This is a genomic window from Thermophilibacter sp. ET337 (genome assembly GCF_024733715.1).
In the GTDB taxonomy this organism is placed as follows: domain Bacteria; phylum Actinomycetota; class Coriobacteriia; order Coriobacteriales; family Atopobiaceae; genus Thermophilibacter.
Map to the genome: position 1 here is coordinate 1 of NZ_JANRHO010000005.1, position 114,586 is coordinate 114,586.

A 114,586-nucleotide genomic window follows, 5' to 3' on the forward strand; every position below is an offset into this window, starting at 1 on the left:
GCATGCAACGGGAGTCAAAACGAATTCGTTGGTCACGATAACGTGGTCGACTTTGTTTCCGTTATAGCTCAGCGTTCCGCTGGCTGAAGGATTCTCGTCTGCATCCACTGTACCATCAGCATCGGTAATGCTTATCAGCTTTACACCATTAGGCAGAATGCTTGTCGAGGAATCGCCCTCTACCGTTGTTTCCTCGGTCACCGTGTACTGGGTGCCTTCGGGGAGGCCGAACCACTTTATTGTCTCTCCTGCCTTTATATCTTGCTTGTAGGTGTAAGTGAGGCTCTCCCCCTCGGTTTGGCTGAGGTCCAGACCGAACTCACTACTAGTCGGCGTGTTCTCACCCGACATCGTCTGAGCTTTTATCAGAGATAGGTCCTCTTGGGTCGTGCCCCCCGGGAACACAAAGGTGAACGCAATCCTGTAAGTTTCTTCCTTGCTTGGAGCTCCAAGTGCATCTGCGTTCTTGAGTTGCTTGGTCACCTCCAACGCCACTTTTCGCTCGTTTTCAATGTGTACGATGGTGGTACCCGTAAAGAGGTTGGTCAAATCTTTTCCCGACAGATCCTGACGCGGGTCGGTTTCGTGCGTAGCACATTGCTCGATCTTGAGCGAGGGAATTCCTTCATCCACAGTAAACGTGGTCTGCCCGTCAGCATCACTCACAGAATAGTCGAGAACCGCGCCCTTCTCGCCAGCGTAACTGAGGTGAAGAGCATTTTCATCAGCGGCTTTTTTCCAGCTATTCTTTGTGCCGAGCATCGGAGTCGCAATAATATCGTGCAGCGTCGCATCGATATCATCATCGACAGCGAACTGAATCATTGAACGGACTAGGCGACCCACGCCGCGTGTCACGGTTATTCCGTCATTCGCCACGCCTGCGTCAGCATACACGCCAGTGTTGTCAACAATCACCTTGGCAAGAGTTGCGTTGAGGGCATATCCAGCGGGAGCCGATGTCTCGCAAACCCAATACGTACCGCTTTTAAGACCGGAGAACACGACTGCGCCGTTGAGGTCAATGGAGTCTGTTCCCTTTGTGAGCTGGCGTGTAGTTTCGGTTTTCAGTGCGATTGCGTTGGGCTGCAGAGTGGCTGCGCCGTTCGGGCCTACGTCAACGGACTCGTTATTGTAGAGGCTAATATTCGCTCCGTTGACAGGGTTTCCCGCATCGTCGAGCTTTTGGACGATGAAGCGATTCAGAATATTTGGAACGTAAAGTCGCGCAGAAAACTGACGCTTGAACTCGCCCGAGTTCTGAATTTCCTGAGGCTCGGTTCCTGTTTCGAGAGCCTCGTCCAGGCTGCTGGAGCTGACATAGTAATACACGCCTCGATAGAGTTCTCCGTCTCTATCTCCGTCGTTACCGTCGAAGAACACATAGTCGAGTACATCCCCAGGAAGCCCGTCCACCTCAGCCTGATACGAGCCCGAGTAGGCCAATACGAACACGGCACCCGTTTCACGCGCCGCCTCAAGAATGTTCTTCTTGCTGTCATTCTCGAGAACGGTCCATCCGTCTACTGGATCACCATAGACCGGGCGCCAGTCGTTCTCTCCAAAGTACTTCTCGACAACGACAAACATGGTGCCATTCTGCATTTGGTTATCTGTGAGCTTTACCCCACCAACTAGAGGATCGACAGACATCCTCGTGGTCACCTTCGAGAGTGCATAGGCTCCTGTTTCCCAATACTCGGACGGATCGGACTGGGAGCCCGAGAGGAGCAGTACTGATCCATCCTGTTCGACGAGTCGCATGTGGAACGGACCATAGGACCGATACCCGCTCGGAGTATTGACCTCCTCAAGAGTCAACTCACTGTAACCCTCTTTGTAGAGATCCTCGAGAGTAATTGGGAAGTCTTTTTTATCGGTGAGAACAACGTTTCCGCTACCGTCAGTCGTTGCCTGACAAATGGTATTGTTGCCGCTCTTAACATCAAAGATTACGTTGGAGATAGGGTCTCCCACCTGGTCAACCTTTTGGATATCGGTCTCTGGGATAGTCACGAGGTTGTACTTGAGCGACATGTTTGAGTCAGTGTTACCACGCTCGAGATAGAAGAAATCGAGGGTGTGGTAGGTATCATCCGCAAATGTGCCCCCAACGAAACGAGGATCGTTGTTTTCGGCATTAAAGAGGTTACGGAGCGTGGTCCTCTGATATACCGTTTCTTCATTGTCATACTTGTTGTTCCTATATCCCGGATCCTGCTCGCTCAGAGAGCTGTCATCGTAAATAACGACTCCGCCGGTCTCAAAGTTAATTTCTATCGATGTGGCGTTATGAATTCCTCCGAGGTCACCAACAAGAACGTCATCGATATAAATCCAGACGTCATCATCTCCTGAGAAGTTATAGGTCACCGCAACGTTTCTGTTTGCATCTGTATGGCCGCCATATCGCTGAGCAAAGCGCGTTGACATGGTCATGCCAAAGTAGTGATTTATAACTTCATCGGTTGATTTAATATTCCTTCCATCAACCTGTTCAGGTTGGAGGAATCCCAAACGCTCCTCAAAGACTTCCTCGCCCGTGTTGAACGGGAAGAACTGACCATCAGGCGAGGAGCCTCCCGCATCGACCCCACCCATGTTGTAAAGAACAAAGCTGCCGCTTCCTTCGCCATCAGGAACGAACTCAGCAAAGTTTTCTTTGCAGTCGTAGTAATAGTAGCCCTGTGAGTCTACCCTGAGTAGATTTGAGACATCCGAGTAGGCTGCCTTACCGTTAAACGACGTCGTATCGAAAAGATACGAGAGGGACTGGCTTCTTATTAGCGCGCTGCTTAGTACGGGATATCCATCTTCCCCCAACCTCGCTGAAACAATTCCTTCCCGTGGTTTAGCGCTTTTTGTCCAAAAGTTCACGTTGTCCTGATTGACTCCTCCGACAGGAACAGCCTCCCCCATCCCGGCGCCAAACTTTAGTGTTTTGTTGTTGTTAATGCCGCCATTAATCCAAGCCTGCCATTTCTTATATGCATCAGTACCTTCTGGCGGCCTAGAGAGGCCAATCGTACTGTTGTCAGGATCATCCTGTTCGGTCACCCAGTAATCAAATAGATTAATGGTCGTTCCGCTAGGGGTAACACCCTGAACCGTATACCTACCGCTAATCGCAGCCTGGGCAATAGAGGTCCCCGCAAAGAAACCGACTGCCGCCGTCATGAGCGCCGCTACAAACACGGTTAGCCGCAGTTTGTGAGAGGACTGGCGCCTCAGGTTAGTCCGGGAGAGGCACCCCCCTGTGGTGTTTTTCAGATGCGTCATACAGACCTCCTGGCTCTCTGGGCTACCCGCGCGCGGCATGACGGTCCCATATACAGCTAGATGCGTGACAGTCTAGACCATTCTCCGGGGACTTTCTGTAACTTTTCAGCAATAAGAAACGAAGCTGAAGGAACGTTCTGCTGGTAAACACCAGTATTATACCCCCCCCCACATATCAAAGATAGGCGTTATGTTCGCGGGGGGCTCATCTTGTTCGATTCGAACCTTCTGGAAGAAGACTGAAATCGGTCATGCCATTCACATGGGAATTTCTTCGGTCGGAATCGATATCTAATCGGAAAACTTATACATAGCCCTCTGATATCGACCAAGTCTTCAGGGGTGGCTCAATCAGCGTATACACCGACACCTTTAGACACACAACGGCTCGTCTCCATCATATCGACATATCTTTGAATTCGCTCGTGACGAGCCACTGCACAGTCGTTCTTCTCGAAAGCTTGGCCAATGGATCCTCTGGCTCGCGCTCTCATATATAAGATGGGTTTCCAGGTTGTCCTGCCACTCTGATCCGAACAGGTGCCACCCCATTGCCGACCAATCTTGCTGAATCTTACAGCTACAGAGTCGACTATATCGTCAACGGTCGCACAAAGCGTCTGTTGCCTTGTTCTCGCTTCGAGTTACGTTCTTGTTTTAATCTAGGCACCATCTACCTGCAAATTCGTTGGTGTTTACCAATGTATCGCTCTTGGTTTTCGATCACGTAGGCATCTCCCAAATTCGAATACGTCACTACAAATTGGGCGGTCGATTGTTAGTCGACCGCCCAATTCAAACAACGTTGGTGTATGCCTTGGCTACTCTGTCTCGACCTCGGGATCCTCAGCAGAATCCATGAGACGACGAGAGATGGCGTCACAGAGAAGGGCACCCACGACGGTCTTGGCATCCTCGATGCGCCCGTCCAGAACCGCGTCCACGAGCTCGCCAACCTCGACGAGGTCCACGTTGATGAACTCGTCCGCATCGGGGCTGGACTTGGAGAAGCTGAGGCCCGTGGCCATGTAGATGTGGATGAGCTCATCGCAGAAGCCCGCGGAGCTGGCGATGGTGGTCAGGTAGGCGATCTTCTCAGCCTCCATGCCGGTCTCCTCGAGGAGCTCGCGACTGGCGCACTCGAGCGGCTCCTCGCCAGGAGAGAGCTTTCCCGCAGGAATCTCCACCGTCACGCGACCAAGCGCTGTGCGGTACTGACGGACGAGACAGATGCGACCCTCGTCCGTGAGGGCGACCACTGCCACGGCGCCGGGGTGACGCACGACGTCGCGGATGGCATTGCGACCATCGGGCAACTGAACACGTAGTCGGTCAACGTTGAATATGCGACCAGTCCAGGCGACATCCTCAGTGAGAGGGCGCTCCGCGAGCGCCGCATCACGCGGGTCGTCATCGCCAAGAACGAGTTCACGTTCCTCAGGAGCTCCAGAGAGATGGTCTTGTCTGGCACGGTCTCCGTCATAGGTAAAGGCTGCTACGGAGTCGCGGATGTCATCCACGGCGTAGTCGAGGTCCGCGCGCGTAGGCTCTGTTACGTCATGGGCGGTGATCTTGTCGTTTTCGTCGGACATGTGGTCCTCCTGATTCTTGACTGGGCACCGGCGGCGCCGTGGGACTACTCTAGCCCAAGGCGAAGCCGTTGACCTATCTCAGTCTCTCCAAAAGCTCCCCGTATCGACCAACCACACCGTCTCTTAGTCGAACAAACTCAGGAATGTATCGACGAATAGTCACATCTACCAGCTGTTTTAGCAGTTGTTGGTCGTATACGTGTGAGTACGGTTACGGTCCCTCATCATTGAATACCACGTCTTCTCATCTGTGGGTCAGCTCGAGTGTCTGCAGTGCGGGATGTTGGTTATCGGATCCTCAGAGAGAGACATTCCGTCACGTAGCTTCTTTGCTCATACTAGAGGGGCTGGGATCCGTCGTGTCATCGACTCCTCTTTTGCGAGGATGGGTGATGCTCTATGCAATGTTGTCGAACAAGAGGGCTTTTGCGGCAACGCATCTCTGACCGACAAAGTGCTGCTAAGGCTGAACAGATTGCCTCAGTTCTTCTCTGCTCACAGACATTTGAGTTGAACTTGAGGGTTGTCTGAATGCCCAGATGATTGGTCCTTGTCGGTATCAACCATATCTTCGACCACATTGCACACCAGAAGATGAACATAGGTGTTGACACTCGAATATTCCGACGTAACTACGTATAATTGCGTTTGAGCAATCGAACATGCATCACCTGCGGTACCAAACACGTCTGGAGCATCCATGGCAGTAACAAAGAGGGAAGTCGCAGATCAGCTTGGCGTGGCCAAGCAGACGGTCGTGAACTACATCGACAGGCTGGGGCTCGCCCCCGAACACGTGAAGCGCGTCGGGAAGACGGACGTGCTCGATGACTTTGCCGTCTCAGCCCTGGCCGACGCCCTGGGCAAGAACATCCCGCTTCGCACCACCCCTGGCCCGGTGCCCGAGGAGGCCGTGCCCGCAATCACGCCCGATACGCGCGACTCCGTGATCTCCGCTCTTAACGGACGCATCGCTGACCTCAAGGAGCAGAACGACCGCCTTGTCTCCGAGCTTGCGGAGCTGCGCGCGTCACGTGAGCGCGAACTGGGAGAGCTGAGGGACCAGCTCGCTGCAGCCAACGACCGTGCCGCGCGCCTCGCCGACCGCGTGGCCGGCATCGCCGAGCGTCAGCAGGCGATGTCCGCCCTGCCGTGGTGGAAGCGCAGTGTGTTTGCGACCAAGCTCTTGTGCGCTGGTTCAGAGTAGGTTCGTTTTTATCGGTATTTAACTGGTACTATTCGATGGTCGACCATCGAGCAAAATAAGCATGCACCAAACAACGCCCGCGGGGCCGCCACTTTATGGAGCGGCCCCGGGGGCTCACTTGTTGGTATGGGGCGATTCCGGACGGTCCGGAATTGCAAAGCGTCCGGGAACACCCAAGACCAAACGGATTGCCATCAGTCTTGGGCGCGCCCGGACGATTTGACCTCACAGAACGTCCGGAGACGCCCAAAAGCAAGGCTGCTCGACCTCGTATCCAGCAACGCGCAAACGGCGTCTCAGACGGCCTCTCAGGGCCTCAGGCTACTTCACCGCGCGCAGGCCGATGTCGGTGCGGAACGTCTTGCCCTCGAAGTCAATGAGCTCGCAGGCCTCGTAGGCGCGGGCGCGCGCCTCCTCGAAGGTGGGGGCCACGGCCGTGACGTCGAGCACGCGGCCGCCGGAGGTGACGATCGAGCCGTCCTCGGAGACGGCGGTGCCGGCGTGGTAGACCGTCACGCCCTCGAGCTCCTCGGCCTTCTCGATGCCCGTGATGACCTTGCCCTTCTCGTAGGAGCCGGGGTAGCCGGCGGAGGTCAGGACCACCGAGACCGCCCAGTCGTTGTCCCAGGAGACCATGTCCGGCGTGAGCGTGCCGTCGTCGCAGGCCAAGAAGACGTCCACGAGGTCGGCCTTCATGCGCGGCAGGACCACTTGGGTCTCGGGGTCGCCAAAGCGGGCGTTGAACTCCAGCACCTTGGGCCCCTCGGGCGTAAGCATGAAGCCGCCGTAGAGGCAGCCGGAGTAGGTGATGCCCTCGGAGGCGAGCTCCGCGACCACGCGCTGCTCGACCTCGACCATCGTGGCCAGGTCCTCGGCGCTGACCAGGTGCTCCGGAACCGGGGAGTAGACGCCCATGCCGCCCGTGTTGGGGCCCTTGTCGCCGTCCAGGGCGCGCTTGTGGTCCTGCGCGGTGGCAAGCGGCACCACGGTCTTGCCGTCCGTGAGGGCCAGCAGCGAGCACTCAGGGCCCTCCAGCGTCTCCTCGACCACGACGGTGGCGCCCGCCTCGCCAAACGCGCCCGAGAAGCACTCGCGGACGCCCTCGAGGGCCTCGTCCAGCGTCTTGGCCACGATGACGCCCTTGCCGGCGGCCAGGCCGTCGGCCTTGATCACGATGGGGGCGCCGACCTGGCGCACGTAGGCCTCGCAGGCCTGCTGCTCGGTGAAGCTGCGGTAGGCGGCGGTGGGCACGCCCGCGCGGGCCATGACCTGCTTGGCGAACTTCTTGGAGCCCTCCATCTGGGCGGCGTCGCCGTTGGGGCCAAAGCACGGAATGCCCGCGGAGCGCACGGCGTCCGCCACGCCGGCCACGAGCGGCGCCTCGGGGCCAATGACCACGAGCCCGACGTTGTGCTCGCGGGCCCAGGTGGCCACGGCGACCGGGGACTCGGCGTCGAGCTCGACCTTCTGGGCCATGGCGTCCATGCCGCCGTTGCCCGGGGCCACGTAGAGCTTCCCGGCGCGGGAAGACTCGGCGAGCTTGACGAGAAGCGCGTGCTCGCGCCCGCCGGAGCCAAGAAGCAGGATGTCCACCTTCGCGTTGCTCATGTCTTTCCTCCTAGAACGGGCGGCCCGAGCGGCCGCGCTCTTATGAATCCCTCCCGACGCGCGGGTCGTCGTCGGGTGCTGTGGCCTCGTCCTCGCCGACCGTTCCGGCAGCGCGCCAGTAGACGTCTGCGGGGGCAAAGGCCACCGCCACCGCCCCCTGGCCCACGACCTTCTCGACCTGCGACGATGCGCTCACCGAGCCCAGGCGCCGCGCCTCGAACTCGTTGGTGTCGAGCGGCTTCTCGAGCGCGCGGAGTGCGCGGGCGTCGCCAGTCTCGATGGTGGCGTAGACGAGCTCGCCCTCGCTGGCGGCCACGGCGCTCATGGCGTGCGCGAGGCGCCCCGTGAGGTCAGAGAGCTCGCTGGAGCGCGCGAGCTGCGTCACCTCCCCGCGCGAGACGAGGTAGAGGCCTCGCTCGCCGGAGATCCTGATGCGCAGGCTCGACGTGGCGCGCCCGAGCAGGCCCGCCCGGGGCTTGCGGGAGCGCCTGCGGGCAAAGCGCGCGGCGACCGTGGGGATGACGAGCAGCCGGACGCTGCCGGCGAGGCGCTGCGCCTGCTCTACGGCCTCGTCGAGGGTCGCGCCGTCGGCCCAGTGGCACATCAGCCGAAAGATCACCATGCCCGTGGCCGCGGAGGCCGAGCCGGCGTCGATCACGCGCACGTCCGCCACGCCCTCGCAGGCCGCGGCGGCCTCGCGGGCGCACGTGACCACGGGCGAGAAGGACGCGCAGGAGTGCACCGAGACGATCTTGTCGTGCCCCTGGGCGGCGAGTGCGCGGTAGGTGCGCACGAGGGCCTGCGTCAGCGCGACCTCGTCGACGTGGCCCAGCGCGTCATGCGGGACGTCCTCGAGGACCGTGGCCTGGGCCCGCTCAAGGTAGACCGGGGGCAGGTCGCACCCCCGGTCGCACACGATTGTGAAGTTTCGCTCGAGCACGTGGCAGATCCGCCTAGTGCCAGTAGCGGTCGATGGTCTGCTCGCGGTCCGGGCCCACCGTGATGATGGAGACGCGCACGCCGGCGAGCTGCTCGAGGAAGTCGATGTAGTCCTTGGCCTCGCGCGGGAGCTGGTAGAAGTTGCGGACGCCGGAGATGTCGCACTTCCAGCCGGGCAGGGTCTCGTAGACCGGCTTGGCATGATAGAAGACGCTCTGGTGCTCGGGGACGGTGTGATACTCCACGCCGTCGCACTCGTAGGCCACGCAGACCTTGATCTCGTCCAGGCAGCCCAGGACGTCGAGCTTGGTGATGGCGAGGTCCGTGAGGCCGTTGACGCGGGCGGCGTAGTTCACGACCACGGCGTCATACCAGCCGCAGCGACGCTTGCGCCCGGTGGTCACGCCGTACTCGTGACCGACCTCGCCGAGCTTCTCGCCGATCTCGTCGAAGAGCTCGGTGGGGAAGGGGCCGGAGCCCACGCGGGTGAGGTAGGCCTTGGCGACGCCCAGGACGCGGTCGATGTTGGTGGGGCCCACGCCCGATCCGGTGACGGCGCCGCCGGCGGTGCAGTTGGAGCTGGTCACGAAGGGGTAGGTGCCGTGGTCGATGTCGAGCATCGTGGCCTGGGCGCCCTCAAAGAGCACGCTCTTGCCGCCCTCGAGCTGCTCGTTCAGGAAGAGGCTGCTCTCGACGATGTAGGGGCGGATGCGCTCTGCGTAGGGCAGGTAGGTCTCGCAGATCTGCTCGACGGTGTAGGTGGGCAGCTCGTAGACCTTGCTCAGGATGGGGTTGGTGTAGGCCAGCGCGCTCTCGAGCTTCTCGCGGAAGATCTTCTCGTCGAGCATGTCCTGGATGCGCAGGCCCGTGCGGTTCATCTTGTCCATGTAGCAGGGGCCCACGCCGCGCTTGGTGGTGCCGATGAGGTTCTTGCCGAGCTTCTTCTCATGGGCGCCGTCGAGGTCCTTGTGGTAGGGCATGACGATGTGCGCGTTGCCGGAGATCTTGAGGCGCTCGGCGGAGATGCCCTGCTCGGCGAGCATGTCGATCTCCTGGAGCAGGATCTCGGGGTCCACGATGCAGCCGTTGCCGATCACGGGGTAGGTGCCCTCGTACATGACGCCGGAGGGGACCTGGTGAAGCGCCAGCTTCTTTCCGTTGGCGATGACCGTGTGGCCGGCGTTGGCGCCGCCTGCGTAGCGGCAGACCACGTCGAAGTCGCCGGAGATGAGGTCGGTGACCTTGCCCTTGCCCTCGTCGCCCCACTGAGTACCCACGAGCACTGATGCGGACATGTGCGCCCTTTCGTCGCGTTTCACATACGGGCTCATTATACGGCAGGCGCGGCGCGCCGGAGGCGGGACGCCGGGGCGCGCTAGTCGTGGAAGGAGTCGACCTCGACGAACTTGGTGGAGCCGGGCAGGAAGGTCAGCGGGATGTCCGCGAGGGCGCCCGAGCGGTTCTTGGCGATGATGAAGGTGGTCTCGTTCATGGCCGGGCGGTCCTCGCGCGCCGCCTCGTCCTCGTTCATCGAGCGGTCGAGCAGGGCGACGATGTCGGCGTCCTGCTCGATGGAGCCGGACTCGCGCAGGTCGGAGAGCTGCGGGCGCTTGCCGGTGCGGTTCTCTACGGTACGGTTGAGCTGCGAGAGCGCCACGACAGGCACGCCCAGGTCCTTTGCCATGATCTTGATGCCGCGGCTCATCTCAGAGACCTCGGTCGCGCGGCTGTCCGCGCGGCGCTGGCCGGCGGGCGGGGAGATGAGCTGCAGGTAGTCGATGATCACCAGGCCGAGCTTCTTGCCGTGCAGGATGCGGCGGGCCTTGGCGCGGATCTCGGTCACCGTGGTGCCGGGGGTGTCGTCGATCATGATGTCGAGCTGCGAGAGGTCGTTGGTGGCCTGGAGGATCTGCGGCCACTGCTCGTTTCTGATGCGCGCGGAGCGGATCTCCTGCAGGCCCACGCGCGCGTTTGCGGCAAGCAGGCGCTGCGCGATTTCGACCTTGGACATCTCGAGAGAGAACATCGCCACGCTGGCCCCGGCAAAGGCGGCGTTGGTCATGAGGTTGAGCGCGAACGAGGTCTTGCCCACGCCCGGGCGCGCGCCGATGACGACCATCTGGCCGGGACGCAGGCCGAGCAGGCAGTCGTCGATCTTGGGGAAGCCGGTGAGGACGCCGAGCGGGCCGTCGTGGTTGGCAGCGTTGGCGCCGAGCTCCTCGTAGAGGTCGGCCATGATCTCCTCGAGGGACTGCTCGCTCGCGTGGACGTCGCGGTTGGTGACGTCGAGCAGCATGCGCTCGGCGCGGTCCACGACCTCCTTGGTGTCCTCCGGCGCGTCGTAGGCGAGGGCGGTGATCTGGGCGGAGGCGCTGATCATCTTGCGCAGGGTGGTGTCGCGGTGCAGCATCTCGATGTGGCGCCGCCAGCCCACCAGCGCGAGCGAGTTGTTGCCCAACCCCAGAAGGAAGCTCCGGCCGCCCACGCGCTCGAGCTCGCCGGCGCTCTTGAGGTAGTCCGCCAGCGAGATGGTGTCAATGGGCATGTTCTTGTCGAACATCTCGCGCATCGCAACAAAGACGGTGCGGTTGGAGGGGTAGTAGAAGTCGTCCGGCTCGAGGTCGATGAGGCACTCCTGAAGCGCCTCCGCCGAGACCATCATCGCGGAGAGGACCGAGGCCTCGGCCTCCGGGTCCTGCGGCATGACGGCGTTCTCGTTGGCGGTCATGCGGGTGGGGTTCACGTCATAGCCGCTCTGCGCCATGGTCGCTCCTCGACGGGACGTATTCCTACGGGTGATAGGCAGCGAGCCTGCGGCTCTCCCGGGGGCGGGCGAAAAGACGTTGGCTCGGGTCTTGGGACTCAATTGTGGCAGCACGTTCCGAGTCCCTGTCAAGAGGCAATTTCTCTCAAGCAACTCTCAACCACGGCATGTCGAGAAGAGACTCCGTCTGACCGGGTCTTTCTTCCTTTTCGACGTTTTCATCATTTTTTTCGCGGGTATCAACGAAGAGTTTTCAACAATTCTGAGCCGCTCACGTGGGCCCAAACAGCCGTACGAATAACGTTTTTTACGGCTGGCTGACGTGTTAGTTTGCAGAGAAACCGCAGGTAGTCGCCCCTGTTTTGGGCGCAACGCAAAAAGGAGGCCCAGGGTGCCTTCAGCTACCCTGGGTCTCCCTTACCTTATCCTGACCTGCGCTTCTTGTAGAAATGCGCAGGTAAATCAGGTGTGGTCGAAAAGTGCTCGACCCTACTCCGCGGCCTCGGTGGTCTCGGCCTCGGCCTCGACGGCCTCCTCGACCTCGACGACCTCCTCGACGGTCTCCTCCTCGGTCACGCCCACGAGGACGTTGACCACGGCGGTGATCTCACGGTAGAGGTTGACCTCGACGGCGTGCTTGCCGGAGGTCTTGAGGTTGTTGCCGCGGCCGACGCGCTTGCGGTCGACCTCGATGCCGAGCTGCGCCTTGATGGCGTCGGCGATCTGGGCGGGGGTGACGGAGCCAAAGAGCTGGCCCTCCTCGCCGATCTTGGCGTCAACGGTCACCGACTTGCCATCGAGAGCGGCCTTGGTGGCCTCGGCGGCGGCGATGCGATCGGCCTCGCGCTTCTCGATGTTGTGGCGACGCTCCTCGAGCTGCTTGATGTTGCCCGGGGTGGCAGGCTGGGCGATCTTGTTGGGGAACAGGTAGTTCTCCGCAAAGCCCTGAGCGACGTCGACGATGTCGCCCTCGCCGCCCTTGCCCCGAAGCTCACCCAAGAGGATGACTTTCATGGGATACTCCTTCGGTCAGCCGGCCTGGGCCGGCTCCTTGTCCTGATTCGCGGCGTCGTCCCCGCCGGCGTCCCCGCCCCTTCTGAGGTGGCGGAAGTCCGCCCAGACGTCAACGACTCCCACGACGGTCAAAACGACGAACTGCACTTCGAGATAGAGCGCGAGCGCCCCGAGAAGGACCCGGGAGAGGCTCCCGACGCCCTTTTCCCGCATGAACCACGCGAGAACCGCGGCTCCCTGCACCGCGAACGCGAACCTCAGGGCCATGGCCAGGTTGGCCGAGGCCATAAGCATCGCGTCCGGTGCGCTCGGGACGGTGAGCGCCACGGCGAGCGCTCCCGCCGTCGCGACGAGCACCGCGACGACCCACAGGGGGACGTCGTAGGCGTCGAGCGACGGCACCTGCCGGCCCTGCCCCGAAAGGGGCGCCCTCAGAAGCCTCACGCCCACGTGGGCGAACATGCCCTCGGCAAAGCCGATGGCCACATACGCCACGGGCCAGAAGAACCTCATGAGGGAGGCCGCGGACTCGATCTGCGCGGAGACGGTCGGGGAGGCCTCGGTGAGCGACTGACGATAGGTCTCGATCAGCGACACCATGGTCTCGTTGAGCGTCATGCCGCGCGTCGCGGAGATGACGGCGTCGGCGCCGAGGTGCGCGGCCACGATGACCGCCACGCAGGCGACGCTTCCGCCGGGCGTCAGGCGTCCCGCCCAGAAGGCGGCCGCCACCACGACGCCGGCGAGGCTCGTGATGACGGAACCGGCGAGCGACGAGACCCCCAGAGGGAGGCTCACCGCCGCGGCCGCCGCGGCCGCGAGGACCGCGCCCGGTGCCATTCCGCGGACCCCGGCGCACATCGCCGACAGGACGATCCCGTATGCGACGAGCGCTGGGGCGAGAAACGACGTCGACGTCGCGCTGAGCGCGCCGCCGATCGCGCAGAGGACGAATGCCTTGGGAAGCGCCCGGGCCAGCGGGCCCTTGTCGCCGCCCTCGGAGGCGTTGCCGCCCCGTACGATCTGGCCCGCGCGACGAGCGTCCGAAGCTCCCGTGGGAGCCGCGGGACGACCGTTGTTGGACCATGCACCCATCATGCGCGCGCTCTTCTCACGTGCTCGGTGCCCTTAGCCGCGGTTGCGGCCGCCGCGGCTGGAGACCACGGGAACGGTGTAGGGCAGAAGCGCCATCTCACGAGCGCGCTTGATGGCAAGCGCGATGTCGTGCTGGTGCTGCGTGCAGGCGCCAGTGACGCGGCGCGGCTTGATCTTGCCGCGGTCGGTCATGTACTTGCGGAGGAGCTGCACATCCTTGTAGTCGATGTACTCGGTCTCCTCCTTGCAGAACTGGCAGTACTTGCGACGCGGCTGGCGCTGAAAATCCTGCTTCTGCTGAGCCATGTCTTGTTGCCTTTCTGTGGGCGGCGCGAGGCCGCCGGATGATTAGAACGGGATGTCCTCGTCGTAGACGTCGGTCGACGGCGGGGCCTGGACGGGAGCGGGCGCGGGATTCGCGAACCCACCCTGCTGCGCAAACTGCGCGGGCGCGGCGGCGACGGGTGCCGAGTAGGAGGGAGCCTGCTGGAACTGGGCCCCTCCGGCCTGCTGGAAGCCACCGGCATCCTGCTGGTAGCCGCCCTGCTGGCCCCTCGAGCTGAGGAACTCGACCTCGTCGACGACGACCTCGAGCTTGCTGCGCTTCGAGCCGTCCTTGCTCTCCCAGGAGCTGTAGCGAAGCTTGCCCTCGACGGCAACCTTCGTTCCCTTGGAGAGGAAGCGGGACAGAGGTTCGGCGCGCGCGCCAAACACCACGCAGTCGACGAAGTTGGGGTAGTCCTCCCACTCGCCCGTCTGCGGGTTGCGACGGCGGTCGTTCACGGCCACGCCAAACGAGAGAATCTGCGTTCCGCTGCCCGTGACCCTGAGCTCGGGGTCCCTCGTGAGGTTGCCCGAGATGTTGACCCTGTTGATGCTCATAGCCTCACTCCCTCTCCTCGGCGGGCCGTACGGCCCGCGCGTCCATGACTAGTCCTTGTCGACGCGGCGCACGACCATGTGGCGCTTGACGGCGTCGTTGATGCGCAGAACTCGGTCGAGCTCGGCGATCGTGGTGGGATCTGCATGGAAGTTGATGAGGGTGTAGTCGCCCTCCGTGAGGTCGTCGATCTCAAAGGCGAGCTTGCGCTTGCCCCAGTCCTCGACGCTGTCGACCTTACCGGTCTCGCCAAGCGCGACTTCGATGCGCTTCATGACGGCGGCACGAGTCTCCTCGGTGCAGGTGGGGTCGACAAAGTACAGCAGTTCATAGGCCTTCATGTGGTCACCTCCTCTGGGCTAGTGGCCCCGGGTCGTGAAGGTTTGCGCCCGGGGCAGGAAAGGTTCGGCGAAGCATCATACCACAGAATCGCTGCTACCTGCGAAAATCTTCCAGCGCCCACAACATGAGCGTAGCGTCCGGGGCTTCCCGGGAGCTGACGCGCTGCTTCCCAGGAGCTCCCGCGGGCGAGAAGAACCTCCTTGCGCAGGTGAGAAGCGCGAGGTAGGCATAGACGCGCGGGCGCCCGGGCCCTTCTCGGCACCCATGGACGCCCGCGCGTTCCACATCACATCTCCATCTTTTGGGAGGTCTTGGGGCTAGTGGCGCTCCTCCGTCACCGGGCCCTCGTCATCTGCGGCAGAATCGCCCTTCTCAGCGGAGACGGGGTCCTCCGGCACGACGGGGTCGTCCTTCTCGGCGACGGGCACCTCTCCCGCGACATCCTCGGGACGGGGCTCACGGGGCTCCCCGGGCACCGCCATGAGCTGGGGATGCTCAACCGGCTCCTCCTGCGGCGCGGCCTGGCCGGGGGCCCCGGACCCTGGGACGGGAGCGTCATCGCGCGGGTCCGTCACAAAGGGAGGCAGGGGGTCCTCGTCGCGGCCCCAGTTGGGGACGTCGAACTGGCGCATCCACAGCGCGACGGCCGTGTAGGAGACCATCAGCAAGATCGTGCCGACGAGCCCGTCGACCAGCAAGACGACCACGAGGGCGGGGCCCAGCGAGGCGAGCACGGAGGCCAGGAGCTGCAGGGCGAGCATCGCGCCGGCGGAGTCCGACATCACGGTGCCAAAGTCATAGAGGTAGGTCAGGTACCAGACGAGGTGGGGCACCGCTCCGGCGAGCCCGACCATGACGACGAACATCGTGACCACGCCCGCGAGCGCGCCGCCGATGACGTTGATCCCCACCACGCGCAGCAGGCCGCCCGGGTCGTGGGAGACCATCTGCCAGATGGTGGACGCTCGCATGCCCGCGCCAAAGCGCTGGTAGATGGTCGCGCGCAGGGCCGCCACCATCACCACCACGGCAAAGAAGAACGAGACGAAGAACCACACGAGCGAGACCAGCGCGCCCACAATCGGCAGCACCGTTGCCACGCCCACCACGATGGCGCTGAGGATGCCCCACACGAGCATCACGAGAAAGCCGCGCCAGCCGCTCTTGATGCAGCCGCCCACGTCGACACCGCGCTGCTTGGGGGCCGCGTTGACGTTCCACGCCGTGAGACGGGCCCACTCGAGCGCGTACCCCAGGACGCCGAGGACGCCCACGATGGGGACGAGCAGCGCAACGGTCATCACGAGCACGGGCTTGATCCAGCCGCGGTCGCGCGTGAGCAGGGCCCAGGAGCGGGAGAAGTAGTGGTCACGACGAAAGCCGTCGAGCTCGGGGTCGGAAACCATGGGGCCTCCTTGAGATGGTGGTGACGCCGATGGGCGTTCGGTGGGCAAGATGACGCATAGGTTGAGGTATACCCTGTCATCTCTGATGCATATCGTCAACGGATATGAAAAAACCGGCCCGCGGGGACCGGTCTTTGGGTGCGATGGCGGAGGAGGAGGGATTCGAACCCTCGTACCCCCGAAGGGGTAAACGGTTTTCGAGACCGCCGCATTCAACCACTCTGCCACCCCTCCGTAAGGGTGACGTGGCCCCTTGCGGGGCCACGGAAGGTTCTGGCGGAGAGTCAGGGATTTGAACCCTGGAGACGCTTTAGGCGCCTACACGATTTCCAATCGTGCTCCTTCGGCCACTCGGACAACTCTCCGTGTTTTGGTGCAGCGGTCAGTATAGCGTATTCGCCGCCCATGGGAAAGACTTTTTCCAATGGAAAAGAGGCTGTCGCTTTTCCATGTCATGCGCAACAATGGACGGCGTCGCCGAGAAGTACGAGGAGTCGCCGTGCTGGACATCTTTGCCACCTACAGCCCCGAGGTCGCCGCGGTCTCGCTTCCCACGTGGGTCGACCTGGCGTCGGTGGTCGTGGGATCTGCCGGTGGGGTCATGGTGGCGCGCTCGCGGCACCTCGACGCCGTGGGCTTTGTCGGGCTCGCGCTGCTGTGCGGCCTGGGCGGCGGCCTCATCCGAGACGTGATGATGCAGGTGGGGCGCATCTACATGCTGACCTCGCCGTTTGCCATCCCGGTGAGCGTGGCCACGGGTCTCATCGCGTTTCTCTTCCCGCAGCCGCTCGACCGCGCGAGCAACCTGCTCGAGTGGCTCGACATCATGGCCGTGGCGCTGTTTGCGCTCGTGGGCACCGACAAGGCCATCGTGCACGGCTTCTACCCGGCATCGTGCGTGCTCATGGGCATCATGACCGGCGTGGGCGGCGGGATGCTGCGCGACGTCTTTCTCGGCGAGGTGCCACGCATCTTCCAGAAGTCTAACCTCTACGCCGTGTGCGCGCTCGCGGGCGGCACGGTGTACTACCTCGCGGTCGTGTGCTGCTCGATCAACAAGCTGTGGGGGTCTGTGCTGTGCCTGGCCGTGACCATCGGGCTGCGGCGCTGGTCTTTGCGCTACAACGTGCAGACCCCGGCCGACGTCGACCTGGGACCGCGCGTGGTCGCCCCGGTGCGCCGCGCCGCCCGTCACGTCCGCGTGACCCGCTGGCGCGCGGGCAAGAAGTAGGACGCTCCGCCCCTCATAACATGCACAGTTCCGGAAGCTTCATTTTCCGACCTGCGGATATATGAAACTTAACGGAACTGTGCATGTTACGGCACGGGCGGCTACTTCTTGACCTTGCCGTTGCGGACGGCCCACTTGCGGCGCTCGATCTCGGAGAGCAGGCGCTTGCGCATGCGGATGGACTTGGGCGTCACCTCGACGAGCTCGTCGTCCATGATGTACTCGAGCGCCTCCTCCAGCGTGAAGGTGCGCGGGGGCGTGAGCTGCACGGCGATGTCCGCCGTCGAGGAGCGCTGGTTGCCCAGGCTCTTGGTGCGGGCGATGTTGACGACCATGTCGCCGGGCTTGGAGCGCTCGCCCACGAGCATACCCTCGTAACACTCGTCGCCCGGGCCCACGAACAGGGCGCCGCGCTCCTGGAGCGTGCCGAGCGCGTAGGCCACGGCCTTCTCGGTGCTCATGGAGATCATGGCGCCGTTCTGACGGACGCCGATCTCGCCGGCGTAGGGACCGTACTCGAGGAAGGTGTGGTAGAACACGGCCTCGCCGTGGGTGACGTTTAGGATGCGGTTCTTGAGGCCCATGATGCCGCGGGTGGGGATCTTGAACTCGAGGTGGGTCTGGGTGGCGCCCGCGTCCATCGTGGTCATGGTGCCGCCGGCGTTGCCAAAGACCTCGATGACCTTGCCGGAGTACTCGCCGGGGCACTCCACCACGGCCTGCTCGACGGGCTCGGTCATCTGGCCGTTGGCGTCCTTCTTGAACAGGACGCGCGGGCGGCCCACCTGGAACTCGAAGCCCTCGCGGCGCATGGTCTCCATGAGGACGGAGAGGTGCAGGATGCCGCGGCCGGCGACCTCGACGCCGGTCTTGTCGGGAAGCTCCTCGATGCGCATGGTCACGTTGTTCTCACGCTCCTGCATGAGGCGCTCCTTGAGCTGGCGGCCGCCCACGATGTCGCCCTCGCGGCCCACGAGCGGGGAGGTCGAGGGCTCGAAGACGACGGAGAGCGTCGGCGGGTCGATCTCGATGGGCTCCAGCTCGACGGGGTTTTCGGGGTCGGTGTAGACGTCGCCGATGTCGGTGGAGTCGATGCCCACGACGGCGGCGATGTCACCGGCCTGGGCCTCGGAACACTCCTTGCGGCCAAGGTAGTCGAAGGTGAAGAGCTGCTTGACCTGGCTCATGGCGCGGCTGCCGTCGTTTTTGACCACGAGGATCTTGTCGCCGTCGTGGATGGTACCGGAGTAGATGCGGCCGATGCCGATGCGGCCCACGTACTCGGAATGGTCGATGGTCACGCACTGCATGGCCAGCGGGCCCTCGAGGTCGACCTCGGGCGCGGGGAGCTCATCGACGATCATGTCGAGCATGGGGAACATGTCCTGGTTGCCGTCCTCAGGGTCGAGGCGCGCGAAGCCGTTGACGGCCGAGGCGTAGACCACGTGCTCCATGGCAAACTCGAGCTGGTCGTCGGAGGCACCGAGGTCGGCCATGAGGTCGAGCGAGGTGTTGACGGCCTTCTCGGGGTCCGCGGCGGGCTTGTCGATCTTGTTGACCACGATCATGACCGCGAGGCCCGCGTCGATGGCGTGACGAAGGACGAAGCGCGTCTGGGGCATGGGGCCCTCGGCAGCATCGACCAAAAGGAGCGCGCCGTCGGCCATGCGCAGGACGCGCTCGACCTCGCCGCCAAAGTCGGCGTGACCGGGGGTGTCGATGACGTTGATCTTCACGCCCTTGTATTCGATGGAGATGTTCTTGGCCAGGATGGTGATGCCGCGCTCGCGCTCCTGGTCGTTGGAGTCGAGCACACGCTCCTGGACCTGCTGGTTCTCACGGAAGGCGTCCGTCGCCCTGAGCATTTGGTCGACCAAGGTGGTCTTGCCGTGGTCGACGTGGGCGATGATCGCGATGTTCCTGATGTTCTCCTGGCGCATTGGTCCCTCTCGCTCTCTCGGTACCGAACAATTCGGCGACCGGTGCATTATACAGCGCAGACGGCCTTAAGAGGGGAACTTTGCGCAGCTCACTGCATCTACAGGAGGCTTCTGTGAATTGGGGACGTGTTTTTTCGTGCAGACCGTTTGGGACAGGTTATTCATAAACCTGTCCCAAACGGTCTGCACGAAAAAACACGTCCCCAATTCACAGAAGCGGCTCGAGCTCGCCGGCTGGCGCGGGGTCGGTCCACGTGAAGCGGTCGCCGGCGCCCTTGCCGCCGATGAGGGAGTAGGCGGAGTAGGCACGGTACCCGCGCTCGCCAAACTCTAGGAGCAGGGCGTCTGCGTAGGAGCCGTCCTCGTCGGCGACGGCTCCTTCATAGGCGATGGCGTAGCGCAGTGCGCCGGCAAGCTCGCGGACGCGATCGCGGGCGCCCTCGAGGCAGGCCTCCGGGTCGTCGTCCTCAAACTCGTAGCTCGAGACCGTCCCTGCCTCGTCCTGGACGACAAGCAGGACCTCAAAGTCCTCACCCGAGGCGAGCAGGTCAAAGGCGTCGCCCATCAACGTGCTCGCCAGCTCGTCGGTCTCGGGCGAGACCCCGTCGCGGCGCATGTCGTCCCCTGCCATATCCAAGACCTCCCGTGTCTATATTCCTGCAGCGATGATACCGCAAGGCTTGTCCGTGACCTCACGCGTGCAAAAGTGGTCTTCAGTCCATATTCCCGCGGCAGGGAAAACAAAACCCGCCTTCAATCCATGACAATTTGCCCTCTTTTCTCTTCCGAGCACGAGCTCCGAGACTCGCCATATGGGCAAACGTCATCACGGCGCCGAGGAAAGGACGCTCAGGGCGCAAAAATCCATGGATCGAAGGCGGGTTTTGTTTTCGCCCGGCACCGGATATGGATTGGAGCCCGATTTTGCAGTCGGCTGTGAAAAAAGTCGAGGGCCGCAAGGCCCTCGACTTGAATGTCATGGTGGAGACGATGGGGCTCGAACCCACGGCCTCAGGCTTGCAAAGCCCGCGCTCTCCCAGCTGAGCTACGTCCCCGAACCTGAAAAATAATAATCGCCCCAGCGGCGACTCGGCAAACGCTGGGGCGACTATTGTCAGGAAGTGGTGGGCCTGACAAGGTTCGAACTTGTGACCTCCCGGTTATCAGCCGGACGCTCTGACCAACTGAGCTACAGGCCCAACGCAAGGAGATACTTTACACGGCTCGCTCGGGGGCGTCAACATCTTTTTTCGATTCTTTCCGAATGATGTGAAGAGCGTTGCCCGAGGGGCTCATTTGGGTAGGATATCCGTTCAGAGAACAGGAGGGAACGTGCCGCTGAGAGAGATGGACATAGAGAGCATCGTCGTGGGCGGGGGCCCGGTCGCCTCGCTCATCGTGCTGAGGACGCACGATGGGCCCGCAGCGCTGCAGCTCCCCATCCGCATCGGCTCGGTGGAGGCCACGGCCATCTCGATGGGCGTGAACCCGCGCCAGGGATCGCGCCCCATGACGCACGACCTCCTCGCGTCGACCATCTCGGCGCTCGGCGGACGCTGCGCGAGCGTGCGGATCATGGCCGTGCAGGGCACCACCTTCTTTGCCCAGCTCGAGCTCGTACGCGAGGGTGGCGAGCAGGTCTTCGTCGACGCGCGCCCCTCCGACGCCCTGGCCCTCGCCGTGCGCGAGGGACTGCCCATCTACGCCGCCGACGACGTCCTCGAGACCGCCGCGCTGCCCGACTTCAGGGGCGTGGAGAAGGACGAGGAGGCCCACGAGCTCGAGGAGTTCCACAACTTCGTCGAGAGCCTCTCGCCCGAGGACTTCAACGTCGTCCCGGGGGACAAGGACCCCGAGTAGCCGCGCCTCGGACGCCTCGGACGCCTCGGATGCCTCGGACAAACGAATGCGTAAAAAAAAAAGACGGCCTGCGGGAAGTCCCCGCAGGCCGTCTGCGTTTGCGCGGCGCGCGCCGGCGCGCTACTCCTCTTCGTCGATGAGGTCGTCGGAGAGCTCCTCGTCGCCGCCGATGTCCACGGATTCGGGTTCGTCGGCGTCCTTGGCGCCGGCAGACGCGAGGTCGAGCATGCCCTGCGCCTCGTCATGGCGCGGCGCCTTCTTCTTGCGCGCCACCATGCGAGCGACGGCGCTCACGTGGTCACCCTCGACCATGTTCATGACCTTCACGCCCTGCGTGGAGCGGCCGAGCCTGCTCACGTCGCCAGACTTGACGCGGATGACCACGCCCTCCTCGGAGACGAGCATGAGCTCGTGCTGCGGGCCCACGACGCGGCAGGCCACGAGGTTACCCTTCTTGGCGGTCATCGCGATCGTGTAGACGCCCTGGCCGCCGCGCTTGTGCTCCGGGTACTCGGAGACGGGCGTGCGCTTGCCGTAGCCGTTCTCGGTGACGACGAACAGGTCGCCGTTGCCGTTGGTGATCTCCATGCCGAGCATGCGCGCCGAGCCCTTGAGGGTGATGCCGCGAACGCCGGAGGTGTTGCGGCCCATGGCGCGGACCTCGGACTCGTCAAACAGGATCGCCTTGCCGTCGGTGGAGACGAGGATGACCTTGTCGCCGGGGCGGACGCGACGAACGTTGACCAGCTCGTCGCCGTCGCGCAGGTTGATGGCGATGATGCCGTCGCGTCGCGTGCGATCGTACTCGCTCATGGCCGTCTTCTTGACCATGCCCGAGGAGGTCGCGAACATGAGGAACTCGTCCTCGTGGAACTCGCGGCAGGTGATGACCGCCGTGGGGTGCTCGCCCTCGGCGAGCGCGAGCACGTTCACGATCGCCGAGCCGCGGGCCTGGCGGCTGCCGATGGGCAGCTCGTGGACCTTGAGGCGGTACACCTTGCCGAGGTTGGTGAAGAACATCACGTAGTCGTGGGTGCTCGCTACGAAGAGGTCCTCGACGAAGTCGTTGTCCTTGAGCGACAGGCCCTGGACGCCCTTGCCGCCGCGCTTCTGGGAGCGGTAGGTGGCCACCGGGATGCGCTTGATGTAGCCGGTGTGGGTGATGGTCACGACCATGTCCTCGTCGGCGATGAGGTCCTCGACGTCGAGGTCGCGCGCGGCGTGGCTGATCTCGGTGCGGCGCTTGTCGCCGAACTTGCCCGCGATCTCGCGCATCTCCTCCTTGATCACGCCGAGGATCTTCTCCTCGTGGGCGAGAAGGTCCTCGTAGTAGGCGATCGCGCGACGCAGGCCCGCGAGCTCCTCCTCGATCTTGTCGCGCTCGAGGCCGGTGAGGCGGCGCAGGCGCATCTCGAGGATCGCCTGGGTCTGCTCGGGCGAGAAGCCAAAGCGCTCGATGAGGCGCTGGGAGGCCTCGGTGTCGGTCTGCGAGGAGCGGATGATGTGGATGACCTCGTCGATGTTGTCGAGCGCCAGCAGGTAGCCCTCGAGGATGTGCGCGCGGGCCTGGGCCTTCTTGAGGTCGTAGCGCGTGCGTCGAGTGACGACGTCAACCTGGTGGTCAACGTAGTGGCGCAGGATCTCGCGCAGCGACAGGCACTTGGGCACGCCGTCGACGAGCGCGAGGTTGTTCACGCCAAAGGTGGTCTGCAGCGAGGTGAACTTGTAGAGGTTGTTGAGGACGACCTCGGGCACCACGCCCTTCTTGAGCTCGATGACCAGGCGGATGCCCTTGCTCGTGGACTCGTCGCGCATGTCGGAGATGCCCTCGATGCGCTTCTCGTTGACGAGCTGGGCGATCTTCTCCTGCAGCGTGCCCTTGTTCACCTGATAGGGAATCTCGGTGAAGACGAGGCGGCTGCGGCCGGTCTTGGTGGACTCGACGTGCGCCTTGGCGCGGATGGTGATCGAGCCGCGGCCGGTCTCGTAGGCCTGGCGGATGCCGTCGGTGCCCATGATGAGCGCGCCCGTGGGGAAGTCGGGGCCGGGCATGACCTGCATGAGCTCGTCGACCGTGATGTCGGGGTTGTCGATGAAGGCGCAGGTGGCCTCGACGGTCTCGGCGAGGTTGTGCGGCGGGATGTTGGTCGCCATGCCCACCGCGATGCCGGAGGAGCCGTTGACCAGCAGGTTGGGGAAGCGCGCGGGCAGGACCTGCGGCTCGGCGAGGGACTCGTCGTAGTTGGGCTGCCAGTCGACGGTGTCCTTCTGCAGGTCGCGCAGCAGCTCCATCGCGGGCTTGGCCAGGCGGCTCTCGGTGTAACGCATGGCCGCGGCGCCGTCGCCGTCGATGTTGCCAAAGTTGCCGTGGCCGTCGATCAGCGGGGTGCGCATCGAGAACCACTGGGCGAGACGAACCATGGTGTCGTAGACGGCAGCGTCACCGTGCGGGTGGTACTTGCCGATGACCTCGCCGACCGTCCAGGCCGACTTCTTGTGCGGGCGGTTGGGGAAGATGCCGGACTCGTTCATCGCGTAGAGGATGCGGCGGTGGACGGGCTTCAGGCCGTCACGGACGTCCGGCAGGGCGCGCGCCGTGATGACCGACATCGAGTACTCGATGAAGCTCTGCTTCATCTCCTGGCCAAACTCGGAGATCTGCAGGGCGCCGCCGTTGATGTCGGTCTCGCCGGCGTCGGCGCCGCGGTTGTTATCGCCGAAGCTCTCCTCGAGCTCCTCGTCGTCGACGTCCTCCTCGTCCTCGGAGTCGTCCTCGACGTAGACGTCGCCCTCCTCGGCGCGCTCGAGAAGGCGCCTGAGGTCGTCGGGCATGCCCTCGGTGTTGTTGTTCTCGTCTGCCACGTAGTTCTCCTTCTTACGGCAGCTGGTATCTCACTCGGTACCAGGGAAGGCCAGATTTAAGCGTCGAGGAAGCGGGCGTCGTGCGCGTGCTTCTCGATGTAGTCGCGGCGGTACTCGACCTGGTTGCCCATGAGCTCGCGCACCGCGCGGTCCGCCATGGCGGCGTCCTCGATCGAGACGCGCTGCAGGATGCGCGTCTTGGGGTCCATCGTGGTGCTCGCCAGCTGCTTGGGGTCCATCTCGCCGAGGCCCTTGTAGCGCTGGACGGAGTAGCCCTTGCGCTTGCGGCCGGAGCCCTTGATGGCGGCCTGGGACTTGTCGGTCTCGTCCTCCTCGTCGGGGTCGAGGCCAAGACCGCGGATGGTCTGGCGCAGCAGCTCGTCCTCGGGCGTCTTGCCGTCGGGGTAGACGTAGTGGATCTTGTTGCGCACCTTGACGCCAAAGATCGGCGGCGTGGCGATGTAGACGTAGCCGGCGTCGATGAGCGGGCGCATGTACTTGTAGAAGAACGTCATCAGCAGGATGCGGATGTGCGCGCCGTCGACGTCGGCGTCGGTCATGATGATGATCTTGTGGTAGCGGGCCTTGGAGAGGTCGAAGTCGCCGCCGTCGCCCGCGCCGGTGGTGACGCCGGTGCCGATGGCGGTGATCAGCGCCTGGATGGTGTCGCTCGAGAAGGCGCGGTGGTCGCCCACGCGCTCGACGTTCAAGATCTTGCCGCGCAGGGGCAGGATGGCCTGGATGTCGCGCCTGCGGCCGTCCTTGGCCGAGCCGCCTGCCGAGTCGCCCTCCACGATGAAGAGCTCGGTCATCTCGGCGTCGCGCACCGAGCAGTCCGCGAGCTTGCCGGGCAGCGCCGCGCTCTCGAGCAGGCTCTTGCGCCGCGTTGCCTGGCGTGCCTTCTGGGCGGCGAGGCGCCCCTTGGCGGCCTGGGAGGCCTTCTTCAGGATCTCCTTGGCCTGGTTGGGGTGTTCCTCGAGGTACTCGGCCATGCCCTGCGCCACCACGCGGTTGGTGAGCGTGCGCATGTAGGAGCTGCCGAGCTTGGCCTTGGTCTGGCCCTCGAACTGTGGGTCGGGAAGCTTCACGGAGATGACCGCCGTGAGGCCCTCGCGGATGTCGCCGCCCTCGAGCTTGGGGTCCTTCTCCTTGATGATGTTGTGGCTGCGACCGTAGTTGTTGATCGCGTTGGTGAGGGCCGTGCGGAAGCCCTCGAGGTGCATTCCGCCCTCTTCGGTATAGATGTCGTTGGCGAAGGAGAGCGTGCGCTCCGAGTAGCCGGTGTTCCACTGCATGGCCACCTCGACCTCGCCCATCTGGCTCTCGGGCGCGTCCGCGGCGGAGCGGCCCTCGATGTAGATCGGGCGGGAGAGGCCGGGAAGGATGTCCTTCTCCTCGTTCAGGAACTTGACGAAGTCGATGATGCCGCCGGCGTAGCAGAACTCCTCGGTGCGCGGCATCAGCTCGCGCTCGTCAACCAGGACGATCTTGAGGTTCTTGTTGAGGAAGGCGGTCTCCTGGAGGTGGTTGTAGAGGGTGTCGAAGTCGTAGACCGTGGTCTCGAAGATCTCCTCGTCGGGCCAGAAGGTGATCGTGGTGCCCGTGGCCTTGGAGGTGCCGACCTCCTTCATCTTCTGCACGGTCTTGCCGCGCTCGAAGGCCATCTCGTAGATCTTGCCGTCGCGCTTGACCTGCGCCACGAGCTTCTTGGAGAGGGCGTTGACGACGGAGACGCCCACGCCGTGCAGGCCGCCGGAGACCTTGTAGGCGTTGTTGTCGAACTTGCCGCCGGCGTGCAGGATGGTGAGGACGACCTCGAGGGTCGGGATCTTCTTGACCGGGTGGCGCTCGACGGGGATGCCACGGCCGTTGTCCTCGACGGTGATCGAGTTGTCCGGGTGCACCGTCACCTTGATCTTGGTGCAAAAGCCCGCCATGGCCTCGTCGACGGAGTTGTCCACGATCTCCCACACCAGGTGGTGCAGGCCCGAGGCGCTCGTCGTGCCGATGTACATGCCCGGGCGCTTGCGCACGGCCTCGAGGCCCTCGAGGATCTTGATCTCTCCGGCGCCGTACTCGTTTTCCTTCTTCTTTGCCACGCGCTCTTCCTCCCTCGGGGACAGCGGCGTCGCTGTCTCCCAACATGGCTTTCTCACATGGGCCGAGAGCTAAATCGGCCCAGTCTTCACGATGATAGCTTTTGTGAGACGCTGAGAGGCCCTCTAAGGCGGGCTTCACGAATTCAGCTACTTGTGGCGTCTATCGTTCCCACGATGCTCTCATGGCCCGAGAGACGCTGTCCCTGAGTCCCTCCGGGACCTGGGAGCTGAGCCTCTCTATCTCGGCCGCCTCGTCGTCGGGGAGCGGGCCTCTCTCCGCGGGCGAGAAGGACCCCCGGCCGCGGGCGGGCTCGGGGCGCGCAGCGGTGCGCTTGGACTCACGGAACACGAGCTCCGAGAAGCGCAGGCCCACGCGCTCGAGGCGGGCCTGGTAGACCTCGCGGTTGGCGTTGAAGTCGGTCGCGCGGGCGCGCGAGTCCACGTAGACGATCAGCGCCGGGAACTGCTCGCGGCCCTTTGGCTCGCGCACGAAGACCCCGGTGGTGTGCGCCCGCTCGATGTCCCCGTTCACGGCGTACCACGCCCGGCCGACGCTCCACGTGGAACGTGCCGCCCGCGCGCCGTCCATGTCGTCGAGCACCGACGAGAAGACGTCCGAGACGGCGGAGGGGGCCTGCTCGCGGGCGAGCAGGTGCCGCTCGAGCTCGCTTCTCGCGAAGCGCGGGGTGGCGTCACTCGCCAAAGCGGACCACCTCCGCCCGCTCGAGCAGCTCGGGCGAGAAGTACCCGAGGTTGGTGGTCGTGACCACGGTCTGGATGCCCTCGCGGACATACCCCATGACGGCGTCGCGCCGGGCGGCGTCGAGCTCGCTCATCACGTCGTCGAGCAGCAGGAGCGGCCGCGAGCCCAAGATCTCGCCGGCGAGGTCGACCTCGGCCATCTTGAGCGCGAGCGCCACCGTGCGCTGCTGTCCCTGCGACCCAAAGTGGCGGGCGTCGCGGCCCTCGATCTCAAAGACCACGTCGTCGCGGTGCGGGCCCACGCAGGTCTGGCGCCGCGCGAGGTCCTCCGCCCGTCCCCTCTCGAGGGCGTCCAGGAAGACGTCGCGCAGCTCGTCGCGGGTGAGGTCCTCGACGCCCTCGCCGAGGGTGCACGAGTAGGAGCACTCGAGGCGCTCGCCGCCCGCCACGCGCGCGTAGACCTCGGAGACGCGCCGGGCGAGCCGCGAGAACAGGCGCAGGCGCGCGTGGAGCAGCGTCGCCCCGCCCAGCGCGACCGACGCGTCCCAGGCCGCCAGCAGGCCCTCGTCTGGAACCTCCTCCTTGAGCAGGCGGTTTCTCTGCTCGACGGAGCGCTGGTAGGCGAGAAGCACGTTGGCGTAGCCCCGGTTGGCCTGCCGCCCAAAGTCGTCGAGCTCGCCGCGGCGCGCCGAGGCACCGCTCTTGACCAGGGCCAGGTCGTCCGGCGTGAAGAGCACCGACATCAGGGCCTCGGGCATGTCGGCCGCCTGGCAGCGCTTGCCGTTGCGGAAGAACTGGCGCCTCCCGGAGACCACGTCAAGCCGGGCGTCGAGCACCCGCCCGTCCCCCTCGAGCCGGGCCGCGGCGCGGGCGGAGGCGGCGCCCTCGCGCACGAGCTGCGCGGGCGCGGGCCGCCTGAACGACTGTCCCGAGGTGAGCAGCTGGAGCGCCTCGACGGTGTTGGTCTTACCGGCGGCGTTGGGCCCCACGAAGACCGTCACCTCGGGCGAGAGGGTCACCTCAAGTCGCTCGAAGCTGCGAAAGTCCGCGAGCGAGAGCTCTGTGACGAGAAGTCCCATCCCCTAGAGGCGCACCGGCATGAGCAGGTAGAGGTAGTTGACCTTGCCGTTGCACTTGAAGATCGCCGGCTGGACCGCGCTCTGGAGCTCGAGGCGCGCCTCGGAGCTCTCCGAGACGGCGTTCACGCAGTCGAAGACATAGTGGTAGTTGAGGGCGATCGAGAGGCTCTGGCCCTCGACGTCGCACGGGACGGTCTCGGCGGACTCACCCTGCTCGGGGGAGCGCGCGGAGAGCCTCATGAGGCCCCCGTCGGCGTCCACGTCAAAGCGAACCGAGGCGTTCTGCAGCGCGATGACCGAGACGCGCTTGAGCGCCGCGGAGAAGGCGGCGACGTCGATGCCCACGGCCGTCGAGCAGGTCGGCGGGAGGAGCTGCTTGTAGTCGGGGAAGTTGCCCTCGATGCGGCGGGACACGAAGGTCGTGTTGCCAAAGGTGAACACGATCTGGCTCTCGGTGGTGCCGATGGAGACGACGTCGGTCATGGAGGGCATCGCCAGGACGTCGTGGAAGACCGCGCCCGGGACGATGGCTCGGAACGCCTCGCCCGCCGCGGCCTCGACGGAGGAGTCGCACACCGCGAGGCGGAAGGAGTCGGTCGCCACGAGCCTGATCGTGTTGTCCTCGACGGTGAGCAGGATGCCCTGCAGGATCGGGCGGGAGTTCTCCTTGGAGGTGACGCGATAGACCTTTTCCACCATGCGGGAGAGCAGCTCGCTCGGCAGCTCGATCGTGCGGTCCGCCTGGACCTCGGGGAAGCCCGCCCAGTCGGCCGGGTTCAGGGTGTTCAGGCGGAAGGTCGACTTCTCGCAGGAGATGACGAGCGTGCGGTCCGACCCCTCGAAGGTGACCGCCGCGTCGGAGAGGGTCTTCACGATGCTCGTGAGGACCTTGCCCGAGACCACGGCCTCGCCCGGCTCCTCCACGTTGGCGGGGATGAGGTGGCGGATCGAGATGGTGAGGTTGTTCGTCTGGAACTCGAGGGTGCCCTCGGCCGCGCGGACATAGATGCCGGCGAGGATGGGCAGCGTCGAGTTGGCTCCCATGCCCTTGGAGACCACGGCGAGGGCCTTCATGAGTGAGGACTGGCTAACGGTGAACTTCATGCTAGACCCTTTCTCTTCTCTCTTCTATCTAAATACATACTTAAGAACAGTAGTAGTAATAGGGACTGTCGAAAAGCTCAAAACCTCAAGAACTCGCAGCTCATGGACGCGAGAAGAACACCCAAAAAGACTGCGCGCCTTCTTCTCGCCTCGACAGGCCGGCGCGTGTCGAAAACTTCTTCGACACCGCCCGCGCCCTTTTCCGCGCGCCTCGACACGTTGTCGACAGGGTCTTAGACATGGCTAGAGGTTCCCCGTGATCGACTCGCGAATCGTCATGAGTCGGTCGTAGAAGGCCTTGTCGCTGCGCTTGGCCTCGTCGACCACGCCGATGCTGTGCATGATCGTGGCGTGGCTCCTGCCCCCGAAGTGCGCGCCGATGTCGGCGAGGGTCCGGTCGCAGAGCTCGCGCGAGAGCCAGATGGCGACGTGGCGCGCCTCCATGAGGCCCTTGTGACGCTTGTTGCCCACGAGACTCGTGTGGTCGATGTCATAGTACTTCTCGACCGCCCGCTGGACGTCCTCGATCGAGACCGTCCGCATGGACGAGGGCCAGCACTCCTTGGCGATGGCCTCGATCTCCTCGTGCGCGATCTCGCCTCCGCGGCCCTCCGCCGCCGTCGCGGCGAACAGACATCGCTGGCAGAAGCCCTCGATGACGCGGATGTTGGTGCCCGCGAGCTCGGCCATGTAGCTCATGGCCCCCTCCGGGACCGTCCCCGAGAGGGCGGGCACGTTCTCGCGCTCGGCGTCCTCGCGCATGCGCTCGCAGAAGGTCTCGATGAGGCGCAGCTTGAGCTCGTAGCTCGGGACCTGGATGGGGGTCGTGAACCCCGAGCCCAGGCGGCTCGTCACGCGCTCGTCGAAGCCGTCCTTTCCCATGCCCAGCTGCGCGGGCGTGCGGTCGGCCGCGAGCACGATCTGCTTGCCGTTGCCTATGAGCTCGTTGAAGGTGTCAAAGAAGAAGCCGACGGTGCCCGCCTTGCCCGCCATCTTCTGGATGTCGTCGATGATGAGGACGTCGATGTCGGCGTAGTTCTGGCGCAGCACCGAGGCGGCCGAGCGCTCGGAGTGGCGCATCGCCTCGGTGTAGTCGGTGATGAAGCTCGAGGCGTCGCGGTAGACGCACAGCCTCGACGGGTCGTTGCGCGCCACGTAGTTCTGGATCGCGCGCAGGAGGTGCGTCTTGCCCAGGCCGCTCTTGCCGTAGATGAAGAGCGGGTTGTAGGTGCTGTTCATGCCGTTGGCGACCTGCAGGGCCGCCTGGTAGGCGATGTCGTTCTCGTCACCGCGGACGAAGCGCCCGAAGGTGAGCTTGGACGTGGCCTCGGAGATGTCCTCGACCAGCGGGTTTCTCTCCCTGCGCCGGCGGGCCTCCTCGGCTCGGGCCTCCTCCGAGCGCCTCTCGTCCCAGGTGTCCTCGGCGATGCTCCTGGGCGTGCGGGGGGCCGCCGCCGGCTCCGTCTCCGCGAGCCACGCGGCCGCCTCCTCGCGGGACATGCTCGAGCTCGCGGCGGGGGCGGGCGGCGCGGACTGCGCGGGCGCGAAGGAGATGTCGAGCCTCATGGGCTCGAACGCGGCCTGGGTGAGGCACTCCTCGACCGTCGCGGCGTTCTTTGAGACGGTCTTGAGCACGAGGCGCATCGGCGTCGTGAGGCGCAGGGTGCCGCCCTCCATGCTCACGGGCGTGCAGTTGCGCAGCATCGCGAGCACTGACTCGGGGAGCCGCTGCTGGGCGGCGAGAAGATCGAGCGCGTCCTGCCAGAGGGCCTCGGCGTCGGATTCAAGGGAGAGTTCCATGGGTCCCGCATTTCTCGAATGTTGAAAAATGAGCCCAATCAGTATAGCGATTGTTGATAAGTCTGGGTCCTGACTCGGCCGGGCCGACGTATTTTGCGGTGGGCGGTCGGCGTGGCGCGGCGGGGTGCGGCCCCGTCTCACACGGCGAGCGTGTGGCCGAACTCGGTGAGCTGGTACTTCTGTCCGCGCTTGAGCACGGCACCCTGCGCGGCGAGCGCCGAGAGGGTGCGAGACCAGGTGGCCGCCGACGACCCAAAGGCCTGCACGAGGTCCGTGGGGCCCGCGGAGCCCCGCTCGGCGAGCAGCCGGAGCACCTGCCGCGACCGCTCGTCGAGGCGGACGGCGGGCTCGGCGGGCGCCCCCTGCCAGAGCGCCGCGGGTGGCTGCTGGTAGGAGGGCTGCTGGTAGGAGGGCTGTTGGTAGAGGGGACGCGGCTGGTAGGCGGGCTGGGGGGCATACGACGGCTGCGGCGGGTATGCTTGCTGCGCCCAGCCGGTGCCCGGGGCGCCCGGCTGCCAGCCCCATGGGGACTGCTGCCAGGGCACGCCCGTCTGCGCGGGGACCGCCTGCGTGCCCTCGGCGCCCTGGTCCTCGGCCCCGGTGACGGCGCGGGCGTCGGCGGCGGGGTGCGTGGATATGGTCACGACGGTGCCGCCGGAGATGTTGTCCTCGATCTCGAGGCTGCCGCCCTTGTCCTGCATGTACTGCTGGGCGTAGGGCAGTCCCGACCCAACCCCTCGAATGTAGTGGCGCATCTCCTCGGTGGCGGAGGTGGTCCCGTACTCGAGGGCGCGCGCCTTCTCCTTGATGCCGGGCCCCTGGTCGGAGAAGCGGATGGTGTTGCCGCCGTCCAAGATCGTGATCGTGGGGGCCTCGAAGTAGGCGTGGACGAAGTTCTCGACGATCTCCCTGATGACCATGAACGGGATGGAGCCGCCCTGCTCCCTCGAGAGGCGGCTCACCTCGGAGGTGATCTCCTCGAGGTAGCCGCGGACGTCGCGGGGCTCGACCACCACCACGCGCGGCGCGGCGGCGGTGTCGTCGTAGACGGCGATGCGGGCGGGATGGGTGACCTCGAGCGCCTCGCGCCCCTCCTCCCCCGTGCCCTCCACAAAGGGGTAGAAGTCCCGCGCCATCGTCCCGCACCTCCCTTTCGACATTTGTTCGACTCGTGTAGATAACTTTTCACTGAGAATCCGATGTTCGTGAAAGTTTTCAACAGCCGATAAAAACCTGTAGAAAACTGCGGATTCCTAGTGAAATGCGTTTGAAAAGAATACCACGAGCACGCAATCTTTCACGCATATGTAAGGATGAATCCATCTGGATGTGAGGCCGAGGGGCCCCGATCGGGCCTCTCCGGGCCCTCCCAAAAAGATTCTTTTGCGGAAAAATTGACAGGTCAGGGCCAAGACCCTTACAATCTCTGGGCTTATTCAGAGGATGCCCATACCCAGAAACCGGGAGGAATAGCTATGAAGCGCACCTATCAGCCCAACAAGCGCAAGCGCGCCACCACCCACGGGTTCCGTGCCCGCATGGCCACCAAGGGCGGCCGCGCCGTCCTGGCCCGTCGCCGCGCCAAGGGTCGCAAGCGTCTCACCGTCTAGCAAGGACTCATGAAGACCATCAAGTCCAAGAGAGATTTTGAGAGGGTCTTCTCGCGTGGGAGGCGTTACAACGACGCGCTCCTGCGAATACGAGTTGCCAACAACGACGAGGGCGTCCCGGGCAGGGTCGCCTTCGTCGCTGCTAAGCGGCTTGGGAACGCCGTCTTCAGGAACAGGTGCAAGCGCGTCCTCAGAGAGGCCGCCCGCTCCTGTGCCCTTCCGAGAGACGGCTTCGACGTCATTCTCTTCTCCACGTCGCGGACGCACGACAGCTCGCCCGAGCAGGTCGCCGCGGCGCTGGGGAGGCTCCTCGACAGGGCGGGGGTCTAGGTGGCCGCAGGCGCCCGAGCGGCGCTCGCGGCCCTTCGCTTCTATCAGAGGCGCATATCGCCTCTGTTTGGGGCGCGGTGCATCTACACCCCCACCTGTTCCGAGTACGCCGCCCAGGCCGTCAGGCGCTACGGAGCCGTTCGCGGCTGCTGGCTCGCCCTTCGTAGGATACTCAGGTGTCACCCCCTTCACGCTGGTGGATATGATCCCGTCCCGTGACGGAGCGGAGGAAGCATGTGGGAATGGTTCATTAACTTTCTGACCTGGGTGCTCGCCGGCATTCAGGGCGTGGTGGGCGACTGGGGCCTGGCCGTCATCATCCTGACGGTTATCATCCGCCTCCTGCTCACGCCCCTCATGGCGCACTCGACCAAGTCGACGGCTCGCATGCAGGTCATGCAGCCCAAGCTGCAGGAGATCCAGGAGCGCTACGCGGACGACCCCGAGCGACAGGCCGAGGAGCTGCGCAAGGTCTACGCAGACATGAAGTTCAACCCGCTCGGTGGCTGCCTTCCCATCTTCCTGCAGATGCCGGTCTTCTTTGGCCTGTTCACCGTCGCCCGCCAGGTTCCGGCCGACGCGAGCTTCTACAACATCCTTCCCTCGATCGCACAGTCCGCTCAGACCGTGCTCGACACGAGCGGAATCATGGCCGCAGCGCCCTACATCCTCTTTGACGTCCTCTTTGGCGTCCTCACCTTCATCCCGATGATCATGAACGTGAGCACCCAGTCCGAGGCCCAGAAGAGCCAGACGATGATCATGGGCGGCGTCATGGCCCTCATGATGCTGTGGTTTGGCTGGGGCGTCCCCGCCGCCGTCCTGCTCTACTACGTGACCTCCTCGATCTGGCAGGTCATCCAGCAGCGCGTCATCACCAAGCGAGTCATGGACAAGGCGAAGGCCGAGGCCGAGGCCGAGGCGGTCAACCGTCCCATCGAGGTCGACGTGGTGCGCAAGGAGAAGAAGGCGCGCCCGCACAAGAAGAACTAATTAAATTTCTAATTTTCCAGATAAACCATTGGGAGGTAGGCATGGAGGAAGAGCTTCTTGAGAACTCGGAGGGACTCCCGAGCGAGGATGCCCCTCAGGACGAGTTCTCCTCCATCCGCGAGCACTACGAGGCCGGCGTTGACCTGACCGACGAGGAGATGGACCTCATCGCCGACCTCGCGGTGGGCTATCTGAAGGAGATCCTCGCGCTCTTTGGCGAGACGAGCTCCTCCATCGACGAGTATGACGGCCAGGACGGAGAGCTCATCCTCGACGTCAACGGTGGCGACCTCGCCGTGCTCATCGGGCGTCACGGCCGTACGCTCGACGCGCTGCAGATGGTCCTAACCTCCCTGCTCAGCAGCCGCATCAAGTTCTTCTACCCCGTCGTCGTGGACATCGAGGGGTATAAGAACCGCCGCAAGAAGAAGATTCAGGACCTCGCGCGCTCCTCTGCAGCACGCGCCAAGAAGCGTCACGGCAAGGTCTCGCTCGCCCCGATGAACGCGTACGAGCGCCGTCTGGTGCACCTCGCGCTCGTCGATGACGAGGGCGTGGTCACGCACTCCGAGGGCGTCGACCCCGAGCGTCACGTGGTGATCACCGCCGTGTAGGTGCGCCGCACATGGTATCTTCGAGGGAGGGCGTCCGGCGCCCTCCCTTTTTCTGTGACAAAACTTCTCGTATCACTACTTTTTGTCAGGAAGGCTGAGAGATGGACGCGCTCGACACAACGGCACTTGAGACCCAGGTTAGGGAGGAGCTCTCCTCCTTTGGCATTGCGTGCACCGCGGAGCAGGCCGCCGCGCTCGTCAAGCACCTGCTTCTGGTCATCGAGAAGAACAAGGTCGTGAACCTCACGAGAATCACCGATCCCGTCGACGCCGTCACGCTGCACGTCGTTGATTCCTTGCTGCCGCTCGCCTGTGACGCCGTGAGGCTCGCCCGCTCGTCCTGGTTCGTCGACATGGGCACGGGAGCAGGCTTCCCGGGCATCCCGCTCGGTATCATGACGGGAGCCCACGGGCTTCTCGTCGACTCGGTGAACAAGAAGGTCGCGGCCGTCTCCGAGTTCGTGAGGAAGCTTGGTGCAAGCTCCCTGCATGCCACGCATGCGCGCATTGAGGAGTGTGTGTCCACCTGCGGCGAGAGACAGGACTACGTCTTTGCACGCGCGGTCGCCCAGTCGAACGTGCTCATCGAATATGCGACGCCGCTCCTCAAGACCGGAGGCTGTCTGATTCTCGAGAAGGGTCGTCTCACCGAGGAGGAGCTCTCCCATGCCGAAGCGGCCGCTCGTCTCTGTGGGCTCTCGTTGGTTTCACGTGAAACGTTCGAGCTTCCCAGGAAGCTCGGACACCGAGAGATCCTCATCTACCAGAGGACCGAGACGGCACGCGTGAAGCTCCCAAGAAAGGCCGGCGAGGCAAAGCGTCACCCTCTGGGGGAAGAGACGCCCGCCGCCCGATAGGCCGCGGGACAGGGCTCGCCGCGGACAAGATGGTTTCACGTGAAACGGGGGCTCGTTGCCGAGGCCTCGCGTGAAACCAACTAATATAGAGAGGGAACGGACGGAGACGCTACGGAGGCTCAATGGACTACAGAGACATTAAACGAGGCCTACCACAACGCGACAGCAGGGTCATCGCAGTCATCAACCAGAAGGGCGGCGTCGGCAAGTCAACGACGGTCGTCAACCTCTCGGCCTGTCTCGGCGAGACCAAGAAGAAGGTCCTTGTCGTTGACTTTGACCCTCAGGGCAACACAACGAGCGGCTTTGGCATCGAGAAGGACGGCATCGAGCAGGACGTCTACGACGTGATCCTTCACGACGTGCCGGTCGAGAACGTCATCATGGAGACGTGTACCAAGAACGTGTTCATCGTTCCTGCGACCATCCAGCTCGCGACCGCCGAGATCGAGCTCGTCTCGGAGATGGCGCGCGAGACGATCCTCAAGGGCGTCATCGAGAAGGTCAAGGACGAGTTTGACTACGTCTTCATTGACTGCCCCCCGTCGCTCGGTCTTCTCACCATTAACGCCCTGGTGGCGGCCAACTCGCTCATCATTCCGATCCAGTGCGAGTACTACGCCCTCGAGGGAGTCGCCAAGCTGCTCGAGACCATGCAGATGGTCAAGCGGCGCATGAACCCCGAGCTCGAGATCTTTGGCGTCGTGATGACGATGTTCGACAGTCGCACCACCCTCTCGAAGCAGGTGGTCGACGAGGTCCAGGAGTTCTTTGGTAAGAAGATGTTCAAGAGCATCATCCCGCGCAACGTGAAGCTCTCCGAGGCACCGAGCCACGGCCTGCCCGTCTCCATGTATGCGCGCGTGAGCAAGGGAGCCCTGGCCTACTCCAAGCTCGCTCGGGAGGTGATTGCCCGTGGCTAAGAAGTCCGGGCTCGGCAAGGGACTGGGCCTGCTTGTCGGCGAGGCTGACGCCGAGACCGCGGGCATGCGTCCCGACTCGACCCTTCCCATCGACCAGATCCGTCCAAACAAGGGACAGCCGAGAAGAACCTTCAAGGCGGATGAGCTCGAGGAGCTCGCCGACTCGATACGCCAGAACGGCGTTCTCCAGCCGCTTCTCGTGAGGAAGAAGGGCTCGACCTACGAGATCGTCGCGGGCGAGCGCCGCTACCAGGCAGCTCGACAGGCCGGCTTGACCGAGATTCCGGTGGTGATCAGGGAGATCTCAGACGAGGACGTCTTCAAGCTCGCCCTCATCGAGAACCTTCAGCGCTCTGACCTGACACCGCTTGAGGAGGCGCGCGGCTATCGTCAGCTCATCAAGGACAAGGACCTCACCCAGGAGGGGCTGGCAAAGATCCTCTCGAAGTCGCGCTCGACGATCACCAACACGCTCAGGCTTCTCGACCTGCCCGATGAGGTGCAGGAGCTCGTCGAGGACGGCCGCCTGACCGCCGGGCATGCCCGTGCCATCCTCGCCGTGCCGAGCGAGGAGGGACGCTGCGAGCTCGCCAGGAAGGTTGTCGACGAGCGCCTGTCCGTCAGACAGACAGAAACCCTTGCCTCGACGTTTTCTGTCAGTCAGGACGCGAAGCCCGCGCGACGCGTGTCGACCCCGCAGTCGTTCAAACGCGCCGCACGTCAGATGCGTCTTGCCCTGGACACCAACGTCAGGGTGAAGAACGTCCGGGGCAAGAACAAGATCGAGATCGAATTTGCCTCCGAGGAGCAGCTGGCGCACATCGTCGACCTTCTCGCCGGCCCGGGGACGTGGTCATAGATGAACAAGATTGCTCGATACGCGACCGTTCTCGGCGTGCTCGCGGGAGGTTGCGCGCTGCTCTACCGCTTTGGCTTGAGTGACGAGGCAAAAACGAGCCTCAAGAACGCGGCGCGCAGCGTCCACGAGACATACGGGCAGGTCTCCGAGAAGATCAGCGACCTCTACGGCACCGAGGTCACCGAGGACATGGACGAGCGCCGGCGAGAGATCGGCGCCCAGTGGGAGCGTCTTGGCTTCTAGGCTCTGCGGAGAACGGTAAGGGGACGGAGAGAGGCTCCGTCCCCTTATCATTAGAATATATTTATAATCGATTACTTTGAGAGTCGCTGCTTGAGCTGACCGCAGGCCGCGTCGATGTCGGCACCGCGGGAGTTTCTCACCGTGGCCTCCACGCCCACGGCGGCGAGGGCGCGCACGAAGTCCTGGGCGCGCAGGTCGGTCGAGGGGCGCAGCTTTGAGCCCTCGACCTCGTTGAGCTGGATGAGGTTGACGTGCGCGAGCGTGCCCTCGCAGAAGTCGCAGAGGGCCTGCAGCTCGCTGTCCGTGTCGTTGACGCCCCCCATGAGCGCGTACTCATAGGTGGGGCGCCGACCGGTCTTGTTGACGTACTCACCCATGACGTTGTAGAGGTTGACCAGGGAATACTTGCGCACGCCCGGCATGAGGGCGTTTCTCGTCCGCTGCACGGCGGAGTGCAGGGAGATGGCGAGGGTGAACTGCTCGGGCTCGTTGGCAAAGCGCATGATCTGCGGGAGGACGCCGCAGGTCGAGACCGTGAGGTGACGCGCTCCGATGCCGGCACCCTCGGGGTCGTTGAGGCGCCTCAGGGCGCCGAGCGTGGCATCGTAGTTGAGGAAGGGCTCGCCCTGCCCCATGAACACGACGCTGGTCACGCGGGTGTTGAAGTCGTCTCGCACGTGCATGACCTGCTCGTATATCTCGGACGAGGTAAGCGAGCGCGTGAGGCCCGCCGCGCCCGTCGCGCAAAACGAGCAGCCCATGGGGCACCCCGCCTGGGACGAGACGCAGACGGCGAGCTTTCCTCTCGAGGGCATGCCCACGCACTCGACGCTGACCCCGTCGGGGAAGCGCAGAAGATACTTGCGGCAGCCGTCGACGGAGACCTGGCGCGCGACCTCCTCGACGCCCCCGAGCGTGAGCCGGGCGGCGAGCTCCTCTCGAAGAGACTTCGGGAGGTTGGTCATGTCATCGAAGGAGCGGGCGTTCTTGGACCAGACCCACTCCTCGACCTGCTTGGCGCGAAACTTGGGCTGTCCGAGCGAGGCGAGAAGCTCGGTGAGCTCGCCATGCGTGAGGGTGTGAAGGTCCCGCAGCCCCTCCCCTGCGCCCTCGGCGTTGATTCGGTCGTTTCCTGTCGGCATTTCTGGCCCCTCTGTTTGGCGTGAGACGTCTGGAGTATCCTCTGATGGTGAAACTCACCACTTGAGTCTAGCGTACGGGCGCCCGCCCGCCGGAGGAGCTTTGATGGACAGAGAAGAACTGCTGAGCAAGAGGGTCGTCGTGATCTGCGGCGGCTGGTCTGACGAGCGTGAGATTTCGAGGTCCTCGGCCGGCGAGTGCCGCCGGGCGCTCCTGGAGGCGGGCTTTGCGAACGTCGATCTGCTCGACCTCGCCGAGCGCGACTTCATCGGCCGCCTGATGGCGGGCGGCTACGACGTCGCCTTCGTGGCGATGCACGGCCGCTACGGCGAGGACGGCTGCGTCCAGGGTCTGCTCGAGATCTTGCACATGCCCTACACGTTCTCGGGGGTCGCGGCCTCTGCCGCGGCGACCGAGAAGGAGGTCGCCAAGGCGGTCTACGCCGCCGCCGGCCTGCGAGCCCCGTGCGGCTTCGACGTCGACGCAAAGACGGTGCTCACCGAGGAGCAGATCGACCGCGTGGTCGACAAGATCGGCCTGCCGCTGTTCGTGAAGCCCGCGGCGAACGGATCGTCCTACGGCATCTCGCGCGTGACCGACCGCGACGCGCTCAACGACGCCATCCGCGCCGCCGGCGCGCAGGGCGGGCGCGTGCTCGTGGAGGAGTGCGTCACGGGCACCGAGATCACCGTCCCGGTGATCGGAAACGAGGACCCGACGGCCCTGCCGATCGTTGAGATCGTCACTGGCGCCGAGTTCTACGACCTCAAGGTGAAGTACGAGCCCTCGGCGATGCACCACGTCATCCCCGCGCGCCTCGAGCCGGGCGTGTACGCCAAGGCCCAGGAGCTCGCCGTCCGCGCTCATCGCGCGCTCGGGTGTCGCGGCTGCTCGCGCAGCGACTTCATCGTCACGCCCGAGGGCGAGCCGGTCATCCTCGAGACCAACACGATCCCCGGCATGACGACCGAGAGCCTGCTGCCCGACTCCGCTCGCCACGGCGGGATCGAGTTCCCCGAGCTCTGCACGCGCTTCGTCGAGCTGGCGCTCGAGGGGCGCGCCGCGAGGGGCGCATGACGCCGCCCGCGCCGTCCCTGCTGGATGAGCTGATCTGCCCGGGAACGCCCGATGACGTGAGGCAGCGCTACCTCACCCTGGCGAGCCGCGCCGCGCAGCGGGACTTCGGTCCGCTCGAGGAGGACGTCGTCGTCCTCGACACCGAGACCACGGGCCTCTCCTTCAAGGACTGCGACCTCATCGAGATCTCCGCCGCGCGCCTCTCCGGGCGCGAGGTGGTCGACCGCTTCGAGACCTTCGTCCACCCGGGAGGACCCATCCCGCCCGAGATAACGAGGCTCACCGGCATCTCGAACGCCGACGTCGCGGATGCGCCGAGCGCCCGCGAGGCCGTCGCGGCGCTCGCCGAGTTCGTGGCGGGCTCGCCGGTCCTCGCGCACAACGCGACCTTCGATCGCACCTTCGTGGAGGCGGTGCCCGGGGGCGCGGGGGTCTCGGACACCTGGGTCGACACCCTCTCGCTCTCCCGCATCGCCCTGCCCTGCCTCACGACGCACCGCCTCGCCGACATGGCGGAGGCATTCGGCTGCGCCTCCGTGACGCACCGCGCAGGCGACGACGTCGAGGCGCTCTGCGGCATGTGGCGGGTTCTGCTCGCCGCCCTCTCCGACCTGCCCGCCGGTCTTCTCGCCCTGCTGGCGGGCATGCACGAGGAGGTCACGTGGCCGTTCAGGCTGATCTTCTCTCACCTCGCCGCGCTCGGCGACGCGCCCGCGCGGCCCTTCTCGCTCAAGGAGGTCCGCGCCGGGCTGGTGGGCCGCGCCCAGGCGCCCGCGCGTCCCGACGCGGCGGAGCTGGAGGCGCTTGCGGCCCCGACGGCCGAGGAGGTCGAGCGGGAGTTTGGCTCGGGCGGCGTCGTCTCGCGGATGTACGAGCGCATGGAGCGCCGTCCCGAGCAGGTGGCGATGGCGCGCGAGGTGGCCGAGGCCCTGGGGAGCTCTACCCACCGCGCGATCGAGGCCGGGACGGGCGTGGGGAAGTCCGTCGCCTACCTGCTGCCCGAGGTCCTCTTTGCCCGACGCAACAACGTCACGGTGGGCGTGGCGACCAAGACCAACGCCCTCACCGACCAGCTGGTCTCCCACGAGCTCCCGGCGCTCGCGGCGGCCCTGCCGGTAGGGCTCACCTTCGTGAGCCTCAAGGGCTACGACCACTACCCGTGCCTGCACCGGCTCGACCGCGCCGCCGTGGAGGACCTCCCGCTCGCCGCCGTGCCGCACGACGGCCGCTCGGACAACGCCGTGGCCTGCGACATGCTCACCGCCCTCGCGGTGGCCTATGCCTTCGCGTGTCAGTCGCCCGACGGCGACGTCGACGCACTCGGCATCCGCTGGCGCTACGTCCCGCGGGCGATGCTCACCACCACGCCGGGCGAGTGTCTGCGCGCGCGGTGTCCCTACTTTCCCAACGAGTGCCCGCTCCACGGCGCGCGCCGCCGCGCCGCGGGGGCCGACGTCGTGGTCACGAACCACTCGCTCCTGCTCAGGAACGTGATCGCGGAGGGCAAGATCTTGCCGCCCGTCAGGCACTGGGTCGTCGACGAGGCCCACGGCCTCGAGGCGGAGGCGCGCCGCCAGTGGGCGGTCGAGGTCTCCGGGGACGAGGCCCGCGCGGCCTTCGAGCTTCTGGGGGGAACCTCGACGGGGACCATCCACAACCTCATGGTGCGCGCGATGTCGCTCGAGGGATCCACGCTGGTGGTGGGGCTTCTCGCCAAGGCGGCCGCGACCTGCGCCCGTGCCTCCGTCGCCGTGGCGGACCTCTTTGTCTGCGTCCACGAGCTCGGCTCGGTGGCCCGGGGGGACGGCGGGTACGACACGATGACCCTGTGGCTCGGCGAGGAGGTCCGCTCCACGCCCGAGTGGGCCGCCGTCGAGCAGGCGGGCGCCGTCGCCGCGGAGGCCCTCGCCGAGGCCGTGAGGCAGCTCGCCGGCGCCGCCGAGGCCATGGCCGGCGAGGCCCCGGCGCTCGCCGCGGACCTGACCGAGTCCACGCGCTTCCTGCGCGAGCTTTGCCACGGCATCGAGCTCGTCTGCTCCGGCGAGGACCAGACCTACGTCTATTCCGCGCAGCTCACGCGCTCGAGGAGAAAGATCGCCTCCGAGAAGCTCGTGGCCGAGAAGCTCGACGTGGGGGCGGACCTCGCCGAGCGCTGGCTCCCCGAGATGCAGAGCGTGATCTTCACCTCCGCGACCATCGCCGTGGGAGACGACTTCTCCCACTTCGACCACGCCGTGGGCCTGGACCTTCTGGGGGAAGGGTCGCATCGCGACGTCCGGCTCGACTCGAGCTTTGACTTCGACGCGAACATGTCCGTCGTCCTCGCCCGCGACCTGCCCGCCCCAGGGGACCGCGCCTATCTCCCGGCCCTCGAGGACCTGCTCTTTGACGTGCACGTCTCCATGGGAGGCTCGGTGCTCACGCTGTTCACCAACAGGCGTGACATGGAGCGCGCCTACGAGGCCCTGCAGCCGCGCCTGGCCGCCGCGGGCCTCGAGGTGGCCTGCCAGAGCCGCGGGTCGTCGCCACGCCGCCTTAGGCAGCGCTTCATGGAGGAGCGCTCGCTCTCGCTCATGGCGCTGCGGTCGTTCTGGGAGGGCTTTGACGCGACGGGCGACACCCTGCGCTGCGTGGTCATCCCCAAGCTCCCCTTCGCGAGCCCCAACGACCCGCTCGTCCGTGAGCGCGACCTGCGCGAGGACCGCGCCTGGTGGAAGTACTCGCTGCCCGACGCCGTGATATCGGTGAAGCAGGCCGCCGGCCGCCTCATACGCTCGGCCACGGACACCGGGGTGCTCGTGCTCGCCGACTCGCGCCTCGTGACCAAGGGCTACGGGAGGCTCTTCGTGGGGTCCCTGCCCTCGCGCAGCGTGACGCGCCTCGAGAGCGCCAACGTCGGCCGGTACCTGAGCCTCTGGCGCGCGAGCCACGAGTAGCGGCGACGGAGGGCCTCAGGACGGGCTCTCGAGCTCGCGCGCCGCGTACTCCCCGGCGAGCCGCTCGACCTCGGGGTCGTCGCAGGTGACGGTGCCCGCGCAGGCCGCGACCATGCGCGGCAGCCACATGCCGCCGAAGTAGGGCGTCTCGGCCACGACGGCGCCACCCTCTTCGCGAAGCACCACGCTGAGGTCGTGCCAGGGGAGAAGGTCGAGATAGCGAGGGTCGGAGAAGCGCAGGCGCACGGTCCTTCTCGGCTCGTCGCCGAGGGCCTTTGCCGGTCGGTCGGTTCGTACGGGCAGCTCCTCGAGCTCGTCCATGCGGTCGAGCCTGAACGTACGCGCTCCCTCGCGGTCGATGTCGTAGGCGTCGAGATACCAGAGGTCCCCCTCGCACCGAAGCCTCTCGGGGAGGACACGCCGGCCCTCTCGCGCGCCGCCGCCCGGCTTCTTGTAGCAAAAGCGCAGCCCACGCTGGGCGAGAAGGGCGCCCGCGCAGGCGGGGAGGGCCTCCGGCGCCGGACGGCCGGGCTCCCCGAGCATCCTGCGGACGAGCTCCTCGCTGGGGGCCGAGCCCGCGAGCGAGCCCTCGAGGCGCTCGCGCAGGGGGTCGCGCGCCGGGACGCCCACGCGATCGAGGGCGGCGAGCAGCGCCGCGGTCTCCGCGCGGTCGAGCCGCAGGCGCCGGCCGCGCAGGCCGGTGTCGAGCAGCAAGGTGAGCCGACCGTCGCCCTCGTTTACCAGCGGCAGACCCGTGCCGTCTGCGGAGCAGGCGGTGGCGACGAGCCCCACGAGCTTCTCGGCGCGCTCGCCCGAGACGCCCAGCCGCGCGGAGACGGCCTCGACCGAGAGCGCGTCTCCCGCCTCGCTCAGGCTCGAGACGAGGGCCACGAGCTCGCGCGCCTCCTCAAGCGCGCCCCGCCGGCCGGCGTTTGTCCTGCCACCGCTACGCGCCATGGGGAAGCGCCCCCTCGAGTACCTCTCGCCAGGCGTCCACGAGTGCCTGCGGCCGCAGCGGCCGGATGCCCTGGGCCACAGCCCAGCTCGCGGCGGCGGGGAGGTCGCAGACGTCGACCTCCCAGACCAGGGCCTTTCCCTCGCGCCTGAGCTCGCCCTGCCCGCGCGCTGCGTCGGCAAGCGCGCCCTCGCGCCCGTCCGGGACGGCGAAGGCGGCGGGACGGGCCTTCGAGCCGAGCTGGAAGGGGAGCCTCACCCAGTCGAGGACGGAGAAGTCATCGGGCACCTCGCACGGGACGTCGTCCAGCGCCACGACCTCGTCGAAGCGGTCCACGCGATAGGTGCGCGCGGGCCCATCGGCGGCGCCGTCTGTCACGCGGGCCGCGACGAGGTAGGTCGAGCCGCCGAGGGCGAACAGGCCATAGGGCGCGAGGGTGCGCCTCGCCTGCCAGCCGCGCGCGTTGGTGTAGCTGGCCTCGACGCAGAGATGCTCGACGAGCGCCCTTCTCAGCTCGCCGAGCGCGCGCCCCTCGTTCCGGCGCGCGGCGGCGAAGGCGGGCTCGTCGGCGAAGGCGCGCGACAGCTTGGCCAGGGCCAGGCGCAGGTCCCCCGCGAGCGGGAAGGTGGGGTCCTCGAGCACGCCCTGGCACGTCAGCTCGAGGGTCGCGGCCTCGCGCGCCCCGAGCTCGGCGCCGCCGGCAAACGAGCCGCGCTCGTCCACGCCCCACGAGGTCTCGCCGGCCTGCCGCCCGCGCTCGACGACGCGCACGCCGCAGGCGGCGAGCAGCGCGCGGTCGCGGGAGAAGGCGCGCCTGAAGCTGTCGGCCGAGAGCTCCGGGTAATAGCGGGCCGCGAGGGCGGAGGAGGCTATGGGGGCCCGTGCGTTCATGAACTCTATCGCGAGCGAGCAGATCCTTCTCGCCCGCTCGTCGTCTTTTGTGAGCCGCATCGAGGCCGCCTCCTTTCCTCCCCGTTTTGCCGTCCGTGGGTTCCGCTTGCGTTGAACCCGGGTACATCTGCGTCTTTTTTAACGAACACCAAGGATAAGACGTATACTCTTTGAATTGTATGCACGTCGTTGGAACCGTCTCGCGAGACTCTGCAAAAGGACGACCAGTATGGCCATGACTCACGACTATCTCGACTACCTCAACCAGAGGGTCGGAATCGCCCCCGCCAACAGCCAGGAGGAGCTGCAGGCAGCTCAGACCATCGCCAGGCTCATGAGCCATCATGACGTCGAGCCGCAGATCGAGGAGTTTGACGCGTCCTCGCTCGCCGGCCTCTCCGCGGCGATCCTGTCGGTGCTCATGTTCGTCGGCGTCCTCGTCTCCGGCGTGGGCGTCCTCGCGCTGACGCTGATCGGCTTCGTGCTCGCCGTCATCCCGACGGTGCTGGTGGCGCTCAGGCTCTTTGGCCGCGCGCCGCAGCTCTCCTTCGGGCCCACGGCGCGCAGCCAGAACGTCATCTCGGTCCACCGCGCCACCGGCCCGCTCGTCTCCAAGGGCAACCGCCCCATCGTCGTCGTGGCCCACTACGACACCCCTCGCGAGAACTTCCTCTACTCCACGCCCGTCGCGCCCTATCTCCCGATGGTCGTGAAGGCGTCGACCTACTGCCGCTACGTCGTGGCGCTCTGCGCGCTGGTCCAGCTCATGGGCTTTGTCCCCGCGCCCGCCCGACTCGTGCTCTGGCTGCTGGGCATCGTCGCGTCCCTGCCGGCGATGCTTCTGGCCGTGGGCGCCATCTACGAGCGCGTCTCCCCCTGTACCCTGGGCGCCAACGACAACAAGGCCTCTGTGGCGTCGCTGCTCGGCGTGATGGAGAACGTCCGCCCGAGCGGCCTGGTGCCCCTGCCTCGCGAGCCCGAGCAGGCCAAGGACGTCGAGGAGCCCGAGGGAGTCGACGAGGCCTCCGAGAAGGACGCCGAGGACGCTGCCGATGCCCCCGTTGCCGAGGGGGGCGAGGCCGCGGCCGAGCCCGCCGAGGCCGACCTGACCGTCGCCGCTCCGCTCGACGTCGAGGACGAGCCGGTCGACGAGTGGGTCCCGGCCCCCGCGGAGGAGGTCGTCGGCGTCCGTCACGGCGAGGACGTCCTGCGCGAGCTGCAGATCCTTCCCGAGGACTGTGAGATCGAGTACGCCCTCGGCGGCGTTGCCTCCCTCGCGTCGGAGCCTGCCCGCGCCGTCGCGCCCGCCCCTCAAAGGACCTTTGAGACCCCGGTCTCGCTCTTCGAGCTCGACCCGCTTCCCGAGCAGGAGGAGCCCGAGCTCGCGGATGACGCCGCGGGTGAGGAGGCTTCCGAGCCCGAGGAGCTTATCGACGCCGAGGAGCAGGACGTCACCGAGGACGCGCCCGAGCCCGAGGACGACGAGTCCGTCCAGGGCACCGCGCCGCTGCGCCCCGTCAAGGGTGACGCCGAGACCACCCGCGAGAGCCTGCTCTCCGGCGGGCGCTTCTCGCTGGTCATGGACGAGGGCGACCGCGGCGTCGGTCCGAAGGACTCCTCCGGCCTCACCGCCGAGGTCGAGGAGGAGCTCGACGCGACCCAGCCCACGCCCTCCGCTCCCGTCGAGCGCCCGAGCGCTCCCGAGGACCCCGAGTGGGGCAAGTCCTCGTATCGCCCCCAGCTCTCCAACGTCGCGCGCCGCGCGTCCCTCTTTGACCTCCCCGATCCGTCCATGAACGAGACGGACCCGCTCGGCGACCCCGGCGCCACGCGCGTGGCGCCCTCCAAGTCGAGGTTCGCGCGCGCCCTGCGCGGCGAGCAGAGCGCCACCGCCCAGGACGCCCCCGCCGCCGAGGATGCCCCCGAGGTCGAGGCTCCGCAGCCCATCGAGACGCTCGCCTCCACGGCCGAGCGCGGCAAGAGCGCGTTGGGCGGCCTCTTCGGCCGTCTCAAGGACGCCCTCTCCAGCAGGGCCAAGGCCGCCGAGGACGTCGCGGACGACTCCTCCGACGAGGAGTCCGACGACCCCATCTGGCGCGGCGGCGCCGCGACGAGGGGCGGCCTGCGCTTTGTCGAGGAGGACGAGCAGGCTCCGACCGAGGACGAGCTGCGCGACGCCGCGCTCTCCCTCGCCGACGACGCGCTCGTCTCGCACGACATCTGGTTCGTGGCCCTGGGTGGCTCCACGCTCGACCACGCCGGCATGAGGTCCTTCCTGCGGCAGCACCGCTCCGAGATCCGCGGCAGCTTCATCGTGAACCTCGACTGCGTGGGCGCCGGCGAGCTGAGCGTTCTCACCCATGAGGGCGTCGAGGGCACGCGCCGTGCCGACCGTCGCCTCGGACGCCTGCTCAGCACCGTTGCCAAGGACCTGCACGCCGAGCTCGCGCAGAAGAACTTTAGCTGGACCTCGACGGACGCCTGGCCCGCGATGAGCTCCTCCATGCGCTCCGTGACGATCATGGGCGTCGGGGAGAACGGCCTGCCCGCGCTCTCCAAGACCGCCGACGACGTCGCCGAGAACGTGAGCGGCGACCAGGCCAACCTCGTCACCGAGATCGTGACCGAGGCCATCCGCCGCGCCTAGGGGCGGCCGGGCGACGACATCAGGCAATCTTTCGATCGAGCGCGTCACGTGCAGCACGGGACGCGCTCGATCTGCGTTCTGCCGGCGTGCCCCGCGGCGGGCGGCCGTCCTCCCCTGAGGGCGTCACCGCCCATGCGCTTGGCCCGCGTCCTTCTCCGTGGTGCCTTCTCACCTTCGTGCGTCCTTCTCGTCTCTGAGCCGCGCATTGGACCTCCTGTCTTTGGGGAGGACTACGCTACGCCCCGGGACTTCCCGGACTCTGAGCGCTTGCTGACGGGGAGCTGACCGGACGGACGTGCCTTTGGCGAGCAAGTCGCGTGAGCTTGGCGTCGCCCGCTCGGCCAGGCGCGGGTTGGCGGTGTCACGTCACGAAGCCTTCACAGAACGAACACGCGACGGGCCGCGGCCCTAGGGCCTATCTGCCGCGGGTGCGCCCAGGGCGCGCTTCACCGCACGGCCGGCGCTCACGCCCACGAGGAGCTTGAGGAGGTCGGGCCCCACGAAGGGCAGCACGCCCGCGACGAGCGCCGCCGCCGGCGAGATGCCGCTCGCCCAGCAGAGCTGCGCGACGCCGGCCGCGTAGGAGACCGCCAGCATGACGAGGGCGCCCGCGAAGTCGCGCGCCGGCTCGGGGAGAACGGGGATTCGTCGCAGGGCCGCCGCGCACGCGGTGCCCAGGAAAAAGCCCCAGAGAAAGCCGCCCGTCGGACCGAGGAGATGGCCGACGCCGCCAGCAAACCCCGAGAAGACGGGCATGCCCAGGGTGCCGAGCAGCAGGTAGAGGCCCACGGCGCGCACGGCGTCCCTCCCGTCGAGCGCAACGACGAGCAGGGCGAGGACAAGCGTCTGGAGGGTGAGGGGAACCGGGCCCAGGGGGACCGTGACCATGGCCGAGGCGGCGAGAAGCGCCGCGGAGAGCCCTGCTCTGCATACCTGTGACGCCGTCATGGCACCCCCTCGGCCCCGTGGTCCTTGCCCAGCCTTCGGACGCAGGCTATACTACTCCATACGCGTTCTTGCGCGCGTCGAGGCGGGCATCGCCAAGTGGTAAGGCATCAGCTTCCCAAGCTGACATTCGCGGGTTCGAGTCCCGTTGCCCGCTCCAGAGACTTCAGGGCCCCGAAAGGGGCCCTTCGCATGTGGGTAGAACTATGGCGTCGGAGCGCGTTCGAGCGCCGTCCCGCCCAGAAAGGAAGCACCGTGGCCTCCCTCCCCATGACCAACGAGGAGTGCCGCCTCGCCACCGAGGCGCTCTCCGACCAGATCGACCGCTACGCGAGCCTTCTCGTCAGGAAGGGCGTCGCGCTGCAGGCCGGGCAGGAGCTCGTGCTCCAGGCGCCCGTGGAGGCCGCCGACTTCGCGCGTCGCGTGGTGCGCGCGGCGTATCGCGCGGGCGCCGGTCACGTGACCGTTCTGTGGCACGACGACGAGGTGAGCCGCCTCACGTACGAGAGCTGCCCGCTCGCGTTCTTCGAGACGGTCCCCGCCTGGCAGGTCGAGCAGCTCAACGGCCTAGCCGAGGACGGGGCCGCGTTTCTGTTCCTCGAAGGATCGGACCCCTCCGCCCTCAAGGGCGTGGACCCCGCCAAGCCCGTCGCCGCGGCGAAGGCCCGCAACACCCAGTGCCGCTCCTTCCGCGACGGCATGGACTTTGGCCTCAACGCCTGGTGCATCGCCGGTGTGCCCGTCGCGGCCTGGGCGCGCGAGGTCTTTCCGGACGTCTCCGCCGCCGAGGCGCTCTACCGTCTGTGGGTCCTGATCCTCGAGGTCGCCCGCGCGGACGGCGAGGATCCCGAGAGCGCCTGGGAGACTCACAACGCCTCCTTCGAGAAGACCAAGCGCTTCCTCAACACGCACCGCTTCGACGCACTGCGCTACGAGTCCGCCAACGGGACCAACCTCGTGGTGGGGCTTCCCGCGGCCCACGTCTGGGACGGCGGCGCCGGCCGCACCCGCGACGGCGTGACCTTCTTCCCCAACATTCCCACCGAGGAGGTCTTCACCTCTCCGGACCGCCTGCGCGTGGACGGCGTGGTGCACTCCGCGCTGCCGCTCGTGCGCTCCGGCCAGGTGGTGCGGGACTTCTGGATGGAGTTCAAGGACGGCGCCGTGGTCGACTTTGGCGCCGAGCAGGGACGCGAGGTCCTGAGCCGCATTCTTGAGGTCGACGAGGGCGCCCGTCGTCTGGGTGAGGTCGCGCTCGTCTCCAAGAACACGCCCATCCGCCAGAGCGAGACCCTCTTCTTTGACACGCTCTACGACGAGAACGCGAGCTGCCACCTGGCCCTGGGCATGGGCTTTCCCGAGTGCCTCGAGGGCGGCGCCTGCCTGAGCAAAGAAGAGCTCCTCGCCCGCGGCGTCAACCAGAGCAGCACCCACGTGGACTTCATGATCGGCTCCGATGACCTCAACGTCTTTGGCGTGTGCGCGGACGGCTCCGAGGTTCCCGTGTTCGTGAACGGGCAGTGGGCCTGGGAGTGACGCCCGCACGTGGTAAAATCGCCACGACGCGCCGTTAGCTCAGCTGGTAGAGCAGGGGACTTTTAATCCCAAGGTCCAGGGTTCGAAGCCCTGACGGCGCACCACCGCATCTGATGGGGCCGGACGTTTTCCGACGTCCGGCCCCCTTTTGTCGACCAAGTTGTCGATAATCGCCCACGTTTTCGACCAAGTCGACCAACCATGGTCGGTTCTGCGGCATCGGCAGAGAGCCGGACGGGGTCAGCCCACGCGGAGGACCTCGTGAATGCCGGCCTCCTTGAGGATCTCGACATCCTCGTCGGTGGCGCCCGTGTCGGTGATGAGCAGCGCCACGCGGTCGAGCGACGCGTAGGTGAAGCCCGCCGCTATGCCGAGCTTGCTCGAGTCGGCGAGCAAGATCATGCGGTCAGAGCGCTCCACCATGAGCGAGTTGACGGTCGCCTCCTGGTGCGTGTTGGAGGTGATGCCGGTGACCGTGGAGATGCCGGCGCAGCCCACGAAGCACGTCGTCGCCGAGACGCTGCGGCCGCGGTCTATCACGCCGTCGTGGCGGAGGAGGTCGCGCGCATGGCGATCGACACCGAGGCGCTTGCACCACATTGTGGCCCCGCGCCCCAGTATCTTCTGGACAAGCATTACATGCGCAAGCACGGCCCGAACGCTTACTATGGACAGGGAGGGGCGCACTAGCGCGTTCTTCTCGGCTTTGTTTGGATTGAGGGCGCAGACGCGCCAAGACATGAAAGAGAGGGGTTTGCCATGAAGTTCTTCATCGACACCGCCGATCTCGACGAGATCAAGGAAGCTCTCTCCTGGGGCTGCCTCGCCGGCGTCACCACCAATCCGAGCCTGTACGCCCGCACCGGCGGCAAGCTCGCCGACTTCGAGGACCACATGGTCAAGATCGCTGAGCTCTGCGACGGCCTGCCCGTCTCCGCCGAGTCCCAGGCCAAGACCACCGAGGGCATGATCGAGGACGGCCGGCGCCTCTCCGCGCTCGCCCCCAACATCGTGGTCAAGCTGCCGATCTGCGCCGAGGCCCTGGCCGCCACGCACCAGCTCGCCTCCGAGGGCGTCCGCATCAACATGACGCTGGTCTTCTCGGCCACCCAGGCGCTTCTCGCCGCCAACGCCGGCGCGCGCTACATCTCGCCGTTCGTCGGTCGCTTCGACGACATCGCCGAGGACGGCATCTCCCAGCTCGCCGACGTCGTGGCCTGCATCGGCAACTATGACTGGACCGGCAAGAACGTCGACAACCAGGTCGAGATCATCACCGCCTCCGTCCGCACGCCCAACCACGTGACCCAGGCGGCCCTGCTCGGCGCCGACATCGCCACCGTGCCCTTCGGCGCGCTCAAGAAGTGCCTCAAGCACCCGCTGACCGACCAGGGCATGGCCGCCTTCGACGCCGACTGGGCGAAAGTAGTGGCCGCCCAGTAGGCGACGGCTCGCCGACGCTTGTTCCACCTATGATTCGCTTGACAAACCGTGAGAAACGAGAAGGAGGCAGAATGACTGACACCGAGCTGAGGCGCGTTGCCAACGAGATCCGCAAGGGCATTCTCGTGGGCACGCACGCCGCCAAGTCGGGCCACCCCGGCGGGTCGCTGTCCGCCGCGGACCTCTTTGCGTACCTGTACTTCGAGGAGCTGAACGTTGACCCGGCCAACCCGAGGAAGGCCGATCGCGACCGCTTCGTCCTCTCCAAGGGCCACACGGCCCCCGGCCTCTACGCGGCGCTCGCCGAGCGCGGGTTCTTCCCCAAGGAGGACCTCGAGACCCTGCGCCACATCGGCAGCCACCTGCAGGGCCACCCCAACATGAACGACACCCCGGGCGTGGACATGTCCACCGGCTCGCTCGGCCAGGGCATCTCCGCCGCCGTGGGCATGGCGCTCGCGGCCAAGCACTGGGGCGACAGCTATCGCGTCTACACGCTGCTCGGCGACGGCGAGATCGAGGAGGGCCAGGTCTGGGAGGCGGCGATGTTCGCCGGCAACAACGGCCTGGACAACCTCGTCGTGATCGTGGACCACAACGGCCTGCAGATCGACGGCACCATCGAAGAGGTCAACTCCGCGATGCCCATCGCCGACAAGTTCCGCGCCTTCAAGTTCCACGTGATCGAACTCGCCGACGGCAACGACATGGCGCAGATCCGCGCCGCCTTCGCTGAGGCGCGCGAGGTCAAGGGACAGCCCGTGTGCATCGTCGCCGAGACGGTGAAGGGCAAGGGCGTCTCGTTCATGGAGAACCAGGTGGGCTGGCACGGCAAGGCCCCCGACGACGAGCAGTTCGAGCAGGGCATGGCCGAGCTCGAGGCCGCTGGGAAGGAGCTCTAATGGCTGACGTCAAGAAGGTCGCCACGCGCCAGAGCTACGGCGAGGCCCTCGTGGAGCTCGGCGCCGAGCACGACGACTTCGTCGTCTTTGACGCTGACCTCGCGGCCGCCACGCAGACCGGCAAGTTCAAGGCCGCCTACCCCGACCGCTTCTTCGACGCGGGCATCGCCGAGTCCAACATGATGGGCCTGGCAGCCGGCGTCGCCACCACCGGCCGCGTGGCCTTTGCGAGCACCTTTGCGATGTTCGCCGCGGGCCGAGCCTTCGAGCAGGTGCGCAACTCCATCGGCTACCCGCACCTCAACGTGAAGATCGGCGCCACGCACGCCGGCATCTCCGTGGGCGAGGACGGCGCCACGCACCAGTGCAACGAGGACATCGCCCTCATGCGCACCATCCCGGGCATGACGGTCGTCGTTCCGGCCGACGACGTCGAGGCCAAGGCCGCCGTGCGCGCCGCCTACGAGACCGACGGCCCCGTCTACATGCGCTTCGGCCGCCTGGCCGTGCCGGTGTTCAACGACCCGGAGACCTACGAGTTCCAGCTGGGCAAGGGCGTCGTCCTGCGCGAGGGCACCGACGTCACCGTCGTTGCCTGCGGCCTCATGGTCGCCGAGGCCCTGGCCGCCGCCGACGAGCTCGCCGCCAAGGGCGTCTCCGCCGAGGTGATCAACATCCACACCATCAAGCCGCTCGACGAGGAGCTCGTCCGCGCGAGCGCCGCCAAGACCGGGCATGTGGTCACCGCCGAGGAGCACTCCGTGATCGGCGGCCTGGGCGACGCGGTGCTCGCGGCTCTGGCCGAGAGCCCCGTGCCCGTGCGCAAGCTCGGCGTGAACGACGTCTTCGGCGAGTCCGGCCCCGCCGTCGACCTGCTCCACAAGTACCACCTCGACGCCGCTGGCATCGTCGCTGCCGTCGAGGGCCTTCTCGCCAAGTAGCGCCATCGACGGGCGCGCCGGGGACGGCTTCCCCGACGCGCCCTCTTTTGCCAGGGGGAACAACATGAAGCTTGCCATCGGAAACGACCACACCGCGCTCGCCATCAAGGCCGAGGTCGTCGAGCACCTGCGCGACCGCGGCGTCGAGCTCGTGGACGTGGGCACCAACAGTCCGGAGAGCTTCGACTACGCCATCAGCGGCTATCGCGTCGGCCGCCTCGTCGCCGACGGCGAGGTCGACGGCGGCGTGCTCATCTGCGGCACGGGCGTGGGCATCAGCCTTGCGGCCAACAAGGTCGACGGCGTGCGCGCCTGCGTGTGCTCCGAGCCGTACTCCGCCGAGCTCTCGAAGCGCCACAACAACAGCAACGTCATCTGCTTCGGCGCGCGCGTGATCGGCCCGGAGATGGCCAAGTGCATCGTGGACGCGTGGATGGACGCCGAGTTCGAGGGCGGCCGCCACGCCCGCCGCGTGGGCCAGATCATGGAGATCCAGGACACGCAGCGCCTTGCTGCCGCGGAGTAGTAGCGACCGAGGCCCTGGGGCTGCCCGGGGCCTCGAATTGTTTCGAGACGGAGTCTCTTCTCGCCGCCCCTGCGCGGCTGGCCTACACTCAGCCACGTCAGACAGCCGCGGGCCAATAGCCCGCGCCCGCTCAACTACTGAGGAGGCCAACGTTGATGAACGTTCACAGCGCGCACGCATGTGCCGCCCTCCTCACTGCCCGACGCCAGATGCGACGAATCTCGCCCGCGATGTCGCGCGCGACGCTCTAGCTTGACGGTTCTTCTCGACAGACCGAGCTCCTGCGCCCCGCGACGTCGGGGCATTTCTGTGTAGACGCATCCAACCTAGCACCCAACCCAAAGCGAAAGGGAAACAACATGGCAGAGAAGGAAAAGGTCGTCCTTGCGTACTCCGGCGGACTGGACACGTCCGTCATCGTCAAGTGGCTGCAGATCGAGAAGAACCTCGACGTCATCGCCATCTGCGGCAACGTGGGCCAGGACGAGAAGGACCTCTCCTGGATCAAGCAGAAGGCCCTCGACATGGGCGCCATCGCCTCCGAGGCCATCGACATGCGCGCCGAGTACGCCGAGAAGATCCTCTCCAAGGCAATCTGGGCCAACGGCAAGTACGAGGGCGTCTACCCGCTGCTCTCCGCGCTGTCCCGCCCGCTGATCTCCAAGCACCTCGTGGACATCGCGCACCAGTACGGCGCCAAGTACATCGCCCACGGCTGCACCGGCAAGGGCAACGACCAGGTGCGCTTTGAGACCTGCATCCGCGCGCTCGACCCCGAGCTCGAGATCATCGCGCCCGTGCGCGAGTGGGACCTCACCACGCGCGACTCCGAGATGGAGTGGGCCGAGGCCAACGGCGTGCCTGTGCCCACCACCAAGAAGAAGCCCTACTCCATCGACGACAACCTCTGGGGTCGCGCGATTGAGTGCGGCGTGCTCGAGGACACCTGGAACAAGCCGCCCGCGGACATCTGGACGATGACGGCCAACCTGGAGGACTGCCCGAACGAGCCCGAGGAGGTCGTGATCACCTTCGAGCAGGGCATCCCGACCGCCATCAACGGCGAGAAGATGGACCTGCTCAGCCTCATTATCAAGGCCAACGAGATCGCCGGCCGCAACGGCTACGGTCGCATCGACATGATCGAGGACCGTGTCGTGGGCATCAAGAGCCGCGAGTGCTACGAGTGCCCGGCCGCCCTGCTGCTCATCCAGGCTCACCAGACCCTCGAGCAGCTCTGCCTCGATGCCGAGACGCTCAAGCAGAAGGCCAAGATGGATGTCGAGTGGGCATCGACCGTCTACCGCGGCCTGTGGTTCTCCCAGAACCGCAACGCCATCGACGCGTACAACGCCTACACGCAGAAGTTCGTGAGCGGCGACGTCCGCATCATCCTGTGCAAGGGCGGCCTGTTCGTTGACGGCGTGCGCTCCGACTACAGTCTCTACGACTACAACCTCGCCACCTACGACGAGGGCGACACCTTCGACCACAGCGCCGCCGAGGGCTTCATCGTCCTGCATGGCCTGCAGTCCAAGACCTGGTCCAAGGTCCAGGGCCCCGGCTCCGGCCTCCAGCCGGTCCACTAGTCTGTTAATTGGGGACAGTCCCCAACGTGCAGAAAAGCCGAATCGGCCGGCGGAAGGTTCCCTTCCGCCGGCCGTTTTTGCCGTCGCGCATCGGTCTACTCGGCCGCCCCCAAAATTAACGGGCACAAAGACGGCAATTGTGAGCGAAGGACCGGCAAAACACCAGTTGGCGTTTACGAGATAAGTCGTTCGTGCCCGTTAATTTTGGGGGCGGCCGAGTAGACCCCCATTCCGCCTAGTAGTTTCCGAGCGATATGCCGCCCGCCCACGGATAGAGCGACCAGATGAGCCGCTGCCTGCGCGTAGCATGGGGTTGCTCGAGGGCTCGTCGTGTCGCAGCCCCCGTCTCGCCGCTCGCGCCGGCGAGCTGTTCGGCGGCAATGACCGCCTCAAGCACCACGGAGTCGAGACCTCCTAACTCCATGAGGTCTTCGGCGACGATGGGGAGCACAATTCTTCCGCTTGCAAGAAGCTCTCTGTTGCGGCGCAGGTCATCGACGTATTTTTCCCGGACGCGAGCAAGTGCGGCCTTGAGCTCGTCCTTTTCGAGCCTCTCCACGTCAATCGAGCTGAGGTCTAGGTGCCCGTAGCCGTCGTAGTTGAGCCCAACGGGAAGATCTCCCAGCGAGATATCAGGCACCCTGGCCTTGTTCGTCACCCAGGGCCTGAGCTCCCGACCAATCAGCTCCTGCGCATTAAGCTCGATGTTTCGAATGCCAAACCCGTCGTCCTCGAGCGGACGGACGAGCACTAGTGCCACGAGCGCCTCCATTGCGGACCACGCATTGTCGCGGACGTTCTCGAGTGCTGCCAACGCGCGCTCCCTGCCCTTGACTCGACGACAGGAGCGTACGTAACCCTTGATCTTCGCAACGTTGGTGAGTGGCGCCACTTCATGGACGACCCCGCCCGTCCGTGGGTTGGTCGCGTCGCGCACGAAAGTGCCGCACAGCTCATATCCCAGCAGCTCCAGGGCCGCGCGATCCATCACGCTGGCGAGCTCGAGGAAGAGGAGCTCGGGGCACGGGACGGTAAAGGTCTCGGATACGCGCGCAAATGATCCGCGCGGAATGCCCTCGCCGTAAACCGTGGTCGACATGAAGCGGGCCTTTGGCCGCGAACGGGCGTCTGGCGAGACGACGTAGATCGGGCGACTTTCGCTCGGGGGATTCAAAAGTCCAACAAGCTGGTAAGGGATGAGGCGTGAGGTCCACCGCCGTTGTGGCCAGGGGTCGGGCGCGGGGATGCCGCACGATTCCTTTGGCATGCTAAGCCCCTCGGCCCGAAGACTCCGGACGAGCGCGAGAGCGGTCAGGCTGTTAACGCACAGATGCATGCTATTCCAATCATTAATAGACTAGTACTATTAAAATAATAGTAGTAAATCAGCTATGTATACCTAACAATTTGAATATGAAATTAACAGGATTTGACGGAGTTCGGCGCAAGGTGCCGCCTTTGATAAGCTAGACGCGGCAAAAACACGAGGAAGGAGCAACCATGGCGCTTTGGGGAGGCAGGTTCGAGAAGGGCGTGGACCAGTTCACGCAGGAGTTCGGAGCAAGCCTCGAGGTCGACAAGAACATGGCGGCCCACGACATTGCCGGCAGCCGCGCGCACGCCCGCATGCTCGCCGAGCAGGGCATCATCTCCGGCGAGGACCATGCCGCTATCGACGCGGGCCTCGCCGAGATCGCCGCGCAGATCGCGGACGGCACCTTCCCCTGGGACGTCAACGACGAGGACGTCCACATGGCCGTGGAAAGCGCGCTCACCCGCGCGATCGGGGCCCCGGGCGGGCGTCTGCACACCGGCCGCTCCCGCAACGACCAGGTCGCCACCGACATCCGCCTGCTCGCCAAGGAGCTCTGCGACCAGCTGCTCGCCGGCAACGCGGCCCTGCGCCGCGCCCTTCTGGAAGCCGCCGAGAAGAACCTCGACGTCGTGATGCCCGGCTACACGCACCTCCAGCACGCCCAGCCCGTGCTGCTCTCCCACCACCTGCTCGCGTATTTCTGGATGTTCACGCGCGACTTCACGCGCCTCACCGCCGCGCGTACGGCCGCGGACGCCAACCCGCTCGGCGCCGCGGCGCTCGCCGGCACCACCTACCCGCTCGACCGCGCGCGTACCACGGAGCTGCTGGGCTTCTCGGCCACGATCCCCAACTCGCTCGACGCCGTCTCCGACCGTGACTACCTGCTCGACCTTGAGTACGCCTGCGCCGTGAGCATGATGCACCTCTCGCGCCTGTGCGAGGAGATCGTGCTGTGGAGCTCTACGGAGTTTGGCTTCATCACGCTCTCGGACAGCTACTCCACCGGCTCCTCGATCATGCCGCAGAAGAAGAACCCCGACTTCGCCGAGCTCACGCGCGGAAAGTGCGGCCGCGTCTACGGCGACCTGATGGCGCTGCTCACCACCATGAAGTCGCTGCCGCTGGCCTACAACAAGGACCTCCAGGAGTGCAAGGAGGGCCCGCTCGACGCCGCGCGCACGCTCTCGGACTGCATGGAGATCGCCGCGGGCATGATCGAGACCATGACGGTGAACGCCGACGTCATGCTCGCCCAGGCGGGCACGGGCTTCTCTGCCGCCACGGACGTGGCCGACTACCTCGCCAAGAAGGGCATGCCGTTCCGCGAGGCGCACCGCGTGGTGGGCGAGCTCGTCCTCTATTGCGAGAAGAGCCACAAGGGCCTCGAGGACCTCACGCCCGAGGAGTTTGCCGCGGCGAGCCCGCTCTTCGAGGCGGACATCGCACAGGACCTGGATCCCGCCGGCATCGCAAACGCCCGCGTGACCTATGGCGGCACCGGTCACGATGCGGTTGTCGTGCAGCTTGGCGAGGCGCGCGCGTCGCTTGGGGAGGACGAGGCCGCCCTGCGGTAGAATCAGATCGGAACACGCGCACGCGAGCAAAGACGCCGAGGAGGCCTCCATGATCGACCGCTACACCCGTCCCGAGATGGGCCACATCTTCTCCCTCGAGAACAAGTACCGCATCTGGCAGGAGATCGAGGTCCTGGCCTGCGAGGCGCACGCCGAGATGGGCAAGATCGGCATCACCCGCGAGGAGGCCGCCTGGATCCGCGAGCACGCGGACTTCAACAAGGACGAGGTCGACGCCATCGAGGCCGTGACCAACCACGACGTCATCGCGTTTCTCACCAACATGGGCGAGTACATCGACCGCGACGTGCCGGAGGGCGAGCCCAAGCCGTCCCGCTGGGTCCACTTTGGCATGACCTCCTCCGACCTCGGCGACACCGCCCTCTGCTACCAGCTCGTCCAGGCTACCGACATCCTCATCGAGGACTGCAAGAAGCTCGGCGAGATCTGCCGCCGCCGCGCCTTCGAGGAGCGCGATACCCTCTGCGTGGGCCGCACGCACGGCATCCACGCCGAGCCCATGACCTTTGGCATGAAGTTCGGCAGCTGGGCCTGGGAGCTCAAGCGCGACTACGACCGCCTCAAGGACGCCCGCGCCAACGTGGCCTTTGGCGCGATCTCCGGCGCGGTGGGCACCTACTCCTCCATCGACCCCTTCGTCGAGGAGTACGTCTGCGAGCACCTGGGCCTCGTGCACGATCCGCTGTCCACGCAGGTCATCTCCCGCGACCACCACGCCTATCTCGCCGGCGTCCTGGCCACCACGGCGGCCACCTGCGAGCGCATCGCCACCGAGATCCGCAACCTCCAGAAGACCGACACCCTCGAGGCTGAGGAGCCGTTCCGCAAGGGCCAGAAGGGCAGCTCGGCCATGCCGCACAAGCGCAATCCCATCACTGTCGAGAAGGTCTGCGGCCTCTCCCGCGTGGTCAAGGCCAACGCGCAGGTCGCCTTTGACAACGTGGCGCTCTGGCACGAGCGCGACATCAGTCACTCCTCCGCGGAGCGCGTGGCCCAGGCGGACAGCTTCATCGCGCTCGACCACATGTTCCAGTGCCTCACGCGCATCGTGGACGGCCTCATCCTCTACCCGGCGCAGATGCTCGCCAACCTCAACAAGACGCGCGGGCTGATCTTCTCGTCCAAGGTGCTTCTCGCTCTGGTTGAGACCGGCATCACCCGCGAGGAGGCCTACGCCATCGTGCAGGAGAACGCCATGGCTACGTGGCGCGAGGTCCAGCAGTGCGCCGGCGGCACCACGTTCCGCGAGAAGCTCGAGGCCGACCCGCGCTGCACCGTGCCCGCCGCCGAGCTCGACGCGATCTTCGACCCGCGCGCCTTCCTCACCCGCGCCGGCGTGGTTTTTGACCGCCTTGAGCAGCTGAGCTTCGAGTAACCGACAAGAACCGGACGCGGGAGGGGCGTCCCCTTTCCGCATCCGAGAGGAGAAGAACCATGCACTTTGACTACACCCCGCGCGGCGTCTGCTCGCGCGCCATCCACATCGACCTCACCGACGACGGCAAGACCATCGAGGCAGTCTCCTTCGAGGGCGGCTGCAACGGCAACCTCAAGGCCGTGAGCAAGCTCGTCGCCGGCCACCAGGTCGACGAGATCGTGGGGATCCTCTCGGGCAACACCTGCGGCCCCCGCAACACCTCGTGCGCCGACCAGCTTTCCCGTGCGCTGACGGAGGCCTCGGCCGCGGCCCAGCAGGCCTGAGCGTGCGCGCGCCAAAGCTGACAAGACGCTCCTTCTTCAAGACCGCTGCCGCTGGCGGGGTCATCGCCGCCGCGGTGGGGGTCCTGCCCGGCTGCACGCACGGTCCCGACGAGATCGACGCGGACCCCACGGTCGTGGACGAGGAATCCGCGGAGAGCGTGCTCGAGTCATTCACCCAGGCGGACTCCCCGCTCGCCGAGGAGCACAGCTGGACGCTGCCGCTCGGCAACGTCCTGCGCCCCGCCGAGGGCGCCTGGGCGCCCGTGATCACGGCGGGCTCGTCCGCCACGCCCATGGTCAAGGCCTCGGCCCTCTCGCTCTCGTCGGGAACGCTCGCGGAGGTCGTTCCCGCGCCGCTCGGCACCGCCGCGACGACCGTCATCTATGACGTCCGCTGCTCGGACTCCGCCTACGCCTGGGTCGAGCTCGACCTCGTGACGCGCGCCTGGGCGCTCTACGCCTCCGCCTTCTCTGACGGCCAGCTCTCGGGCGACACCAAGATGCTCTGGGAGGGCGCGGCCGACTACGACCCGGCCCCCTTTGCCGTCTCGGGCTCGAGCGTGATCTGGCAGGTCCAGCCCTCGACCAGTGGCTCCAAGACCACCGAGCCCTCGCTGTGCTACCTCTGGCACCTCGGCGACTCCGACGCCCAGTCGGTGGTCGAGTCCCCGGGGCGCTTCGCGACGGCGCCCACGGTCAGCGCCGGGACGGTGGTCCTGGCGCCGCGCGTCCACGACGACGAGGGCGTCTTCTATGGCGTCACGGCCTACGCGCTCTCGGACGACCTCAAGACCAAGGTCGACCAGCTCGTCATGCCCGCGAGCGTGCGGCCGTTTCGTGCCGCCCGCGTGGGCGAGCGGTTTCTCGTATCGGTTGAGGCCAGCTACAGCTCGGGTGGCCTGCTCAGCAAGATGGGCACCTACATGGGCACCTCCTCGGCGGGCTTCGTCAAGCTCGACCGCGAGCCATCGGAGTGCGGCTGCGGCAAGGACGACCTCTTTGTCATCAAGAGCAACTCGTCCTACCTCGTCATTAACCTGGCCGACAAGACCTACTCGTCGCTTGCCTCCGTCGACCGCGCGGTCGACTACGGCGAGTTCCCGGCGCGCGCGGGCGAGTGCGACCAGTTCGTGACCTTCTCGACCGTCAAAGACCCCGACACCGGCTACCCCGCTTCCGTCACGGTGCGCACCTTCCGCCTGTAAGAGGGAATCTTCAGCCGTCGGCTGGGGTACACTAAAGGTGCTTACGGCCGAACCCCGGCGACGACAAGGCAACAGGGAGGCCAACATGGCTTCAGACGAGAAGAAGATCCTGCTGGTTGAGGACGAGAAGGCCATCCGCGACGCCGTCGCGGCCTACCTCGAGCGCGAGAACTACATCGTGCGCGGGGTCGGTGACGGCCAGAGCGCGGTCGAGGAGTTCGAGAAGCACACCTTCGACCTCGTCATCTTGGACCTCATGCTGCCCAAGCTCTCGGGCGAGCGCGTCTGCCGCGCCATCCGCGAGACCTCCAACGTGCCCATCATCATGCTCACCGCAAAGGGCGAGGTCGAGGACCGCATCATCGGCCTGGAGCTCGGCGCGGACGACTACCTCATCAAGCCCTTCTCGCCGCGCGAGCTCGTCGCCCGCGTGCGCGCGCTGCTGCGCCGCGCCCACACCGAGTCCGAGCCCCAGCTCGAGGTCCTGGACTTCGGCGACCTGGTGATCGACATCTCCGGCCACAAGGTGCTCGTCGAGGGGCGCGAGGTCGACCTCACCGCCTCTGAGTTCAAGCTGCTTACCACCCTCGCGCGCTACCCCGGTCGCGTCTACACGCGCATGGAGCTCGTCGAGAAGGTCCTGGGCTACGACTTCGAGGGCTACGAGCGCACGATCGACTCCCACGTGAAGAACCTGCGCGCCAAGCTCGGCGACGACCCGCGCAACCCGCGCTGGCTCTACACGGTCCACGGCGTCGGCTACCGCTTCGAGGCGCCCGAGAAGGCCGCCGACAAGAGCGCCCGCTAGGGGGCGGACATGTCGGCGCGCTTCGAGACGGGCGGTGCCGAGACCCCCGAGGAGGACGCCCCCAAGAAGCGCTCCTCCCGCAGCTCGTGGAACACCATCAAGCCCTCGCCCAAGCGCGGGCGCCCGTATGCGACGAGCCTCACCATCGCCTTTGCCCTCACGGCCGTCATGACGGCCGTGGTCTTGGCCGTGGTCCTGGCGGTGGTGTGGGAGCGGCAGTTCACGGCGTACACCCGCCAGAACATGCAGGCCATCGCCGACTCCACCTCGGCGACCATCTCCGAGTCCTACAAGCGAACGGGCGTGATCGACGACGCCGTCGCCGCCGAGGCGGCCGCCGCGGCCTCGAGCCTCTCGCCCGACATCGTGGTCCAGATAACCGACGTCAACGACCGGGTCCTCTACGACGACACGTGGGCCGGGTCGCGCGCCTCGTCCGGCCGCCCCAAGGCGCCCTCGGTGGTGCCCACGACGCAGGGCGCGCTCGTCACCTCCTCGATCGTGGACGCCAACGGCAAGACGGTGGGCACCGTCCGGCTCTGGGCGCTCGGCTCCGATGCGCTGCTCACCAAAAGCGATGCCTCCTTCCGTGCCAACTCCTACGGCGCCATCGTCACGGCTGCCGCGATCGCCGCGATCATCGCCTGCGTGATCGGCTACTTCGTCTCGCGCGGCATGGCTCGCCCCATCCAGCGCATCACCTCCACTGCCAAGCAGATCAGAAACGGAGACCTCACGGCTCGCACGGGGGTGACCGGCCCCGACGAGATCGGCCAGCTCGGAGAGACCTTCGATGACATGGCGAGCACCATCGAGCGCGACATCAAGCTCGAGCACCGCCTCACCGGCGACGTGGCTCACGAGCTGCGCACCCCGCTCATGGCCATGCAGGCCACGGTCGAGGCCATGCAGGACGGCGTGCTGCCCGCCGACGACGAGCACTTCGAGGTCGTGGCCTCCGAGGTCCGTCGCCTCTCGCGCCTCATCGACGCCATGCTCAAGCTCTCGCGCCTCGAGAACGGCTCGACGGAGTTCAACTGCGAGCGAACCGACGTCGCCTACCTCGTCAAGGGCCTCGTCTCCTCCCAGCACCAGCTCTTCCACGAGAAGGGCCTCCACTTGCGCTACGTCGACGAGACGCCGCACGGCGAGCTCTACGCCGACGTCGACCCCGACCTCCTGCGCGAGGCGATCGTCAACCTCATGAGCAACGCCATGCGCTACACCAACCCCGACGGCTGGGTGAAGGTGTCGCTTCGTCAGGACCGCTCCGACATCCTCATCTCGGTGCAGGACACGGGCATCGGCATCGCCAAAGAGGACATCCCGCAGACCTTCGCGCGCTTCTGGCGCTCGGACGTGAGTCGCGAGCGCGCCTCGGGCGGCCTGGGCGTGGGCCTGGCCATCACCAAGGAGATCGTCGACCGTCACAACGGCACGATCCTCGTCGAGTCCGAGGTCGGCAAGGGCACCACATTTACACTTCGCATCCCCCAGCGCCGGTCCCGCAAGCCGCAGGACAAGTAGCCCTCTCTGCCCGCCGGCCCGAGGTTCTTCTCCCCGCTCAGACAGCTTCGCTGCGCGAAGAACTCGCGGATGAGAAGAGCCTCGGGCCGGCGGGCCCCGTGCTGCCACTGTCCTGCGGCGGCACGTCCGCTGGGTTCGATACTTATAACCATTTTTCGGGCCCGCCGGGTCCTTCTCCGCGCGCAGTTCCGCATGAGCCGGAGGCGCCAGTGGCGCCTCCGTGCGAAGAGGACTGTTTGAGCACGGAGAAGGACCCGGCGGGCAGGGAACGGTATACTAATGGGTTGTTGCAAGACGTCGAAAGGATGCCGAGATGGCTGAGATGGAGCTTCGTCCGGATTCGCACGGTAAGGTGCGGGACATCTACGACTGCGGGGACAGCCTGCTCATGGTCGCGTCCGACCGCATTAGCGCCTACGACTTCATTCTTCCCGACGAGATCCCCCACAAGGGCGAGATTCTCACGCGCATCTCGGCGTTTTGGTTCGAGCGCTTCCAGGACCTCATCCCCAACCACATGATCTCCTGCGACGTGGCGGACCTGCCCGAGGAGTTCAAGCCCTACGCCGACTACCTCGCAGGGCGCTCCATGCTCGTGAAGAAGGCCCAGACCGTGCCCATCGAGTGCATCGTCCGCGGTTACCTCACGGGCTCCGGCAAGAAGACCTACGACGAGGACGGCACCGTCTGCGGCATCAAGCTGCCCGACGGCCTGACCGAGGCCTCCAAGCTTCCCGAGCCCATCTTCACGCCCTCGACCAAGGCTGAGCTCGGCGACCACGACGAGAACATCTCCTTCGAGCGTTGCTGCGAGATCGTGGGCACCGAGGTTGCCGAGCAGCTGCGCGACGCCTCGCTCTCCATCTACAAGGCGGCCGCCGACTATGCCGCCGAGCAGGGCATCATCATCGCCGACACCAAGTTCGAGTTTGGTTTCATCGACGGCAAGCTCACCCTCATCGACGAGTGCCTCACGCCCGACTCCAGCCGCTTCTGGCCCGCCGAGGGCTACGAGGAGGGCAAGGTCCAGCCCAGCTACGACAAGCAGTACGTGCGTGACTGGCTGCGCGCCAACTGGGACATGACCGGCGAGCCGCCGCGCATTCCCGCTGAGGTCATCGAGGGCACTTCTCGCCGCTATCAGGAGGCCTTCCAGATCATCACCGGCACCGAGTTCGTGCCGGCGCACGCGTAAGGAGATCAATGTCACTGCGAGACACCATCGACGGCGCCCGTCGCGAGGCGGAGGGCAACGCCGTCGGGCGCCCCAAGAAGGAAGCCGAGAACATCGGTGCCGGCGAGGAGGAGAAGAAGGGCTTCTCGCGCAGCTCCGCCGCAAAGGCGCGCCCGTCCCGCGAGGCCGCCTCGTCCGTCCGCATGGCGTCCAAGCCCAAGAGCAGCGCCGTCCCCGGAACGGAGAGCAAGGAGGAGAAGCGCGAGCGCAAGCGTCGCGAGCGCGAGGAGCAGGACTTCCGTAACCGCGCCTACGACCTGCTGCTTCGCAGCAACCCAGACTACAAGCGCACCGAGCGCGTGTTCTGGATCATCCTGGGCATCGGCCTGGCGCTGGCGGTCATCTCGCTCGTCTGTGTCTACCTCTTTGGCCAGGACCCGGACATGGGCTCGTGGGAGGGCATCCTCTCCGTGGGCTCGCTCGTCGCGGCCTACGGCTTCATGATCGCGAGCTTCTTCTACGACTGGGCCAAGCGCCGTCCCTATCGCAAGGAGACCGAGGGCCGCGTCCGTGGCCTCTCCGACAAGAAGCTCATCGAGCTGCTCGAGAAGGCGCGCGCCGAGGAGGACGCCAAGAAGAAGTAGGCGCTCCGCGCGTCTGGGTGCTAGAATAGCGTTCCACGCCTTCGTAGCTCAGGGGATAGAGCACCGCTCTCCTAAAGCGGGTGTCGGCCGTTCGAATCGGCCCGGGGGCACCAGAGAGATCGCAGGCCGGGGTTGGCAAGCTGCCCCGGCCTGCTATTTTGTCGCGGGCTCTTCTCGGCTCCGTCCCGTTCTCCGCGAAGAAACCGCAGTTGGGTACGCTAACATCGCCCCTGGACCGCGATTTTTTCGCGGAGAACCAGAGGAGTGTCGCCGGGCGAGAAGCACCCGCCGGGCGAGAAGAACGACGGAGCCAACGAGAAGCGCCCGCGCCCCGAAGCAAGGGGTGCGGGCGCTCGCGCGTCGCGTGGGGGGAGCCTAGAAGAACAGGCCGGCGCCGTTGCCGATCAGGTCTCGTTTCCGTTGGTCTCACCGGAGTCTGTGTCCGTCCCCGTGTTGGGGTCGGTCTGGCCGCCGTTGCCGTAGTCGCCGGTCTCGGAGCCTCCACCGTTGCCCCCGCCGGTGGTCTCGGACTGCGTGGTGAGCGTGATCGTGGCGCCGTAGGTGGCCGAGTTGTAGACGGACTGGTCGATGACGGTGCCGTTGGCGCTGCTGCCCACCGCGAGCTGGACCACGAAGCCCTGGCTCGAGAGCATCGAGCTGGCGGTGCTGTAGCTGTAGCCAATGACGTAGGGGACGGTCACGGTCTCCACGGGCTCGGGCCCGAGCGAGATATAGATGGTCACCTCGCGGCCCTCCTCCACGGAGGTGCCGGCGGTGGGGTCGGTGCGGATGACGGTGCCCTCGGCGTCGCCGTCGCTGTGGGCGTAGTCGCGCTTGACCACGAGCCCGAGCTTGGCGAGGTCGCTCTCGGCAGAGTCGGCGTCGTGGCCCGTGACGTCAGGGACGTCGACCGTGCCTGCGCCGGAGGACAGGTGGAAGGTGATGGTGCTGCCGCGCGCGATCATCTCGCCCGGCTCGGTGTCCTGGGCGCAGACCTTGCCGGCCTCGATGTTGCCGTCCTCCTGGTCCTCGCCCTTACGACCCAGCAGGCCGTACTCCTCGCAGCGGTCCATCGCCTCCTCCTCGGTGAGGTTCTTGAGGTCGGGCACGGCGACCTTGTCGACGGGGCTCTCGCCGCTCGAGACGCGGATGTTGATCTTGGAGCCCTCCTCGGCCGTCTGCGTGGAGGTCGGGCTCTGTTCGACGACCTTGCCCTCCTCGTACTCGGCCGAGTAGGTGGTCTTGACGTCGCCGACCTCGAAGCCGCTCTCGCGAATCTTGTCGATGGCCTCCTCCTGGTCCATGCCAATGAGGTTGGGCACCGGGCGCATCGCGGCTCCGGTCTGCAGCGCCGAAATGACGACAAACGCGGCCACGGCGACGGCGACGAGCGCGCCGATGACGCCGAGCACCACGTTACGGCGGTGCTTGCGCTGCCGGGCGGCCTCCTCCTCCGCCGCCTGCTCGGTCGCGCTCTGGGCGCGGTAGCGGTTGGTGCGCTCGACGCGCGGCATCGAGGCGGTCCCGCTCGTCACGGGCTGCACGCCCGCGCCGCGCTCGATCTTGTTGGTGGCCTGCGCCGCGAGCACGGCGGTGGCGCTGTTGACGGCCTGCATGCGCCCGGCGAGGTAGTCGCGCAGGGTGTGATAGAGCTCGTCGGCCGTCTGGAAGCGCGCGGCGGGGTTCTTCTGCATGCACTTGAGGATGATCGACTCGAGGGACGGGTCGACGGCGGGGTTGAGCTGGCTGGGCGGCTTGGGCTGCTCGTTGACTTGCTTGAGCGCCACGGAGATGGCGTCGTCGCCCTGGAAGGGGACCTGGCCGGTAGCCGCCTCGTACATCACGATGCCGAGGGAGTAGATGTCGGTCGTGGGGCCGAGCTCCTTGCCCTGGGTCTGCTCGGGCGAGACGTAGTGGGCGGTACCGAGCACCGAGTTGTCCTGGGTGAGGTGGCTGTTCTTGGCGCGCGCGATGCCGAAGTCCATCACCTTGATGTTGCCGTCCGGCTGCACCATGATGTTCTGCGGCTTGATGTCGCGGTGGATGATGTCGTGCTTGTGCGCCACCGAGAGCGCCTGGGCGATCTGGGAGCCAATCTGCGCGACCTTCTTGCAGTCGAGGGCCCCGTGCTTGCGGATGCCGCTCTTGAGGTCGGTGCCGCGCAGGTACTCCATGACGATGTAGTAGGTGTCGGCGTCCTTGCCCCAGTCGTAGACCGAGACGATGTAGGGGCTCTGCAGCGCGGCGGCCGCCTGGGCCTCCTGCTTGAAGCGAGCGGCGAAGGAGGGGTCGCTGGCGTACTGGGGCAGCATCGTCTTGATGGCGACGGTGCGGCCGAGGACCTCGTCAAGCCCTCGGTAGACCGTGGCCATGCCGCCCGTGCCGATCTTGTCCTGTACCTGGTAGCGTCCGCCGAGAATCGTCCCTGGCATGCCGTCTCTCCCATCCCGCTCGCGGCCCCGTTGCCGCGCTTAGTCTCGCCTGCGATTGTCTGTACTGCGTCTGCGTTTCGTCTGCTCGCGTTGTCTGGTCTTCTCGCTCAGCCCCTTCACGTGCCGGAGCCGGTCGACTGGACCTCGAGCGCCCGCGCGAGGACCTTGCCCGCCAGCCTGGCGGCAAACCCCTCGACGTCCACTCCCTGCCCCTCGACGCAGACCGAGATGGCCAGCGTCGGGTTGTCGTACGGCGCGAAGCCGATGAAGAACGAGTTGATGTTGCCGTCCTCGACCTGGGCGGTGCCGGTCTTGCCGGCCACCTGGACCCCGTAGACCTGGGCGCCCGTGCCCGTGCCGTGGTCCACGACGCCGAGCATGGCCTCCTTGAGCTGGTCGGCGGCCTGGGCCGAGATGGCCTGGCCGAGGGAGCGCGGCGAGGTCGTCGAGGTCACCACCCCCTCGGGGGAGAGGACGTGGTCGACCACGTAGGGGTCCATGGCGACGCCGCCGTTGGCGATGGTCTGCGCCACGACCGCGTTCTGCATGACCGAGACCTGCGGCCCGGCGGGGCTCTCGTGCTGGCCGACGGGCTGCCCGCATGCCGCCCAGGCGGTCTCCCACTCCGTCATCTCCGAGGGGACGGGCATGAGGGAGGGGAGCGTGGTGAAGTCCTGGCCGAGGTTGCGGCCGTAGCCAAAGGCGTTGGCGTAGCTCACGAGCAGGTCTGACCCCACCTCGACGCCGAGCTGGGCGAAGGCGGTGTTGGACGAGAGGGCAAAGGCCTCGCGCAGCGTGGGCTCGCCGTAGTCGTTCTCGCCGTAATTGGTGACCTCGCCGCCGCCGATCTCGATCGAGGGGCCGGCGTAGTAGACGTCGTCGAGCGTCGCGGTGCCGGAGTCGAGCGCCGCCGCCAGCGTGACGGTCTTGAACGACGAGCCGGGCGAGTAGAGCGCCTGGGTGGTGCGGTCGAGCAACTCGCCGCCCGTGCCCTCGGCGATGACGGTGTCGAGCTCGTCGATCGTGTAGGTGGGGCTCGAGGCCTTGGCGAGCACGGCGCCGGTCTTGGGGTTGAGGACCACGATGGCGCCCGTGTAGCCGGAGAGCGCCTCCTCGGCGGCCTGCTGGATCTGCGAGTTGATGGTGAGCGCGACGGTGGAGCCGGACTGCTGGACGCCGGCGAGCGAGTAGAGGGCGCTGCGCCAGTCGGAGTAGTCGGCGTGTCCTGTGAGGGTCTCGTTCATCGTCGCCTCGACGCCCGAGCTGCCGTACTGGGTCGAGACGTAGCCCACCGTGTGGCGCGCGAGCGAGCCCTGCGGATAGTTGCGCAGGTAGCTGCCATCGTCTTGCTGAACGCTCTCGGCGAGCGTCACGCCGTCGGAGGTGATGATGGCGCCGCGCTGGACGTAGGCGCTTCGGGCGATGGTGTGGTTGTTGGTGGGGAGGTCCTGGACGCGCCGGGCGTCGACCACCTGCACGTAGGTGAGGTTGGCGATGAGCGCGGCAAAGAGCACCGAGAAGACGGTGACCAGCCACGTGAGGCGCTTGCCGAGCGCCACGCGCCCGAGCACGCCGGACTCCTCGGTCTGCAGGCTAAAGCTCGCGCGCGCGTGGGCCCCGTGGACCACTGCGTCGGGCGCGGGGGTTGCGGCGCCGGAGAGGGAGAGCAGCTCGTCCATCTCGGAGCGCTCACCCGTGAGCCCGCTCTCCATCTGCGACTCGCGCCCGGTGCCCTCGTCGCCGGCGCGCAGCAGCAGGCCGACGATGATGAAGCAGGCGAGAAGCGAGGTGCCGCCCTGGCTCGCGAAGGGCAGGGTGACGCCGGTGAGCGGCAGCAGCTTGGTGACGCCTCCCACGATGAGAAACGCCTGGAAGACGATGGCGCTCGTGAGGCCCACGGCGGCAAAGGCCGAGGTGTCGGTCTTGGCGCGCGCCGCCGTCGCGAAGCCGCGGACGCCGAGCAGCAGGTAGAGCATCAGCAGGCCCGCGCCGCCGAGAAGCCCCGTCTCCTCTGCGATGGCGGAGAAGATGAAGTCGCTCGAGACCACGGGGATGAGGGTCGCCATGCCCTTGCCGATGCCGGTGCCCGTGAGCCCGCCGTCGGCGAGCGAGTAGAGGGACTGCACGATCTGGTAGCTGCCGCCCGAGGTGTCGGACCACGGGTCGATCCACATGTCGACGCGCGTCCTGACGTGGCCAAAGAGCTGGTAGCAGGCAATTCCGGCCACGGCGAGCAGAAGCACGCTCACCACGACGTAGCTCGCGCGGCCCGTGGCGACGTAGAGCATGATCACAAAGAACGTGAAGAAGAGCAGGGCGCTGCCGAGATCGGTCTCAAAGACCACGACGAGCAGGCTGATGCCCCACATGACCACGATCGGCAGCAGCATGCGCGGCTGCGGGAGCTTGAAGGGGCCCACCCCGCGCATGGACACCGAGAGCGCCTCGCGGTTGGCGGCCAGGTAAAACGCCAGGAAGAGAACAAGCGCGATCTTGGCGAACTCGCCGGGCTGGAAGCCAAAGCCGCCGATGAAGACCCAGAGCTTCGAGCCGTAGCGCTCCGTGCCCACGAGCATGGGCAGGACGAGAAGGACGATTCCCGCGATGCCGAGCGTGTACTTATAGCTCGCGAGCCGGTCGAGGCTGCGGATCACCGCGAGGACCGCGACCATCGCGCCCACGGAGAGGTAGAGCCACACCACCTGGCTCACCGCGGCGTCGGGCGCGAGCCGCGTGAGGAAGGTGATGCCGATGCCCGAGAGGGCAAAGACGATGGGCAGGATGGCCGGATCGGCGCCCGGCGCGAGGAAGCGGATCGCGACGTGGGCCGCGGCGAAGGCGCCGAGAAGCCCCAGCGGCACGCCGAGGGTCTCGATGCTGAGCGGCAGGTTGGAGGTGACGACGTACATCGCGTAGAGCAAGATGACGGGCACGGCCGCGAGCAGGAGCAAAAAGAGCTCGGTGTTCCTGCGCGAGAGGCCCCGCTCGCCGCGTGCGGGGGCGGCAGCGGCCATCGCCTCGGCGCGGCTCTGCGCGCCGCGATATCGTTCCTTGCGTCCGAACACGCTACTCACCCCCGTCCGTCTGAGAGGGGTCCTCCGAGGTCTCCTGGCCCGGGGCCGGGGCGGCCCCCTCCGAGCTGACCTCCTGGGCGATCTGCGCTGCCTTCTGCTGCTCCTCGTTGATCTGGTCGTGATAGGAGTCGATGGTCGCGAGCGCGGTCTCCTCGTTCTGCACGCGGATTCCGGCCTCGAGCTGGTCTTGGACGGAGGCGGGCAGGTCGGTGACGGAGACGGCGCTCGTTCCCACGAGCTCATTCAGTGGGATGCCAAAGACGTCGCCCTTGATGCCGCGATAGATGGCCACGGAGCCGTTGTCGATGCCCAGGTACCACTCGCCGCGGATGAAGGCGACGCTGATGAGCAGGACGGCGGCCACCACGGCGGCGATGACGCCGGTGACGCTGGCGGCACGGCGCAGCAGGCGTCGGCGCGCGGCGTCGGCGAGGCCGTCGTTGGTCACGTCGACCACGACGACGGTCACGTTGTCGGCGCCGCCGGCGGTGAGGGCGGCGGCGACGAGGTTGTCGGCGGCCTGCTGGGGGGTCGCGCTGGAGACGGCGACGGCCTCGATCTCGCTGTCGGAGATCATGCTGGAGAGGCCGTCGGAGCACAGGATGATGCGGTCGCCGTCGTTCACCTCGAGCGAGAAGTGGTCGGCGTACATCTCGGGGTCGGATCCCAGGGCGCGGGTGATGATGGAGCGCGACGGGTGCGTGCGTGCCTCGTCCGCGGTGATCTGGCCGCAGTCCACGAGCTCCTCGACGTAGGAGTGGTCGTGGGTGATGCGCACGAGGGTGCCGTGATGGAGCACGTAGACGCGCGAGTCGCCCACGTGCGCCACGGCCATGCGGTTCTTCTCGATAAGAACGGCGGTGGCGGTGCAGCCCATGCCGGGCTTGCCGATGCCGTCCTCGGCCCCCTTGATGACCGCGAGGTTGGCGGCCTCCACCGCGGCGCCGAGAAGGACGTCGTCGGCGGTGCCGGGGGCGCGGTCGCCGATGGTCTCGACCGCGATCGAGCTTGCGACCTCGCCGGCCGCGTGCCCGCCCATGCCGTCCGAGACCACGAACAGCGGCGTGCGCAGCAGGAAGGAGTCCTCGTTGTGCCCGCGCACGAGGCCCACGTCGCTTCTCGCCCCCCACGAGATGAACTCGTTGGAGCCCGAGACCGCGTCGGCGCCGGTGCGGCCCTCGACGGGCATCTCGGCGCGTCCGGGCGCGTTGGTCGGCTCGGGCGCGGCGGTGGTCTGAAGGTCCTCGGCCGTCATCCGCGCGTCACCCGCATGATGGTGTCGCCCACCTGGACTTCGTCATCCTCCCTCAGCGTGACGGGCTGGTCGATGACGTGACCGTTGACGAGGGTCCCGTTGGTGGACCCCAGGTCCTCGAGGACGAGGGCGGGCCCCTGGAGGGTGAAGCGGGCGTGCGTTGCCGAGACGTAGGGCTCGTCGATCACGATGTCGGAGGACGGCGAGCGGCCCACGACCACGGGCCCGAGGATGTCCACGTGCAGGCCGCGCAGGGTCTTCTTGCCCTTCTCGACGTCGACGGCCCAGATCGCGGAGTCGCGGCGCTGGCCGCGCACGAGGCCGACGCCCGTCCGCATGACCGCGAACAGGAACACGTACAAGACGACGACGAGAAGGATGCGTCCGGCAAACAGCACGAGGTCGATCATCGGCGGATCTCCCTGAACTCGAGGTTCACGAGCCCGACGGTGATGAGGTCACCGTCCTGAAGGGGGCAGGAGGTAACGTCGACGTCGTTGACGAGCGTGCCGTTGGTGGAGTTGAGGTCGGTGATGCGCCAGCCGGTGCCGTCGTGGGTCAGCTCGGCGTGGCTTCTCGAGACGTTGGGGTCGCGCAGGACGATGCTGGCCTGCGAGCGCTCACGCCCGATGACGGCGGAGGGGGCCTGCGCGGTGAAGGTGCGGCCGGTCTGCCTGTCGATGAGCAGGCAGGAGGCGGCGTTGGGGCTCTGCGGCGCGGCGGCGTAGGCGGAGCGCGCCGAGGCCTCGGACACCGCCCCGGCGGGGCTTGCCTCGCTCATGACCTGGCGCATGTCCACGAGCGGGACGCTGCGGCGCTGGGTCTGGGGCACGGGGATGCCGCCCGGCTGCGGCGCGGCGGCGACGAGGCCGGCGTCGGCGAGCGGGACGGGCATGGGCGTCGACTCCGAGGCGGACGCGACGGGGGCGGGCTCGGAGAGCTCGAAGTCAGGGGGCATCACGTCGAGGCCGGCGTCGATGGAGGGGATGGCGGCCTCGCGGCGCGGCGCGGGCGCGGCAAAGGCGTCGGGCGCCTCCTCGCGGGGGTGCGGGGTTGCCGCGGGCTTGCGGCGCGCGACCTGCGCGGCAGCGCCGCCGGCGCTCGAGCTGCCGGCCAGGAAGGCGCGCTCCTCCTCGCGCAGGCGATTGAGCGTCGACGCATCGATGTTCTCGGCAAAGACCGCGAACTTGCCGGGCTTGAGCGAGGGGTCGACCATAAAGCGCACGAGCGGGTTGCCCACGAAGGCGTAGCCCTTCTTCTGGGCCTGGGCGGTCACAAACGACGCCGTCTCGAGAGTGATCTGCTCGTAGAGCGGGCGCATGAGGGAGTCGTCGGTCGCCGAGACGAGCACGGTGTAGAGCGCCGGCGCCGTGTCGACGCCGTCGATCTCATAGGTCTCGTTCTCCATCTCGCGCGCCGCGCGCTTGGCGAGCTTCTTGAAGGAGAAGGGCTCGGTGTAGCCCTGAGGTGCGGCCCCGAACACGGAGCTGATACGTCCCTCGAAATCACTGAGGAAGCTCATACGTTATTCATCGCCTTCCCGGTCCTCGAAGAGCGGGCCTCTCAGGACAGTCGCAGTGCACAGAAGCACGAATAAGAGTACCGCAACTACCACGGGCTCCCCATCGGGAGTGCCCCATATACCGCCATTCTCCATCCCCGCCGCCGTGACCTGCGAGACCACGAGCAGGGCGAGGCCAAGCGCCTGGCCGGCGATCCCGGCGCCGACCGACCCGCGCATCGCGACCGCAGACGCCACGAGCGCGCAGCTCACCGAGCCCGCCGCCAGGACCCAGAAAGAGGGCTGGGACCACTCCTGCCCGAGCTCCCAGATGATGGCGGGCGCCGAGAAGCCCTGCGCGACGGCGACGTGAAAGAGGCCTCCCATCAGGTGGCCCGCGAGGCCCGTGAGCGCCGCGGGGAGCGGGTCGAGCGCATATCCCGCGAGCGCGGCCCCCGCGGAGGGCGACGGCAGGCAGCAGGGGAGGAGTAGGGCGGCGCTGCCGAGGCGGTCGGTCCGCCCGGCGAGCGCCCACCACGCGACGAGCGCGACGGCGCATGCCGCGGAGAGGGGAAAGGACTGGGGCGTGGGCGCCGCCGTCGCCAGCGCGGCCACCAGGGCGCCTCCCGCCAGGACCGACCCGAGGGGCGGCCAGAGCGCCGAGGCGCCGGCGCACACGAGCGAGGCGACGGCGATGAGCTGGTCGTCCGCGCCCGGCAGCGAGGGGATCACGAGCCGCAGCGCCGCAAAGGCGAGAAGCGCCGTGACGGCGCGCGCGATCGCGCCCGGCAGCCAGGGGTGGCTCAGGCCGAGCGCGATCCGCGCGGTGGCGGTGGGCTCGCCGGCCTCGTCGCTCTCGGCCTGGTTGACCAGCTCGGCGAGGGAGGTCGCGCCCTCGCGCGGGCTCCCGAGGCAGGGGAGGAGCTCGTCGGAGAGCTCGAGCGCGTCGGGGGTTCTTCTCGCCGGCTGCGGGTCGAGCGCCGCGAGCAGGGCCTGTGCCGCGTCCGCGTCGAGCTCTGGGCAGGAGCGGACGACCTGGCGCGCGGCCCCGCGCTCGATCTTGTCGAGGGAGGCGGCCGCCGTCGGCGCGGCGAAGGGGCTCGCCCCCGTGAGGGCCTGGAGCGTCACGACGGCGAGTGAGAAGACGTCGGTCCGCTCGTCGACGAGCATGCCCTCAATCTGCTCGGGCGGCATGTAGCCGACGGTCCCGCCGCGCGCGTCGCCGTAGCCGGCGGCGGAGGAGAGCGTCGCCATGCCAAAGTCGGCGAGCTTCACGACGCCGCGGCGGTCGATGAGGATGTTGGTGGGCTTGATGTCGAGGTGCAGCACGCGGTTCTCGTGCGCGAAGGCCAGGGCGCGCGCCACGGAGTCGACCACGTGGGCGCACTCGGCGGGCGTGAGACGGCCCCCCTCCACGCGGGCGAGCAGCTCGGCGAGGTTGAGCCCGTCGACGTACTCCATCACGAGGTAGGCAAACGAGCCGTCCGACTCAAAGTCGAGCATCGTGACGATGTTTGGGTGGCTGAGCATGCAGGCGGTGCGGGCCTCGGCGAGCGCCTCGGCCGCCGTGGTGCCCGTCTCGGCGAGCAGCGGCATGCGCTTGATCGCCACGCGCCGCTGCAGGCGCAGGTCCCAGCAGGTGCAGACGGTCCCAAAGCCGCCCGTTCCGCAGCGCGCGAGCACGCGGTATCGGCCGAGAAGGACCTCGTCGGCAGGGCGCCCGCGCGCGCCGCCGACGCCCGCGCCCGCTGTGCTTGGCGTGTCGCTCACGGCTCCTCCCTCGTTTTGGCTGCGTGTGGCCGTGTGGGGTCATTCTACCCCGAAAAAGCCCTTGGCAGGAGTCGGGGCATGCGCTAGAATGGCCCATGCACGCGGGCGTGGCGGAATTGGCAGACGCGTACGGTTCAGGTCCGTATGGGGGCAACTCCATGAAGGTTCAAGTCCTTTCGCCCGCACCATGAATGAGAGGGGCCTCGGCTTTCGCCGGGGCCCTTTTGCGTGCGCGTCTGCGCGATGGGCTGGCCGCGGGCCTTTTCGCCCGCGCCTGGGCCTACTCGGAGTCGTCCCCGAACAGGTCCCAGTCGCTCTCGCCCTTCTCGTGGTTGAAGTAGCGCCGCTTGGTCGTGCGCTCCATGATGATGGCGATGAGCAGGCACACCACGATTCCGCCGAGAATCAGGCAGATGACTCCGGTGCGGTCGTTGAAGAGCCAGGTGAGAAAGTCGCTGATCGCCTGCATTCGATGCCTCCCAAGTGCGTACGAAGATTTCCGCGCACAAGTATATACTTGGGAGGCCGCCGCCTCGCGCGGCGACGTGGCCATGGCTGAAGGCAAGGAGCTAGCATGCTTGACATCAAGTTCGTCCGTGAGAACCCCGACGTCGTCGACAAGTCGTGCGCGTCCCGTCAGAACGCCCACTGGGACCGCGAGAGGTTCTTCGAGCTCGACGAGGAGCGCCGCTCCGTCATCGCCGAGGTCGAGAAGCTCCAGGCCGAGCGCAACTCCGTCTCCAAGGAGATCGGCCAGCTCATGCGCGAGGGCAAGAAGGACGAGGCCGAGGCCGCCAAGGCGCGCGTCGCGGCCAACAAGGAGCGCATCTCCGAGCTTGACGCCCGCCGCACCGAGGTGGAGGACGCCCTGTTTGACCTGGTGTCCCGCATCCCCAACATCCCCCACGAGAGCGTCCCCTACGGCAAGGACGACTCCGACAACCCCGAGGTGCGCCGCTGGGGCACCCCGCGCGAGTTCGACTTCGAGCCCAAGGCGCACTGGGACCTGGGTCCCGCCACGGGCATGATCGACTTCGACCGTGGCGTCAAGGTCGCCGGCGCCCGCTTCTACGTGCTCGGCGGCATGGGTGCCCGCATGGAGCGCGCGCTGATCAGCTTCATGGTGGACATGCACGTCAAGGCCGGTTTCAAGGAGTGGTGGATGCCCGTCATCACCAACCGCGAGACCCTCTTTGGCACGGGCCAGCTGCCCAAGTTCGAGGACGACCTCTATCACGTCAACCCCGACCTCTACCTCATCCCCACGGCCGAGGTCATGCTCACCAACCTGCACCGCGGCGAGGTGCTCGACGGCTCTCAGCTGCCGCTGTGGTACACGGCCTTCACACCGTGCTTCCGCGAGGAGGCGGGCTCGGCCGGCCGCGACACCCGCGGCATCATCCGCGTGCACCAGTTCGACAAGGTCGAGATGGTCAAGTTCGCCAAGCCCGAGGACTCGATGAACCAGCTCGAGAGCATGGTCTCCGAGGCCGAAGCGGTGCTCCAGGCGCTCGAGCTTCCCTACCACGTGGTGACGCTGTGCACCGGCGACATCGGCTTCTCCGCCGCCAAGTGCTATGACCTCGAGGTCTGGCTGCCCAGCTACAACGCCTACAAGGAGATCTCCTCCTGCTCCAACTGCTGGGACTTCCAGGCGCGCCGCGCCAACATCCGCTACAAGGACCCGGCCGAGTTCAAGGGCACGCGCTACGTGCACACGCTCAACGGCTCCGGACTTGCCGTGGGCCGCACCATGGCGGCCATCATGGAGAACTATCAGAACGAGGACGGCTCCATCACGGTGCCCGAGGCGCTGCGGCCCTACATGGGCGGCGTCGAGGTCATCAGGCCCGAGGCGTAGCCTCGATTGGCCTCGTGAGGTCCAGGGCCGTCCGCTTGGGCGGCCCTTTTTCAAAAAGTCGAGAAGAACATCTGTTCGAGGAACATATGTTCTGATATACTGAGGACACGTCGTCAGAGGGGAGTGGTCGAGGTGTTCGAGAACGAGGTCGCACGGTTTGAGAGTGCGGGGGACGTCCGCACGATGCACGTTTACGAGGAGGACGGCAGGATCGTGGTGAGGGAGGACCTCGAGGGGCCCTCCACGCTCATCGTCTACGGGGAGGATCGCCGCAGCCTGAGGGTGGCGTTTGGCCCCGAGGCGCTCGCCGCCCTGCTCGCCGCGATCGGCTTCGCCGGTTCGGCGGACTCTCTCTGGGGCTACGTGTCCCGAGAGGACCATGACATCGTGGACCTCATGGACCTCTGCGACCAGCGGGGGATACCCTACGAGTTCAGCTCCATCGGGTCGGGCGGAGACTGCCAGCTCAGGCCCGCCGCGTGCTAGGCGCGCCTCACGTCAAACTCAAAGCGGTTGCTCTCGCCGCGGTAGGTGGCTATCGAGTACTCAACGGGCGTTCCCTCTGCGTCTCGCGCGACCGTGTGGAAGAGCAGAAGAGGATCTCCCTGCTCGACGTCGAGAAGTGCGGCAGACGCGCTGTCCGCCTTGATTGCCTCAAGGCACCTATGGGCGCTCACGACGGGTCTGCCGCACTCCTCCATGGCAGCGTAGAGGCTCGTCGCGTTGAAGTCGTAGCTGCCGAGCTCAGGATAGGGGTCGCAGGGGACGTAGCTCTCCACAAAGACGTTGGGGACGTCATCGGCGTAGCGCAGGCGCACGAGGCGGTACACCTGCTCGCCCTCCTTGAGGGCGAGGGCGCGCGCGACCTCCTCGTTTGCCCCCTCGCTTCTGAAGACGAGCACAGCGGTCTTGGGCATGCGTCCGACGAGCCGCATCGCGTCCTCGAAGCTGCTGATGGTCATCGTGAACGACTGGTCCACCTTGGGCTGCGTCACGACGGTGCCGCGCCGCCGGCGCTTCTCAAGGTAGCCCTCCTCGGCGAGCAGCTTGAGCGCCTGGCGCACGGTGGGCCTGCTTACGCCATACATCTGGGCGAGTTCGAGCTCGGAGGGTATGACCTGTCCCTCGGGGTAGGTCCCGTCCAATATCTTGGAGAGGAGGTCTTTTCGGATGGTCTCATAGAGAGTCATTGCCTACCTCGCATGCAGAAGCTGTGAACTTACATATATGTGACATATTACGTGCCTATGACTGTTATGTTAGCAACATATTGACCTCAAAGGAAGCAGGAGGACGCGGACATGAAGCGCTACACGCTCGATGACCTTGCTCGTCTCGTCGATCACACCAACCTGCGCGCCGATGCCACGCGAGCGGACATGGAGAAGCTCTGCGACGAGGCAAGGCGCTATCACTTCAGGATGGTCGCCATCAACTCGGTGCAGTCGAGGCTCTGTGCCGAGCTGCTCGCCGGGACGGACATCCACGTGGGCGCCGCCATTGGCTTTCCCCTCGGTCAGACCTCGATCGCCGTCAAGGTGTTCGAGACGCGCGACGCCATAGCCAGCGGTGCGACGGAGATCGACTACGTCGTCAACCTCACCGAGGTCAAGGCTGGCAACTGGGACTATGTCCGCGATGAGATGGACGGCATCGTCTCGGCCTGCAACGAGACGGCGGTGCCCTCAAAGGTCATCTTTGAGAACTGCCTGCTCACGCGTGACGAGAAGATCAGTCTCTGCGAGATTGCGAGCGAGGTGCTCCCAACCTTCGTGAAGACCTCCACGGGGTTCTCGACCGGGGGCGCCACGGTCGAGGACGTGCGCCTCATGCGCGAGCACGTGGACGCGCGCGTGAAGGTCAAGGCCGCCGGCGGCATTCGCACCGCTGACGACTTCCTCGCGATGGTGGCGGCGGGCGCCGAGCGCATCGGGTGCAGCGCGGGCGTTCCCATCATGGAGGAGCTCAGGGCGCGCATGGCCGCAGCCGGCACCAACGCGATCGAGATCTAGGGGGCGCGGATGGGACCTCTGCTGCTCCGGCCCAACTACATCTCTCCCGTCTGGTCCGGCCCGCGCGTGAACGAGGCACGCGGCATTGCGGGGGACGTGCTCTATGGCGAGTCGTTTGACGTCTCGGTGCACGAGGGGCTCGTCAACATCGTGGAGGGCGGGCCGCATGACGGCACGCCGCTCGACGAGCTCGTGCGCGAGCACGCCGCGCAGATCATGGGTGACCTCGCCGGAGAGGATGGCACCGTCCAGGTGCTCGTGATGGACGCGGCCCAGAACCTGTCCGTGCAGGTGCACCCCGACGAGGCCTACGCCCGTGCGCGCGAGGGCGACCACGAGAAGACCGAGTCCTGGTACATCCTCGCGGCGGAGCCGGGTGCCTTCATCTATTGCGGCACCACGACCGACGACGTCGACGCCCTGCGCTCCGCCGCGGCGGACGACACGATTGGCGACCGCTATTGCCGCAAGGTCCCGGTGAGCGAGGGCGACTTCATCCTCATCCCCGCGGGCACGCTGCACGCCCTCGGGGCGGGCGTCTTTGCCCTCGAGGTGGGGAGCCTCGGCTTCAAGACCTACCGCATCTGCGACTGGGGCCGCGGACGGGAGCTCCACGTGAGGCAGGGCTTTGACGTGCTGCAGACCGGGTGCCGTCCCGAGCCCAACCACCTCGGGCCCTTTGACCCGTCCGTCCCGGCGGGCGTGCGCCGCGGCGTGACCCATCGACTGTTTGTCTCGGACGTCGTGGACGTGCGCGGATCGTGGGAGCGGCAGATGGACGGGCGCTACGAGGTGCTCTCCTGCGTCGCGGGCACGGCGCTCGTGCGCACCGCGGAGGGCTCGGTCGAGCTGCCCTACACGCGCTCGCTGCTCATGCCCGCGAGCGCGGGGTCATATGTCATCGAGGGAACGTGCCGGGTGCTTCGCAGCTACGCCATGCGCCCGGGCGAGGTCGCATAGGAGGAAGGGCATGAAACGAGTTCTGGTCACGGGCGCTCGCGGCTATCTGGCGAGCCTGGCGCAGCTCTACAACGCAGGCCGCTACGAGTTCGTGCGCGTCTCGCACACGGACGTGGACTTCCGCGACCCGGCGGGGGTCGAGGAGTTCTTCCGCGCGGCGGACTTTGACGTCTGCCTGCACATGGCGGCGGATGCCACGACGGCCCACTGCGAGCAGGACCCCGAGGGCACGCACCGCGTGAACGCGGAGTCGGCGATCGCCATCGCCCGCGTCTGTCACGAGCGGGGAAGGCGCGTCGTCTTTATCTCCACCGAGCAGTGCTTCAACGCCTCGCCGGGCGAGGCGCCCTTCTCGGAGGAGGACGAGCAGGCCTCGACCACGCGCTACGGTCAGCAGAAGATGGAGGCCGACGCCTGGATTCGCGAGAACGTGGACGACTACCTCATCCTCCGCTTTTCGTGGATGTTTGGCCTGGCCCTCCCGGGCGTGCGCCCCTCGCCCAACATCCTCACTAACGTGATGTCCGTCCTGCGCCAGGGGAAGCCGGGCTCCTTCCGCGTGCACGAGCGCCGCAACATGACCTACGCCCAGCGCTTTGCCGGCCAGCTGCCGCAGATTCTCGCGCTGCCGAGCGGGGCGTATCACTTTGCCAGCCAAAACGGCCGCACCACCTACGAGACCGCGCGCCTGGTCGCCGAGCTGCTGGGGTGTCCCGCGGCGGAGGTGGACCGTCTGATCTTGCCGGACGAGGAGACGTATGCGGAGCGCCCGCGCGACTTCCGCCTGGCGTCGGACAAGATTCAGGCCGCGGGCATCGAGCTCGGGACCTTCGAGGAGGACCTGGACGCCTGTCTCAGGGACTTTGGCCTGGCATAGGCCTTGGCGCCGCCGCGAGCGCGGCGGCGCGTCCTTCTCGCCTGATTCTGCGCGCCCGTCGAGTGCGGTCTGGCCCGCACTCGACGGGCGCACTTGAAGACGCCGCGCAAGAGGGCACCCGCACTCGATGGGCGCTCTGCCCAAAACGGCCCGCACTTGTTGCCCGCACTCATGAGTGCGGGCGCCGTAAACGCAAAAGGGGCTCCCGAAGAAGCCCCTTAGATTGCGTGGTGCGGCGTATAGGATTCGAACCTATGACGCCCTGATTCGTAGTCAGGTCCTCTATCCAGCTGAGGTAACGCCGCGTGCAGTTGAGAATAATGCCACGTGCCCTCCCGCCCGTCAAGCGAGAATCCAAAAAATGTTGGAGATGTGGGCAGCTTTGCAACGAGAAGGGCCCGCCCCGCGCGCGGCGGGACGGGCCCTGAGCAATCTGGCGGAGAGCTGGGGATTCGAACCCCAGATAGGATTTGCATCCTATACTCGCTTAGCAGGCGAGCACCTTCGGCCTCTCGGTCAGCTCTCCGTGAGTGGTGCTAGAGCATGATACCCCACAACGCCGTAACTCACAACTTCAACCTCTGAGCCGGTCGAGAAAAACCTCGTCCACGACGATGTCGTCGCGACGCGCGGCGATCTTGTCCCATGAGAACGACCTCACGAGCTCCTCGGGCCGCGCCTCGCAGCCCTCCTCGACAAGGCCCGCGGCCGCGGCCAGGGCCCCGACGATGCGCTCTGCCGGCACGCCGCGCTCGCGCAGCGCACCGAGGTCGAGGTCGCGGTCGCGCTTGGCGAGGCGCCGTCCGTCCGGGGCCACGAGCAGCGGAACGTGTCCATAGCGCGGCGGGTCCCATCCGAGCAGGCGCGCCAGGTAGGTCTGGCGCGCGCACGAGGGCAGCAGGTCGTGGCCGCGCACCACCTGCGTCACGCCCATGAGCGCGTCGTCCACCACCACGGCGAGCTGGTAGGCAACCACGCCGTCGCTGCGCCGCACGAGAAAGTCGCCGCAATCGCGCGCGAGCACCTCGCGGTGCGGCCCGTAGGCCAGGTCGCAGAACTCGACGGTGCCCGCCGGGTCGTCCGCCTCGGGGACGCGCAGGCGCAGCGAGGGCGGCCGGTCGGCCGCGCGACGCGCCACCTCATCCGCCGAGAGCCCCCGGCAGGTGCCCGGGTACACGAGCGCGCCGTCCGAGGCGTGCGGCGCCGAGGCCGCGCGCAGGTCGGCGCGGGTGCAGAAGCAGGGGTAGAGTAGCCCCTGAGCTTCGAGCCGCGCGAGCGCCTCGGCGTAGACGCCCGCCCGCTCGCTCTGCCAGTGGGGCCCCTCGTCCCAGGTCATGCCGAGCCACTCGAGATCGCCGATCAGCGTCTGGGCGACCCCCGGGTGTTGGGCCCGCGGGTCAAGGTCCTCGATGCGCAGCACGATCGAGCCGCCCGCCGCCCGCGCGGAGAGCCAGGCCACGAGCGCCGAGAACACGTTTCCCAGGTGCATCCGACCGGACGGCGTCGGCGCAAAACGCCCGCGCACGGGGCGCACGCTCCTATCTTCGAGGCTCTTCTCGCTCACGGCTATGCCCCCAGGGCCCGAATGGGTATGACGTAGACACCGTCCTGCCGACGGTAGGCCGCCTCGCCTGTGCCGAGGAGCACCGCGAGGAAGGAAGGCTTGGGGGTGCGCCCAAGGCTGTCTCGCATGAGCTTGTCTCGCAGGCGAATGAGATTGGCGGCCGCCTCGGGGACCTTCTGCTCGCTGAGCTTGATCTCAAAGGCCCCCCAGCTGCCGTCCGCTCGCTCGACGATCGCATCGACCTCAAGGTCGGAGTCGTCGTGGTAATACCTCAGCGGGTGGGCGGGGGAGTCGGGGAGGGCGCGCGCGTAGACGTCGAGGTCTCTCATGCAGAGATTCTCAAAGACCATGCCAAACGTCTGCCAGTCCTGAAGAAGGGACTCTGCAGACAGCCCTAGGAGAGCCACGGGCAAGGAGGGGTCTGCGAAATAGCGTCGGGGCCTGAGCCGCATGCGCTTGGGGGATCGCGATGCGGGGACCCATCCGGGTACCTCGTCGACGAGATAGGAGCGGACGAGCAGGTCGAGGTGGGAGGCGATCTCTCGAAGCTCCGTGTCGGACGGGCTGGAGTCATCGTGCGCATAGACGTCACGTGCGAGGGTCGCATTGGTGACAAGTTGCCCAAGGCTACGGGCCAGGGCGAGGCAAAGACGTCTGCTGACGAGCTCCTTGCCCCCGAGCTGCGGGATGCTCTGTCCGTGAAATGCGGCGAGGTAGTCGCGCGCAACGGTCTGCGCGTCCGCGGACGATCTCTCTATGGTGGCGGGCCAGCCGCCCCGGCATGCGATTTCCGCGAGCTGCGCAATGCCCGTTGGGCACTGACAGGGAGAGAAGTTCCCGTCAAAGAGCCCTGCGAGGCTCACCCGCGCGTTTGACTCTTCCGACTCCGTCAACGTCATCGGATGCATTCTCACCCGGCCTATTCTTCCTGCTCCGCTGTGGGTGGTCTGGTCTTGGCGCGGGGTGGACGAACCGGTGAGGATCCAGCCGCCCGGCGCGTTGGCGGCCGCGTCGACGGCATGCCGGACGGCGTCCCAGATGGTCGGAACGCGCTGCCACTCGTCGACGACATGAGGCTTCTCGCCAACGAGGGGATAGGACGGGTCGGCCTGGGAGATGGACAGGTTGGCTCCACGGTCAATGTACGTGACGCTGTTTGCATGGGCGAGGGATGACCAGGTCTTTCCGCACCACTTTGCCCCGTATATCTCGATTGCCCCGAACAAGGTGAGGTAGCGCTCGATCTGCGTGTCGACGATGCGAGGCCGATAGGCTTCCGGACGCGTTGAGGCGACGTCCATGTGTGCTCCAAACAAGCCGTTGACGGTGAATCCTAAAATCCGAACTTAATTATACCTAAAATCCGAATCATTTGGATACAGAAGTCCGAACTCTGAGGAGGCAGAAATACGAATCAGCGCGCTTCCCCTCAGAGCTCCTGCTCGTACACATAGACGTGGAAGTCGTCCGTGGCGGGGTCGGCGCCCGGCCAGTACGCCCGCGAGCGCCGCCGCATCGCGCAGCTGAGCCCCTTGTGCTCGTAGAAGCCAACGTTGCAGGCGTCGTCGGTGAGCAGGTGATAGCCCGGCGCCCCGGTCTTGCGCACGCGCTCCACCGCGGCCGAGAAGAGCCTGCCGCCGATGCCCAGGCCCTTTGCGTCGGGCGAGACGATGAGCAGCTTGATGGTGGCGGCGGTGCCGGGCGCCCCCGTCGCCGCGTACTCGCGCTCGAGCTCGGCCTCCTCCTCGACGCCGCTCATCTCCACGCGGATGGCCTCCGCGAGCTCGGGGTCCTTCTCGGCCTCCGCCGCAAGGCGCTCCTCGAGTGCGGGCCACGCGCCCGGGATGGGCTCGCTGTCGCGCTCGACCAGCAGCACGGCACCCAGCAGCTCGCCCTCGCCCTCGCGCTCCGCGAGCAGCGACCACGTGGCCTGCGCCAGGTAGTGCGAGAGCTCCACGCGCCCTGCCGCCCGCTGCGCCGCGACGGGGAAGTCGGCGAGCCACGTGCGTCCCACGAGCCCCGCCAGGGGCTCGAAGTCCTTCTCGTCAAAGGCTCTAAAGGTCAACTCGGCGTCTATTTGGGCCATCTTGTCCTCCAGCTGCGGTATCGTAGGAAACGACGGTACTACATGTCGTCGTCAAACCCAAGGAGGGCATATGGCAGACACTCCCATCAAGCGGGCGCTCGTCTCGGTCACGGACAAGACGGGCGTGGTCGACTTCGTCAAGGCGCTCGAGGACGAGTTCGGCGTCGAGGTCATCTCGACGGGCGGCACCGCGCGCGTGCTCGAGGAGGCCGGCGTTCACGTTGTGCCCATCGAGCAGTACACGGGCTTCCCCGAGATGATGGACGGCCGCGTCAAGACGCTTCACCCCAAGGTGCACGGTGGCCTGCTCGCCCGTCGCGACAACCCGGCCCACATGGCCGAGGCCGCCGAGCACGGCATCGGCATGATCGACCTGGTGTGCGTGAACCTCTATGAGTTCGAGAAGACCGTCGCCAACCCCGACGTCACCTTCGACGACGCCATCGAGCACATCGACATCGGCGGCCCCTCCATGCTGCGCTCCGCCGCCAAGAACGCCGACTCGGTGACCGTGGTCTCCGACCCGGCCGACTACGACGAGATTCTCGAGGAGATGCGCGTCAACGACGGCTGCACCTCGCTCGAGCTGCGCCGTTACCTGCAGCTGAAGGTCTACGAGACCACCGCCAACTATGACGCCGCCATCGCGATGTGGCTCGCCGACCGCTACGACGAGGACTTCGCCGACGACGAGTGCGACGACGAGCCGTCGCTTCCCGAGGAGCTCGGCTTCTACCTCGAGAAGGTCGATGACCTGCGCTACGGCGAGAACCCCCAGCAGTCCGCCGCCGTCTATCGCTTTGCCGACGAGGCGGCCGACGCCTTCTCCTCCGCGAACCCCCTCGTGGGTGCCGAGCAGGTCCAGGGCAAGCCGCTCTCCTACAACAACTACCTCGACGCCGACGCCGCCTGGAACCTCGTGCGCGAGTTCGACGGACCCGCCTGCGTGATTCTCAAGCACCAGAACCCCTGCGGATCGGCCGTGGCCGACGACATCACCTGCGCCTACGACCGAGCGTTTGCGTGCGACCCCAAGAGCGCCTTTGGCGGCATCATCGCCTGCAACCGCGAGGTGCCCTTCGAGCTGGTGGAGCACGCCTTTGACGAGAACGGCCAGTTCGTCGAGGTCATCATCGCGCCGAGCTACACGGCCGAGGCGATCGAGCGCATGGCCAAGCGCCCCAACCTGCGCGTGCTCGCGACGGGAGGCGCCGAGGGCCACGCCCGCTATGAGCTGCGCACCGTCGACGGCGGCGTGCTCGTCCAGAACGTCGACACCGTCGCCGAGGACCCGGCGGGCTTCACCTGCCCCACCGAGCGCAAGCCCACCGACGCCGAGATGGAAGAGCTCATGTTCGCCTGGCGCGTCTGCAAGGGCGTGAAGTCCAACGCGATCCTGGTCTCCAAGGACAAGGCCGGCATCGGCATGGGCCCCGGCCAGCCCAACCGCGTCGACTCCGCGCTTCTCGCCTGCCAGCGCGCCGACGAGGCCTGCGAGCGCATGGGCGTCGAGAAGGGCGGCTACGCCTGCGCCTCCGACGCGTTCTTCCCGTTCCGCGACAACGTGGACGTGCTCGCCGAGCACGGCGTGACCTGCATCATCCAGCCCGGCGGCTCCAAGCGCGACGACGAGTCCATCGAGGCCTGCAACGAGCACGGCATCGCGATGGTCTTCACCGGAAACCGCCACTTCCGCCACTAAGGCGAGACAGGCGGGCCTTGTTCACACGCGCCCCGGACGGCCCCGCGTCGTCCGGGGCGCACGCGGGAGGAGAGATGATGGAGGAGTTTGAGCTGGGAACGCCCGCGCTGGTGTGCCGATGGCGGCTCGCCGCGCGCACGCTGCCGCTTGAGAACCGCCACCTTCGGGCGCTCTCGCAGCGGCACGTTGCCGGAAAGGCCGTCTCGACGGGCCTTGTGGCCTGGGCGAAGCAGCACATCGAGTGGACGCTCGCCGAGGGCGCGGCGGACCAGCCCGACGGGGTCCTCATGCTCGTCATGGACGAGCGCGGCCGGGCCGCTATGACCGTCGGACCCTACGAGGAGCTTCCCGATCGCTCGCTCGCGGAGCTCGCCGACCGCGCCCTCGCGGCGCGGCGGGAGGCCGCCGTCACGGGGGTTTCCCCGGAGTCTTTGTGGGTCGTCCGCAACGGCGCTCTCGTGTGGGGCGCCGAGCCTGACGAGCTTGCGTCCGGCGCGGCGTCGCTTGTCGTCGACCTTGCCCATACGCTGGGGATCTCCGTGGAGCGAGCGCCGCGACTCGCCGATGCCGCCCGAGCCGGGGAGGTCGCGCTCGACGAGGCGCTGCTCGTCTCTGACGAGCACGGGCCCGTTGCTGCCGATGGCCTGGGCGGGCCCGTCGCAGAGCGTCTCGCCCGGGGCTACGCCACGCTGCTCGAGCGCGCGGCGCGCCGGCCCCTTGGCGCATAAGGGCGACGCTCAGCCCTCCGCCGCGGAGAGGCTCCACGCCGCGGCCGCCTCGGAGCAGATGAGCTCGAGGTCCCACGTGCGCATGCTACGCCCGACGCTGTTCGAGTCGTGGACGACGGCCTTGCCGTCCGCCCCCAGCCGCTCGATGACGATGAAGTGCCCGATCTCGGTGAAGGTGCCCGGGTTCATCACGCAGACGACGGGGTTTCCCGCCTCGAGGGACTCGCGCATCGCGTCGGCGGTCGCATAGATCATGGAGCCCGAGAGCCCCAGCTCGGCGGCTCCCTCGCTCATGAGGGTCCAGGACGACCCCTCTCCGTCGGTCGCGTAGCCGCCCTCGGTGCTGAACTCCGCCATCTGCACGGGGTCGAGGTCGGTGTTGCCGGTGAGATAGACGTAGACCATCGAGAGCGCCGTCGGCCCGCAGCCGGTCTTGGCGAACTTGCCGCCCGCGTAGTCCGCGTCCGACCACTGCGGGTCGATCTGGTAGAGGTAGGGCATGACGCCCTTGCGCCACTCGTCGCGCGGCGTGCTCTCCACGGTGGGCTCGTCGGCGTGCGCGATCTCGACGGGGTCCGTGGCGACGGGCTCCTCCTGCTTGCCCTCGCACCCCAGAAGGGCCGTCGTGGCGAGAAGGGCCACGAGCAGCAGCGCCGGCCAGCGCCGCGTTCCCCTGCGGTCTCGTCTCACGCGCACCCCCTCTCGTCGCACTGCTCAGCGGCGATTCTACCACGGGGCGTGCGCCCGGGCGCCCCGTCCGAGGGCACGGAGCGTAATTCCTAGAAAAGAGTAGGTTTTATCAGCGCTTTGTTAGCCCGCGTCCTCCTTCCGAAAAAAGGCAACGCTCGGCGAAAAATGCTACGCGGATACCGTGCCAACCGCCCTGCGGGAGGGTACACTGTGACCATGCGTGGGCCCATGGCCCGACTCAGTCATGCGTCTTATGGGTGAGTTCACGCTGGGGGCCCGACGCCCCCGCCATCCGTCACACGACGAAGGAGAGGATATGGCGCGTAAGTTTAAGTCCATGGACGGCAACGAGGCCGCATCGTACGTCTCGTATGCGTTCACCGAGGTGGCGGGCATCTACCCGATCACCCCGTCCAGCCCCATGGCCGACCACGTCGACCAGTGGGCCGCTCAGGGCATGAAGAACGTCTTTGGCACCCCGGTCAAGGTCGTCGAGATGGAGTCCGAGGCGGGCGCCGCGGGCACCGTCCACGGCTCGCTCGGCGCCGGCGCCCTCACGACGACCTATACGGCGTCGCAGGGCCTGCTCCTCATGATCCCCAACATGTACAAGATCGCGGGCGAGGGCCTGCCGGGCGTCTTCCACGTGTCCGCCCGTACGGTCGCCTCCCACGCGCTCAACATCTTTGGCGATCACTCCGACGTCATGGCCTGCCGCCAGACCGGCTTTGCCATGCTCGCCGAGGGCAACGTCCAGGAGGTCATGGACCTCGCGCCGGTGGCCCACCTCGCGGCCATCGAGGGCAAGGTGCCGTTCCTGAACTTCTTCGACGGCTTCCGCACCTCCCACGAGATCCAGAAGGTTGCGGTCTGGGACTTCGACGACCTCAAGGACATGCTGGACATGGATGCCGTCCAGGCCTTCCGTGACCACGCCCTCAACCCGGAGCACCCGCACGCCCGCGGCTCCCACGAGAACGGCGACATCTTCTTCCAGCACCGCGAGGCCTGCAACAAGGCCTACGACGCGCTGCCCGCCGTCGTCCAGTCCTACATGGACAAGATCAACGAGAAGCTCGGCACGAGCTATCACCTCTTCGACTACTACGGCGCCGACGACGCCGACCGCGTGGTCGTCTGCATGGGCTCGTTCTGCGACACCCTCGAGGAGGTCATCGACTACCTCAACGCCCACGGCGAGAAGGTCGGCCTCGTGAAGGTTCGCCTGTACCGTCCGTGGTCCGTCGAGGACTTCGTGGCCGCGCTGCCCGCCACGGTCAAGAAGATTGCCGTCCTCGACCGCACCAAGGAGCCCGGCTCCATCGGCGAGCCCCTCTACCAGGACGTCATCACCGCCCTCTATGAGGCCGGCAAGGACGGCATCACCGTGGTCGGCGGCCGCTACGGCCTCGGCTCCAAGGACGAGCCGCCCGCGGCAGCATTCGCCGTCTACAAGGAGCTCGAGAAGGACGCTCCCGCCCGCGAGTTCACCATCGGCATCGTGGACGACGTCACCAACCTCAGCCTCCCCATGGACCCGGACGCCCCCAACACGGCCGATCCCTCCACGATCGAGTGCAAGTTCTGGGGCCTCGGCGGCGACGGCACCGTTGGCGCCAACAAGAACTCCATCAAGATCATCGGCGACCACACCGACAAGTACGTCCAGGCCTACTTCCAGTACGACTCCAAGAAGACCGGCGGCGTCACCATCTCGCACCTGCGCTTCGGTGACTCCCCGATCCGTTCGCCGTACTACATCAACAAGGCCAACTTCGTGGCCTGCCACAACCCGTCCTACATCGTCAAGGGCTTCCCGATGGTCCGTGACGTCAAGCCGGGCGGCACGTTCCTGGTGAACTGCCAGTGGACCGACGAGGAGTTCGCCTCCCACCTCGCCGCTGACGCCAAGCGCTACATCGCCAAGAACAACATCAACGTCTACCTGATCGACGCCATCGACCTCGCCGAGAAGGTCGGCATGGGCAAGCGCACTAACACCGTGCTGCAGTCCGCGTTCTTCTCGCTCGCTCAGGTCCTTCCCGCCGCTGACGCCATTCAGTACATGAAGGACGCCGCCGAGAAGTCTTACGCCAAGAAGGGCCAGAACATCGTCGAGGCCAACTGGAAGGCCATCGACGCCGGCGCCACCGCCTACCGCAAGTTCGAGGTGCCCGCCGACTGGGCCGACGCCACCGACGAGAAGGTCGAGCTCACGCTCGAGGGTCGCGAGGCCATCGTCAAGCAGGTCCGCGAGCTCATGGAGCCGATCAACCGCATGGACGGCGACTCGCTGCCCGTCTCCAAGTTCGTCGACGTCGCAGACGGCCAGTGGGAGCTCGGTGCCTCCGCGTACGAGAAGCGCGGCGTCGCCGTCATGGTCCCGCACTGGGACGAGTCCAAGTGCATCCAGTGCAACCAGTGCTCGTTCGTGTGCCCGCACGCCACGATTCGCCCGATCGTCATGAACGCCGACGAGCAGGCCGCCGCTCCCGAGGAGATGCGCCGCATCGACGTCATGGTTCCCAAGAACTCCGGCCTCACCTTCACCATGGCCGTCAGCCCGCTCGACTGCATGGGCTGCACCAACTGCGTCAAGGTCTGCCCGAAGGGCGCCCTCACGATGGTGCCGCAGGAGTCCGAGCTCGACCAGGCTCCGGTCTGGGATTACGCGGTCAACAAGGTCTCCGAGAAGAAGGAGCTCGTCGCCGCCAACGTCAAGGGCAGCCAGTTCGCCAAGCCCTACCTCGAGTTCTCCGGCTCCTGCGCCGGCTGCGCCGAGACCGCGTATGCGCGCCTCGTCACGCAGGTCTGCGGTGACCGCATGTTCATCTCCAACGCCACCGGCTGCTCCTCCATCTGGGGCAACCCCGCCGCCACCTCGCCCTTCACGGTCAACGAGTGCGGCCACGGCCCGGCGTGGAACAACTCCCTCTTCGAGGACAACGCCGAGCACGGTCTGGGCCTCGCCCTTGGCTACGACGCCGTCCAGGAGAAGATCGTCGCCGAGACCGAGAAGCTCCTCCAGTCCGACTGCGCCTCTGACGCCCTGAAGGAGGCCGCGACCGCTTGGCTCGAGGCCCGCAAGGACACCGAGGCCAGCAAGACCACCGCTGCCGCCTACGTGGCAGAGCTCGAGAAGGCCGAGTGCGACACCGCCAAGGCCATCCTCGCCGACAAGGCCTACCTCACCAAGAAGACCTTCTGGATCTTCGGCGGCGACGGCTGGGCCTACGACATCGGCTTCGGCGGCCTCGACCACGTGCTTGCCTCCGGCAACAACGTGAACGTCTTCGTCTTCGACACCGAGGTCTACTCCAACACCGGCGGCCAGGCCTCCAAGGCCTCCAACATCGGCCAGGTGGCCCAGTTCGCGGCCTCCGGCAAGGTGACCAAGAAGAAGAGCCTCGCCGAGATTGCCATGTCCTACGGCTACGTCTACGTGGCGCAGGTCGCCATGGGCGCCAACATGCAGCAGACCCTCAAGGCCATCCACGAGGCCGTGAGCTACGATGGTCCGTCGCTGATCATCGGCTACAGCCCCTGCGAGATGCACTCCATCAAGGGTGGCGGCATGCAGAACTGCCAGGCCGAGATGAAGAAGGCCGTCGAGTGCGGCTACTGGAACCTCTTCCGCTTCAACCCGGCTGCCCCCACGGGCAAGAAGTTCACGCTCGACTCCAAGGAGCCGGCTGGCGGGTACCAGGACTTCCTGATGAACGAGGCTCGTTACACCTCGCTCACCCGCTCCTTCCCCGAGCGCGCCAAGGAGCTCTTCGCCCAGAACGAGGAGGCCGCCATGGCTCGCTACGCGCACCTGCTCAAGCTCAAGGACCTCTACGCCGAGGCGTAGCTTCCGGCGCGAGTTCCTCTCGCTGAGCTCATAGCGTGAGCAAGGGCCCCCGACGCTGTTCGGGGGCCCTTTTTGCGCGGCGCCGGGGCGTCTTCGCCGACGCTCGAGGCGAACTCCGGGATTTCTGTACACTGCGGCCGCCGGAGGAGGGGCGAGAAGAACCATCGAGCTCCTGAGCAGGCAAAACGCGGGACCCTCGTTCAAGGGCCCGCGCAGTGTACAGAAAACTCAGAGTTTGTTGGGCTTCTCGTTCGCGGCGGGGCGCTAGTGCGTGGCGATCTTCATCGCGACGTCGTGGGCGAGGCGCTCGATGTCGTCCGCCAGCGGCGTGAGCTCGACGTCGACCCCGCGGCGGCGCAGGGCGCGCGCGATCAGCCAGTCGGTGACGCCGGGGTTCTTGGGCAGGATCGGGCCGTGGAGGTAGGTGCCCACGACGCCGTCGTGCAGCACGCCCTCGCCGCCGTCCTCGCCGTTGTTCCCGGTCCCACGGACCAGGGCGCTTCCCAGGGGCTTCTCGCCCGCCCCCAGCACGGTGCGACCGGCATGGTTCTCAAAGCCCACGATGGGCTCGGGACAGACCTCGGAACGAATGGCAACGTTGCCAATGAGGCGCGTGTCTCCCGCCGTGGTCTCGATGTCCAGCACGTGCAGGCCCTCGACGCGCTCCTCGCCCATCATGTAGTAGTGGCCGAGCAGCTGGTAGCCGCCGCAGATGGCAAGGAGGACGCCACCGTCGGCGACGTAGGTCGCGAGCTTCTCGCGCTGCCCCTGGAGCTCGTGGCACACGGCCAGCTGATCGCGGTCCGCGCCGCCGCCCAGGAGCACCACGTCTGCGTCAGAGAGGTCGAGCTCCTGGCCCATGAGGACCTGGTCCACGCGGCAGGGGATGCCGCGCCAGGCGCAGCGCTTGGAGAGCGAGGCGATGTTGCCGCCGTCGCCGTAGAGGTTGAGCGCGTCGGGGTAGAGGTGCACGATGCGAAGCGGCCGGTCCAGGGCCACGTGCGCCGTCTCCTCGCGCTCGATCCAGGAGACCGCCTCCGCCGTGACCTGCAGGGCGGGGGCCTTCCAGGAGCTGGCAAGTCGCTCGAGCTCGGCAACCACGGGCGGGAAGGCGGTGTAGTTGGCGATCACATGGAGCTTCTCGCCTGCGTCGACGAAGCGCAGGGCGTCCTCGACGCCCTCGATGAGCTCGATTGGGCAGCCCAGCTCGGCGTACTTCACGCGCACGGCCATGTCCTCGCGACGCGTGCCGCCCACGCAGACGCAGCGCAGGTCGGAGAGGTCGCGCAGGCGCTCGAGGTCGATGTCCCAGATCCACGAGACGTCGTGGCCGTCCGCGTCGTTGTCGTTGAGAAAGAGGGCGAGGTAGCGGCCGTCGTTCGCGCGAACCTGCTGGATCATGCGGTTGAAGCCGGTGGGGTTCTTCGCGAGGTTGCTCACGACGGAGTAGCCGCCGTCGAGCGCATACGTCTTGCCGCGCCCGCTCGCGGGCTCGTAGGCATCGAGCACCGCTTGGAAGCCGTCCGCGCTCCCGCCGCCAAGGAGGCACGCCACGAGGGCGGCCATCACGTTGTAGACCATGTAGAGGCCGTTGTAGCGGGTGCGGACGTGGTGGCGGACGATCTTCTCGCCGCGGCGGTCCTCGACGTCGAACTCGTACCCGCCGCAGGCGAGCGTCACGTTGACAGCGGCAAACGCGAGCTCGGGGCGCTCCCAGCCGCACTCCGGGCAGCGGTACTTGCCCAGCTGGCCGTAGTGGACGTAGTCGTAATCGAGCGGCGCGTTGCACTTGGCACAGAAGCGGCTGTCGGAGATGCGGTCCGCCTCCAGGCCGGTGGGCTCGTCTATGCCAAAGGGCACGCCCGGGTTGTCCACGCGCGCCGCGATGGAGGCGCAGAGCGGGTCGTCGGCGTTGTAGGCGATCGCCGTCTCGGGCGCGCGGCGCAGCGCCTCGGCGATCACGTCCTGCGTGTGGTCGATCTCGCCGTAACGGTCGAGCTGATCGCGGAAGAGGTTGAGAAGAACGAGCGCGCGCGGCCGCAGGCGGGGAAGCACGCGCACGGTGTAGAGCTCGTCGCACTCGAAGCATCCCACGCGCGGGCGCTCCGCGCGCGTCTCGACGAGCGCGGAGGCGATGCCGGACTCCATGTTGTTGCCGGCGCGGTTGCACGCGACGCGCTCGCCGCGCGCGCCGAGCGCGTCGGCCGCGAGGCCCGTTGTCGTGGTCTTGCCGTTGGTGCCGGTCACCACCACCGAGCGCTCGAGCGCGTCTCCCAGAGAGCCGATGATCCCCGGCGCGATCTTGAGCGCCACGGCGCCCGGCGCGTTGCCGCCGCCCCGGTGAAGGAGGCGGGTCGTCCCCCAGCGCGCGGCGTCGGCCGCGAGGCAGGCGATTCTCACGCGAGGGTTCATCCGGGCTCCTTTCCGTGGGCTTTGCCGTCGCAGCAATACTAGCATGCGCGCCAGGTGCCGGCGTCAACTTGGCCGTCGTGCCTGCGACTCTGCTAGTATCTGTTCTGTCGTGCCTGCGGGGATGCTTCTTTTGGAGTGCTTTCCACCGGGATCCCGCTGGTCGCGGGCTCGACACGCCCCTCGCGGGCGTCCAGCAAAGCCCTCCGAAGGAAAGAGAGAACAACCATGGGCAACGCCACCGCAAACATCGCCGCCACGACCGAGGACCGCACGAGAAGAACGGTCCGCACGGGCATGATCGCCGCCGCATACGCGGCCCTCACGCTCGTGACGCTGCTGTTCCTCGGCGCGCTCGCATGGGGTCCCGTGCAGTTCAGGGTCTCCGAGGCGCTCTGCGCGCTCGCCCTGTTCACGGCGGATGCCGTCCCCGGCCTCGCCCTCGGCTGCGCGCTCGCCAACCTCGCCAACATCGTACTCTCCGGCACGGGCATGCTCGGCATGCTCGACGTCGTCTTCGGCACGCTCGCCACGGCGCTCGGCGCCTGGTTCACGTGGCGCAACCGCAGGCGCCCGGCCCTCGCGCTGCTTGGTCCCGTGATCGCCAACGCCCTCATCGTTCCCGCGTACCTGCCGCTCATGCTGCAGGGCGTGGGCTACTACACCATCCCGTTCACCAACATCGCCATCGACGGCGCCTACCCCGCGATGTACGCCTTTGGCCTCGTGGCTACGGGCCTCGGCGAGGCGGTCGTCATGTACGTGCTCGGGCTCCCGCTTGCCCGCTCCCTCGCCAAGACACCACTGTTCCGGCAGCTTGCCGGGGGCGGCCATCCCGGCGGCGAGGTCGAGTGAGCCCCGTCGTCGTCATACCGTCCTACTGGGCGGAGGGGGACCAGCCCGGGGCCCTCGGGGAGCGCGGCGTCTATGACTACACGACGCCGATAGACAAGCCGCTCCCCGAGCTCGAGACCTGCCTCTCCTCCCTCGAGCGGGTGCGCGGCGTCATCCGCGTCATCGTGCTCGTCGTCTGCCCGCCGGAGTGCGAGGACTCCGCCCGCGCCCGCGTCGAGAGCATCTGCCGGGCGCACCCCTCGCTCAACCCGCTCATCGTGGGCGCTCGCGAGGCCGCTCACGTGGAGCGCGCGGTGGGCCGGCTCGCCCATCACCTCACGGGCGAGACCGTCGCCCTGCGCGGCTACGGGGCAATCAAGAACATGGGCCTTGCCGTGGCGGCCGTCTTTGGCCACGACGTGGTGGTCTTTCTCGATGACGACGAGGTGGTGCTCGACGAGGACTTCCTCATCAACGCGGTCTACGGTCTGGGGTCGCTCACCAGGCAGAACCTGCGGGTTCTCATCAAGAGCGGCTTTTTCGTCGACGGCTTTGACAGCCCCTACGCCGAGCCCTCGGAGGAGTGGAGCGAGCGGTACTGGTCAAAGGCGGCCGAATTCAACCGCGTGATGGAGCGCGCCCAGACCTCCGCGACGCGCGTCACGCGCTCCAACCACCTCTGCGGCGGGTGCTGCGCCCTGCACGCCGAGGCGTGGTCGCGCGTCCCCTTTGACCCCTACATCACGCGCGGCGAGGACCTCGACTACGTCCTGAACGCCCGCGCGTTTGGGCTGGACGTGTGGTTTGACAACGCGTGGTTCGTGCGCCTGCAGCCGCCCGAGGAGACCGCGCCCATGCCCTCGATCTTCATGCAGGACGTCCACCGCTGGCTCTACGAATACCGCAAGCTCGACGCCCTCAACGCCCGACGCGACCTGCGCACCATCACGCCGGAGTCCCTCAGGCCCTATCCGGGCAAGTGGCTCTCGCCGGACGTGCGCCGCCGCGTGTTCCAGACGGCGCTGCGCCGCCTCATCATGGGGCCGGATCGCCTTTCCTACCTGCGCATCATTACGCGCGGCAGGCTCGAGGCCGACCGCTTCGCCCAGGCGGCGAGCACGCGCTACCTGTCCTTTGCGATGATGTGGCCCTCCATCGTCGCCTCGCTCTGGGAGGATCCCCTGCTTCAGGGCGCCCTCCGTCAGACGGGCGAGGTCAGGCCGCTCGCGTTCGTCGCCGAGAAGGACGAGGCGGGACTCGAGGGGGCCGGCGAGCCGGGCGGCGTCGCGCCCGACGTGGACGCCGACACCGCCGACCTTGTCGCCGACGCCGCCGATCAGGACACCGCGCCCGACCTCGCCGTCGACCTCGGTGACACCGGCGCCATTCTTGTCGATCAGCCCGAGGAGGGCCAATGAGGGAGCATCCGGTCATTCCCCGCCGCGTGGTGGGGGTTCTTCTCGTCCTCTGCGCCATCGCGTTTGCCGTGCTGCTCACCTGGAGCATCGGCGACGGGCTGCTCGTGGGTGCCGCCCTTGCCGGCAGCGGTCTCGCCGCCATCATCGTATTGGGCGGCGCGCTGAGCGTGGCTCCGGTCGACTCGCGCTCCGAGGCAACGGAGCGCACCCTGCGCGTGGCCACCAATACGCTGAGCCACCTGCGCGGCGGCCTCACCGTCGAGAACGCCCGGGCCCTCTGCGCGCTGCTGTTGCCCGAGACCAACGCCGACGGCATCGCCATCACCGACCGCGCCAAGGTCCTCGCCTACGAGGGCTCGATCAAGACCCCCTTCGTCGCGGGGACCGCGAACGCCCGCCCCACGCTCGAGGTGCTCGAGAGCGGCCGCATGGAGACCTTTGTCTCGGTGGACGAGGACAGCCAGGACGTGCGGGGCTTCTCGATGGGAAGCCATCAGGACGGGCACGCCTTCGGCATCATCGTGCCGCTGGCCGTGCAGGAGCGAACGGTTGGCGCCATAAAGTTCTACTACCGGCGCGACCTCGACATCGATCGCACGCAGCTGGCCATCGCCGAGGGGCTGGGCATGCTGCTCTCCACGCAGCTCTCCTCCTATGAGCTCGACAAGCAGGCCGAGCTCACGGCCCGTGCCGAGGTCAAGGCGCTTCAGGCGCAGATCAACCCGCACTTTCTCTTCAACACCCTCAACACCATCGCCTCGTTCACGCGCACCAACCCCACCAAGGCACGCGACCTGCTGCGCGAGTTCTCGACCTTCTACCGCCGGACGCTCGAGAGCTCCGAGAAGACCCTCATCCCGCTCTCACAGGAGCTCGAGCAGACTAGGCGCTACCTCAAGATCGAGAAGGCGCGCTTTGGCGAGGACCGCATCGTCGAGACCGAGCACGTCGAGGCCGGCTGCGGCGAGCTCGGCGTGCCGTCGTTTCTCATCCAGCCCATCGTCGAGAACGCCGTTCGCCACGCCATGCGCGACGAGGGTGCGCTTCACGTTGACGTTCAGGTTGCAAGCGACGGTGATGATATCCTTATTGCCGTTGCGGACGACGGCCTGGGCATGGACAAGGAGGCCGCCGACCGGCTGCTCGCCGGGGCGACGGAGCCCAGGCCCGAGCACCTCGACGGCAAGAGCTCCGGGACGGGCATGGCGCTCCGCAACGTCGCCGAGCGCGTGGAGCGCTTCTTTGGCGTGGGCTCGGGCGTCGAGATCGTGTCCAAGCCCGGCGAGGGCACGTGCGTGACGCTTCGTCTCGTGGGCGCCAGAAGAAGGCTGGCGCGTGCGGGACGGCGCGGAAAAGAATAGACTGTGTGACGGCGGCGGGCCGCGCAATCGTGAGACGGGGACTCCGCCGAGAACGTGAAAGGGAAGCACCATGCGCGCGATGATCGTAGACGACGAGGCACCCGCCCGCTCCGAGCTCAAGTTCCTGCTCGAGGAGACCGGCAGGGTCGACGTCATCATGGAGGCGTCGAGCGCCCGCGAGGCCGTCGAGAAGCTGATGGAGGCAAAGGCCGACGTCATGTTCCTCGACATCCAGATGCCCAAGACCTCGGGCATGCAGCTCGCCGAGGCGCTTCATCGCCTGAAGAACCCGCCCGCGATCGTCTTTGTGACCGCCTACAGCGAGTATGCCCTCGAGGCCTTCGAGGTGGACGCCATCGACTACCTGATGAAGCCCGTGGACCCGGAGCGTCTCGCCCAGGCCCTCGACAAGGTGCAGGCCCGCTCCAAGCCCCAGCCCCAGAGCCACTCCTCCGTGGAGCGCATTCCGGTGGTCAAGAGCGGCCGCAAGGTTCTCGTGCCCATCGACCAGATCCGCTACATCGAGGCCAAGGACGACTACTCCTGCATCTACACGGCCGACGACCGCTTCCTCTCCACGATCTCGCTCGCCAAGCTCGAGCAGAAGCTCGCCCCGCACGGCTTCTTCCGCGTGCACCGCGGCTACATCGTGAACCTCGAGTTCGTCGAGGACGTCGAGGTCATCTCCTCCGGCATCCTCCAGCTCGGCATCAACGGGATCGAGGGCAAGAAGATCTCCGTCTCGCGCCGCCGCGTCGTCGCGCTCAAGCGCGCGCTCGGCCTCTAGCTTGGGGCTCGCGTGACGACGAGGTACGACATCATCTCAGATACGCACGGCTATCTCTCCCCGGAGCTGCTCGAGCAGCTGCAGGGGGCGGACGTGATCGTACACGCGGGCGACATCTGCTCGCCCTCCGACTATCGTACGCTGAGCGACATCGCGCCCGTGAAGCTGTGCCTGGGCAACAACGACTGGTCCTACGACTACGGTCCTGCGGTCAAGGACCGCACGATTTTCATGGGCAGCGGGCTGCGCTGGCAGGTCACGCACTATCGCAAGCGTCTCAACCTGCTGAAGAGCGACATCGCCATCTTTGGGCACACCCACACGCCCGTCCTGGAGCGCGACGAGTGGACGCACACGCTCGTGATGAACCCGGGCAGCCCCACCTATCCGCGTCGCTCGAGACCGTCGATGGGCCGCATCATCTGCGAGGAGGGCAAGATCATCGACGCCCAGCTCATCACGCTGGGGTAGGGCGACGCGCCCTTCTCGGCGCCGTAAAACTCCGGCGCGGGGCGCGGGCGGCAAAGCCTACGCGTCTGCCCGCACGTCGCCTGCCTGCCCGTCGGCCGCCACGAACAGCGGCGCTATCGCCTTGGTGTAGAACGCCAGCCACGCGAGCGACACGCAAAAGCCCGCGAGCACGTCCGAGGCGTAGTGGACGCCCAGGTAGATGCGGCTCAGGCCCACCGCCACGATGACGAGGCCAAAGAAGACGCACCACACCACGCGCATGGCGTCGCGCCGGTGGTAGCGCCAGATCATCCAGACGAGCAGGCCAAAGAAGGCCATCGCCACCATCGAGTGGCCCGAGGGGAAGCTGTACCCGCTCTCCGCGACGAGCCGAAACCCCTCCGGTCGCGGCCGCTGCACGATGGCCTTGAGCAGCGCGTTGAGTGCCACGACGCACGCGAGGTTGACCGTCACGCACCATCCGGGCGCCTTGCCCGGGGCGAGCGCCGCGATGACGGCGGCCATCACGGCGAGCACGACCACCGAGGCGAGCGAGGTCACCCCCTGCACGATCGGCGTGAACGCGTCTGAGCGCAGCCGCTCGACAAAGAGCTCGTAGGCCATGACGTCAAGGCGCAGTATCTCCCCCTCGAGGACCTCCCCCAGCAGGGCGAGAAACACCACCGTGCAGACAAGCAGCACGAGCAGGCGCAGGTTGTCCCGAACAAGCGACAGGGCGCCGCGGAGAATCCCCCGGGCGCCCCGTGCCGAGTCGTCGCCGTGCATCATGCTAGAGGTTGGCCTCGAGCTCGGAGACCAGCGCGGGCTTGGGCATGTTGCCCACGATGGTGTGGACGGGCTGGCCGCCCTTGAAGAGGATGAGCGTGGGGATGGAGACGATGCGGAACCTCGTGGCGAGGTCGGCCTCGTCATCGACGTTGCACTTGTAGACGGTCAGACGGTCGGCCATCTCCTCCGAGATCTGGTCCACGACGGGGCCGAGCGCGCGGCACGGGCCGCACCACGAGGCCCAGAAGTCAACGAGGACGGGCTTGTCGGAGCCGGAAACGACGACGTCGAAATCGGCGGTAGTGATTGCCTTGGCCATGTGAGCCTCCTTCTCGCATTCTCTGCTTGTCAGAGCTTATGCCCGATTTACACTGGTTCAAACGGTCTAGGAAAAATTGCTACAAAATTGGTAGCAGTTATGTGGGACAGATGGACCGGAGGTTTCTGTCCCACTCCGGCGGCGAAGGAGGTCTCATGGCATCGGAACGCGACGCGCGGCGGCGGGCGTACCTGGACAAGGCCGCGGCAGAGATTGACGCGCTGGCCGCGCGCGGGGCGCTCATGGGCGGCAACGCGTTCTCGTCGGTCCTTCTCGTCAAGGGCGAGCTCACAGATGCCGAGAAGGGCGGCGAGGCCCCGTTTTCCGGTGCAGATGGAACGGCCCTCAGGGCCTCCCTCGACCGCCTGGGCTACCCGCCCGAGGATTGGGCGTGGCTGCTTTCCGTCGACGCCGAGGGCACGCCGCTCGACGCCGCCCTCATGCGCGAGGCGGTCTGCGCGCTCGACCCCGCCACGATCGTCTGCTGCGACGAGGAGGCCGCGAACGTCCTGCGCGAGGCCTACGCCGACGAGCTCGCTGCCCTCGAGTCGCTCGAAGAGGCCCTTCTCGTCCCCGGCTCGCTCGCGCGGGTGCTCGGCATGCGCGTCCTTTGCCTCGGTGGCTTTGCCCAGGCGCTTGCCGATCCTCGCGAGAAGCAGGTCATGTGGGCGCGTCTCAAGAAGATTCCGCCGCTGGGTGAGCCGTTCTAAACGATTGCCGTTCCCTGACGGATGCTCCCGCCGCCGAGCGGTATCCTAAATCCATCTGTTGCAGTTCGGGGAAGGAGCTTCCATGTCCGACTTCAAGGCACCCATCGACGCCACCGCAACGCCCGAGTGGGCCGCGCTCCAGGCGCACCACGACGAGCTCGTCGCGAGCGGCTTCCACCTCAAGGACGCCTTCGCGGGCGACCCCGAGCGCGTGAGCAAGCTGTCCTTTGACATGGACGACCTGCACTTCGACCTCTCCAAGAACCTCGTGACCGAGAAGACCCTCGGGCTTCTCTGCGACCTCGCCCGCGCCGTGGGCCTCGAGGAGCGCCGCGACGCCATGTACGCCGGCGAGCACATCAACACCACCGAGAACCGCGCCGTCCTGCACACCGCGCTGCGTCGCCCGGCCTCCGAGAAGGGCACCGTCTTCGACGGTGACCAGGACTGCGTCGCCGACGTCCGCGAGGTCCTCGACCGCATGTACGCCTTTGCCGAGCGCGTGCGCTCCGGCGAGTGGAAGGGCGTCACCGGCAAGAAGATCGAGCACGTCATGTCCATTGGCATCGGCGGCTCCGACCTCGGCCCCGTCATGGTCTACGAGGCGCTCAAGCCCATGGCCGACGCCGGCATCGACTGCCGCTACGTCTCCAACATCGACCCCAACGACATGGCCGAGAAGGTCAAGGGCCTCGACCCCGAGACCACGCTCGTGATCGTGGTCTCCAAGACCTTCACCACGCTCGAGACCCTCACCAACGCGCGCGAGGCCAAGGCATGGCTGCTTTCGACCCTCAAGGCCCAGGGCGCCATCGACGGCTCCGCCGAGCAGGACGCCGAGGCCATCAAGAAGCACTTCGTCGCCGTTTCCACCGCCCTTGACCTCGTTGCGGACTTTGGCATCGACCCCGAGAACGCCTTTGGCTTCTGGAGCTGGGTCGGCGGCCGCTACTCCGTCGACTCCGCCGTGGGCCTGTCGCTGATCATCGCCTTTGGCCCCGAGCGCTTCGAGTGCTTCCTCAAGGGCTTCCACGACCTCGACACCTACTTCAAGGAGACCCCGCTCGAGAAGAACGTCGTCGCGCTCATGGGCCTGCTCAACGTCTGGTACGTCAACTTCTACGGCGCCGAGAGCCACGCCGTGCTGCCCTACAACCAGTACCTCCACCGCTTTGCCGCCTACCTCCAGCAGCTCACCATGGAGTCCAACGGCAAGAGCGTGCGCTGGGACGGCAGCCCCGTGACCTCCGCCACCGGCGAGATCTTCTGGGGCGAGCCGGGCACCAACGGCCAGCACGCCTTCTACCAGCTCATCCACCAGGGCACCCGCATGATCCCGGCGGACTTCATCGCCTTCGTGAACACGCCCAATCCCGTCAAGGACGGCGAGCAGGACGTCCACGAGCTGTTCTTGGGCAACTACCTCGCGCAGACCAAGGCCCTCGCCTTTGGCAAGACGGCCGACGAGGTCCGCGCCGAGGGCACGGCCGAGTGGATGGTGCCGGCGCGCGTCTTCGAGGGCAACCGTCCCACCACCTCGATCTTTGGCATCGACCTCACCCCGCACGCGCTCGGCGAGCTCATCGCGCTCTACGAGCACATCACCTTTGTCGAGGGCACGGTCTGGGGCCTGGACTCCTACGACCAGTGGGGCGTCGAGCTGGGCAAGCAGCTCGCCAAGCAGATCACCCCGGCCTTCCACGACGACGATGCCCTCGCCAAGCAGGACGCCTCCACGCAGGCCCTCATCAACTACTACCGCGCTCACCGCAAGTAGCGTGAATTGGATGTGAATTGGGGCCTGTCCCCAATTCACACACAGCTCTGATGTAAGGCCGGCCGCCGGGCTCCCCGCCCGGCGGCCCCTTTGTGCGGCGCGGCGGCAAGGGCCCGGAGCTTGCGCCGCCGCTCTTCTCGTTTGCGCCGTATACTTGACGGGTTGACCCACAGAAACGGAGTCCGCATGCCCATCAACATCCCTGACGGCCTGCCCGCCAAGAAGATCCTGCAGCAGGAGCGCATCTTTGCCCTCGAGGAGGAGGTCGCGAGTCACCAGGAGATCCGTCCCCTGCGCGTGGCGATCTTGAACCTCATGCCCACCAAGATCGAGACCGAGACCCAGATCCTGCGCCTCATCTCCAAGTCCCCGCTGCAGGTGAGCTGCGACTTCATGCGCGTCTCCACCCACGAGGCCACGCACGTCTCACAGGACCATCTCGTCAAGTTCTACGACACGTTCGACGCCTTCCGTGACAAGAACTACGACGGCCTCATCATCACGGGCGCTCCGGTGGAGCACCTCGAGTACGCGGACGTGGACTACTGGGACGAGTTCTGCGAGATCGTGGACTGGAGCCAGGAGCACGTGTTCTCGACGATGTACCTGTGCTGGGCGGCGCTCGGTGGCCTCTGGCACCTCTACGGCATCCCCAAGCGCCAGCTCGGCGCCAAGCTCTTTGGCGTGTTCAAGCAGCGCCTGTGCGACGAGTACAGCTTCCTCACCAACGGCTTTGACGAGGTGCACTACATGCCGCACAGCCGTCACGCCGCGATCGACACGACCGCGCTCGCGGAGCATCCCGAGCTCTGCGTGCTCTCCGAGGGCTTCACGAGCGGGCCGTCCCTTCTCGCCACGCGCGACTTCCACGAGGTCTACGTGACCGGTCACTTTGAGTACGGCCGCGACACGCTGGCCGACGAGTTCTGGCGCGACTTCCACAAGGGCCTGCCCATCCGCGTGCCCGAGAACTACTTCCCGGACGACGATCCCGAGCAGCAGCCGCTGTTCACCTGGCGCGCCCACGCCAACCTGCTCTACCGCAACTGGCTCAACTGGGTCTACCAGATGACTCCGTACGATTTTGACGAGATTCCTGCCGCCATCGCCGACCTGCGCGAGCGCAGCTCCCGCGCCGCCGGTCACGTCGACAAGTTCTAGGCGAGAAGACCATGGCAGAGGAGCATCTGACAGAAGAGCTGCTTGAGCGCCTGCGCGCGTCCGCTCGTCCGGAGGCCTACCTCGACGAGGGCCTCACGATCGACCGCAAACTGTCCGACTACCTGTACGAGCTACGCATCGAGAAAGGCCTCAAGCGCTCCACGATCATCAAGGCCTGCGGTATCAATCAGACCCAGGGCTACGACATCTTTGGCGGCAAGAGCAGGCCCGGACGTGACAAGGCAATCATGCTGTCTCTTGGCATGGGCTGCACCCTACGTGAGACGCAGCGCATCATGCGCCTGGCTGGCGTGTCGGAGCTCTGGGCCAAGGTCCGCCGCGACGCGATCATCATCTGGTGCATAGAGCACGGCATGTCCTGCCAAGAGACCGACGACGAGCTCTTCCGTCTGGGCGAGGGCACCCTCTTCAAAAACACCGGCCCGCTCACCTAGGCCCGTCGGCATTTCAGCTGACAGCTGAGGACTCAGCTACCAACGGAACCTAAGCTCTATGGAGAGAGCCTAAAGTCGAGAAGAGCGGGCAGAGGGTGGACGACGAGCAAATCATGCATGCCATGGATCTTGACGATGCCTATCGCGTGGATCGCGTGCTCGCCCGTGGGACGGGCGGCGTGACCGAGATTGTGACGCTGGGGGAGTCGGGCCCGTTTGTCCGCAAGCGCATACCGTCCAAGCTGGCGCGCCGGGGCGTGTGGGGCACCCTGGCCGAGTGCGACTGCGCGCGCCTGCCCCACGTGATCGCCACCTACGAGATGCCGGACGAGTTCGTGGTGGTGTGCGACTTCGTTCCCGGTGAGAACCTGGAGCAGCTCCTGTCCGCGCGCGGGCGCCTTGCCGAGAAGGATGCCGCGCGCCTGGTGCTCCAGCTCTGCGAGGCTGCCACCGCACTTCACACGCACGGCATTATCCACCGGGACATCTCGCCAACCAACGTGATAGTTGCAGCCGACGGAGCGCACCTCATTGACCTCGGGATCGCCCGCTTCCGGGCTGAGGGCGCGACGCACGACACCACGCAGCTGGGCACGCCCGGCTTTGCCTCTCCCGAGCAGTACGGCTTTGCCCAGACAGATGCCCGCTCGGACGTGTACTCGCTCGGTCGCGTGCTGGGCTACCTGCTCACCGGCACCCAGCCGGGGGTGCCCGACGCAGCGGATTACGAGCGCTCCCTCGAGGACGAGAAGGTCGTCTCGCCGCGGATGCGCGCCATCATCGAGCGCGCCTGTGCGCTCGAGCCGAGCGCGCGGTACCAGAGCGCGGAGGAGCTCGCCGGGGTGCTGGAGGGCAGGGAGCCGCCCGAGTCCGGAGGGGCGGCCGCGAGGCCCGAGGAGCCTCTCGCCCCGAGCTCGCCTGAGGAGCCGCCGCCGCGCCCGGCCGCGTCGGGCGGGAGGCGCGGGCCCTCGTTTGCCCAGGTGATCGTTGGCGCCCTGGCCGTGATCGCGCTTCTCGCAGCGATTGTTCTGATCATGCACGATGCCGGGGTGTTCCGGTCGGGTGCGGCCACCGGCGACCACTCCGCCTCGAGGGCCCAACCGCAGTCGTCCCGGCAAGACCAGGCTCTCGAGCCGGACGACTCTGCGGGAGCCCCCGTTGCCGCCCCGACAACGAGCGAAGAGAGCCCGCTCGAGGTCGTTGAGTCCGGATGGTCGGTGGACGACCAGGGGTTCGTCCATTACGGGATCGCGCTGCGCAACACCGGCGACGCGGTCGTGGAGTACCCGGCCTACACCGTCACGGGTCGCGACGATTCGGGTGCCGTGCTCTTCTCGCAGGAGCAGGTCCTCTCATCCATTGGCGCCGGCGAGACAATCTGGTGGGGCGGCCTTGCGGGCAATCCCGGCCAGCCTCCCGCCACGGTCGAGTTTTCCGCCAACGGCGTCGAGGACTACCAGGTGGGGTCGGGGGCCGAGCGCAGCGCGACGTTCGCCGTCTCGGGAGCGCGGCCCGTCTCGGACGGCCTGGGCGGGACCAACTTCGTGGGAGAGGTGACCTGCGAGCGCGATGACGGATCGGACGTCGGCAGTGACGTGGCGCTCTCGGTGCTGCTGCGCGACGAGGACGGCAGCATCGTCTTTGGTGCCGTCGGCTTTGCCTCGCGCCCCGAGGTTGGGTCGACAACCACCTTCGAGGTGAGCTGTCACACCGTTCCCGACTACGCGAGCTACGAGGTCCACGCGCTGGCGTGGTAGGGCCGCGCGGCGACGCCACGGGTGACCCCCGTTTGCCCCATATGGTGTGCGCTCGCGTAATTCAGCTGCCAACTGAGGAAGTGGCACCCCCTCCTTCTCAAAATGAGCGTTAGCAATAACGTCTGGAAGGAGCGGGAATGAGCGAGGGAACCATGGGGGCGCCCGAGGGACGCTCCGCTGGGTGGATTGTTCCGAGGATTCTTATGGTCGTGGCGGCGCTGGGTTTTCTTGCCGCCTTCTTCCTTCCCTGGGCGTCCGCCAACGCCGAGTTTCGGGAGGCGGTGACGGCGGCACCGGACCTCGTGTTCTACGAGCCGACAGATATGACCGTTTCCGATGCCGTCGACATCTCACTCTTCGAGTATGCGCAGGTATACGGGTCCATGGGTTCCGGATGGCAAGTCTATATGGCAATCATGTACGCCGTGCTGGGGGCGTCTGCGCTGACGCTGCTGCTTGCCGCCTTCGGCAAGCCGATCGGGGCGGCGGTCGTAGGTGCGCTCGCGTTTGCGGGCTCGCGCCTGCTCGTGTGGGACTTTGGGGACAGGGGAGTCCTTCCCAGCAGCACTCACGATTGGGGCATGGCGGCAACGGTCTACATCCCCGCGTTCGTGGTGCTTCTTGTTGCGGCGGTGTGGCTGTTCGTTCTCAAGCGTCGGGCAAAGGCCGGCGCAAACGTATAGAGACGGGAGGCTCACGATGAGGAAGCTTGTGGGGATGGCGTGCGCGGCGGTCATGGCGCTGACGCTCGCGGCCTGCGGCGGCGGTTCGGCTGACGTGCCGGAGACGGCCCAGCCGGAGGAGCAGCAGGAACAGCAGGTGCCACCTGAGGAAGCAACGACAGCAGAGGAGGAGCGGCCCGCCCCCGAGGCCGAAAGCGAGGCACCGGCCTCCTCCGCAGACTTCAGGGCAACGATGGACTCCTACGAGTCATTCATGAACGATTACTGCGACTTCATGGAGACGTACTCCAGCGACTCGGCGAACGCGGTGTCAATGTTCGCGGACTACACGACCATGATGGCGAAGTACGCCGACATGTCGGAGCAGATCGATGCCATCGATACGGAATCTCTCTCTGCCGACGACCTGGCCTATTACACCGAGGTCATGGGGCGCGTGTCCCAGCGGCTTGCGGAAGTTGGCCAATAGGCTCGCGAGAAGAACGGGCGAGACCGGGCGGGGTGGCTCCAAATCCGGGGTCGCCCCGCTTCTTTGATGGTCGGCATCTGCGACCGGCGGTCATCTCGCACGTGAGTTAGTATGCGCTTCGCGGGGAGAACCTGGTGTCATCCCAGATGAGCGTCAAAAGACTCAGGCAGAATGCGCGTTTTCCGACGGCTCCGAAACCTATGCGCCACTGGTCCTAGAGTCCCAGCACCTCGCGCTTCTTGGCGTCGAACTCCTCCTGCGAGAGGATGCCAGCGTCGAGCAGGTCCTTGAGCTTCTTGAGTGCCTCGATCTGATCGTCAAGCGACGGCGTGGCGGCGCGCTCGGACGGTGCCGGGGTTGCCGTTGGCCGCGGCGCGGCGGAGGCGTCCATCGGGCTGAGCGACTGCGCGAGGTTCATGCCAAAGAGCATCCCGCCCCCGTCCCCGAGGCCGTTGTCGCGCACTCCCTGGGCAATCATCTGCTGTGCGGCAACGTTGGCGGCACGCTGCGAGACGTCCTCGTATGCGCGAACGCCCATCTTCTTCTCAGAGAACTGGCGCACGAGCTCGCGCGACTGCTCGGAGAACTCGATGTTCTCAATGGCAACGGCCACGAGCTTGAGGCCAAAACGCTCGGGCCAGGTGCCAGCGTTCTCGTCTTCCGCCGCAATGGAAGCTGCGATCTCGTTGGTTTGCGACGGCAGCTGCGATACGCGGTAGTCAACGGAGAGCGAGTTCACGGCGGCGATGTAGGAGTTGAGGAACTCGGAGAGCAGCTGTCCTCTCGCCCTGGGGTCATCGAGCGTGTAGGACGTCACGTTGGCGGGAACGAAGTTTCGAACAAAGCGCTCGGCATCACACACGGCGACGGTGAAGCTGCCGTAGGAATAGATTTCGAGGTCGGTGCCATAGAAAAGGTCGTTGTAGGCCAGCGGGCCCCGGGTGCCAAACTTGAGGCCCCGAATCTCGCGCAGGTTGACAAACGCCACGCGCTTCTCGTTCTGGGACATTCCGGAGAAGCCGATGCGGTCCGCCGCCTGCCCAAGAAGAATCTTGCCCAGGCCCTTCTCGCGTCGGTCCCGCTCGTCAAAGACGCTCGCCTCGCCGTCTCGGTACTCAAATCCGCCTGGAGTGGTTATGACCTGCTCGATTCCCGCCTGGCTGAACACAAATGCCGCGGTGTTCTCGGGGACGAAGATTATCGAGCCGTTGGAGAGGATGTCCTCGGCGCCAAAGTTTCCGCCACGCCCGTTTTGGGCGTTCTTGCGGATGCCGGGGGAGACGATGGTGTGCTCGTCAAAGGGCGCTGCGGTGACGATGTCTTTCCATTGGTCTGCGAGGACTCCGCCGATGGAGTCAAACGCCGCGTCAAGAATACCCATGGCTGCTCCTAGATGGTCTGCTTCGTGTCACAGTACGGGCAGATGACGGTGCTCCCGGCACGCCCCGTGATGGGAGCGTGGCACCCCATGCACCTCTTGGTTACGGATGACGGGCGCTGGCTCGCACCGTTCTTGTCGGCAGGCTTCTTGCCCCCACCGAATATGGCACCGAAGGCGCCCTTGGCCCCGTCGACAAAGTCGGCGATTTCCGGTGGGAGAGTATCCTCGGGCTGAATGCTGGAGAGATTCCCCACGGCCGCGTTTCTGATTGCCTCCGCCCATCGCTCGGCGGAGCGCTTCGTGTTTGAGGGGAAGGTTACGGAGATGGTCTCGTCGGGGTAGACCACCTGGAGATAGTAGCTCTCGCGATATTTGGTTACGAGGGCCTGGGGCTCCTCCTGCGAGCCGCGAATCCTGCTGAGAGGGCAGCGCTTCACGAACTTTGAGCGCCTAAGGAGCCCCTGGGACATCGTTGTGACAAGAACGAGGTTTTGGTTGGTGAGCACGAGATCGTCAAGGGTGGTGTCGTCATCGAGCTTGGCCGACGCCTCCTGCATGATGACGAACTCGCCGGGCTCGAGGTTGTAGTCGTCCACGCTTCTTCCTCTCAATACCGAATGAGGCACTCTTCATGGTAGGAAGCAGGAGCTGCGGTTTCCTCAGTTGACAGCTGAGGAAACCAGGAGGGCTCGCTCTCACAATGTGACTGACTTGGTTTGCTTTCAGGCACAGCGTCAAGGGAGGCACGCATGAAGTGGGAGCCGGCGGGAAAGAATGCGCCCGGAGGAAAGAGGGGCAAGAAGAACAGGCTTCTGATTGCTGTTGCCGTGATCGCCGTCATTGCAATCATTGGCCGCATAGCGAGCTGCGGCGGTGGCGGTGGAGGCGGCAATGCGACCGAGAAGCTCGAGTGGCCAACGACTGGCCTGGCAACCGTGCTGCCCAAGCCGAACTCTGACAAGGGTGAGGTCGTCATCGACAACGACGATATGTTTGATGCCAACATTGATGGCTGGGCAAAGTCTGACTACGACGCATATGTCGAGCAATGCAAGGAGCGCGGATTCACGATCGAGGCATCGGACGGCGGAAGCACGTACGAAGCGTTCCTCGACGACGGTCATCACCTGAGGCTCATGTTCTATGACGGCATGGAACAAATGGATATTACGCTCGAGGCACCCATTGAGCTGGGTACCATCACATGGCCCACGGCTGGGGCGGCCGCCCTCGTACCCGCGCCCACCTCGACGACGGGCAAAATCAACTCCGACAGTTCGACGCACTTCTCTGCGAGCGTGGGCGAGACGGGACCCGAGGCGTATTCCTCATATGTCGAGGCGTGCATTGCCGCGGGGTTCAACGTTGACTACAACCGCGGCGACGATAGCTTTACTGCAGATAACGCCGCCGGCGCTCATGTGAGCGTCAGGTACGAGGGGTTTAGCGTCATGAGCGTGTCCGTCGACGCGCCCGAGGCTTCTGCCGAGCAGGCGGAGCAGCCCGTCGAGACGCCGGCGGAGCCCGAGGCGCTCGCCCCTACGGATGGGGCCCCTGCGGCACCGTCCGAGACCACCGCGGAGACTACGGGAACCACCTCTGACTTCCGGGCCATGGTGGATGAGTACGAGGCATTCATGAACTCCTACTGCGACTTTATGGAGACGTACAGCAGTGACTCCGGAAACGTCGTGAGCATGGCAATCGACTATGCCAGCATGATGGCTCAGTACGGAGACTGGGCAACGAAGATAGACGCCGTTGACGAGAGCGCGCTCAGCGCCGAGGACAACCAGTACTTCATTGATGCCCAGACCAGAATCAACCAGCGTCTGTGGAGCATCGGCCTAAGCGAGTAGCGCGCGACGAGAGGAGCGTCGAGCGGGCCCGGGCGCCTTTGACGTGCGCCCGGGCCCGTCGCTCGGTCAGCCGTGGAAAAGTGACTGTCACTTTTCCACGCTAGCAGGTGGCGCCGCCGGTGACGTCCTTGGCCAGGATGGTCTCCTTGTCGATCGGGGCCGTCAGCAGCTTCTCCTGCACGTAGTCAAAGCCGAGGCGCGCCACGGTGTCGGCAAAGCGCTCGCCGCTCACGCCCTCGTCGCGGAAGAAGAGGATGGCGCGCTCCACGACGTCCATGACCTCCTCCTCGCTGGTGAAGATCTTGTCCAGCGGGATGCCGTGGGCCGTCTTCTTGCCCCAGCGCCCGCCGATGTAGACCTTGTAGCCCGCGAGGCCCTCGGTCACGGCGCCAAACGGGCACGCGCCCACGCAGCGGCCGCAGTGGTTGCACGCGGAGCCGTCGATGGTGATCTTGCCGTCCGGCCCGATCTGCGCGTCGCCCATGGGGCACGCCTTCACGACCTGGCAGACCTTGCACGCGCGGCACTTCTCAAGGTCGATCTGCGGCACGCGCTGGCCAACGATACCCAGGTCGTTGAGGTCGGGCTTGACGCACATGTTGGGGCAGCCGCCCACGGCGATCTTGAACTTGTGCGGCAGCTCCACGCCGTGGTAGCCCACGTAGAAGCGCTCGTGCAGCTTCTCGGAGAGGTCGAAGGTGTCGATGAGGCCGTACTGGCAGGTGGTGCCCTTGCAGCTCACCACCGGGCGCACTTTGGAGCCGGTGCCGCCGGCGTCCAGCCCCGCGTCCTGCAGAAACGCGATGCACTCGTCGATCTTCTCGTACTTCACGCCCTGGATCTCCAGCGTGAGGCGCGTGGTCATGGTGACCTCGCCAGAGCCAAAGCGCTCGGCGGCCTCGGCCACGGTGCGCTGCTCGTCCACCGTAATCTTGCCGTTGCGCGTGATCACGCGAATGTTGAAGACGTCGTCGTAGCGCTTGTCCTGGAGGCACCCCAGGCCCTTGAGGCGCTTGATCTCCGCCGCGGGGAGCTTGGCGCCGGCCGGACGCGGCACGCGCACCTCGTTGAACGTGATGCCGCCCTCGAGCACGCGCGTGTTGGTGTAGCCTGCGGCCTTGAGGCGGTTCTGCGTGAAGTAGCCGCGCTTGCCCTTGGCGCACACGAGCAGGAGCTTCTCGTCCTTGGCGTGCCCGGGCAGGCCGTCCGGCCCGATCTTGGTGAGGTCGACCCACTCCGCGCCGGGGACGGTGGGCGCAGGCAGCACGTCGATGACCTGGTAGTCCGCGGCGGCACCGGCGGCGTACTCGGCCGGCGTGAAGCTCTCGAGCTCGCCCGCGAGCTTGTTCTCCAGGATGTAGGCGGTCGTGACCAGCGGGTGGATGGCGGTCGAGAAGGGCGGTGCGTAGGAGAGGTCCATGAGGTCGAGGTCCTCGACGGCGAGCTTCTGGTAGAGCGCCGTCACCATCACGTCCACGACCTTGTCCACCGCGCCGGCGCCGAGCACCTGCACGCCGAGCAGACGGTGCGACGCGCGGTCGGCGATGAGCTTGATGGAAAAGCTCGAGGAGCCGGGGTAGTAGTGGGCCTTGTCGTCCACCACCGAGACCACGCTCACCGGGTCAAAGCCCGCTTCGCGCGCGGATGCCTCGGTGAGGCCGGTGCGGCCACCGTTGAGCGATGGCAGCAGCCGCACCACGCCGGTGCCGAGCGTGCCGGGGTAGGGGGTCGGCGTGCCCGTGAGCGTGCGGGCGATCGCGCGGCCGCAGATGTTGGCCGTCGAGCCCATGGCGCTCCAGAACGGCTCGCCGGTGATCGCGTTTCTGACCTCCGCGCAGTCACCGGCGGCGTAGACGTCCGGCAGGTTGGTGGCGCCGAACTCGTCCACGAGCACGCAGCCCTTGAGCGTCTCCACGCCGGAGCCCTCGAGCCAGCCGGTGTTGGGCCGGATGCCAATGGAGAGGACCACGAGGTCGGCCGGCAGCACGCCCGCGCCGGTCTCCACTCCCTCGGCCTTGCCGTCGCCAACGATGCCCTTGAGCGGGCACGACGTCATCACGCGCACGCCGGCGGCCTTGAGCTGGCGCTGGGCGAAGCCGGCCATCTCGGGGTCGAAGACGTTGGGCAGGATCTGCGGCATCGCGTCGATCACGGTGACGGAGAGGCCACGCGCGAGCAGGTTCTCGGCCACCTCCAGGCCGATGAAGCCGGCACCCACCACCACGGCGCGGCGCGCCCCGGCGTCGGCGTAGGCGCGGATGGCCTCCGCGTCGTCCGGCGTGCGCACGGTGAAGACGCCGGGCAGGTCGGTCCCGGGCAGGCCGGCGGGCACAAACGGCGAGGCGCCGGTGGCTATGACCAGCTTGTCGTACCTCTCGTCATGCTCCGAGCCGTCCTTCTCGCGTATCGTGACCTCATGGGCGGCGGCATCGAGCGCCACTGCCTCGACGCCCGTGCGCACCTCGACGCCGGTGAGGCCCGTGTAGGCGGCCGGCGTGTTGACGATGAGCTCTTCGCGGGTCTTGATGTCGCCGCCAATGTAATAGGGCAGGCCACAGCCGGCGTAGCTGATGTCCTCGCTCTTGGTGACAACCACGACCTCAGCTGAGCGGTCGCAGCGCTTGAGCTTGGCCGCGACCTTGGTTCCAGCGGCCACGCCGCCGACGATCAGGTATCTCATGGCACTCCTCTCCGTTGGCGCCAACGTGCGCTTTGTCTCATGGTAGGGCCCGCACCCGCCGCCTCCTGCGGGATTTGCGACAGCGGCGGGGTATTCGTCGCAGAAGGGGCGCCGGGCTCGGAGCTACGACGTGCCCGTCGAGACCTCGTAGCTGTTGCGGTCCCCGGGGGCCACCGTGACGGCGGTCTCGAAGGGCCGGTCGTGCGGGTCGTAGGTCGTGCGCGTGATGAGAAACGCGGGCGAGCCGGTCTCCACGTCGAACGTCTCCGCCTCCGCGTCCGTGAGCCCCACGGCCTCGAAGCGCTCGTCCGCGCGGGCGGGAAGGAGCCCGGAGCGTGCCGCGAGCAGGGCGTAGAGCGAGCCGGTGAGGTCCTCCTGGGCGAGGTCGGGGCAGAGCGAGCACGGGACGTGGGACGTGTCCATGGTCATGGGGCGCCCGTCCGCGAGTCGCACGCGGCAGATGCGGTACACCGGATCGCCCTCCTCGAGGCGCAGACGCCTCGCGACGCCCCCCGTCGCGCGCTCCCTGGTGAGGCTGAGCACGCGCGAGGAGGACGTGCGCCCCGCGCTGGCCATGCGTTGCGAGAAGTTGAGGAAGGGCCCGGAGTGGCTGGCCTTCTCCCCGGCGACGAAGGTGCCCTGGCCGCGCCGCCGGACCACGCGCCCCTCCTCCACGAGGTCCGCGAAGCAGCGCCGCACGGTGGCGCGCGAGAGGCCAAAGGCCTTGCAGAGCTCCATCTCGGTGGGGAGCGGGGTCTCCCCGTCTAGCGCCCCGGATGCTATGAGCTGGAGCAGGCGTTGCTCGAGCTGCTGGTAGAGAGGGGTCTCCGCCTCTTGGTTAAGCGGCTCGGCGGCTATGAGCAGGAGAGGGTCCACGGGTGCCTCCTCGGGCTTGCGCCCGTCTTCCGGGGTGCTATGATGGTCCTAATGTACGGTACATACCGTACATTAGGACATTGACCTTCGGGACAAGTATAGGGCACGCGTCACGGGAGAGATAAATGGACGAGAGGAACCCAGCACCTCGCACCGCCGTCTTCAGCGACATAGACGGAACGCTGCTGAACTCGGAGCATCGGATCACGCCGCGGACGCGGCGCGCGATCGCGGAGGTGCAGGAGGCGGGCGTGCCCTTCGTCATCGTGACGGCGCGCGGGATGACCGGCACCTACCCCCTTCTCGAGGGGCAGGGGATCTCATGCACCGTCGTCACCCAGAGCGGCGGCGTCATCCTCGACGAGAGCCGACGCGTCATTCACCATCACGGCTTCTCGCGCGCCCGGGCCCAGGAGATCGTGGACTTCGTCGAGGCGGAGCGCCTCCCCGCGACCTGGAGCGCGTACTCCTTCGAGGACTGGGTCGCCCCCGACCGAAGCGACCCGCGCCTGGTGACCGAGGAGCGAATCGTGATGGCACGGGCGCGCGAGGGGTCGGTCTCCTCGATCGAGCGCGACGAGGTGCAGAAGATTCTCTGCCTCTGCGCACGCGGTCGCACCCCCGAGGTGGAGCTTCGGCTGCGCGAGCGCTTTCCCGACCTGTCCATCGCCGTGTCGTCAGACACGCTGATCGAGGTCATGCCGGCGGGCACGAGCAAGGCCGCCGCGGTCCGCACGCTCTGCGACCTCTGGGGCCTCGACCCCGTCGACGCCATCGCCTTCGGAGACCACTACAACGACCTCCCCATGCTCGAGGCGGTGGGTCGCGGCTACCTCATGGGCAACGCGCCGGCCGAGCTTCGCGCCCGCGCCGCGCTGCTCGCGCCCGACAACGACCATGACGGCGTCGCCCGGGTCCTCGAGGAGCTCGGTCTCGTCGGGGCGTGAGTCCGGGAGTCGCCGCGCGCGGCCCCGGGGCAGCGCGCGGCGTTCCCGTGGATTTGTGGGAGAATGGCCGCGTAAAGCACACGGGCCGCGGGCGCGGCCCGCAACGAGAGGAGAGTCCCATGAAGGTTGCCATCCCCACCCTTGGCAAGGGCGGTCTTGACTGCGAGCGCTCCGGCCACTTTGGCCACTGCGACTGCTTCACCGTGGTCGACGTCGAGGACGGCAAGGTCGGCACCGTGAGCGTCATCGACAACCCGCCCCACGAGGAGGGCGGCTGCATGCGCCCCGTGGCCCTTCTCGCCCAGAACGGCATCGACGCCATCGTTGCCGCCGGCATGGGAATGCGACCCATGATGGGCTTCGCGCA

At 66.5% G+C, this 114,586-nt stretch carries 98 protein-coding genes and 10 tRNA genes (1 of these 108 cut by a window edge); 56 read left to right on the forward strand and 52 right to left on the reverse strand.

All coding sequences use genetic code 11. From position 1 onward, the window contains the following. Together NW198_RS05635 and NW198_RS05640 are read right to left on the reverse strand one after the other, a co-directional pair. A partial coding sequence (locus tag NW198_RS05635) for a SpaA isopeptide-forming pilin-related protein (protein WP_258340361.1) occupies positions 1–3,279 on the reverse strand: 3,279 nt, incomplete at its 3' end. Positions 3,280–4,100: 821 nt separating this feature from the next. Further along, a complete protein-coding gene (locus NW198_RS05640) occupies positions 4,101–4,871 on the reverse strand; it encodes an NUDIX domain-containing protein (protein ID WP_258340362.1) in 771 nt (256 codons plus the stop codon). A 700-nt stretch (positions 4,872–5,571) separates the two neighbouring features. On the opposite strand from NW198_RS05640, the gene NW198_RS05645 reads away from it, so the two are divergent. After that, positions 5,572–6,078, forward strand: a complete 507-nt coding sequence (locus tag NW198_RS05645; protein ID WP_258340363.1) for a hypothetical protein — start codon at positions 5,572–5,574, stop codon at positions 6,076–6,078. Between the two features lie 321 nt (positions 6,079–6,399). Here NW198_RS05645 and purD read toward each other — a convergent pair whose 3' ends face one another. From purD to NW198_RS05705, 12 genes are all read right to left on the reverse strand, one after another. Then, positions 6,400–7,686, reverse strand: a complete 1,287-nt coding sequence (gene purD / locus NW198_RS05650) for a phosphoribosylamine--glycine ligase (RefSeq protein ID WP_258340364.1) — start codon at positions 7,684–7,686, stop codon at positions 6,400–6,402. 40 nt (positions 7,687–7,726) lie between these two features. Continuing rightward, positions 7,727–8,626, reverse strand: coding sequence for a DegV family protein (locus NW198_RS05655; protein ID WP_258340365.1), 900 nt, complete (start codon positions 8,624–8,626; stop codon positions 7,727–7,729). A 13-nt stretch (positions 8,627–8,639) separates the two neighbouring features. After that, the gene (locus NW198_RS05660) at positions 8,640–9,920 is read right to left on the reverse strand and encodes an adenylosuccinate synthase (RefSeq protein ID WP_258340366.1); all 1,281 of its coding nucleotides are present in this window, start codon (positions 9,918–9,920) and stop codon (positions 8,640–8,642) included. Positions 9,921–10,000: 80 nt separating this feature from the next. Further along, the gene (gene dnaB / locus NW198_RS05665; RefSeq protein ID WP_258340367.1) at positions 10,001–11,389 is read right to left on the reverse strand and encodes a replicative DNA helicase; all 1,389 of its coding nucleotides are present in this window, start codon (positions 11,387–11,389) and stop codon (positions 10,001–10,003) included. 489 nt (positions 11,390–11,878) lie between these two features. Further along, positions 11,879–12,403: a 50S ribosomal protein L9 gene (rplI, locus tag NW198_RS05670; protein WP_258340368.1), complete on the reverse strand. Its 525-nt coding sequence runs from the start codon at positions 12,401–12,403 to the stop codon at positions 11,879–11,881. A 15-nt stretch (positions 12,404–12,418) separates the two neighbouring features. After that, the gene (locus NW198_RS05675) at positions 12,419–13,501 is read right to left on the reverse strand and encodes a DUF2232 domain-containing protein (protein ID WP_087313697.1); all 1,083 of its coding nucleotides are present in this window, start codon (positions 13,499–13,501) and stop codon (positions 12,419–12,421) included. 30 nt (positions 13,502–13,531) lie between these two features. Further along, entirely contained in the window at positions 13,532–13,804 is a 273-nt protein-coding gene (gene rpsR, locus NW198_RS05680) for a 30S ribosomal protein S18 (protein WP_072373695.1), read from the reverse strand. Between the two features lie 42 nt (positions 13,805–13,846). Next, on the reverse strand, positions 13,847–14,380 hold the full coding sequence (locus tag NW198_RS05685; RefSeq protein ID WP_258340369.1) for a single-stranded DNA-binding protein: 534 nt from the start codon (positions 14,378–14,380) through the stop codon (positions 13,847–13,849). Between the two features lie 48 nt (positions 14,381–14,428). Then, positions 14,429–14,719 (reverse strand): 30S ribosomal protein S6, encoded by a 291-nt coding sequence (gene rpsF, locus NW198_RS05690; RefSeq protein ID WP_087313701.1) that lies wholly within the window; start codon positions 14,717–14,719, stop codon positions 14,429–14,431. A 318-nt stretch (positions 14,720–15,037) separates the two neighbouring features. Further along, positions 15,038–16,126 carry a DUF4013 domain-containing protein gene (locus NW198_RS05695; protein ID WP_258340371.1) on the reverse strand — a complete coding sequence of 363 codons (1,089 nt, stop codon included), beginning with the start codon at positions 16,124–16,126 and terminating at the stop codon, positions 15,038–15,040. Positions 16,127–16,270: 144 nt separating this feature from the next. Then, positions 16,271–16,360 (reverse strand) — tRNA-Ser (locus NW198_RS05700). Between the two features lie 40 nt (positions 16,361–16,400). Further along, positions 16,401–16,491, reverse strand: a tRNA-Ser gene (locus NW198_RS05705). A gap of 134 nt (positions 16,492–16,625) precedes the next feature. Here NW198_RS05705 and NW198_RS05710 point away from each other — a divergent pair. Then, positions 16,626–17,357, forward strand: a complete 732-nt coding sequence (locus tag NW198_RS05710) for a trimeric intracellular cation channel family protein (RefSeq protein ID WP_239386571.1) — start codon at positions 16,626–16,628, stop codon at positions 17,355–17,357. Between the two features lie 101 nt (positions 17,358–17,458). Here the strand turns inward: NW198_RS05710 and typA are convergent, their stop codons facing one another. From typA to NW198_RS05730, 4 genes are all read right to left on the reverse strand, one after another. After that, complete coding sequence (gene typA / locus NW198_RS05715; RefSeq protein WP_087313707.1) at positions 17,459–19,297, reverse strand: translational GTPase TypA; 1,839 nt, start codon at positions 19,295–19,297, stop codon at positions 17,459–17,461. 208 nt (positions 19,298–19,505) lie between these two features. Beyond that, complete coding sequence (locus NW198_RS05720; protein ID WP_258340372.1) at positions 19,506–19,928, reverse strand: hypothetical protein; 423 nt, start codon at positions 19,926–19,928, stop codon at positions 19,506–19,508. Between the two features lie 348 nt (positions 19,929–20,276). Further along, positions 20,277–20,352: transfer RNA gene (locus NW198_RS05725), tRNA-Ala, on the reverse strand. 67 nt (positions 20,353–20,419) lie between these two features. After that, positions 20,420–20,496 (reverse strand) — tRNA-Ile (locus NW198_RS05730). 133 nt (positions 20,497–20,629) lie between these two features. On the opposite strand from NW198_RS05730, the gene NW198_RS05735 reads away from it, so the two are divergent. After that, positions 20,630–21,157 (forward strand): bifunctional nuclease family protein, encoded by a 528-nt coding sequence (locus NW198_RS05735; RefSeq protein WP_258340373.1) that lies wholly within the window; start codon positions 20,630–20,632, stop codon positions 21,155–21,157. A gap of 120 nt (positions 21,158–21,277) precedes the next feature. Here NW198_RS05735 and gyrA read toward each other — a convergent pair whose 3' ends face one another. The 7 genes from gyrA to NW198_RS05770 all read right to left on the reverse strand — a co-directional run bounded on the left by gyrA (position 21,278) and on the right by NW198_RS05770 (position 31,939). Beyond that, positions 21,278–23,989 carry a DNA gyrase subunit A gene (gyrA, locus tag NW198_RS05740; RefSeq protein WP_258340458.1) on the reverse strand — a complete coding sequence of 904 codons (2,712 nt, stop codon included), beginning with the start codon at positions 23,987–23,989 and terminating at the stop codon, positions 21,278–21,280. Between the two features lie 86 nt (positions 23,990–24,075). Then, positions 24,076–26,118, reverse strand: a complete 2,043-nt coding sequence (gyrB, locus tag NW198_RS05745) for a DNA topoisomerase (ATP-hydrolyzing) subunit B (RefSeq protein ID WP_087313713.1) — start codon at positions 26,116–26,118, stop codon at positions 24,076–24,078. Positions 26,119–26,278: 160 nt separating this feature from the next. Next, positions 26,279–26,821 (reverse strand): hypothetical protein, encoded by a 543-nt coding sequence (locus NW198_RS05750; RefSeq protein ID WP_258340375.1) that lies wholly within the window; start codon positions 26,819–26,821, stop codon positions 26,279–26,281. After that, positions 26,811–27,899, reverse strand: a complete 1,089-nt coding sequence (recF, locus tag NW198_RS05755) for a DNA replication/repair protein RecF (protein WP_258340376.1) — start codon at positions 27,897–27,899, stop codon at positions 26,811–26,813. Before recF ends, NW198_RS05750 begins: the two co-directional genes overlap by 11 nt. Before the next feature lie 3 nt (positions 27,900–27,902). Continuing rightward, positions 27,903–29,003, reverse strand: a complete 1,101-nt coding sequence (gene dnaN / locus NW198_RS05760; protein WP_258340377.1) for a DNA polymerase III subunit beta — start codon at positions 29,001–29,003, stop codon at positions 27,903–27,905. Positions 29,004–29,246: 243 nt separating this feature from the next. Next, positions 29,247–30,803, reverse strand: a complete 1,557-nt coding sequence (locus tag NW198_RS05765; protein ID WP_258340379.1) for a DnaA ATPase domain-containing protein — start codon at positions 30,801–30,803, stop codon at positions 29,247–29,249. A gap of 137 nt (positions 30,804–30,940) precedes the next feature. Then, a complete protein-coding gene (locus tag NW198_RS05770) occupies positions 30,941–31,939 on the reverse strand; it encodes an ATP-binding protein (protein WP_258340381.1) in 999 nt (332 codons plus the stop codon). A gap of 339 nt (positions 31,940–32,278) precedes the next feature. Between NW198_RS05770 and rpmH the strand changes: the two genes are divergently transcribed. The 9 genes from rpmH (at position 32,279) to NW198_RS05815 (ending at position 37,232) form a co-directional block, all read left to right on the forward strand. Then, a complete protein-coding gene (rpmH, locus tag NW198_RS05775; RefSeq protein WP_072373740.1) occupies positions 32,279–32,413 on the forward strand; it encodes a 50S ribosomal protein L34 in 135 nt (44 codons plus the stop codon). 9 nt (positions 32,414–32,422) lie between these two features. Beyond that, complete coding sequence (rnpA, locus tag NW198_RS05780) at positions 32,423–32,743, forward strand: ribonuclease P protein component (protein WP_087313725.1); 321 nt, start codon at positions 32,423–32,425, stop codon at positions 32,741–32,743. Further along, positions 32,744–32,962 carry a membrane protein insertion efficiency factor YidD gene (gene yidD / locus NW198_RS05785; RefSeq protein WP_087313727.1) on the forward strand — a complete coding sequence of 73 codons (219 nt, stop codon included), beginning with the start codon at positions 32,744–32,746 and terminating at the stop codon, positions 32,960–32,962. Positions 32,963–32,977: 15 nt separating this feature from the next. Then, positions 32,978–33,736 carry a YidC/Oxa1 family membrane protein insertase gene (locus tag NW198_RS05790; RefSeq protein ID WP_258340382.1) on the forward strand — a complete coding sequence of 253 codons (759 nt, stop codon included), beginning with the start codon at positions 32,978–32,980 and terminating at the stop codon, positions 33,734–33,736. Positions 33,737–33,777: 41 nt separating this feature from the next. Beyond that, positions 33,778–34,350, forward strand: a complete 573-nt coding sequence (locus tag NW198_RS05795; RefSeq protein WP_087313731.1) for a R3H domain-containing nucleic acid-binding protein — start codon at positions 33,778–33,780, stop codon at positions 34,348–34,350. Positions 34,351–34,451: 101 nt separating this feature from the next. Further along, entirely contained in the window at positions 34,452–35,207 is a 756-nt protein-coding gene (rsmG, locus tag NW198_RS05800) for a 16S rRNA (guanine(527)-N(7))-methyltransferase RsmG (RefSeq protein ID WP_258340383.1), read from the forward strand. A 122-nt stretch (positions 35,208–35,329) separates the two neighbouring features. Continuing rightward, on the forward strand, positions 35,330–36,130 hold the full coding sequence (locus NW198_RS05805) for a ParA family protein (protein WP_258340384.1): 801 nt from the start codon (positions 35,330–35,332) through the stop codon (positions 36,128–36,130). Then, positions 36,123–36,989, forward strand: a complete 867-nt coding sequence (locus NW198_RS05810; RefSeq protein WP_258340385.1) for a ParB/RepB/Spo0J family partition protein — start codon at positions 36,123–36,125, stop codon at positions 36,987–36,989. Before NW198_RS05805 ends, NW198_RS05810 begins: the two co-directional genes overlap by 8 nt. Then, positions 36,990–37,232 (forward strand): hypothetical protein, encoded by a 243-nt coding sequence (locus NW198_RS05815; RefSeq protein ID WP_087313738.1) that lies wholly within the window; start codon positions 36,990–36,992, stop codon positions 37,230–37,232. Positions 37,233–37,303: 71 nt separating this feature from the next. On the opposite strand, the gene rlmN is transcribed toward NW198_RS05815, so the two are convergent. Beyond that, positions 37,304–38,374: a 23S rRNA (adenine(2503)-C(2))-methyltransferase RlmN gene (rlmN, locus tag NW198_RS05820; RefSeq protein WP_258340386.1), complete on the reverse strand. Its 1,071-nt coding sequence runs from the start codon at positions 38,372–38,374 to the stop codon at positions 37,304–37,306. 103 nt (positions 38,375–38,477) lie between these two features. Between rlmN and NW198_RS05825 the strand changes: the two genes are divergently transcribed. Continuing rightward, the gene (locus NW198_RS05825) at positions 38,478–39,449 is read left to right on the forward strand and encodes a D-alanine--D-alanine ligase (RefSeq protein ID WP_258340387.1); all 972 of its coding nucleotides are present in this window, start codon (positions 38,478–38,480) and stop codon (positions 39,447–39,449) included. Further along, a complete protein-coding gene (locus NW198_RS05830) occupies positions 39,446–42,385 on the forward strand; it encodes a helicase C-terminal domain-containing protein (protein WP_258340388.1) in 2,940 nt (979 codons plus the stop codon). Before NW198_RS05825 ends, NW198_RS05830 begins: the two co-directional genes overlap by 4 nt. A gap of 15 nt (positions 42,386–42,400) precedes the next feature. Here NW198_RS05830 and NW198_RS05835 read toward each other — a convergent pair whose 3' ends face one another. Both NW198_RS05835 and NW198_RS05840 read right to left on the reverse strand, forming a co-directional pair. Further along, positions 42,401–43,342 carry a WYL domain-containing protein gene (locus NW198_RS05835; protein WP_258340389.1) on the reverse strand — a complete coding sequence of 314 codons (942 nt, stop codon included), beginning with the start codon at positions 43,340–43,342 and terminating at the stop codon, positions 42,401–42,403. After that, entirely contained in the window at positions 43,332–44,291 is a 960-nt protein-coding gene (locus NW198_RS05840; RefSeq protein WP_258340390.1) for a YafY family protein, read from the reverse strand. The genes NW198_RS05835 and NW198_RS05840 overlap by 11 nt, the downstream gene beginning before the upstream one ends. Before the next feature lie 175 nt (positions 44,292–44,466). On the opposite strand from NW198_RS05840, the gene NW198_RS05845 reads away from it, so the two are divergent. After that, positions 44,467–46,878 (forward strand): hypothetical protein, encoded by a 2,412-nt coding sequence (locus tag NW198_RS05845; RefSeq protein WP_258340391.1) that lies wholly within the window; start codon positions 44,467–44,469, stop codon positions 46,876–46,878. 408 nt (positions 46,879–47,286) lie between these two features. On the opposite strand, the gene NW198_RS05850 is transcribed toward NW198_RS05845, so the two are convergent. Then, on the reverse strand, positions 47,287–47,826 hold the full coding sequence (locus NW198_RS05850) for a biotin transporter BioY (protein WP_258340392.1): 540 nt from the start codon (positions 47,824–47,826) through the stop codon (positions 47,287–47,289). A gap of 82 nt (positions 47,827–47,908) precedes the next feature. Here NW198_RS05850 and NW198_RS05855 point away from each other — a divergent pair. The 3 genes from NW198_RS05855 (at position 47,909) to NW198_RS05865 (ending at position 49,463) form a co-directional block, all read left to right on the forward strand. Continuing rightward, positions 47,909–47,983: transfer RNA gene (locus tag NW198_RS05855), tRNA-Gly, on the forward strand. A gap of 95 nt (positions 47,984–48,078) precedes the next feature. Next, a complete protein-coding gene (locus NW198_RS05860) occupies positions 48,079–49,359 on the forward strand; it encodes an aminopeptidase (protein ID WP_375378028.1) in 1,281 nt (426 codons plus the stop codon). 28 nt (positions 49,360–49,387) lie between these two features. Continuing rightward, positions 49,388–49,463: transfer RNA gene (locus tag NW198_RS05865), tRNA-Lys, on the forward strand. A 136-nt stretch (positions 49,464–49,599) separates the two neighbouring features. On the opposite strand, the gene NW198_RS05870 is transcribed toward NW198_RS05865, so the two are convergent. Continuing rightward, complete coding sequence (locus tag NW198_RS05870) at positions 49,600–49,959, reverse strand: hypothetical protein (protein WP_258340393.1); 360 nt, start codon at positions 49,957–49,959, stop codon at positions 49,600–49,602. Between the two features lie 159 nt (positions 49,960–50,118). Between NW198_RS05870 and NW198_RS05875 the strand changes: the two genes are divergently transcribed. From NW198_RS05875 to NW198_RS05895, 5 genes are all read left to right on the forward strand, one after another. Then, a complete protein-coding gene (locus NW198_RS05875; RefSeq protein WP_087313770.1) occupies positions 50,119–50,802 on the forward strand; it encodes a transaldolase family protein in 684 nt (227 codons plus the stop codon). Between the two features lie 71 nt (positions 50,803–50,873). After that, on the forward strand, positions 50,874–51,704 hold the full coding sequence (locus NW198_RS05880) for a transketolase (RefSeq protein ID WP_258340394.1): 831 nt from the start codon (positions 50,874–50,876) through the stop codon (positions 51,702–51,704). Beyond that, entirely contained in the window at positions 51,704–52,645 is a 942-nt protein-coding gene (locus tag NW198_RS05885; RefSeq protein WP_087313775.1) for a transketolase family protein, read from the forward strand. The genes NW198_RS05880 and NW198_RS05885 overlap by 1 nt, the downstream gene beginning before the upstream one ends. 64 nt (positions 52,646–52,709) lie before the next feature. Beyond that, complete coding sequence (rpiB, locus tag NW198_RS05890; protein ID WP_087313777.1) at positions 52,710–53,171, forward strand: ribose 5-phosphate isomerase B; 462 nt, start codon at positions 52,710–52,712, stop codon at positions 53,169–53,171. 359 nt (positions 53,172–53,530) lie between these two features. Then, entirely contained in the window at positions 53,531–54,760 is a 1,230-nt protein-coding gene (locus NW198_RS05895) for an argininosuccinate synthase (RefSeq protein ID WP_143786110.1), read from the forward strand. A gap of 235 nt (positions 54,761–54,995) precedes the next feature. On the opposite strand, the gene NW198_RS05900 is transcribed toward NW198_RS05895, so the two are convergent. Continuing rightward, positions 54,996–55,859 (reverse strand): hypothetical protein, encoded by an 864-nt coding sequence (locus NW198_RS05900; protein ID WP_258340395.1) that lies wholly within the window; start codon positions 55,857–55,859, stop codon positions 54,996–54,998. Between the two features lie 401 nt (positions 55,860–56,260). Here NW198_RS05900 and argH point away from each other — a divergent pair, with 401 nt between their 5' ends. The 9 genes from argH (at position 56,261) to NW198_RS05945 (ending at position 64,845) form a co-directional block, all read left to right on the forward strand. Beyond that, the gene (gene argH, locus NW198_RS05905) at positions 56,261–57,652 is read left to right on the forward strand and encodes an argininosuccinate lyase (RefSeq protein WP_258340396.1); all 1,392 of its coding nucleotides are present in this window, start codon (positions 56,261–56,263) and stop codon (positions 57,650–57,652) included. 49 nt (positions 57,653–57,701) lie between these two features. Next, complete coding sequence (gene purB / locus NW198_RS05910) at positions 57,702–59,048, forward strand: adenylosuccinate lyase (protein ID WP_258340397.1); 1,347 nt, start codon at positions 57,702–57,704, stop codon at positions 59,046–59,048. A gap of 59 nt (positions 59,049–59,107) precedes the next feature. Further along, positions 59,108–59,374 carry a TIGR03905 family TSCPD domain-containing protein gene (locus NW198_RS05915; protein ID WP_087313785.1) on the forward strand — a complete coding sequence of 89 codons (267 nt, stop codon included), beginning with the start codon at positions 59,108–59,110 and terminating at the stop codon, positions 59,372–59,374. 2 nt (positions 59,375–59,376) lie between these two features. Then, positions 59,377–60,579: a Tat pathway signal protein gene (locus tag NW198_RS05920; protein WP_258340398.1), complete on the forward strand. Its 1,203-nt coding sequence runs from the start codon at positions 59,377–59,379 to the stop codon at positions 60,577–60,579. An 85-nt stretch (positions 60,580–60,664) separates the two neighbouring features. Continuing rightward, positions 60,665–61,387, forward strand: coding sequence for a response regulator transcription factor (locus NW198_RS05925; RefSeq protein WP_258340399.1), 723 nt, complete (start codon positions 60,665–60,667; stop codon positions 61,385–61,387). Positions 61,388–61,396: 9 nt separating this feature from the next. Beyond that, positions 61,397–62,914, forward strand: a complete 1,518-nt coding sequence (locus NW198_RS05930; protein WP_258340400.1) for a HAMP domain-containing sensor histidine kinase — start codon at positions 61,397–61,399, stop codon at positions 62,912–62,914. A 313-nt stretch (positions 62,915–63,227) separates the two neighbouring features. Next, positions 63,228–64,109, forward strand: a complete 882-nt coding sequence (locus NW198_RS05935; RefSeq protein WP_204204594.1) for a phosphoribosylaminoimidazolesuccinocarboxamide synthase — start codon at positions 63,228–63,230, stop codon at positions 64,107–64,109. 8 nt (positions 64,110–64,117) lie between these two features. Beyond that, positions 64,118–64,732, forward strand: a complete 615-nt coding sequence (locus NW198_RS05940; RefSeq protein WP_258340401.1) for an APC family permease — start codon at positions 64,118–64,120, stop codon at positions 64,730–64,732. A 37-nt stretch (positions 64,733–64,769) separates the two neighbouring features. Further along, a tRNA-Arg gene (locus tag NW198_RS05945) sits at positions 64,770–64,845 on the forward strand. Between the two features lie 291 nt (positions 64,846–65,136). On the opposite strand, the gene pknB is transcribed toward NW198_RS05945, so the two are convergent. The 6 genes from pknB to NW198_RS05975 all read right to left on the reverse strand — a co-directional run bounded on the left by pknB (position 65,137) and on the right by NW198_RS05975 (position 74,764). Next, the gene (gene pknB, locus NW198_RS05950; protein WP_258340402.1) at positions 65,137–67,164 is read right to left on the reverse strand and encodes a Stk1 family PASTA domain-containing Ser/Thr kinase; all 2,028 of its coding nucleotides are present in this window, start codon (positions 67,162–67,164) and stop codon (positions 65,137–65,139) included. A 116-nt stretch (positions 67,165–67,280) separates the two neighbouring features. Then, positions 67,281–70,178, reverse strand: coding sequence for an FtsW/RodA/SpoVE family cell cycle protein (locus NW198_RS05955; protein WP_258340460.1), 2,898 nt, complete (start codon positions 70,176–70,178; stop codon positions 67,281–67,283). A gap of 52 nt (positions 70,179–70,230) precedes the next feature. Beyond that, positions 70,231–71,493 (reverse strand): Stp1/IreP family PP2C-type Ser/Thr phosphatase, encoded by a 1,263-nt coding sequence (locus tag NW198_RS05960; protein WP_239386577.1) that lies wholly within the window; start codon positions 71,491–71,493, stop codon positions 70,231–70,233. Next, positions 71,490–71,903 (reverse strand): FHA domain-containing protein, encoded by a 414-nt coding sequence (locus NW198_RS05965; RefSeq protein ID WP_087313795.1) that lies wholly within the window; start codon positions 71,901–71,903, stop codon positions 71,490–71,492. The genes NW198_RS05960 and NW198_RS05965 overlap by 4 nt, the downstream gene beginning before the upstream one ends. Continuing rightward, entirely contained in the window at positions 71,900–73,015 is a 1,116-nt protein-coding gene (locus NW198_RS05970; protein ID WP_258340403.1) for a DUF3662 and FHA domain-containing protein, read from the reverse strand. Before NW198_RS05970 ends, NW198_RS05965 begins: the two co-directional genes overlap by 4 nt. Before the next feature lie 3 nt (positions 73,016–73,018). Further along, positions 73,019–74,764 (reverse strand): serine/threonine-protein kinase, encoded by a 1,746-nt coding sequence (locus NW198_RS05975; protein ID WP_087313799.1) that lies wholly within the window; start codon positions 74,762–74,764, stop codon positions 73,019–73,021. A gap of 101 nt (positions 74,765–74,865) precedes the next feature. Here NW198_RS05975 and NW198_RS05980 point away from each other — a divergent pair. Beyond that, positions 74,866–74,952, forward strand: a tRNA-Leu gene (locus NW198_RS05980). A gap of 92 nt (positions 74,953–75,044) precedes the next feature. Here NW198_RS05980 and NW198_RS05985 read toward each other — a convergent pair. Then, complete coding sequence (locus NW198_RS05985) at positions 75,045–75,233, reverse strand: DUF6724 family protein (RefSeq protein WP_087313801.1); 189 nt, start codon at positions 75,231–75,233, stop codon at positions 75,045–75,047. 105 nt (positions 75,234–75,338) lie between these two features. Here NW198_RS05985 and serS point away from each other — a divergent pair, with 105 nt between their 5' ends. Further along, the gene (gene serS / locus NW198_RS05990) at positions 75,339–76,625 is read left to right on the forward strand and encodes a serine--tRNA ligase (RefSeq protein ID WP_087313803.1); all 1,287 of its coding nucleotides are present in this window, start codon (positions 75,339–75,341) and stop codon (positions 76,623–76,625) included. 132 nt (positions 76,626–76,757) lie between these two features. After that, entirely contained in the window at positions 76,758–77,111 is a 354-nt protein-coding gene (locus NW198_RS05995) for a hypothetical protein (protein ID WP_143786111.1), read from the forward strand. On the opposite strand, the gene NW198_RS06000 is transcribed toward NW198_RS05995, so the two are convergent. Further along, positions 77,108–77,815, reverse strand: coding sequence for a GntR family transcriptional regulator (locus NW198_RS06000; RefSeq protein ID WP_258340404.1), 708 nt, complete (start codon positions 77,813–77,815; stop codon positions 77,108–77,110). The genes NW198_RS05995 and NW198_RS06000 overlap by 4 nt on opposite strands. Before the next feature lie 111 nt (positions 77,816–77,926). Here NW198_RS06000 and deoC point away from each other — a divergent pair, with 111 nt between their 5' ends. From deoC to NW198_RS06015, 3 genes are read left to right on the forward strand one after another with little or no spacing between them, the layout of a single operon-like run. Next, positions 77,927–78,637, forward strand: a complete 711-nt coding sequence (deoC, locus tag NW198_RS06005) for a deoxyribose-phosphate aldolase (protein ID WP_258340405.1) — start codon at positions 77,927–77,929, stop codon at positions 78,635–78,637. Between the two features lie 9 nt (positions 78,638–78,646). Then, entirely contained in the window at positions 78,647–79,597 is a 951-nt protein-coding gene (locus NW198_RS06010) for a class I mannose-6-phosphate isomerase (RefSeq protein WP_258340406.1), read from the forward strand. A 10-nt stretch (positions 79,598–79,607) separates the two neighbouring features. After that, on the forward strand, positions 79,608–80,474 hold the full coding sequence (locus NW198_RS06015; RefSeq protein ID WP_258340407.1) for a sugar nucleotide-binding protein: 867 nt from the start codon (positions 79,608–79,610) through the stop codon (positions 80,472–80,474). A 228-nt stretch (positions 80,475–80,702) separates the two neighbouring features. Here the strand turns inward: NW198_RS06015 and NW198_RS06020 are convergent. The 5 genes from NW198_RS06020 to NW198_RS06040 all read right to left on the reverse strand — a co-directional run bounded on the left by NW198_RS06020 (position 80,703) and on the right by NW198_RS06040 (position 84,124). Beyond that, positions 80,703–80,779 (reverse strand) — tRNA-Arg (locus tag NW198_RS06020). Positions 80,780–80,908: 129 nt separating this feature from the next. Further along, positions 80,909–81,000: transfer RNA gene (locus tag NW198_RS06025), tRNA-Ser, on the reverse strand. Positions 81,001–81,048: 48 nt separating this feature from the next. After that, on the reverse strand, positions 81,049–81,963 hold the full coding sequence (gene gluQRS, locus NW198_RS06030) for a tRNA glutamyl-Q(34) synthetase GluQRS (RefSeq protein WP_375378029.1): 915 nt from the start codon (positions 81,961–81,963) through the stop codon (positions 81,049–81,051). Positions 81,964–82,040: 77 nt separating this feature from the next. Then, the gene (locus NW198_RS06035; RefSeq protein ID WP_087313817.1) at positions 82,041–83,339 is read right to left on the reverse strand and encodes an ATP-binding protein; all 1,299 of its coding nucleotides are present in this window, start codon (positions 83,337–83,339) and stop codon (positions 82,041–82,043) included. Between the two features lie 128 nt (positions 83,340–83,467). Then, positions 83,468–84,124: a GNAT family N-acetyltransferase gene (locus tag NW198_RS06040; RefSeq protein ID WP_258340409.1), complete on the reverse strand. Its 657-nt coding sequence runs from the start codon at positions 84,122–84,124 to the stop codon at positions 83,468–83,470. A 70-nt stretch (positions 84,125–84,194) separates the two neighbouring features. On the opposite strand from NW198_RS06040, the gene purH reads away from it, so the two are divergent. Both purH and NW198_RS06050 read left to right on the forward strand, forming a co-directional pair. Beyond that, positions 84,195–85,826: a bifunctional phosphoribosylaminoimidazolecarboxamide formyltransferase/IMP cyclohydrolase gene (gene purH / locus NW198_RS06045; RefSeq protein ID WP_258340410.1), complete on the forward strand. Its 1,632-nt coding sequence runs from the start codon at positions 84,195–84,197 to the stop codon at positions 85,824–85,826. Positions 85,827–85,903: 77 nt separating this feature from the next. Then, the gene (locus NW198_RS06050; RefSeq protein WP_239386579.1) at positions 85,904–86,554 is read left to right on the forward strand and encodes a hypothetical protein; all 651 of its coding nucleotides are present in this window, start codon (positions 85,904–85,906) and stop codon (positions 86,552–86,554) included. Positions 86,555–86,563: 9 nt separating this feature from the next. On the opposite strand, the gene NW198_RS06055 is transcribed toward NW198_RS06050, so the two are convergent. After that, positions 86,564–87,244, reverse strand: a complete 681-nt coding sequence (locus NW198_RS06055; protein WP_258340411.1) for a C39 family peptidase — start codon at positions 87,242–87,244, stop codon at positions 86,564–86,566. Positions 87,245–87,560: 316 nt separating this feature from the next. Here NW198_RS06055 and nifJ point away from each other — a divergent pair, with 316 nt between their 5' ends. After that, on the forward strand, positions 87,561–91,097 hold the full coding sequence (gene nifJ, locus NW198_RS06060; protein ID WP_258340412.1) for a pyruvate:ferredoxin (flavodoxin) oxidoreductase: 3,537 nt from the start codon (positions 87,561–87,563) through the stop codon (positions 91,095–91,097). 264 nt (positions 91,098–91,361) lie between these two features. Here the strand turns inward: nifJ and NW198_RS06065 are convergent, their stop codons facing one another. Then, the gene (locus NW198_RS06065; RefSeq protein ID WP_258340413.1) at positions 91,362–93,509 is read right to left on the reverse strand and encodes a MurT ligase domain-containing protein; all 2,148 of its coding nucleotides are present in this window, start codon (positions 93,507–93,509) and stop codon (positions 91,362–91,364) included. 225 nt (positions 93,510–93,734) lie between these two features. Between NW198_RS06065 and NW198_RS06070 the strand changes: the two genes are divergently transcribed. The 5 genes from NW198_RS06070 (at position 93,735) to NW198_RS06090 (ending at position 98,377) form a co-directional block, all read left to right on the forward strand. Beyond that, the gene (locus NW198_RS06070) at positions 93,735–94,361 is read left to right on the forward strand and encodes a QueT transporter family protein (RefSeq protein ID WP_239386581.1); all 627 of its coding nucleotides are present in this window, start codon (positions 93,735–93,737) and stop codon (positions 94,359–94,361) included. Continuing rightward, positions 94,358–95,758, forward strand: a complete 1,401-nt coding sequence (locus NW198_RS06075; protein ID WP_258340414.1) for a hypothetical protein — start codon at positions 94,358–94,360, stop codon at positions 95,756–95,758. Before NW198_RS06070 ends, NW198_RS06075 begins: the two co-directional genes overlap by 4 nt. Then, positions 95,755–97,119: a sensor histidine kinase gene (locus NW198_RS06080; protein WP_258340415.1), complete on the forward strand. Its 1,365-nt coding sequence runs from the start codon at positions 95,755–95,757 to the stop codon at positions 97,117–97,119. Before NW198_RS06075 ends, NW198_RS06080 begins: the two co-directional genes overlap by 4 nt. Before the next feature lie 70 nt (positions 97,120–97,189). Beyond that, positions 97,190–97,906, forward strand: coding sequence for a LytTR family DNA-binding domain-containing protein (locus NW198_RS06085; RefSeq protein ID WP_258340416.1), 717 nt, complete (start codon positions 97,190–97,192; stop codon positions 97,904–97,906). A gap of 12 nt (positions 97,907–97,918) precedes the next feature. After that, positions 97,919–98,377: a YfcE family phosphodiesterase gene (locus tag NW198_RS06090; protein ID WP_087313833.1), complete on the forward strand. Its 459-nt coding sequence runs from the start codon at positions 97,919–97,921 to the stop codon at positions 98,375–98,377. Positions 98,378–98,434: 57 nt separating this feature from the next. Here the strand turns inward: NW198_RS06090 and NW198_RS06095 are convergent, their stop codons facing one another. Beyond that, complete coding sequence (locus tag NW198_RS06095; protein WP_258340417.1) at positions 98,435–99,145, reverse strand: phosphatase PAP2 family protein; 711 nt, start codon at positions 99,143–99,145, stop codon at positions 98,435–98,437. Between the two features lies 1 nt (position 99,146). Further along, on the reverse strand, positions 99,147–99,464 hold the full coding sequence (gene trxA / locus NW198_RS06100) for a thioredoxin (protein WP_087313835.1): 318 nt from the start codon (positions 99,462–99,464) through the stop codon (positions 99,147–99,149). Between the two features lie 155 nt (positions 99,465–99,619). On the opposite strand from trxA, the gene NW198_RS06105 reads away from it, so the two are divergent. The 7 genes from NW198_RS06105 to NW198_RS06135 all read left to right on the forward strand — a co-directional run bounded on the left by NW198_RS06105 (position 99,620) and on the right by NW198_RS06135 (position 106,476). Continuing rightward, positions 99,620–100,174 carry a hypothetical protein gene (locus NW198_RS06105; RefSeq protein WP_258340418.1) on the forward strand — a complete coding sequence of 185 codons (555 nt, stop codon included), beginning with the start codon at positions 99,620–99,622 and terminating at the stop codon, positions 100,172–100,174. 82 nt (positions 100,175–100,256) lie between these two features. Beyond that, positions 100,257–101,951: a glucose-6-phosphate isomerase gene (pgi, locus tag NW198_RS06110; RefSeq protein WP_087313839.1), complete on the forward strand. Its 1,695-nt coding sequence runs from the start codon at positions 100,257–100,259 to the stop codon at positions 101,949–101,951. Positions 101,952–102,137: 186 nt separating this feature from the next. After that, positions 102,138–103,112 (forward strand): homoserine O-succinyltransferase, encoded by a 975-nt coding sequence (metA, locus tag NW198_RS06115; protein WP_258340419.1) that lies wholly within the window; start codon positions 102,138–102,140, stop codon positions 103,110–103,112. Positions 103,113–103,123: 11 nt separating this feature from the next. Then, positions 103,124–103,567, forward strand: coding sequence for a helix-turn-helix transcriptional regulator (locus NW198_RS06120; protein WP_087313843.1), 444 nt, complete (start codon positions 103,124–103,126; stop codon positions 103,565–103,567). A gap of 113 nt (positions 103,568–103,680) precedes the next feature. Beyond that, positions 103,681–105,324 (forward strand): serine/threonine-protein kinase, encoded by a 1,644-nt coding sequence (locus NW198_RS06125; protein ID WP_258340420.1) that lies wholly within the window; start codon positions 103,681–103,683, stop codon positions 105,322–105,324. Between the two features lie 137 nt (positions 105,325–105,461). Beyond that, a complete protein-coding gene (locus NW198_RS06130; RefSeq protein ID WP_087313847.1) occupies positions 105,462–106,007 on the forward strand; it encodes a hypothetical protein in 546 nt (181 codons plus the stop codon). Between the two features lie 16 nt (positions 106,008–106,023). Further along, positions 106,024–106,476, forward strand: a complete 453-nt coding sequence (locus tag NW198_RS06135; RefSeq protein ID WP_258340421.1) for a DUF6591 domain-containing protein — start codon at positions 106,024–106,026, stop codon at positions 106,474–106,476. A 214-nt stretch (positions 106,477–106,690) separates the two neighbouring features. On the opposite strand, the gene NW198_RS06140 is transcribed toward NW198_RS06135, so the two are convergent. Together NW198_RS06140 and NW198_RS06145 are read right to left on the reverse strand one after the other, a co-directional pair. Next, positions 106,691–107,857, reverse strand: coding sequence for an SPFH domain-containing protein (locus tag NW198_RS06140; protein ID WP_258340422.1), 1,167 nt, complete (start codon positions 107,855–107,857; stop codon positions 106,691–106,693). A gap of 8 nt (positions 107,858–107,865) precedes the next feature. Then, a complete protein-coding gene (locus tag NW198_RS06145) occupies positions 107,866–108,453 on the reverse strand; it encodes a hypothetical protein (RefSeq protein ID WP_258340423.1) in 588 nt (195 codons plus the stop codon). A 153-nt stretch (positions 108,454–108,606) separates the two neighbouring features. Between NW198_RS06145 and NW198_RS06150 the strand changes: the two genes are divergently transcribed. After that, positions 108,607–109,716, forward strand: coding sequence for a DUF6591 domain-containing protein (locus tag NW198_RS06150; RefSeq protein WP_258340424.1), 1,110 nt, complete (start codon positions 108,607–108,609; stop codon positions 109,714–109,716). Between the two features lie 100 nt (positions 109,717–109,816). Here NW198_RS06150 and NW198_RS06155 read toward each other — a convergent pair whose 3' ends face one another. After that, positions 109,817–112,396 carry an FAD-dependent oxidoreductase gene (locus NW198_RS06155; protein WP_258340426.1) on the reverse strand — a complete coding sequence of 860 codons (2,580 nt, stop codon included), beginning with the start codon at positions 112,394–112,396 and terminating at the stop codon, positions 109,817–109,819. A 123-nt stretch (positions 112,397–112,519) separates the two neighbouring features. Further along, positions 112,520–113,272 (reverse strand): GntR family transcriptional regulator, encoded by a 753-nt coding sequence (locus NW198_RS06160; protein WP_258340427.1) that lies wholly within the window; start codon positions 113,270–113,272, stop codon positions 112,520–112,522. A gap of 125 nt (positions 113,273–113,397) precedes the next feature. On the opposite strand from NW198_RS06160, the gene NW198_RS06165 reads away from it, so the two are divergent. Both NW198_RS06165 and NW198_RS06170 read left to right on the forward strand, forming a co-directional pair. Beyond that, positions 113,398–114,219 carry a Cof-type HAD-IIB family hydrolase gene (locus NW198_RS06165; RefSeq protein WP_258340428.1) on the forward strand — a complete coding sequence of 274 codons (822 nt, stop codon included), beginning with the start codon at positions 113,398–113,400 and terminating at the stop codon, positions 114,217–114,219. Between the two features lie 119 nt (positions 114,220–114,338). After that, positions 114,339–114,586, forward strand: the 5' portion of a protein-coding gene (locus NW198_RS06170; protein WP_258340429.1) for a NifB/NifX family molybdenum-iron cluster-binding protein. Its footprint extends 115 nt past the window's final position; 248 of the gene's 363 nt are visible here — the first part of the coding sequence; it begins with the start codon at positions 114,339–114,341; the stop codon falls past the right edge of the window.

Bases quoted from the DNA above. Each gene is read 5' to 3' on its own strand.
- NW198_RS05640 (WP_258340362.1), bottom strand. From the start codon at position 4,871: ATGTCCGACGAAAACGACAAGATCACCGCCCATGACGTAACAGAGCCT.
- NW198_RS05645 (WP_258340363.1), top strand. From the start codon at position 5,572: ATGGCAGTAACAAAGAGGGAAGTCGCAGATCAGCTTGGCGTGGCCAAG.
- purD (WP_258340364.1), bottom strand. From the start codon at position 7,686: ATGAGCAACGCGAAGGTGGACATCCTGCTTCTTGGCTCCGGCGGGCGC.
- NW198_RS05660 (WP_258340366.1), bottom strand. From the start codon at position 9,920: ATGTCCGCATCAGTGCTCGTGGGTACTCAGTGGGGCGACGAGGGCAAG.
- dnaB (WP_258340367.1), bottom strand. From the start codon at position 11,389: ATGGCGCAGAGCGGCTATGACGTGAACCCCACCCGCATGACCGCCAAC.
- rplI (WP_258340368.1), bottom strand. From the start codon at position 12,403: ATGAAAGTCATCCTCTTGGGTGAGCTTCGGGGCAAGGGCGGCGAGGGC.
- NW198_RS05675 (WP_087313697.1), bottom strand. From the start codon at position 13,501: ATGATGGGTGCATGGTCCAACAACGGTCGTCCCGCGGCTCCCACGGGA.
- rpsR (WP_072373695.1), bottom strand. From the start codon at position 13,804: ATGGCTCAGCAGAAGCAGGATTTTCAGCGCCAGCCGCGTCGCAAGTAC.
- NW198_RS05685 (WP_258340369.1), bottom strand. From the start codon at position 14,380: ATGAGCATCAACAGGGTCAACATCTCGGGCAACCTCACGAGGGACCCC.
- rpsF (WP_087313701.1), bottom strand. From the start codon at position 14,719: ATGAAGGCCTATGAACTGCTGTACTTTGTCGACCCCACCTGCACCGAG.
- NW198_RS05695 (WP_258340371.1), bottom strand. From the start codon at position 16,126: ATGGTTTCCGACCCCGAGCTCGACGGCTTTCGTCGTGACCACTACTTC.
- typA (WP_087313707.1), bottom strand. From the start codon at position 19,297: ATGCGCCAGGAGAACATCAGGAACATCGCGATCATCGCCCACGTCGAC.
- NW198_RS05720 (WP_258340372.1), bottom strand. From the start codon at position 19,928: ATGGCAGGGGACGACATGCGCCGCGACGGGGTCTCGCCCGAGACCGAC.
- gyrA (WP_258340458.1), bottom strand. From the start codon at position 23,989: ATGCCCGACGACCTCAGGCGCCTTCTCGAGCGCGCCGAGGAGGGCGAC.
- recF (WP_258340376.1), bottom strand. From the start codon at position 27,899: ATGGGACTTCTCGTCACAGAGCTCTCGCTCGCGGACTTTCGCAGCTTC.
- dnaN (WP_258340377.1), bottom strand. From the start codon at position 29,003: ATGAAGTTCACCGTTAGCCAGTCCTCACTCATGAAGGCCCTCGCCGTG.
- NW198_RS05765 (WP_258340379.1), bottom strand. From the start codon at position 30,803: ATGGAACTCTCCCTTGAATCCGACGCCGAGGCCCTCTGGCAGGACGCG.
- NW198_RS05770 (WP_258340381.1), bottom strand. From the start codon at position 31,939: ATGGCGCGGGACTTCTACCCCTTTGTGGAGGGCACGGGGGAGGAGGGG.
- rpmH (WP_072373740.1), top strand. From the start codon at position 32,279: ATGAAGCGCACCTATCAGCCCAACAAGCGCAAGCGCGCCACCACCCAC.
- rnpA (WP_087313725.1), top strand. From the start codon at position 32,423: ATGAAGACCATCAAGTCCAAGAGAGATTTTGAGAGGGTCTTCTCGCGT.
- NW198_RS05790 (WP_258340382.1), top strand. From the start codon at position 32,978: ATGTGGGAATGGTTCATTAACTTTCTGACCTGGGTGCTCGCCGGCATT.
- NW198_RS05795 (WP_087313731.1), top strand. From the start codon at position 33,778: ATGGAGGAAGAGCTTCTTGAGAACTCGGAGGGACTCCCGAGCGAGGAT.
- rsmG (WP_258340383.1), top strand. From the start codon at position 34,452: ATGGACGCGCTCGACACAACGGCACTTGAGACCCAGGTTAGGGAGGAG.
- NW198_RS05805 (WP_258340384.1), top strand. From the start codon at position 35,330: ATGGACTACAGAGACATTAAACGAGGCCTACCACAACGCGACAGCAGG.
- NW198_RS05815 (WP_087313738.1), top strand. From the start codon at position 36,990: ATGAACAAGATTGCTCGATACGCGACCGTTCTCGGCGTGCTCGCGGGA.
- rlmN (WP_258340386.1), bottom strand. From the start codon at position 38,374: ATGCCGACAGGAAACGACCGAATCAACGCCGAGGGCGCAGGGGAGGGG.
- NW198_RS05825 (WP_258340387.1), top strand. From the start codon at position 38,478: ATGGACAGAGAAGAACTGCTGAGCAAGAGGGTCGTCGTGATCTGCGGC.
- NW198_RS05830 (WP_258340388.1), top strand. From the start codon at position 39,446: ATGACGCCGCCCGCGCCGTCCCTGCTGGATGAGCTGATCTGCCCGGGA.
- NW198_RS05835 (WP_258340389.1), bottom strand. From the start codon at position 43,342: ATGGCGCGTAGCGGTGGCAGGACAAACGCCGGCCGGCGGGGCGCGCTT.
- NW198_RS05840 (WP_258340390.1), bottom strand. From the start codon at position 44,291: ATGCGGCTCACAAAAGACGACGAGCGGGCGAGAAGGATCTGCTCGCTC.
- NW198_RS05845 (WP_258340391.1), top strand. From the start codon at position 44,467: ATGACTCACGACTATCTCGACTACCTCAACCAGAGGGTCGGAATCGCC.
- NW198_RS05850 (WP_258340392.1), bottom strand. From the start codon at position 47,826: ATGACGGCGTCACAGGTATGCAGAGCAGGGCTCTCCGCGGCGCTTCTC.
- NW198_RS05870 (WP_258340393.1), bottom strand. From the start codon at position 49,959: ATGTGGTGCAAGCGCCTCGGTGTCGATCGCCATGCGCGCGACCTCCTC.
- NW198_RS05875 (WP_087313770.1), top strand. From the start codon at position 50,119: ATGAAGTTCTTCATCGACACCGCCGATCTCGACGAGATCAAGGAAGCT.
- NW198_RS05880 (WP_258340394.1), top strand. From the start codon at position 50,874: ATGACTGACACCGAGCTGAGGCGCGTTGCCAACGAGATCCGCAAGGGC.
- NW198_RS05885 (WP_087313775.1), top strand. From the start codon at position 51,704: ATGGCTGACGTCAAGAAGGTCGCCACGCGCCAGAGCTACGGCGAGGCC.
- rpiB (WP_087313777.1), top strand. From the start codon at position 52,710: ATGAAGCTTGCCATCGGAAACGACCACACCGCGCTCGCCATCAAGGCC.
- NW198_RS05895 (WP_143786110.1), top strand. From the start codon at position 53,531: ATGGCAGAGAAGGAAAAGGTCGTCCTTGCGTACTCCGGCGGACTGGAC.
- NW198_RS05900 (WP_258340395.1), bottom strand. From the start codon at position 55,859: ATGTCGACCACGGTTTACGGCGAGGGCATTCCGCGCGGATCATTTGCG.
- argH (WP_258340396.1), top strand. From the start codon at position 56,261: ATGGCGCTTTGGGGAGGCAGGTTCGAGAAGGGCGTGGACCAGTTCACG.
- purB (WP_258340397.1), top strand. From the start codon at position 57,702: ATGATCGACCGCTACACCCGTCCCGAGATGGGCCACATCTTCTCCCTC.
- NW198_RS05915 (WP_087313785.1), top strand. From the start codon at position 59,108: ATGCACTTTGACTACACCCCGCGCGGCGTCTGCTCGCGCGCCATCCAC.
- NW198_RS05925 (WP_258340399.1), top strand. From the start codon at position 60,665: ATGGCTTCAGACGAGAAGAAGATCCTGCTGGTTGAGGACGAGAAGGCC.
- NW198_RS05930 (WP_258340400.1), top strand. From the start codon at position 61,397: ATGTCGGCGCGCTTCGAGACGGGCGGTGCCGAGACCCCCGAGGAGGAC.
- NW198_RS05935 (WP_204204594.1), top strand. From the start codon at position 63,228: ATGGCTGAGATGGAGCTTCGTCCGGATTCGCACGGTAAGGTGCGGGAC.
- NW198_RS05940 (WP_258340401.1), top strand. From the start codon at position 64,118: ATGTCACTGCGAGACACCATCGACGGCGCCCGTCGCGAGGCGGAGGGC.
- pknB (WP_258340402.1), bottom strand. From the start codon at position 67,164: ATGCCAGGGACGATTCTCGGCGGACGCTACCAGGTACAGGACAAGATC.
- NW198_RS05955 (WP_258340460.1), bottom strand. From the start codon at position 70,178: ATGGCCGCTGCCGCCCCCGCACGCGGCGAGCGGGGCCTCTCGCGCAGG.
- NW198_RS05960 (WP_239386577.1), bottom strand. From the start codon at position 71,493: ATGACGGCCGAGGACCTTCAGACCACCGCCGCGCCCGAGCCGACCAAC.
- NW198_RS05965 (WP_087313795.1), bottom strand. From the start codon at position 71,903: ATGATCGACCTCGTGCTGTTTGCCGGACGCATCCTTCTCGTCGTCGTC.
- NW198_RS05970 (WP_258340403.1), bottom strand. From the start codon at position 73,015: ATGAGCTTCCTCAGTGATTTCGAGGGACGTATCAGCTCCGTGTTCGGG.
- NW198_RS05985 (WP_087313801.1), bottom strand. From the start codon at position 75,233: ATGCAGGCGATCAGCGACTTTCTCACCTGGCTCTTCAACGACCGCACC.
- serS (WP_087313803.1), top strand. From the start codon at position 75,339: ATGCTTGACATCAAGTTCGTCCGTGAGAACCCCGACGTCGTCGACAAG.
- NW198_RS06000 (WP_258340404.1), bottom strand. From the start codon at position 77,815: ATGACTCTCTATGAGACCATCCGAAAAGACCTCCTCTCCAAGATATTG.
- deoC (WP_258340405.1), top strand. From the start codon at position 77,927: ATGAAGCGCTACACGCTCGATGACCTTGCTCGTCTCGTCGATCACACC.
- NW198_RS06010 (WP_258340406.1), top strand. From the start codon at position 78,647: ATGGGACCTCTGCTGCTCCGGCCCAACTACATCTCTCCCGTCTGGTCC.
- NW198_RS06015 (WP_258340407.1), top strand. From the start codon at position 79,608: ATGAAACGAGTTCTGGTCACGGGCGCTCGCGGCTATCTGGCGAGCCTG.
- gluQRS (WP_375378029.1), bottom strand. From the start codon at position 81,963: ATGCACCTGGGAAACGTGTTCTCGGCGCTCGTGGCCTGGCTCTCCGCG.
- NW198_RS06035 (WP_087313817.1), bottom strand. From the start codon at position 83,339: ATGGACGTCGCCTCAACGCGTCCGGAAGCCTATCGGCCTCGCATCGTC.
- NW198_RS06040 (WP_258340409.1), bottom strand. From the start codon at position 84,124: ATGGCCCAAATAGACGCCGAGTTGACCTTTAGAGCCTTTGACGAGAAG.
- purH (WP_258340410.1), top strand. From the start codon at position 84,195: ATGGCAGACACTCCCATCAAGCGGGCGCTCGTCTCGGTCACGGACAAG.
- NW198_RS06050 (WP_239386579.1), top strand. From the start codon at position 85,904: ATGGAGGAGTTTGAGCTGGGAACGCCCGCGCTGGTGTGCCGATGGCGG.
- nifJ (WP_258340412.1), top strand. From the start codon at position 87,561: ATGGCGCGTAAGTTTAAGTCCATGGACGGCAACGAGGCCGCATCGTAC.
- NW198_RS06065 (WP_258340413.1), bottom strand. From the start codon at position 93,509: ATGAACCCTCGCGTGAGAATCGCCTGCCTCGCGGCCGACGCCGCGCGC.
- NW198_RS06070 (WP_239386581.1), top strand. From the start codon at position 93,735: ATGGGCAACGCCACCGCAAACATCGCCGCCACGACCGAGGACCGCACG.
- NW198_RS06080 (WP_258340415.1), top strand. From the start codon at position 95,755: ATGAGGGAGCATCCGGTCATTCCCCGCCGCGTGGTGGGGGTTCTTCTC.
- NW198_RS06085 (WP_258340416.1), top strand. From the start codon at position 97,190: ATGCGCGCGATGATCGTAGACGACGAGGCACCCGCCCGCTCCGAGCTC.
- NW198_RS06095 (WP_258340417.1), bottom strand. From the start codon at position 99,145: ATGATGCACGGCGACGACTCGGCACGGGGCGCCCGGGGGATTCTCCGC.
- trxA (WP_087313835.1), bottom strand. From the start codon at position 99,464: ATGGCCAAGGCAATCACTACCGCCGATTTCGACGTCGTCGTTTCCGGC.
- NW198_RS06105 (WP_258340418.1), top strand. From the start codon at position 99,620: ATGGCATCGGAACGCGACGCGCGGCGGCGGGCGTACCTGGACAAGGCC.
- pgi (WP_087313839.1), top strand. From the start codon at position 100,257: ATGTCCGACTTCAAGGCACCCATCGACGCCACCGCAACGCCCGAGTGG.
- metA (WP_258340419.1), top strand. From the start codon at position 102,138: ATGCCCATCAACATCCCTGACGGCCTGCCCGCCAAGAAGATCCTGCAG.
- NW198_RS06120 (WP_087313843.1), top strand. From the start codon at position 103,124: ATGGCAGAGGAGCATCTGACAGAAGAGCTGCTTGAGCGCCTGCGCGCG.
- NW198_RS06125 (WP_258340420.1), top strand. From the start codon at position 103,681: ATGCATGCCATGGATCTTGACGATGCCTATCGCGTGGATCGCGTGCTC.
- NW198_RS06130 (WP_087313847.1), top strand. From the start codon at position 105,462: ATGAGCGAGGGAACCATGGGGGCGCCCGAGGGACGCTCCGCTGGGTGG.
- NW198_RS06135 (WP_258340421.1), top strand. From the start codon at position 106,024: ATGAGGAAGCTTGTGGGGATGGCGTGCGCGGCGGTCATGGCGCTGACG.
- NW198_RS06140 (WP_258340422.1), bottom strand. From the start codon at position 107,857: ATGGGTATTCTTGACGCGGCGTTTGACTCCATCGGCGGAGTCCTCGCA.
- NW198_RS06150 (WP_258340424.1), top strand. From the start codon at position 108,607: ATGAAGTGGGAGCCGGCGGGAAAGAATGCGCCCGGAGGAAAGAGGGGC.
- NW198_RS06155 (WP_258340426.1), bottom strand. From the start codon at position 112,396: ATGAGATACCTGATCGTCGGCGGCGTGGCCGCTGGAACCAAGGTCGCG.
- NW198_RS06165 (WP_258340428.1), top strand. From the start codon at position 113,398: ATGGACGAGAGGAACCCAGCACCTCGCACCGCCGTCTTCAGCGACATA.